Source organism: Pseudoalteromonas sp. MM1, assembly GCF_030296835.1.
GTDB lineage: Bacteria > Pseudomonadota > Gammaproteobacteria > Enterobacterales > Alteromonadaceae > Pseudoalteromonas.
On record NZ_AP027922.1, the window covers coordinates 57,672 to 173,014 of the forward strand.

The window sequence follows — 115,343 nt, forward strand, 5'->3', positions numbered from 1 at the left end:
TATATTTAACGATAACCATAGGATCGTCAGGTTCAAGTGGCTCCCCTACAATTTCAAAGTCTAGGTGATATATATCAGCAACTTCTTGAGTAAACGAAGCTCGCTCACTTTGGGCTATTTTTTGATTCCACGAAAGCGCTTTAATAAACGAATGCTGTGCCAATAGCTCGCTGGCATAGGTATAAAAATCTTGTTGGTTTAAATCTGGATTAGATTGCACTTGGCTGGCTAAGCTTTGCACCGCTATTAAACTTTGGTTGATATAGCGATATAAGCTGTTTTCAATAACCTTAATTTCTCGTTCGGCTACTTTAATGGTATTTTGTCTGTTTTCTTGGTTATAAAGCTGAGTTGTTACAGCAACAGATACAAATAAAATACTACACACCGCTAACGTAGGCAGCGGCGAGACAGGCCTATTTTGCCCTTTAAATTGAGTAAGCACCAACAGTAGAGGCGTAGCAATAATAACGCCTAATGAGTCTCCTAACCACCAAAATAAAACATTTTGCCAATGATCTTTAATATCGTACGCGGGGTTAAATTGGCTCAGCGCGAAGACCCCAAAATTTGCTGAAATTAAACTAACAGCAATGCCGACAATAAAAATAAAATAAATGATACTTGCACGTTTCTTAAAATACAGCGGGTGCCCTAACCAATACTTGAGTAGGGCTGCGCCTACCATTGCCTGCAACACAATGCCAATAGCAATACACATTGCTTGGCTAAAAGTGTTGCCCACCAACACCATATCGTGAGCTGTACTGTCAAAAATATTAAAGTTAAAAGCAAAGGCCGCTACAAAGAGCGCTGGAGTGAAGCGCCACCACCACATATAGCATCCGACTAAGGCAATGCCTGCGGGCAACCATACCGGGATAATTTGCGTATTAAAGGCGAGTTTAGTGAGTGAAATACCAATTAAAAAGTACGCTAATGAAAAAATTATGTAAAAGATAACTGAATGATATTTTGAGTTAAAATTTTTCACATAGCTCCCTGACTTTTTAAAAGTACTTAATTTTAAATATGAGTATAGCGAACAGTATGTTATTTGCGGTATTTTTTAATATATGTTGTAAAAAAGTGCACTATTGCACAGTGTGCAAATTGCTTATTTGGCAGTTAAGGTTGTGTGCTTAGCTGCTGTTTTTTTTGCTGCAAAATAGAAATTTGTTGCTCTACAGCGCTAATTAATGCGTTATAGCGGTTTTGAATCGCCGTAGTTTTAGTGGCTATCGCATCGGCTATTGATTCGGCGCCCATTCTATTAGCTTGATCTTGAGTAACATAGCTGGCTTGTTGTTTGGCGTCGGCTAAGTCTTCTTTATAATTTTTGATAGTAAGCTGGTGGCGTTTAATTTCACGGTCAATTTTTTTAATCTCAATGTAGTTATCTACAGAGGCTCCAGGCATTGCAGGTGAGTTGGCATTATTGCCGTACTTATCGGCAACTAGTGGCTGCTTTAGCTTAATTACTTCTGCATTGTCAGCACAGGGCGTTTGGCTAAATGTAGCGACTCCTTTAATTGTGCATTTATAAACCGTAATGTCTTGGGCTGCGTGTGTACTTAAAGCCACAAGGCCTATTAAAGGTGTAATTAAACGAAACATAATTAAACTTACGTTATTGGAGTTGCTATTAATAATGCCGTAACTACCTAGTGTATTCAACGTGTTTTGATTCCCACACTTTTAATAAGAAATGGTGGAGAAGGAGGGATTAGCTTAATTATATCCATGTAATTAATTGCTTCGCAACGCCTACGGCGGCTTAAAGTGTTCCAGACATTTTATCGAACCCTAGCAAGGGTTCTCACTCTCCTTGGATACATTGGCTGTTAAATTTTAGGCACAGAAAAACCGCAACTAAGCGGTTTTTAATAAGAAATGGTGGAGAAGCAGGGATTAGCTTAATTACATCCATGTAATTAATTGCTTCGCAACGCCTACGGCGGCTTAAAGTGTTCCAGACATTTTATCGAACCCTAGCAAGGGTTCTCACCCTCCTTGGATACATTGGCTGTTAAATTTTAGGCACAAAAAAACCGCAACTAAGCGGTTCTTAATAAGAAATGGTGGAGAAGGAGGGATTCGAACCCTCGATAGAGCTACAAACTCTATACTCCCTTAGCAGGGGAGCTCCTTCGGCCACTCGGACACCTCTCCAACGCATAACAGATTGTATTAACGGTAGTTTATTCATACCATTAATTAAATAGTGGTGGAGAGATAGGGATTTGAACCCTAGATAGGCTACAAACCTATGCCGGTTTTCAAGACCGGTGCATTCGACCACTCTGCCATCTCTCCGTGACGCAGAATAATACTTAGGTGATACCCTTGTGTAAATAGCAAATATACTGTTTGCTTAAAAAGTAGGCGTAATTGCAGCTTTTTTTGTAAATTGAGGGAAATTAGAAGGATTTAAACTAAAAATTAAAGGGTGGCAGTAAACTAAGGGAGCTAAAGAAGCGCTTTCAATAGTGGTTAGTTGTTAACTGCCCCTGCTTAATAATCATAACAAAGTTGATTATTTGTATTGCGCGGCGCTGTTTAATGCTAATTTTTTGCCCATACGGTTTAATTTAGCAAGCATTTTAGCTTTACGGTTAGTTGGTTTTACGCCAACGTGGGCTGCAGCATTTTGGTTTAAGGTGTTTATTGGGTTCATGTCTTTGCTCCAAGGTGTATGTGTTTAAATCGCGAGCATTTTGACTCTTTTTTGTTTAAAAATACAACAATATAAACTAAGGCTTAGCTATTAGTTATTTTTATCTGAATTTTCATTGTTTTGTTTTTGTTTAAAACTGCTAAGTGCCCATTTTGCATAGTTATTTAACTTAGGGGACCTATTTTTAACTTGTTTTATAAGCACTTTTTGTATTCGTTAATGTTTTTAGTAAATTTTTACGCACTTTTATGATTAATTATTCAGATAAATTAATTTTAACTTAATTCTTATTTATGCTGGTGTACTGGCTAATAGGAGATAAATTACTTGCAGTTGTTAATAATAGTTAAGCCGAGCGTAAAAAATGTGGTGTCAGAACACCTCGATTGGCTTAAAAAAACATGCCAGAAGAAAAATATTCTCTATATTACGGTTAAAACGACAGGTAATTTTGAGTACGACTTAGCAAACGTTAAATTGAATGCACAAAAAAGCCAAATAGCAGTGGCTATTGGTGGCGATGGCACGCTTAATTTGGCACTTAATGGCGTGATTAATAGTGCATGTAGTTTGGCAATATTACCTTGTGGTACGGGCAATGATTTTGCGCGTCGCTTTCATTGCTCAGCTAAACAATGGCAAAACGCTATTTTTAATGCCCCCACACACTTAATTGATGTAGGTAAAATTAATACTCGTTACTTTATTAATGTGGCTGGTGTTGGTTTTGATGCTCATGTAATTAAGCAGTTGGGTCATTTACAAAGCATGTCAGCTTGGCGCTATAAGTGGACGAGTTTTAAATCGCTCTTTACTTACAAAGCAAGCACACTAAATGGAGTATTTTTAAATAAGCAATGTAGCTATCAAAATTTAATAACTGTATTTGCGAACTCTCAGTATTTTGGCGGTGGTATAAAAATAGCACCTAAGGCTAAAATTGATGATGGGCTGCTTGATTGCTACCAAATGCAAGCGAGTAGTATTGTTGATCATTTATATAGCTTTATTAAATTAATTTTTAAGCGCCACCATACTTTAAAAAAGCTTACCTATAGCCAGCTCAAACAGGCGCATATTAACACTAAAAATTTATTAATTGAGGCCGATGGCGAGCTAGTCGGTGTCACGCCTGCGGTTATTGCTATTCATGAGCAGGCTATTAATTTCCATATACCAATAAAAAAGCGCCTACAGTAGGGTAGGCGCTTTTGTGTTAGTGCGTTAAAAACGCCTCTAACTGGGGACGGAGCCATTTTTAGCAACGCTGCGGCTTGCTAAAAAGGCGTTAATTCTTTTTGTGGGGGTAAGTACAATTGCATTACCCAGTAGTACTAAACTAAAGCCGGCAAAGGTGTTTGCATGCCATTCAAAGCCTTCAAAAAAGCTGCTTAATGCAACGGCCACTAACGGAAACAGCACTATGGCGTAGCTTGCTTTTTCGGGGCCAATGTTTTTTAACAAGGCAAAATAGCAGCCAAACGCAATCACAGTGCCAAAAACCGATAAATACAATAGCGACAGCCAATAGCTGGTAGGGGCACTAAAACTGACCGTTATACCATTTATTAATACATAAACGGCTAAACCTACTGCGCTATATAACATGCCCCATGCGTTACCCTGCAGCACACCTATTTGACGATTAGAATTACGTACACTAATCATATTGCCCAATGAAGCCACAAAGGTACCCCCAAGGGCAAGTAGTAACCCGACCAACGCCCCATTACTCAAGTCGAATTGCTGTAAATGCGGCCAAAACAGACAAATAATACCCACCACGCCGATTAACGCGCCGCAGTAAATACGTTTGGCAATGGGCTTTGCAAAAAATAAACGGGTGTTGACTATGTTCATTATTAGCAACATTGAAAATGCAATAGAGGCCATTGCCGATGAAAGGTAGTTTTGTGCCCAATACAAAAGCAAATAATTTAAGCCAAAGTTAGAAATGGCCAATAAAGCAAAAAAGCCATGATCGACTAACGAAAATCGCATATTAGGCTTTTTGTAGGCCACAAATAGCCACATACATGCAGCTGCTATGGCAAAGCGATAAAACAAAGAAAGCTCCACAGCAATATCGCCTAGCTGAAACGAAATCGCGAGCCACGTAGAGCCCCAAATTAACACTGTTGTGAGATATAGCGCTGCGCTTTTCATGGCAAACCTCTAAAAAAACCGATTGAGTGGTTATTTTAGAGTCTATCTGTATACTTACCATATACAGAAAAGTATAAATGTAACCTATACAGATTTGAGGCGAGATATGCAGCCAGCTGCCAATAAGCAAAAAGCCGAGTTTTTATACCAACAAGTTATTGAGCTAATTAAAGACATGCAAGCGCAAAAGGTATTACTACCAGGGGAAAAGCTTCCTTCGCTTCGTAAAATGGCCAGTAATTTAAATATTAGCATTCCGACGGTTAAGCAAGCGTATCAAGCGTTAGAAGATCAAGGGGTAGTAGAGGCACGTGAAAAATCGGGCTACTTTTTAACGGTGCTTAATACGGTTTACAGTTTGCCAAAGCGTGTAAAACTAAGCCGCGAGCCTGTCACTGTAAATAAACAAGCATTAATAGAGCAGGTATACAGCGCTATTCATCAACCTAATGTAATTGCCTTTGGTATTGCCAATCCCGTTGCTGCCGCGCCTACCGATAAAGCTTTAGCACGTACTATGCGCCGGGTTATGACAATTGCTGGGGCGAGTGTTATTAATTATGGTCCTATTGATGGTTTTGCTGCGCTTAAAAAGCAATTAGTGCATAGATACTTAGGCTTTGGTATTGGTGTAAATATAGATGAACTGGTGATCACCAATGGCGCGCAAGAGGCGCTGGCTATCGCACTTAAGTGTGTTACTAAGCCCGGCGATGTGGTTGCAATTGAAACCCCCTGTTATCACGGCATTATTGAACTAATAGAGAGCTTAGGATTAAAGGCGCTTGAAATTCCGCTATGCCCCGACAATGGTATTTGGCTTAACGACTTAGCTCAAGCGCTTGAACAACATGATATAAAAGCATGCTTGTTTTCGACCGCCATAAATAACCCGGTTGGCAGCTTTATGAGCGATGAAAGCCGTAAGCAAATGGTGGACTTAATAGAGTCACATAATGTTGTTCTTATAGAAGATGATGTGTACGGTGATCTGCACTTTACTGCCAAGCGTGGCACGCCCGCTTTAGCGTATTCAAAAAAGGGGCTTGTGATCAGCTGCGCCTCGTTTTCAAAAACGGCTGCGCCAAGTTATCGAGTTGGTTGGTTAATAGCTGGCAAGTTTGCTGGACAAGCGCGCCGGCATAAGCGTGCATTAAGTTGCTCTGCCTCACTTATAAATCAGTGGACGCTTTCTGAGTTTATAGCCAGTGGTGAGTATGACCGTAATTTAAAAGTACTTAGGCAACGCTTACGTAATAACAAAGAGCGCATGCGGTGGTGCTTATTAAACGCGATGCCTAAAAATACACGTATTAGTGACCCTAAAGGTGGGTGTGTTATTTGGCTTGATTTAGGCCAAGGGGTAGACAGTCAAAAGTTATTTTTACTGGCGTTAGAAGCTGGTATTAGCATAACCCCCGGACTTATTTTTTCAGCAAGTAATAAGTATAAAAGCTGTATTAGGCTAAGTTACGGGGTGCAGTGGAGCGAAAAAATAGAGCAGGCTATTACCACGTTAGGTGCGCTGGCTCACACGCTAAAAGAATAAAAAAGCAGCACCTAATATACAAGTGCTGCTAAAGGGATGTTAAATACGGTGCGGTGTATTAATTTTGTTTTATGGTAAATAACTCGTAGCCTTTTAGCTGGGGTAACTGCGCTACTAATTGCTCTTCTTGCTGTGCTATGTTGGCAAAGCTGTCGCATAAAAAGTTGGCACGCTTTTCAAGCGCACTTGCATGCAGCTCTACTTTTTCTTCTATTTGCGCGCCCATATTTTCCATGCGTTGCTCAAATGCATCCATATCACCACCTGAACCAAGCAGCTCAGAGCCTAAAGCAACTAAAATACTGCCCATTGATTGCATAACGGCAGATTCAACCACGGTTTCTATTTGCTCCTCAAATTGGTGCTCAAAGTTTTCACCAAACTGATTAAAGCTTTGCTGGCCCATTACAAACGTACCTTGTTGATAAAATGTGTTTTCTACTTCAAATCTTATATCGTCCATGAGACCAGATAAGTCATCAAGGCCATCAATATTAAATGCGTTGGCTACTTCCTCTAATGCTACACCAGCTATTTTCACTCCTTCTAGGGCAATATTCGCGACCTCAGGCAGCTGTGTACGTAAGTTGTCTGAATATTGGGTAAGCGCTTGGCGTTGTTCGCTATTAATGGATACTTGCTCGCCATTTATAGTTAAGTTGCCATTGCTGTTAAAGCGCATGAATTGATTAGATGCAGTAAAAATTTCTAATTCGCTAGGTTTAATGCGTACATCGTTTTTAAACTCTACATTGCACTGCTCGTTGCTAAACGAAATGCCAGCATTGTTATCGCTATGTGCCATTGCTGCAGGTGTACAAATTAAAGCGCTTACTAATAGTAAATTTTTCATGTTTATTCTCTAATAATTGTTGATGACAGTTAGGTATTAACAAGTTTGGTGCCATTTTTTATTAGTGTTATAAAACAAATGCTTATGTATTTCCGTGTAATGTAACTAGTTTGTGGATTTAATAAATAAACTACTTTTTAGTCAAAAACACTAAAAATAAATAAATGATAAATTTTATTTGTCGAAACGATAAAAAACTCTCACTTCCCACTTTCTTAATTTAGCGCTATTTATTCACAATATTGACATGAAGACTATTTACATTAGTCACGTGGCTTTATTTTGGCGCTAATTTGTACGTATTTTAGCGTTAAACATTTTTAATCTGCCAATCACAGGACACAAGCCTGAGTTGGTCTCAAACACTTTATGGAGTGGGTTGTGGGTAAGACATTTAGTTACGATGCGCTAGATGATGATTTTGTTGAAGACGAGTACGAAATGGTCGGGCGTAATCAACATGACAAGAAAAAGCAAAAGGTAAAAAAGAAGCTGGAAGATTACCTTGAGCAAAAACGTTTGCGTAAAAATCTAGGTGAAGACGACTTAAACGATTACATAGACTAAATTGTGCTAGTTAAAATAATGCGCCTGTTTTAGGGTTTGAATGTGCGTATACGCATGTTTGAAGGCTAAATATTGGCAATAAAGAGGCTTTATGCCTCTTTATTACTTTTATGTACTTACTTTTTAGCGAGTGCTTGTTGAATGGTGGCTTCTAGTTTTTCTGGTTTTGTAAAAGGTGCATAACGTTTAATAGGCGTACCGTCGGGTGCGATTAAAAACTTGGTAAAGTTCCACTTTATTTTTCGTGTTAAAAAGCCGGGTAAGGCCGATTTTAAATACCTAAATACAGGGTGGGCGTGACGACCGTTTACATTAACCTTAGCGGCCATTAAAAAGCTTACCCCATAATTTATTAAACAGCCTTGCTGTATTTGCGCAGCATCACCAGGTTCCTGTTGGCCAAATTGGTTACATGGAAAACCAATAATAACCAACCCGCTTTTTTCGTACTGACTATGAAGAGTTTGTAGCGACTCGTATTGCTTTGTAAAACCACATTCACTTGCGGTATTAACAATAAGCACAACCTTGCCTTCAAAGTCGCTAAAGTTAATCATTTTTCCGTCTAACGCAGTAGCCGTTAATTGATGAAATTCATGCATGATGGGTGCTTTTTTATTGTTGTTAGCTACATTCTACCCGCTACAGCGTGTTACTAAAAGTATAAAGTTTAGGCATTGTTAATACCGCGTTCACCTCTTTGCTAATGGGTTGGCTGTTATTTAGGGCGTGTTGAGCTTTGCGGATTGAAATTTGTTCAACCTAGGGGCGATCAAATCGCGGCGCGAGGTTTGTAACCTAGTGGGCTAAGTAAAAACCGAGCAAAGCTTCCGCGTCCTGCTCACGCCCCTTACCTACATCCATGTAGGCAACAAAGAGTTTATCGCCCCTAGGCAGAACCCAAAGGGCAGCGCATGTTTGGCATTTATGCTACGTTATCGCCTATTTATGGGGAATAACCACACTTCATAGGCTCTGCCTTGCCTAAAAACCAAACATACTGCTGCAAATTCAAACGCCAAAGGTCAACACGCCCTAATTTAAAATTAAAAATAACCCCATACTAGCAAGCGTTGTGTAATAAATATTATGTGTTTTATAGGCAACAATAATGGCAACGATAGCTGCGCTTAAGTAAGGGTTATGCCAGCTTAGGTTTAGTCCGTCTTCATTTATAAAAATAATAGGTACCCAAATAGCGGTTAGTACAGCGGGTGCGCTAAAGCTTAAAAACTGCTGCATTTTAGGGCCTACTTTAAAACCAAGGCGTTGATGTAAAAATAAGTAACGAGTAAAAAAGGTAATACACGCCATTAATAATATAGTGAGCATCATAATGGGCTGTCCTTTTTTTGTATAAACCTTGCAGTAAAGTAGCCTGCACTCATTGCAAGTAGAGCAGCACAAACCAACCACAACTCAAATCCCGTGCTTTTTAAAACGGTGGCGCTAATACCCGCAACAATCACTGTAACCAGTGAGGCTAAATTTTTTATGCCCGGTACCACAAGCGCAATAAATGTAGCTGCAATAGCAAAGTCGAGCCCTAAATTTGTTAAATCAGGGAGCACACTTCCTGCAACTATGCCTATGAGTGTCCACAGGTTCCATGCAATATAAAAACTAAAACCCGCGCTTAAAGCGTATATTAGGCGCGCTTTTGTTTTATAGGCTTTGCGGTGATGCGAAAAGGCAAACAGCTCGTCGGTTAGTACAAAACTTATTGGTAAGCGCCACCGTAATGGCTGTGAAATAACTTTATGGCGTACGGCTAAACCGTATAAAAAATGCCGAGAGCTAATAATAAATGTGGTAAATAGAATAGTCAGTAAAGGGGTGTTACCGGCCATTAGTTCAATGGCAACTAATTGTGCAGAACCGGCGAATACAAGTAATGACATTGCTTGTGTTTCAAAGGCACTAAAGCCATTTTGAATCGCTAAAGAGCCACATAAAATTCCCCAAGGTACGACCGCTAAGCAAAGCGGAAGCATATCAAAAAACCCTTTTAATACTGCGCGTTTAGTTATATTCATTAATACAAGTAAGTAATAAGTTTGTGCGTTTAGTGTGCCATAAATAGCGCTTTATGTAATATCATTAATGCAGCGCTAGTAAAACTTTGGAATAATGGCTTTAGTATCAAAATAATGTACCAGAGCCTGGCAACAAGTTGAGGATTTATATGCAAAGTATAAAAGTATGGGATGGCTTTATAAGAAGCTTTCATTGGTTATTAGTGATTAATATTGCTGTGCTTTACTTTAGCATTGACGAGGGCATGATTGAGCTTCATTTTGTGGCTGGCTTTTTTGCAATCGCATTAATAGTGACCCGTTTAGTTTGGGGGCTGGTGGGCAGTAAAACGGCAAAATTTGGCGCGTTACTGCACTCGCCAGTAGCAGTATTTAAAGAGTTTAAAAACCCCAGTAAAGGGGTGGGTCATTCGGCGCCAGGTAGTTACATGGTTTTGTTGTTTTTTGTACTTATTATAGTGCAGTTAGTGACCGGGCTAATGAGCAGTGATGGCATTTTGACAGATGGGCCTTTGGTTGAGTATGTGTCGAGCTCAACGGTTGATTTTGCAAATTGGCTGCACCGCCTTAATTTCGATATTTTATTTTATGCCATTTGTCTGCATGTTACTGCCATTGTTGTGTATAAAATAAAAGGAAAACCACTTGTCAAAGCAATGATCACCGGTAAACAGGCAAACAGCGAACAAGCCACTCAAACTAATATAGATAACACCAAGGCACCTTGGTTAGCGTGGGCTATTTTTGTTGGATTGTTAGTGCTACTGGCTGTTACGTGGGGCAAAGAACCACTTAGTTATTTGCTAAGTTAATAGCTAACATAAAAACAAAACGGCGCATAAAGCGCCGTTTTAGTGTGCGTTGTTTAAATTGTTATTAGTCTTTAAATTGCTTGTGGCAATCTTTACAGCCTTTGGCCCATGCGCCAAATGCTTTACCGATTACCGCCTTATCGCCAGATTGAGCAGCTAAAGCAAGCTTATCTGCATTGGCTGCAAAGGCATTGGCTTTTTTAACAAAGGTTGCATTGTCAGACCATACATCAGCTAAGGCTGCTGTATCACCTTTATCAGTGCCTTCGTAAAACGCTTCCCATGGCATTTTAGAAAGGGCAGCTGCGTTATTTGCGCGCATTTTAAATTGCTCTGCGTCAAAAGGAATTTTACCTTTTAGCATTGCGCCCATATCACTAATTTGCACTGAAATCATAGAGAATGCAGCTTGACGGTACTCAATAGCATCACTTGGCTCTTTAAATGCAGTATTTGCAGATACGCTAAGTGTACATGTTGCTAAAGCAACCCCAGCTAAAAATTGTTTTAATTTCATGTTTATTAATCCCTGTAATTTATTTCTCGACTAGTGCTTTTGTATCTTAGCTACTGCTTTTATTCAAGTAAATACAGTAAAATTAACTAAAAGTTAATCGTTTGAATCTATATCGGCAAATATCATCCCTCGGCGCATACTACGCGTGGCCAAAAATACCTCCCCAAGTAACGACATGAACCCACAAATTAATAAGGCCATTGCGGCTACAAAACAGCTGGCAATGGTTACCCCTAAATTAATTGACTGAATGTGCGATAAAAATAGCAACATAACTACAGCACATACTAGCAGAGCACTAAGCACGCTCATACTAAAAGCAATGTGAATACATCGAGAGCGCTTTAACAGGGCTCGCAGCTCAGTAGTTAGAGATTTATTAAAATCTTCATCGGTACTTACTTTTAGTTTTCGTTCAAGTTGCCGTGCGCGGTCGGTAATACGTGCTAAACGATTAGATAAAACCCCCAGCGTGGCGGCAATCCCCGTAATTAAAAAGACAGGAGCGACGGCAGTCTGAATGACTTTAGCCATGGTTAAAATATTAATAACATCGTTGCTCATTCAGTTTTTCCATAAAAAGTAGGTTTTGTTTACAGTGGTTTACAAATATGAAGTTTGCAAAAATAGCTTAAAATACAGCTGGTTAAGCGTTGTTTTGAACGTGCGTTATTGTGGGTTGTAACTTGTTTGTAATCTCACTGTTGCTAGCATAGGTGCTGAAGTTTTATATTAAAAATCACAATTCTAATAACATTGAATTGAGTAAATACAATAATATAAAACTCACTCCAGGGGAAATAATGTCTAATTTAACACTAAAAAGAACCGCTATTTCATCAGCTATAGGTTTAGCTATGATGTCATACGGTGCAGCAGCCGCACCTGATTTATCTAAAGGATACGTCCCGGAAACATCAAGTGTAAAAACATACTCTCAAGATAAAACCATTTCTACTAAAGCACGTTATATTATCCAACTTGAAGACGAGCCGCTAGCAACTTACAAAGGCGGCATTGCAGGGCTTGAAGCAACCTCTGCAGCCGTTACCGGCGATAGTAAAATTAAACTTGGCTCAGCACCTGCTTTAAAGTACAGCAGCTACTTAAAAGCAAAGCAAAAAAGCGTAGCGCAAGTAGCCGCATCTGTTAGCGGTGGCTCAGTTTCACATTCATTCAGTACGTTATTCAACGGTATCGTGGTAGAAGGTGAGCAAGGCCAACGTGAAAAACTCGCTAAACTTGCGGGTGTTAAAAAAGTATTTTTAGATACTGAGTACCACACACTAATGGATGCTTCTATTGATGTAATTAAAGGCGTAGAGGCATGGCAAGCACTTGGTGGTCAATCTGAAGCTGGTAAAGGCGTTAAAGTTGCAATCATTGACTCGGGTATTCGCCCAGAAAACCCAATGTTTTCAGATGTGGGTTTCGCAGCTGCAGAGTTTAGTGAAGAAGAAGCTGCTTATATCGCAGAAAACCCTGATTACTGTCGTATAGAGGGCGGTGAAGCCGATTTTTGTAATAATAAATTAATTGTGGCGCGTGCATTTGGCCCAACACCAAGTGATGTTCACCCTGATGAATATATTGGCTCTCCACTAGGCTACGACGGTCACGGAACGCATGTTGCGGGTACTGCTGTAGGTAACCCAATTGAAATTACTTACCAAGACAATAACGTGTCAATCTCAGGTGTTGCACCAGCAGCGCAATTAATGGCTTACAAAGCGCTTTGGCACACAGCCGATGGGCGGGGCAGCGGTACAACTGTTGCGCTCATGGCTGCATTAGAAGCTGCCATTAAAGATGGTGCAGACGTAATTAACAACTCGTGGGGCGGCGGTGCTGGTGGTAACCCATCGACAAGTGCTTATAGCGATTTATTCACAGCTGCAGAAGAAGCGGGTGTAGTGGTTGTAACCGCAGCAGGTAACGATGGTAACGGCGCACAAACTATTGGTTGTCCTAGCTGTATTGAGTCTGGTTTAACAGTTGCTAATACACAAACAGGGCGTTTCTTCTCTCAACAAATTGAAGTTGCTGGCGAAACCTATTTAAGCATTGAAGGTAGCAATGGTTTATTAACAGACCCTATTTCACTTCCTGTTATTTCGGCACAAGTGGTTGCTCCTGATAATTTTGAAGGGTGTGAAGAGTTTGCTGAAGATATCTCATTTGCAGATTCTGTTGCGCTAATTTCTCGTGGTAGCTGTGCGTTTACTACGAAAGCTGCAAATGCTGAAAAAGCGGGCGCGACGGCGGTAATTATCCATAACAATGTTGCAGGTGGTGCAATGGGTATGTCTATGGATGATGCCACTATTCCAGCCTCAGCGATTAGCCAAGAAGATGGTTTAAGCTTGGTTGAGCTTTTAACTGCAGCTGAAGAGCCGGTTATTGCTTCACTCGATCCTAGCGTTAAAAGAACGATTCAAGAAAAATTTACTGATGCAGTTAATTCTTCAAGTTCGCGTGGTCCTAATGGCGAGCCTAGCTTCTTAAAACCTGATATTGCAGCACCAGGCACAGATATTTTATCTGCGTACTCGCCGGATGAAGGTAATGGTATTACCTTTAATGCTATTTCAGGTACAAGTATGGCGAGCCCACATGTGGCAGGTGCAGCAGCACTGATGAAACAAGCTCACCCAGAGTGGAATGCGGTACAAATTAAAACGGCACTTATGAGTTCATCTAAAATGGATGGCTTACATAAAGAAGACTTAGTGACAAAAGCCGATGCCTTCGATGTAGGTGCTGGTCGATTAGATGTACCTAATGCGCTAGAGGCTGCACTTACATTTGATCATGGCTCTTACGCCGATCCTAGCTGTTTAAGTGTTTGTAGCTTCTCAAATACCGTGCAAAACATGACGGATACTGCTGGTGAGTGGACTGCAAAAGTAGTAACCGATATGCAAGGCGCTGAAATTACTGTTTCGCCTAGCACCATTATGCTTGGCGCGCATGGTTCTACTTCAACAGACTCGGAAGGTGCAGAAACAAGCACTGACATGGCTGAGTTTAACCTAGATATTGATTCAACATTTAACGATGTGAAAGGTTGGAACTTTGGTCACGTAGTGTGGACCCATACTGAGACAGGTCAAGTAGCGCATTTACCATTTGCTATTTACGATAACGAAGCAACAAATAGCAGTGTGTTCAGTGCAACAGTCGATGCCGATTCTTTAAATTCTTCTACTCCTGCAAAAATAGAGGTGCAATTTAACAATACTCTGTTCACTGATGAGTTATCAGTAAATGTAAAACTTGATGAAAATGCGGAGCTTCTTAAAGGCGCTGCTCCTGTTGTTGAAGTGACTAATGGTGCAGGTGAAGTAACATTGAGTGAAGACAACAAAGAGCTTACTTGGACGGGTACATTAGGACCAAAAGAATTTGCTATTAACAGCAGTGATTTCTTAGGTACCTTCTCATTGGCTGATGAAGAGTTTGATCCTCAAGTGTGTCCTGACGGGTGTGATGAAATAACCATTACGGTTGAAGCTGACTTTATTTTTGATGGGAAAGAGTACTCAGCGTTTACTATCTCAGATAACGGCTTTATTGCTGTTGGTGCAGATGTAAACACCACTAACTCTTGGAGCCCCCAAGCAATGCCTAATGCACGTACACCTAACGGTGTTATAGCGCCGCTTTGGGCTGACTTTGATTTAGCGGGTGGTGCGACCGGTGGCGGTGAGATCTATGTTGCTAAATTTGATAGCGGATATGTTGTTGTAGAATGGCATGATGTTGAGCTTTGGGGTAGCGCTTCAGGTGATAAGTACACGTTCCAAGTGATCTTAAAAGAAGGCACTGATGAAATACGTATGAATTACATTGATGTACCAACTTTGCCTGCTCCTTACTCTGCGGGTGTTGAGTCTGCTGATGGCAATGTAGGAGCAATGTTAGATACAGTTCCAACAGGCAGTGGCATTGGTAGTGGCTATTTGGTTGATCAAATCAAAGGCGGGGTGGTTGATATTCAATATCAAGCCTTTGCAAAAGATCGTAGCCATTACACAGCTGCAGATTCAGTAGAAGTTGATGAAGAGCAAACAGTGACTATAGATGTATTAGCTAATGATATGGCTGAGTCACGTTTTGTATTTGACGCAGTAGCCTCTTCAGAAACAGAAAATGCAGAATTCTCTGCCCATAAAGGCGTAAGAGTTAAAGGCAGCTTAGTAGCATCAACTGTTGAGGTAGTTTCTGCAGCTGCAAATGGCTCTACAACTGTGAATGAAGATGGCACGATTGATTATACGCCAAATGCACAGTTCTCTGGTGAAGATAGCTTTACATACACAGTGCGTGAAGCATCAGGTACGACAGCTGAAGAAACCATGGTGTCAATCGTTGTTAACGATACCATTGCAGACCCTCAGCCAGTGACACCAACACCAGAGCCTCAAAGCAATGGTTCATCGGGCTCACTTGCTTGGTTAACGTTACTTGCTGCGCCGTTTGCATTTATGCGTCGTCGTAAACAAAAGTAATTTTATAACTAACTCGTTATTTTAAAGGGAGCCTCGGCTCCCTTTTTACATAGCTTCACAAACTAAATTACACCACGCTTTATTATTAGGTATATTTAATATCACCAATAATAAAAAACATAGAGACTTCATAATGATTCGTTATTCATTCACACTAGCGGCGTTATCACTCGCTGTGCTAGCCGGGTGTGATAATGCGCCAAAAAGTACACCTTCAGATACCACAACAACTATACAAGCACAACCAACCGAGAAACCAGTGAGCGCTGTGGCGCCGATTGCTAAAAAAGTACCGCATGAAATGACTATTCATGGCGATACGCGAATTGATGATTACTACTGGCTACGGGATGACGAGCGTAAAGCGCCAGACGTTATAAGTTACTTAAATGCTGAAAACGCTTATACCGAGGCAATGCTTGCGCATACTCAAACATTACAAAGTGAGTTATTTGAAGAGTTAAAAGGGCGTATTAAAAAAGACGATGACTCGGTGCCAGTAAAAAGAGGTGATTATTTTTACTCATCACAAACCCGTGGCGAAAACGAATACCCTACTTATGTTCGCAGTAGCGACTTTAAAGGCAGTGATCAGCAAGTTATTTTAGATGTAAATGCGTTGGCCAAAGATCACGACTATTTTGCTGTCAGTGGCTTATCTGTAAGTACTAACGGCAATTTAATGGCGTACGGGGAAGACACCGTTAGCCGTAGAATTTACACCATAAAGGTAAAAGATTTAACCACTGGCCAGTTGCTCGAAGATACGCTTGAGGGGACAAATGGCGGCGTTATTTGGGCAAACGATAATAAAACCTTTTACTACATTAAAAAAGATGCACAAACCTTACTTGGCTATCAAGTTTTTCGTCATACGTTAGGTACACCGCAAAGTGATGATGAACTTATTTACGAAGAAGCTGATACCAGTTATTACACAGGTATTAGTAAGAGCAAAGATAGCTCAGAAATATATATTTGGCACAGTAGCACCAATGCCTCTGGTATGTCGGTACTCAGCGCAGATGATAATAAAGCAAAACCTAAGCGCTTAATTGAGCGAGAGGACGACCTTGAATACAGTATTTCAAAGCTTGGCAATACGTATTACATCGTAACTAACTTAAATGCGGTTAACTTTCAGCTCATGAAAGTGGATGTAGATAAAGCGCATGATAAAGCAAATTGGCAAACGGTGATTGCCCCGCGCGATGATATTAAGCTTGAAGGCGTTGACTTATTTAAAGACTACCTTGTATACCAAGAGCGTGAAATGGGTCAATCTCGTCTTATAGTGCGCAACCTGACAACAGGCGATGAACAAGCACTAAGCTTTAACGACAGTGCCTATACCATTGCAAGTTATGGCAACAACGAAATCAATACCGACATGCTGCGTGTTTACTATACGAGTATGACTACGCCGGGCACCTCGTACGATATTGACCTTAAATCGGGTGATAAAACCCAACTTAAACAGCAAACTGTGTTAGGTGATTTTAACGCAGATAACTATGCCTCTGAACGTATTTTTGTAAAGGCTCGCGACGGTATAAAAGTGCCGGTAAGCTTAGTGTACCGTAAAGATGCATTTAAAAAGGATGGCACAAACCCCTTACTTCAATACGGCTATGGCTCGTACGGCGCAACAATGGACCCTACTTTTTCAAGCTCACGCTTAAGCTTATTAGACCGTGGGTTTGTGTTTGCTATAGCGCATGTACGTGGCTCGCAAATGTTAGGTCGCCCATGGTATGAAGATGGCAAATTATTAACTAAAAAGAACACGTTTAACGACTTTGTTGATGTAACTAAGTCATTAGTGACAAAAGGTTATGGTGCAAAAGACGAAATATTTGCCTACGGAGGGAGTGCTGGTGGTTTATTAATGGGCGCGGTGGTTAACCAAGCACCCGAGTTATATAAAGGGGTGGTTGCAGCAGTGCCTTTTGTTGATGTAGTCACCACTATGCTTGATGAAAGCATACCGCTTACAACCAATGAATATGGTGAGTGGGGTAACCCAAATGAAAAAGAATACTACGATTACATGCTGTCGTACTCACCGTATGACCAAGTGTCTAAACAAGCGTACCCTAATATGCTAGTGACGACTGGCTTACATGACTCGCAAGTTCAATACTTTGAACCAGCTAAGTGGGTTGCAAAGCTACGTGACTATAAGACAAATAATAATAAACTGCTATTTAAAATAGATATGGAAGCCGGCCACGGCGGAGCGTCTGGTCGCTTTAAGCGCCTAGAAGATACAGCACTTAATTACGCCTTTATGCTTGATTTAGCCGGCATTAAAAACTAACTACATAAAAATTAAGTAATGTCCTAAAGGTATAGCCGTTTGGCTATACCTTTATTTTTTGCGGCAAGTTAAAGCTAAACATAGTGCCTTTACCCAGTTCGCTCTGTACGTTTATTTCGCTATCCATCAAGGCAAGTAAACCTTTACAAATAGCCAGTCCTAAACCACCTTGTTGACGCCCTTCGTTATTAGAATTAGATGCTTGGTAGTGCGGATTAAAAATAGCATCTAACTCATCATGTTTTATACCTACACCAGTATCAGAAACCTGCACAAATAACTGTGCATTATCTATATGTTTAACGTGTACAGCTATATTGCCGCCTTTGGGTGTATGCCTAATGGCGTTATCAATTAAATTACTCAACACGCGCTCAAGTTTTGCAATATCCGCTACAACAGGAAAATCGCAAATAGCAGGCTCTACGCTTAACTTAATACCTTTGCTGTCAGCAGCCAGACTAAATTTGGCAATACAATCGTAAATTAGCTCACCTAAGTTAAAGGTTTCTTTGTGTATGCTGATTTCGCCGTTTTCTAAATGAGCGAGTTCAAAAATTTGCTCAATAAGTTGTTTAAGTTGTGCGCAATTGTTGAGTGAAACGTGTAAGTACTCTTGTTGCTCATTAGCGCTTAGCTGCGAACCAGATTGATTAAGTACCTCTAAAAAGCCTTGTAAAGAAGCAAGCGGTGTACGTAAGTCGTGAGATAAATGAGTCAGTAGCTCTTTGCGTTGTTTATCGCTTTGCTCAAGTGCCTTAAATTGCTCATTAATACGGGTCACCATGGCTTGTATGCTTCGGCCTAGGCTATGCACCTCGTTACTTTTTTGGGTCGAAAAGTGACTTAGCTTAGTGTCTGTTAAGCTGTAATTTGCGGCTTCAATATTACTCACATCGCGCGCTAAACGTTGAATTGGATTAGTAAAAAAGCGCAGTAAAATAAGCATCGCAATCAGTAAAAATGCTAAGGCCGATGTTAGCCACAATGCTGCAAGCCATAATCGGTCGTTACTTTTTATATTATTAAGTGAAGTATCGTAAGCTTCTCCACCAATAATGACATACAGGTACCCTTGCAATGTGTCGTTATTAAACACAGGAGCGACAGAAAATATTTTTTGTTGATTTTGATCGCGTGGGTTATCGCCATATATAGGGGCCGCATCAGGATTATTTATTAATGTTTTAAGGGGCGCTAAATTAATGTGTGTGCGTTTTACCTTACCGGGCTCAGCTGAATAAGTAAGGATTTTGCCGTTTTCATCAACAAAATAAAACTCAAATGCGGGGCCTAATAGCATTAAGGTATGAAATAGGTTTTCAAGGGCTTTGTAATCGTAAACCCCCTCTTTTATAAGTGGGTTATCTTGAACTAAGTGTTCGGCCAGCGCTAAGTGCAAGTTTTGTTCGCCATGGTGTTTGGAGTTTAGTTCTAGCTGTTTACTCCAGCTATAAACAAGTGCACAAATAAAGCAAAAAATAATTACCAAAGAGATAGCTAGCTTTTGATATAAAGACAAATTGAACATAAAAGTTACCCAAGCTGACTAGGGTTGAGTTTATAGCCTACACCCCATACGGTTTCTATAAAGGGGGCTTGATGGTGCTGCTCAAGCTTGGCGCGTAAACGGTTGATATGTGAGTTAACCGTGTGCTCGTAGCCACTATGTTGGTATCCCCACACTTTATCTAATAGTTGCTGGCGACTAAATACATGGTTAGGGTGACGGGCAAAATAAACCAATAGATCAAACTCGGTAGCGGTTAAATTAAGCGCTTGCTCATCTAAATAAACTTGGTGTGAGCTAAATTCAATGTTTAGCGAACCCACACTTAATGTTTGTTCATTATGCACTGGTTCATTGTCGTTATTTTGAATGGCGAGTAATTGTGCTCTGTGGCGCAACTGTGTTTTTACGCGTGCTTGTAATTCGCGAGCAAAAAAGGGTTTACAAATATAATCATCTGCGCCCATTTCAAGCCCAATTACACGGTCCATATCGCTACTCAGCGCGGTAAGTAAAATAACGGAAATGGTAGGGTAGTGCTCTTTAATTTTACGGCATAGGCTTAAGCCATCCATTTGCGGCAGATTTATATCTAATAAAATAAGCCCGTAAGGCTGTTTTGCTATTTTTTTAAGTGCAAGCTCAGCGCTTATAACATGATCAACATGTAGATTTAGCGTGGTAAGTTGAGTTGTTATTAATTGACCTATTTCTCTGTCGTCTTCTACTACCAGTATTTTTTCGTGACGCATGTATTAACCTCGTAAAAAAAGGGACCTCCATGTCTCCTCACATCCCCATTACAAGCTGGTTATTACTGTGTGCGCTCAATCATTATTTTAGAGACAGGGTTATCAAATTTTTGCCCTGCTCCGAGTGCAGAAGTTGATAGCCCATCTTGATTAGACACAACACCTGGATGCATTGTTATTAAATCAATAATGTCGTCGCGTATTTCGTTAAACCCTTCGCCATTTGCAGCCGGGCCTGGCACAGTTTCAGCCGTTTCGGTATTTGCCTCTGTACCTGCATCATAAGCTAAGGTGGTGCGCGTTAGCGTATCGCCTACTGCTAATGTAGATACATCTATAGAACTAAGACCGGTAAAAGCATCATTTGTATTCCCAAGCATGGCAGCAAAAGACAAATTAAGTACATCTTGCGCTTCAACCGATAGCGTTACAGACGTCGTTTCACCAGGGCCAATAGGGCCTTCTGCTGAGGCTGAAGCAAGTGCATTTTCATCACTAAGGTACTCTTCGTTAGCGCCGCTTTCTGCAATCATTTCTAAGCCTATGGAGGCTGTTTCACCAAATTGCCATGGTGCGGTTTCATCAAATGCAATAACAGAAAGTGGCGATAGGGGTTGTCCAGCCGTTAAGTTACTAAAGGTAATCGTAAACTCATACACTACAGGTTCCGGCTCAACAACAACGACAGGTTCTTGATCTTCAATTGGGTCGCTATTGTCGTTGTCACTACATGCCGCTAGCGTAGTGGCTAGCATTAAAATAAGCGCACTTTTTTTAAAATTAGAAAGAGATGACATAATTAACTCTCCTATTTAACCGTCACAGTTAATTTTGCAACTGGGTTTAACCATCTGTGAACGGTGTTACTTAAATCACTGCTACCGGCGCTTAAGTCGTCATCACCTAAATTACCCGGATGAATATGTACATTCACATTGCTATCAGTACTGGTTAAACCTGCGCCGCCTGTACCTGCATCACCCCCTGGTGCTGCTGGGATCCCCGGTGTACCAGGCGCGCCTGAGCCTTCAACTACTAACTCATTGTTTTGTTCAGTACCTGCATCGTAGGCATTTAGATATACTGTATAGGTACCTGCTTCGGTTGGGATTTTCCAGCTATCAAGCCCAACAAAGCCATCATTGGTAGGTAATAGCATGGCAGTAAGCGAAAGGTATTCGTTAGTGTCTGCTGTCATAAGGGTGGCAGAGGCAGAGGCCGTTGGGGCAAGCAATCCTTCAGCTGGATTTGCTGCCATATCACTACCCGCCGCACTTGCTTGAGCCATTAGCTCGGCAATATTACCGCCCTCAGCCATTGTTTGTAGCGCTGTAGAGGCTTCGGTTGCTACTTCAAACAATTTATCTTCAGCGTCGTGCGCTGTTATTAGCACAGGGGTAAAGTGAATACCTTGGGTTAAATTAGTCAATTCTAAATCAAGCTCTGCAGCTTGTGTTGTTTGGCTTGCTACGGCTAAAAGAGTGGCAAGTGTAAGTGCTGATGTTTTCATTATTATTTCCTGTAAGTGATGATTCAGGTTAAGTATTGAATAACCACCTCAAGAAACTCTCACAAAGTTATCACTTTTTTATCACAGCGGGTTAGGGTGTGATATTTAACAATATAGTTATGATTTATAGACACCTGCTCAATAAAAAGGCAGTATGTAATAACTAAAAAGGAGAGCGTAATGGAAGAAAATCAACAGCTTGAGCCGTTATCAAAAGACGAAAAAACATGGGCTATGCTTTGTCATTTAAGTGCAGTAGCCGGTTTTGTAATTCCGTTTGGCTCTATACTTGGGCCGTTAGTGGTATGGCTTATAAAAAAAGATGAAATGCCAATTGTCGATTTACACGGTAAAAAATCGCTTAATTTTCAAATTACTATGGCTATAGCTTACTTTGTATGTTTTTTACTTGTGTTTGCTGTAATAGGCTTGGTTTTGCTGCCCCTTGTGGCTATTTTTTCGTTTATTATGGTGGTTCTAGCCAGTATTAAAGCCAACGAAGGCAAAGAGTTTAATTACCCGCTGAGTTTAAATTTGATAAAATAAAGCGTTAGCTATTATTCTGCAAACCCAGCTATAAGCTGGGTTTTTACGTTTAGCCTAAGGGCATTATGCTTTATATCACCTTATTTTTTAGTGCGTTTGTGTCCGCGACTTTATTACCAAGCTCTTCAGAGGTGGTACTTGTTACTATGATCAGCCAAGCAAAAGCTAATGTATGGCTGCTGTGGTTAGCCGCTACGTTAGGTAATGTACTGGGAAGTTGTGCTAATTATTGGTTGGGGACTCATGTGCTGCGTTTTAAGCACAAAAAGTGGTTTCCGGTCTCTGAGCAGGGGATAGTTAAAGCACAATCTCAGTTTAAAAAATATGGCGTATATAGCTTATTGTTTGCTTGGCTGCCGGTTGTTGGCGACCCACTAACGGTAATTGGCGGCATATTTAAAGTGCGCTTTAGTCTGTTTTTATTATTAGTGAGTATTGGCAAAGGCGTGCGGTATTTAGCCGTTATCGCCCTTGCCAGTGGTGCACAAGCTGTTATGTAAAGTTACTTTGACCAATCAAGCGTGAGCGAAACTGAGTCAGCAAAACGCAGTGCATGTGGTTTATCTACTCTGGCTTTGGCGTAATGCACGCTTGGGTGTGTATGGCATACTGCAAGTATTTCGGCAACCAGCTTTTCAAGCAACAAAAAGTGTCCTTGCTCTACTAGGCTTATCACTTCTTTGGTGATCACTTTATAGTTAAGCGCTTGATCTACTTCGTCTGTTTTACAGGCTTCATCTGCAGGGTAGTGAATTTCTAAATTAATCACTACATCTTGCTTTTTTTCCCGCTCTTCAGGGTTAAAGCCAATAAATGTACGTAAGCGTAAGTTGGTTACGTTAATAATTGCGTTGGCCATAATTTAACCCTTAATAAGCTGTAAAAACTCGTTACGCGTTTTAGAGTCACTTCTAAAGTTACCCAGCATTACAGAAGTACGCATGCTTGAGTTTTGCTTTTCGACACCGCGCATCATCATACACATATGTTTAGCTTCAACAATAACACCCACGCCTTTAGCGCCGGTTACTTCCTCAACGGCTTTAGCAATTTGATGAGTAAGCTGCTCTTGTATCTGAAAGCGTCGTGCAAACATATCAACAATGCGCGCAAACTTAGATAAACCTAGTACTTTACCATCGGGAATATACGCAATATGACAGCGTCCAATAAAAGGTAATAGGTGGTGTTCACACATAGAGTAAAGCTCTATATCTTGTACCAGTACCATATCGTCTGCGTCTGAGCTAAATACCGCATTATTGGTAATTTCATCAAGCGTTTGACGATACCCTTTTGTTAAATACTCCATGGCTTTTGCTGCACGTTTTGGTGTATCGAGAAGGCCTTCTCGGCCTGCATCTTCACCCACAGCGGTAATAATGTTTTGGTAGCTTTGCTTTAATTCGTCATGCATAAATTTCTCAGTTTTAATGTGTGTTTTACTTTAAATGGCGGCCGCCATCTACAGGTAAAGCGCGGCCTGTGATGTAGTGGCTGCGCAGTAATAAATCAATACTATTTATTATTTCTTGGCAACCAGGCTCTATTCCCATTAATGATTTTTTAAGGGTTTTAGCACGATAAGCTTCATCGTCATGTTCATTAAAAATAATCAACGATGGCGCAACCGAATTTACCTTTATGTTTGGTGCGTACTTAGCGCTAAACGACTTGGTTAAGTTATCAAGTGCAGCCTTACTTGCAGCATAGGCAATGTGTTTTGGGCTACCTGTTTCAACAACGTAATCGGTAAGATGAATAATGTCAGCCGGTGTGCAAGTATCAGCTTGGTATGCCATTAATAGCTGTGCACAGGCATTATTAATTAAATACGGTGTTTTGGCATGAATGCGCATCATGTTATCAAACAGACTAGAAAAATCGGGATTGTTGGCTTCGCAGTCCCAGCTTGAGGCATTATGCACAATGGCACGTAAAGAATGCGTATGCTGTTTAAGGGTTTCAATGAAGCTAGTTATACCGGCGTCGCTGCTAAAGTCGGCGTGTATGCATACGGCGCCATGCTGTGCTAGGTAGTCGACTGCATCGTGGCGCGTACGATAGGTAATAATAATAGCTTGGCCTTGCGATAAAAAGTGCTTAGCAAGCGCAAGGCCAATACGTTGACCAGCGCCTGTTATTAAAATAGGAGATGTCATGTAATGCAGTTTTCTCTTTGGCAGGCGTTAATATTAACTATAAATCTTTACGTAACATTACGGCAAATAGATCAGCTAGTGCATATGCAGCACTAGCTGTTGAGCCATTATAAATCATCGTAAATAGTCGGAATGGGTTGGCGCTTATGCTGAGTGCGAACATAAATGTCAGTTAGCTTTTGCTCAACCTCTGCAGCGACCGGCTTACCTTCTAAAAAGTCGTCAATTTGCTCATAGCTCAGTCCTAACGCTTCTTCATCAGTGAGGCCTGGGCGGTCACTTTCTAAATCAGCTGTAGGGGCTTTTGTTACTAGTAGCTCTGGCGCACCTAAGGCTGTTGCAAGTGCACGAACTTGACGTTTTGATAAGCCAAATAATGGGGCTAAATCGCATGCGCCATCACCAAATTTGGTGTAAAAACCGGTTATGTTTTCAGCGCTGTGATCGGTGCCCACTACTAGGCCTTGGCAAAAGCCCGCTATTTCGTATTGCGCTACCATGCGTTGGCGCGCCTTTACGTTACCTTTTACAAAGTCAATTTTAGCTTGCTCTGGTAGCTTTTCACCACTGCCTACTACAGCTGCCATAGCTTGCTCGTGTAATGCATCTGCAGCAGGTTTTACGTTTACGGTCATGCGCTTGCTTGGCTTGATAAAATCAACGGCCATTTGCGCTTCGTCTTCATCTGCTTGTACACCGTATGGCAAACGAACTGCAATAAATTGATACTTATTCGTGTTTTGCTCTGCGTTTAGTTCATCTACTGCTAATTGACACAAGCGCCCGCAGGTCGATGAGTCAACACCGCCGCTAATGCCAAGTACAAGCGATACACTATGGGCTGCCACTAAGCGTGCTTTTATAAAGTTAACTCGACGGGTAATTTCGGCGTTTACATCAATAGTTGGCTGAACTTTCATTTCAGCCATAATTTCGGCGCGCATGGCCAGCTCCTTGTTATTTAATAAGTAGTTTTTAAATAGGCTTACATTATCTGGTTTAGTGGTTATTAATTAAAGTCCTAAATGTGCTTTTATACGGCTAAGCTCGGCTTTTAGTTCCTCAATTTCTGCAAGTAACTCGTTAATTTCATCGTTTTTAACTTCTGTGACTTGCGGAGCCGAGTCTGGGCTTGGCGCTATTGCTGGGTCAGCAAAAAGGTGCATGTAGCGACTTTCTCGTTTGCCGGGCTCACGCTCAAGCTTTGTGACATAGTCATCTTTTGCTAGAGCGTTCAGGGCTGTTTCTACTTCGCTTACGTTTGTAAATTCAGCTAGGCGAGCGCTGCGCGTTCTTAGCTCACCGGGTGTTTGAGCACCGCGCAGTAGCAGTAAACATAGTATTGCTCGCTGTTGCGTACTCAACTGTAAACTACTAAATTCTGTATTACAAAAACGGTGGTCGTATTTATTAACTCTCCCCGATAGCCCTTCGTCTAGCGTTACAAGGCGCTGACTTATAAGCTCATCAAGTGTTTGTTGCACCTCACTTTCGCTCAAGTTTACAACCGGATCTCGATTTGATTTTTGGTTACACGCATTCGTCAGTGCGTTCAACGATAGTGGATAATGCTCAGGTGTAGTGCTTTGCTTTTCTAAAAGGCAGCCAATAACGCGCTGCTGATTTGCTGATAAATGCATGGCTTTTCTTTATTAATAAACAGTATTTTTAGCTTACACCTTTATTGTGTACCAAGCCATTGTTGTAATTTAGGCTCTAGTGCTGCGGAATCTAAAGGTTTGGTTAAATAATCGTTCATACCTGCATCTAGGCACTTCTCTTTATCACCTTGCATTGCGTTTGCTGTTAACGCAATGATTGTAATATGTTTATTATGTTTGCCCGCTTTGCCTTCGCGTATAGCTTGCGTAGCTTGATAACCATCCATCACGGGCATTTGGCAGTCCATTAAAACTAACTGGTATTTTTTGTCTGGGCTGCTGTTGAGCTTATCTAGTGCATCTTGGCCGTTTTGTGCAATATCAAAGGTAAGCCCAACTTGTTTTAACAACGCTGAGGCCACTACCTGATTTACTTTGTTATCTTCTACTAAAAGCACTTGCGCGTGCGCTGATATTTCTTTGGGCTTTTCGGTTAACTCATTTTGCAGTTGTGCTTGGCGCTGTTGTTGCTCAATGAATTTATCGTTAGTGAGTGAATCAAATAAATCTGACGGGGTGAGCGGTTTAAATATCAGGCAGTCTATATTTATGCCAATGTTGTTATGCTCTTGCGAATAACTCATCGGTGCCATAACAACCAGTTTGCTTTGCTTGGTGGTTACTCGGTTTTTTAATGTATTTATTTGTGGGTGCGCAGCTTGCTCAAAAAAATGATAATCGACCAGTAATGCATCTGGCTGGGTATCGCAGTTATCAAAATAATTAATGATGCCGCTATAGTCATTTAAAATATTAACGTGTGCGCCCCAAACGCGTAATTGTTTGGCGGCAATATTGGCGTTAAGAGTACAGGTATCAATAATTAAAATATGTTTGTTATTAATTAAGTGGCTGGGTAAATCTTGCGCTTTAGTTAGACGTGGCTGTATTTTTATAGAAAACGAAAAAGTACTGCCCTCATTTAGCATACTGGTTACGCTTACCTCGCCTTCCATTAGTTCACAAAGCTGCTTAACAATAGCAAGGCCTAGGCCCGTGCCGCCAAATTGGCGGGTGGTTGAGGCATCGGCCTGAGTGAATGAGTCGAATAAGGTTTTTTGTTTTTCTGCGTCTATTCCTATGCCGGTATCAATAATAGAGCAATGTAAAAAACTGCCATCGGTAGTTTCATCAATTTGCGCAGTCACCAAAATTTGCCCATCAATAGTAAACTTAACGGCATTGCCAATCAGGTTATTTAAAATTTGACGTAGCCTATTCGGATCGCTAATTATTTCGCTGATAGTAATTTGGGTGGCATCTAAAATGAGGTTGGTATTATTTTGCTCCACTTTAAGCGCAAACGACTCAACCACTTCACCAAGTAATTTAGGTAAGTTAAATTGCACATTTTCTATATCGAGCTTACCAGCTTCAATTTTAGAAAAATCTAAAATGTCGTTAATTATATTTAACAGCGATTGAGCAGACGATTGTGCAAGTTCAATGTGGTGCTCTTGCTGCTGGTTAAGTTGGGTCCGTTTGATAATATTTAGCATGCCCAGTACGCCGTTCATAGGGGTTCTTATTTCGTGGCTCATACTGGCTAAAAATTCGCTTTTAGCCATTACTGCTTGCTCTGCAGCTTCTTTGGCGGTAACTAACTCTTGCTCGGTTTCAATACGTTGCTGGCTTGAATGCAGACTGCCCACCAAAGCAGCAATGGCAATTAAAAAGCTTTCTTCATTGCGTGACCACGGACGCATAGATACGCATTGTTCTGCGCAAACAATCCCAATGGTACCATTGCCTGCAGGTATGATAACGCACAGCATGGCGTTAATTTGTAGTGGTTGTAAGTAATGCTTATTCAGTGGAGATAGCAAAGGGTTATGTTGTGCATTGATTGCGCTAAATACCGCTTGTTTTTCCAATGTCTCAAAAAAGTCGGGGGCACTAGCGCGAGACCATGATGAATTAGTGTTGCCAACTTTATTCTCAACATTAAATGAGGCTATCGGGCTTAGTTGAGACTTGTCATCGTTAAAAAACCAAATACTGGCTTGCTCTATATTTAAGGCTTGGCATATAGATTGGGTAATAACATCTTTAGATTGACTAAGTTGCCCACTTAATATCAATTCATTAGCAGTGAGAGATGCCAAAATTTCGTTATGAAGGGCAATCTTTCCGTTTTCTAGTTCGGTGCGTTTACGTATATCAATATTTTGTATAGAGCCAAATATTCTGATGCAACGGCCATTTTTGTATTCAGCTTCACCGTGAACAAGTACCCAAATCTCTTGGTCTTTTGCATCAATTATTTCTAGCTCAGTTTCATAGCTTTTTCCTTCCTTAATTGCTTGCTCTATTAGTTCAGCAATAAGTAGGCGGCTTTCACCCGCTTTAAAATAATGTAAATCTTCTGGCCAAGGCGGTTGTTTATTTAGAGGATATTTAAATATTTTTTTGGTTACTTCTGACCAATAAACTTGTTTGGTTTCTAGGTTAAACGACCATGCCCCAATTTGTGCAAGGTCACTCATTGCCTCCAGCATTTTTTCGTTTTGCTGTTGGCGGTTTAGCATTTTTAAAAAGAATAAGAACGCCCATATTAGTAATCCGCAAATAATTATAATGGCGATTCTAAGCGGCCATATAGTTGAAAGCGCTGGGCTCCAGCCTTTTTTAGGTGCTACGTATAATTGCCAGCTGCCACCTTGAAAATTAAGCGTAAAGTCAAGCGGCTCTTGTGTAGTTATATTACTATTGCCATAAAAAAACTCGCCTTTTTTACCTAAACCATGACGCCCTTGAATAGCAATGTTGTAGTTTTTTTCAAGCTCTTTTATGCCTGAATTTTTATAGACTTTTTCAATATCGAGTACCACCGATAATAGCCCCCAAAAGCGGTTATCAGGTGGGATATAAACAGGCACTCTGGCAATAAGGGCAATGTCGCCTTGTACGAGCTTAAGTGGCCCTGCCATAACAATGGTATTTGTATCACGGGCTCTAATGGCGTCTAGGCGCTGGTTTTTGTTTTCTAAAAAGTTTAAACCAATGGCTTTTTCGTTACCTTTGAGTGGGTAAGACATACGAACAATCATGTCGGGTGCACCGCCAATATGGCGCAATTCACTGGAGGTTTTAAACAAAGGCGCAGCAATTTGTTCAAACCGTGCTTGCTGTAACTCGGGTTCAGCTGATATAGCAACTGCTAATCCACGAACTAGCTGAATGTTTGATACCAAGGTGGCTTCGAGTTGTGCACGATACGTACTTACCTGAGATAAAATTTGTAGGCGGTGGGCGTCTTTTGCGCGATTGTAGTTAATTCTATCAAGTACAATGCTTACTAATATTATTAGCGTAAGCGATAACCAAAAGGTCAGCTTATAGTTGCTGGTAGTGTTTTTTTTATTGTTATTTTTTGGCGGCATTGGCTAAGTCATGCTGTTATTTTAGGCAATTTAACTATAGCTAATTTATTGCATAAATAAAAACGGCGCTGATAAATTAGCGCCGTTTTATTTTTATAATTAGTAGTTTAAGCATTAAGCGTCGGTTACTTCTCGTGCCCAATGATTTTGTTTAGCGACATGTAATTTACGGTAACCATCAAGTAGTGCTGCATGTTTTTTAAAGCCTTCAAGCGATAAACCAGGGAAGGTTAAACCATTAAATAATTTACGGCCTTCTGCTATTTCAATAGCAAGCGTTACGTTATCGCTGCCAAACATTAAACCTAGTGCATCTTGGTAGTCGGCGTAGTTGCGCTCGTTATCGTATTTAATTTCAAGAATGGCTTTTAAACAGCGAAAGTGACGCATTGCATCTTCGTTTACTTGGCCTGTGTGTAGTATCCAGTCTACCCAATCAATGGCTTCTTCGTTGCCTGCGGCTAAACATAAGTGCGCTTTAAGCTCACCAATACGCAGTGTATGCCATGGTGTGTCGGCATCGGTGGCAAGGCCAATAAATTCAGCAGCACGAATAATATCGCTGTGGCCTGCTTCTTCTAGGCTATCGTAAATGTCCATCCACTGCTGCGCATCGTACTGATCAAGCGATAGGAATGCTTCACGGAATTTAGCGCCTTCGTTGTTGTTACGCCAAATTAGTTCATCAACTGGGTAAATGTCTGACATCCCTGGCACTAAAATACGACATGCATACACGTTTAAGTGTGTGTAATCCATAATGTAAATGTCGTGGCCCATGCTGTGAATTAAGTCAGTACAGAAGTTGTATTCTTGCTCTGTTGTACCGCTAAAATCCCAATGCACAAAGTCAAAGTCAGGTGTTGCGCGGAAAAAGTCATGCGAGATTAACCCACTTGAGTCGATAAAGTGCAGCTCAATGTTTTCAGGTGTTGCTACTTCATCGTTATCAAACGTAGCCGGTTGGAATACATCAAGTTGATCAAGGCGACGTCCTTGTAATAGCTCGGTAACCGTACGCTCAAGGGCAACTTCAAATGACGGGTGAGCACCAAAAGAGGCAAACACAGAGCCATCAACAGGGTTAATAAGCGTTACGCTCATTACAGGGTATTTACCGCCAAGTGATGCATCGGCAATACGTAAATGAAAACCATGGCTGCGCAGCTCTTCACACGCTTCGTGAATTTTAGGGTATTGCTTTACAACCTCTTCAGGGACGATAGGCAAACAAAGCCCTTCAGCGATAATGCGGTTTTTAATGGCGCGCTCAAATACTTCTGATAGCCCTTGTACGCGAGCTTCAAATTTAGTGTTACCTGCGCTCATGCCGTTAGAAACAAAAATATTACCAATCACGTTTACCGGAATGTATACGTCTTGGTTATCGCGTTGGCGCGTGTATGGCAGTGTACAAATGCCGCGCTCGTTATTACCTGAGTTAAAATCAAAAAGGTGTGATGCATTAAGCTCACGCTCTGGGTCAAAGTAATCCCAAAGGCTTTCGTCCATTATGCCCTCTGGTACTTCATTTCCTCCAACTTTAAACCATTTTTCATTTGGATAATGAGTAAAGTCGCTGTTTGCAAACTCTTCACCTAAATAAAAGTCGGCAAAAAAGTAATTACAGCTTAATCGTTCAAAGTATTCACCGAGCGCAGAGGCGATAGATGCTTTATCGGTTGCCCCTTTACCATTGGTAAACATAACACCGCAGTCGCTGTCTTTTATATGAACTGAATAACAGTTAGCTACAGGGTTAAGCCAAAGTGCCTCTTCAATATTGATGTTTAGCGCTTTTAGCTTGTTTTGCATGGTAGAGATAGACGATTCTAGGTCGCGGTCTTTACCTTTGATAAATGTTTTTTCAGTCATATGAGTCTCAACTAGATCTGCACAAAATGTGGAATGGTTATTATCGTGGATTTTGATGTTTATTTCACCCTTTGCGAGTAAGAACATTATTATTTAATAAAACTATGGTTATTATATGTGCAACAAATAGTGTAAAGGACATATTAATGTTTAAAGTAATCAAATGGCTAGTATTGCTCATTGTGGTTTTAGGATTAGCAGGTACAGCGCTGGTGTACGGTGTATTAAGTTTAAGTGTGCCCACGCTTGATGGTAAAGGCCAAAGTACAGCAATTAATAAACCGGTTACTATTTCGCGTGATGAACTAGGACAGGCGGTTATAAAGGCCGAAAATCGCCATAACGCTGCATACGGGTTAGGTTATGCACACGGGCAAGACCGTTTTTTTCAAATGGACTTATTAAGACGTAACGCCGCAGGTGAGCTTAGTGAGTTATTTGGTAAAGCGGCCCTTGGGCTTGATAAAAAAATGCGCTTTCATCAATTGCGTAAACGCAGCCGCGCTATATTAAACACCTTACCCGAAAGCGATAAACAACTATTAAACAGCTACGCACAAGGTGTAAACGAAGGACTGGCACAAGTTGGCTTTGCAAGCTTTGAGTATTTACTGACAGGCGCAGCGCAAAAACCTTGGCAAAGTGAAGACAGCTTATTAGTTATATTTAGCATGTACCTTGATTTACAAAGTGCCACCTTTGAGCGCGATGAAGCCCTTATACACATTGAGCAAGCATACGGGCAAAAAACGGTTGATTTTTTAACACAACCTAGCCAATACCAAGCGGCGCTTGATGGCAGTAAGCTTGCCTCGTTTACAGGCACCATTCCTCAGCTACCAGCGCAAGCACAGCACACGGTTAAAAATATTCAGGTAAATCAAGAGCGCGGTAGCAATAACTGGGCAGTAACCGGCGCGCACACACAAACGGGTGTAGCCATGCTCTCTGATGATATGCATTTATCTATGGCGGTGCCGGTTATTTGGTACAGAGCGCAGCTTAATTACCAACAAAATGGCGAGCAAGTTCAGGTAACTGGCGTGTCACTCCCTGGCGCACCCGCTATTGTGGTGGGTAGCAATAATAAAATAGCGTGGGGCTTTACTAATGGCTATATAGATACCGCCGATTGGATAGCGCTAAATGATGACAGTAAAACATGGCAAGTAAATGAGCCAATAGCGCTACCAAATGATGAGGTAGAAAACTACGTATTAACTTTAAGCGAATACGGCCCAGTAAAATATATTAATAAAAAGCCTTATGCACTTAGTTGGGCGGCGCATCAGCCTTATGCCGTTGATATGGAATTAGTAAAACTTGAACAAGCAAATACGGTTGATGATGCATTAGCAATAGCGAGCAATGTGGGTATTCCGGTGCAAAATTTAATGGTGGTAGATAGCCAAGGCAGTGCTGCATGGCAACATATTGGCGCTATACCGGCACGTAAAACGCCGAGTGAGCTAAGTGTGAATACACATGAGTACTCACCCGACTGGCAGCAAAATGAGCATCAGCGCCCCTATGTTAAAAATCCGCAAAATGGACGATTATGGACAGGCAATTCGCGCGTTGTGTCGGCCACTGATAATACCCGTTTTGGTAACGGTGGTTATGCACTAGGCGCTCGTTCGAGCCAAATACGCGATAGGTTATTTGAAAAACAAACCTTTGCAGAGAGCGACTTTTACGCGTTACAGCTCGATAACCAAGCCCGCTTTTTAACACCTTGGCACACATTGCTACTTAATCAACTTAAAAAAGAAAAAACCAAAAACGCACAGTACATAAGTGCACTCGAAAACTGGCAGCAGTGTGCATGTGCAAGCTCGGTAGGTTATACCTTAGTTAAACACTACCGCAGCACATTAATTAATATCGTATTTGCAAGTATGGAGCACACACTCAATGAGCAAGACGCTACGCTTAAATACGTAAAACGCGATCTTGAGCCGGCAATATGGCAGCTTATTAATACACGGCCCGATTCGTGGGTAAACCCTGAGTATAAAAGTTGGGATGAGCAGTTATCAGGTGCATTTAACCAAACAGTGACAGCACTTAGGTCTGAGTACGGGGATAACGTGCAAAATTGGCAGTGGGGTAAAGTAAATGCACTTAATATTGAGCACCCGTTTGCTAAACAAATGCCCATATTGGCTAAGCTTTTAAATATGCCTGTAGCGCCAGGTTTTGGTGATAGCTACATGCCCGCCGTACAAGGCAAAAGCTTTGGTGCATCGCAGCGCTTTATTGCCCAACCTGGGCATTTAGAAAATGCCATTATGGCAGTGCCCGGTGGGCAGTCGGGGCATCCGCTATCCGCGTTTTACCGTGCGGGGTTTAGTGACTACATTGAAGGTAAACACACGCCTTTATTACCACAAACGCTTATACATCAAATAATAATAGAGCCCGCTCAATGAACTAAAATATAACTAAACACGTTCTATATTTATTAATTCATATAACAGGTAAAAAATAATGAAAAAAATACTACCCGCATTAATAACAGGCTTATTACTTAGCAGTGCAACACATGCAGATGAAAACCCGGTAACGGCAGAAAAACTAAGCGACAGTGTGTATGTACTGTTTGGCCAAGGCGGCAACATTGCTGCAAGTGTTGGGGACGATGGTATTTACATTATTGATGACCAATTTGCTAAGCTTTCAAACGACATTAAAAAAACCATTAGTGATTTAAAACCCGGTAGTGCAGAGTTTGTAATTAATACGCACCATCATGGGGATCACACTGGTGGCAACGAAAACTTTGCCAAAGCCGGTGCGCATGTTATTGCGCACGATAACGTTCATAAGCGATTAGAAGCAAAACACGGAGCAAATTCAGATTATTTGCCACGTATTAGTTTTGGCCACGATTTAAAGCTGCATTTTAATAACGAACACGCCCATGTAGTGCACTATGCCCGCGCACATACCGATGGTGACTCGGTGATATTTTTTAATAACGATAACATAGTGCACATGGGCGATATTTACTTTAATTTTGGCAGCTTGCCGTTTGTTGATGTAGATAGCGGCGGCAGTGTTGACGGAATACTTGCAGCCGTAAATGACGTTATTAAGCAAATAGACGAGCGCACTATAGTGATACCCGGGCATGGACCGGTAAGTGACCGTTCAGGGCTAGTAACGTATGCTAAACTTGTTAAAAAAGCTAAAGATTTAATGCTAAATGCAATGCAAAATAATGCAAGCTTAGAGCAAGTACTAAAAGCCGATCCGCTGGCCACGCTTAATCTTAAGTACGCAGGCTGGTTGCCAAAAGAGAAAGTGACTACACTTTTTTATCGCAGCTTAAAGTAGTACGCGTAACGTAAAAAACATGATACAAAGCTGAGTGTACTTTAAGCTACATTCGGCTTTTATTTTATTATGCCCAAAGGAGTTGTGTATGTCGGCAGAAAAAACCCACCTAGAAATTTGTAATCTAACAAAAGAGCAGTATCCGCAAATTAAAACCTTAATGGATCAGGCTTACCCAGATTTAGGTGGCGCGTGGCCAAGCCATACTATTTTTAGATTGATTGATCAGTTTCCTGAAGGGCAAATAGGCATTGTAGATGATGGCGTGCTGGTGGGCTTAGCACTAAGCGTGCAAGTAGACTACGCGCGTTTTTCAAACCCGCATACGTACGAAGATATAGCTGATGGCCACGACCGTGTATTTAGTGACTCCGATGGTGATGCGCTATACGGTTTAGATGTAGCCATTAGCGAAACCCACCGAGGCATGCGCTTAGGGCGTAGATTATACGATGCTCGTAAAGAATTGTGCCGCCAATATAACTTACGCGCTATTTTAGCCGGTGGGCGTATTCCACGTTATTACAATCACAGCAGTGAAATGACGCCAATGGAATACATTGAAAAGGTTGACCAAAAAGAGCTTTACGACCCAATTTTAAGTTTTCAGCTTTCTAACGATTTTCAGGTAAAGCGGTTACTTAAAAAATACCTGCCAGAGGATCAAGAGTCAGTAGGTTACGCCACGTTACTTGAGTGGAATAACATAATGTACGAACCAACCGATACGGTACTCGAATCGACTAAATCGATTGTGCGGGTAGGCGCGGTGCAATGGCAAATGCGTTGTGTTGAGTCGGTTGAAGAGCTACTTAAACAAGTGGAATACTTTGTTGATACAGTCTCTGATTATAAAAGTGACTTTATATTATTCCCAGAGTTTTTTAACGCGCCACTAATGGGACTTACTGAACAAAGTAATCAAACTGAGGCAATTCGCTATTTAGCAGAATATACAGAGACATTCCGTGATGCGATGTCGCGTATGGCGATAGAATATAACGCCAATATTATTACCGGCTCTATGCCCCTTGCCGAAGACGATAAGATTTATAACGTAAGTTACTTATGCCACCGTAGCGGTAAAATAGACGAGCAGCGCAAAATACACATCACCCCACATGAGCAAAATGATTGGGTTATTCAAGGCGGCGACAAAATTGCCGTGTTTGATACCGATGCCGGGCGTGTAGGTATTCAGATTTGTTACGATGTAGAGTTCCCTGAGCTTTCGCGCATATTAGCAAAACAAGGGCTTGATATACTTTTTGTACCGTTTTGGACCGACACTAAAAATAGTTATTTACGGGTTCGTCATTGTGCACAAGCGCGCGCAATCGAAAACGAATGTTACGTGGTTATTGCAGGCTCAGTGGGTAACTTACCTGAAGTAGAAAGCTTAGACGTACAGTACTCGCAATCGGCAGTATTGACACCGTCTGACTTTTCTTTTCCACACGATGCAACATTAAATGAAGCCACACCTAATACCGAAATGTTATTATTTAGCGACCTTGATATGGATAAACTAAAAATTCTTCATAGCGAAGGTACGGTGCGCAATTTAAAAGATCGCCGCGAAGATTTATACGACGTAATTTTGAAAAAGAGAGATGTTTAATGGCATGGGTTTATTTAATCATTGCAGGCCTGCTTGAAATAGGATGGCCGATAGGTTTAAAGGTATCGCAAAACCCTGATACTCGTTGGCAAGGTATTGCAATGGCAATTGCATTTATGGTGGCCAGTGGCTTTATGTTGTGGCTTGCACAAAAACAAATATCAATGGGGACTTCCTACGCGGTATGGACCGGAATAGGTGCTGCGGGGACGTTTTTAGTGGGTATATTATTTTACGGTGATGCAGCCACTTTTGGCCGTATTGCAGGTGTACTGATGATCATTTGCGGTGTGATAACGCTAAAAATAAGCTCTTAACACTTGCTTTAAAAGTTATAAGCAGCTTTACAGTAGCGCAGGTTTAAAAGCCTGCGTTTTTTTATGTTCTCAATTTGGTAGCATCACCAAAATAGCGGCAATGGCTATTAAAATTAAGCCCGCGGTATCTTGCTTTTTAAGTGGCTGTTTTAACCAAAGTACGGCTATTAGCATGGTAAAAAATACCTCTACCTGACCAAGCGTTTTAACATACGCCACGTGCTGTAAACTCATTGCGCTAAACCAGCCAATAGAGCCTACACAACTAAAAATACTAATTGCTGTTGTAATGCCTTTATATTGCCAAAGTTTACTAAGAGTTTGTGGCTCTTTTAGTAATAAATAGCCAAGTAATATAAGCGTTTGTAGGCTTATTACAAACAGTAAAACCCATGCAGCCGAGTGCGGAAATAACAACCCTGAATTTAAACTTGCTTCGCGTACCCACAGCGATGTAAGGGCAAAGCTGGTACCACAGGCAAGGCCAAGTAATGCTGTTTTAGCATCAAAGCGTTTTACGCTGGTTATACCGCTAAGTAAAAGCACCGCAATAGCGCCTAAAAATACCCCAAGCCAACCAAGTAGGCTAAGCGCAGAGCCAAAAAACAACACTCCTAAAATAGCCGCGACTAACGCCTCACTTTTAGCAAGGCCTGCACCTATGGCGTAATTGTTCATTTTAAACAGCTTTACCATTAAACCCGTGGCGAGTATTTGCATAACGCTTGCGCCAATAATAAATCCCCAAAAGGCATTATTAAATGTAGGCATGGCGGTATCTTTATATTGATAGAGGCCATATAAATACATTGCAGCAATGGGGCCCGCTAAAATAAAACGCGAAAGGGTAACCCCTGCCACACTTGCATGTGTACTTAATTTACTTTGTAGGGCATTTCGCCATGCTTGCATAAAGGCGGCTAAAAATGTGAAAAAGATCCAAGTCATGGTATTCGTCGATTAAAAATAAGGTCTTTACGTTAACAATCTTTAGTTATTAATGCGATGCATTAAGCGTGATGTTGAATATTCATCACCTGCGACATTATGCCGCACTGCTTTATAGGTAAACTTAGCTATAGTAAGTATGATGTTATTGTTTAGCCGCCAGCGTATGTTAAAAACGTTTGGGCGGCTTTTTTGTGTATGTGTGTTATATGTATTGGTTAAATAACTAGGTTTTAAAATAAGAGAATAAATTATGACAACATTAGTAGTATGCGCATTACTTGCTGTATTAATGCCTTATTTTGCAAAAATACCAGTGGCCATTGCTATGGCAAAGCTTGGCCAATACGATAATAAACACCCGCGTTCCCAACAAGCAAAATTAACGGGTTTTGGTGCGCGGGCGCTCGCTGCCCATCAAAATTGTTTTGAATCACTTGCAGTGTTTGCCGTTGCTATTGCGGTGGTATTGGGTACTAGCTCGGTAAACGCAGTAACCGAAACCTTGGCGGTTACTCATATAGTTTCGCGTACTTTGTATTGTATTTTTTATTGGTTGAACCTAGATATTATACGTTCGTTAGTATGGTTTATTGGCTTAGGCACTGCCATTGCCATGATTGTAGTGAGTATCTAATTTTATTGTTAAAACCACAAAGCAAGCGACCTAAAAGGGCGCTTGCTTTGTGCTCTTGCATCACTCAATAGTATTAATGCGATACTTTAATTCGCTCTATTAAATCAGTATTAGCAACCTCGCTGTTTATAGCAAAATCCAGCTGTACGAGTACATCATTAAAGCCTGACTCAGACATTTTATATTCCCACTTTGCCAAGGCCTCATTAGCTGATTTATCAAAAATTCCTGATGGCTTTGATTGAATTACGCTGATGTTTTTTGTTCTGCCATTGGCGGCAATATCGTATTTTAATACAACCGAGCCGCTAATGCCTTGCTTAGCTGCTTGGGCAGGGTAGACAGGTTCAATGCGTATTGTTGGTGAAATATGATCCTCTTTCGTTATTTCAGCTTGGGGCTGTTTTGCAATGGCTAAACCGCTAAGCATGCTTGCCGCTATTAGCAGTAAGCCACCTTTTGCAAAGCGAGAGTGATTGCCGCTGTACTTTATATTGGTAAGTCGTTGTAACATGGTTTTTTTATCTCCGTAGTGTGAATAAGCCATTAGGCCTGCGGGCGTTGCTGCCGCGCAGTTAATTAGGGCTTTACTGTATAAAATGTGTTGGTGTGTGGTTTTATTGGCAAGTACCCGTTCATCACAAGTCAGCTCTTGTAGTCGGCGCATGCTTGCGTAACAAAACCAAGCAAGTGGGTTAAACCAAAGTAAAATAGTGGGTAGCAGCATGAATGCGTTTGTTAAGTTGTCTTTGCGTTTAATGTGTACGTTTTCGTGCTCTAAAATAAGCGCCAAAGTGGCTGTATCAAACTGGGTATTATAGTTGCTCGGTAACACTAGTTTACTGTTTAAAATACCCACCACCATTGGCGTGGCTACATGTTGGCTGATATAAGTTTTAGCACTTGTAGTAAGTGTATGGTTAAAGTGTGTTAGCTCAGTTAGCTGCAGGCTGTTAACAAAACGAGTATGTGTAATAAAGCTGGCTATTAATAACCCCGCGGTAATAAGTACATACATAAGTGCCCAGCTAATACCCATTTCATGTGTAAAAGGCTGGTTAGGGGTAATTAAGTAATGGCTAATATTGCTATTTTGCAGTGGTTTAATCGCATTGGGTAAATTAGCGATAACTAATGCGGCAGGTAGTAACCACGCTAACTTGTATATAAAGCGCGCGCCAAGGATTTTTAAACCAAATCGCTCGAGTAAAACAAATCCACAAAACAAAATACTTAATAATAGTTGTTGTTCAATCAACCAATTAACCCCAGTTTGAATAACCATGTTAATTCCTTACTTTTGGTTTTTTTCCCAGTCATCAATGACTTTTTTAAGCTCATTTATATCTTGCTGAGAAAGCTGCTCCGATTTAGCAAAACCGCTTACCAGCGGCGCTATACGGCCACTAAAAAAACGCTCAATAAAGTTTTGGCTCTCTTTTAAGGTGTAGTCGGCGCGTTCCATACAAGGGGTATAAATATATTGGCGACCGTCCTTTTCAAACGACAGAGCACCTTTTTTAACTAATCGACCCAGTAAGGTTTTAATGGTTTTTTCGTGCCATTGTTTGTCACCGCTTAAGCGCTCAATTATTTGGCTGGCGGTTGCTGGGTAATTAATCCAAAGTGCGTCAAGTACTTCAAATTCTGCTTTTGATAACTCAATCATTTTATTGCCTACAAATGTAATCTTTAATTTAAGACTACACCTGTAATCTATTTTTGCAAGGGTATTTTTTAACTTTTTTGTGCGCTATTTAAACGAAGGTTAGGTTTTTGAAATATCAGTTTTATTGATTTGTATATATTGGTTTTCAGGGAGATTTAGTTTTGAGAGGGCGAGTTCGCTAAATTGCACTCTAAATAAATCAATTACTTTAAAGCCGCAGTAATGCGCCATTTTACGTATTTGCCTGTTAAGCCCTTGCTTTAAAATAATACTAAACTGGTTGTCAGCTATTTTTGTTACTTCACAGGGTAAGGTTACTTGCTTATCAACAGGGACGCCTGCGGCCATTTTTTCACAAAACGCGTTATTAATCGGTTTATCTACCGTGACTAAATAATGTTTAGGCTGGTGGAAGTCAGGGTGAATAAGTTGATTACAAAAATCACCGTCGTTGGTCAAAATAAGCAAGCCCCGCGAGTCTTTATCTAATCGGCCAATAGGATAAACACGAGTAAATGTAGGTAAATAGTGAATAAGACTCGTAGGGTCATTTTTATTTAATTTACAGTCAATACCCACAGGTTTGTGATATGCAAAATAAACTAAGTCGGCCGCGCCTTTAACTACTTGGCCTTTAACTATTACGTCGTCTTTCTCATCAACGTGATCAATATGATTAGCAGGGCGTTTATTTACCGTTACTACCCCTTCATCTATTAAGCGCGATGCTTGTTTTCGAGAGCACACACCAGCGTGAGCAATGTATTTAGCGAGTCGGATTTTTGTGCTCATAACCTGTGATGCCAGCGGCTAATAATAATTTGATCGCGATTATAGCAAAGGTGCGTATCTATAAAGTTACTTTTTATAAAAGGCGATTGTTATGGGTATGAGATTTTCTGAGCTAAAAAAACACGAACCATTACAAAAAGTGGTAGCGCACTCTCTTGAAATGGCGCTCTATCAGGTGTCTGTCATTATAAATAACGTAGAGTATTACGTTACTGAAGAAAATGGTGAGTTTGTAAAAGCGCTCAGCCCGCTGCATATTCAAAAGCGGTTTGAAAAAATAGCCTATGGCGAAATGGTACTGCGCCATACTAGTGCATACGATGAAATGTGCGGCCAACCCGAAAAAACTAGCAGTAATCTACTAGAAGTACCTTATGGTAAAAATAATCTTTTTTAATTAAGTTTGTTTGTTAGTATTCGCTTTTTAAGAAGTACAAAATGTACCAATTACAAGCCGATCACACTGATGCATTAAACTCAGCATTGCGTAATAAAATAGTTGAATTTAACGCGCAGCACTTTGATGCGCCTAAAGTGCCATTAGGCTATAAATTTGTAGATGAAAAAGGCAGCTTAATTGCGGGCGTGAGTGGTTATGTGTTTGGTAATTGGCTAATGATTAACTGGCTTTGGTGTAGCGATACCGCGCGGGGCAAGGGGTTAGCAGGCAAGCTTTTAAATGCACTTGAGCTTGCCGCTATTGAGCGCGGCGCTAATACCGCACAGCTTGATACGCTTGATTTTCAGGCCAAGCCATTTTATGAAAAACGCGGATACGTGGTTAAGTATCAGCTAAACAACTATCCGCGCTCTGGTACGCGTTACTTTATGGAAAAAACGCTTTAATTTAGCAGTTTAGTGCTATTTCGCTTTTAATGGCTCGCCTTCAAAAGTAACGCCTAAAAATGGAGTGGCCTCTGGTGCTAACATAAACGTGCGAATGTTCATGTGATCATCGCCCTTAGGGTTTTGTAGTACGTCTTCGTGGTAATACTTCAAAGCAATTTAATGTATTGTGTTTACTTAAATCGTTTAATTTGGCAAATGCAAAAATTTTGCAAGACCCGTTGTTTTCATTTGTAGAGCTAAGTAACCCGTGGTTATTAAATCCACACGGGGTAAAATCGTAATTAGCCTCTATCACCGCCATGGTGTCGTTAAACTGTATGCTTTTAGGGTTGACTGCAAGTTGCTGTAAAAAATCGTTTAATAACATGTTTGTCCTTTTCTAACAGAAGATTAAAGAGAAAGTTAATAGTCGTTGCTTGTCAGCTCTGCACTTAAAAGCTTCCCGTCATAAATATAAAAATAACCATCCCAGTGTTCAGAAGTAAACTCTGCTGAGTCAAAAAACTCGTCGTAATCGCCTAACTTAGCAAGGTTTGAAACGGGGTCGTTGTAATTTATGCCTGTTAGGCTCCACTGTTTACTTTGGTTAATATAGCCAGCTAATGCAGCGAGTTTAATATTTGCGGTTGAAAAGGGCTCTACAAGCTTTAATTTAGAAATGTAGCCGTTACCTTCATATATAAACTCATAACAAGGAGTAATAATTATATTGTCATGATCTTCATTAACCACTTTAAGCGTTTTACTATTTTTGTGTTTTTTTAAGTATTCATCGGCCAACATGGAGCCGCTATAGCATTGGGTAGTGTTCTCTATGTTCTTAATTATCTCGCCGTGAGATATACCGACAACTCTTTGCTCTGACTTGTCAATTGACACTTTATAAGATGCAGTTTCTATTTCATCAAAACTGTTTTTTAAATTATTTATAGCCTGCTGAGTTAAATTTGTATCAAGAGAAATAATCTGCTCTGTGCCGGTACTTATATGTAGCTTTTCATTTGCCAGTGAAAGCTCATTATTTATCACCATAGGTAGTAGCATTTCATGGAACTGATAACCTATAAATACATTGTTTTTAAAGTGAAAAGCATGATTTCTTCCATATACAAGTATTGCATTATTTTTATCGCTTAGCGATAAACTAGCAAGCCCAAGAGTCGCTAATACTTGCTCATAGCTAATGCCAAATTGAAGTCCAAAAAAGTTGGTTGGAGAGATAAGGGGGTTATTAAATTGAGTAAACTTAGGGGAGTTGTTTATGTCTAAAGTGACTTCAATTGCATTTCCCTCAATGGTAGTTGATAAACTGCGTTTGTGCTCTCCTGAAATAAATAGCTCGCTAGTCATAGCGACTTGCTGATTACAGTTTTTAGAAGGGGTGAGCTTAATAAGGTAGTGTAATTTTTTTTGGGCTCTACTTATTGTAGGATTTTCAGCAGAGTGGCTGCTTTGGGTAGTAAAGCGTTCCTCTACATATAGTTGATCATGCTGTTGTTGATACTGTGCGGTATAGTTATTAAGTGCTTTTTGTCTAAGGTTTTGTCTTTTTCTTTGATGGTTATCTAAATCTCTCAGTGTAGCGTTAAGGCTTATTTCTATTTCGGGTGAGATAGCCTCACAACTTTCGTCTTTTACAAAATAATTTGTTGCTTGAGCAGTACATTGCCAAAAACAAAGTAGTGTAAATAGTAGAGTACGCATAAACTTCCTTTTATTATTTTTTGTTTATTTAGCACTCAACTCTAACTCATCTGTTTTTTGATTAATATTAAATTTATATCTAGATAAAAAATTCATCCCTAATAAGCCTTGGCCGCGGATGTTTTCAATACTGAGCACTTCAAAACCGTAAATAATTTGCATCCCTACTTTAAAAGACTCAACTTGGTAGCGTTTTACACTAATTTGCCCATTCGCCGTGTTTACGGTTACATCGCCTAAATAAAGCGGTCTGGGTGAAAGCTGGTCGATTACGTCGCTTGAGAGCGAGGTAACACTTGCGCCAGTATCTAGCATTAGTTCTGCTTGGATTGATTCATTTATCTCGGCGTTAATTATGTAATGTGCGCCGTAGGGGGTAAGCGCAATAAAGTCATCTTGTGACTGAGCTTTATATATCATTGCTTGTAAATCAGCGACTTCGTTTTGTAGAGGGTGATTTGATGGCATCCGCTCAATAGTTGTTAAGGCGCTAATAAAGTCTTCGAGTTGATAATAAGCATGAGCGAGTGCGTATAAAAAATGACTATTGTCGTTTTGATAATCGAGCCAAATTTGAGTTTGTTCAATAATTGTTTGCCAGTTTTGTTGCTCACTTAAACTATGAAGCTCGTTTTTAGTCAAATTTTCTAACCGCGCATTTGCAGCGCTTTGCTGTTGCTCACTTAACATTGGGTATAGTTCAAATAAAGCAATAATTGCATTTTGTATTTGCCCACTATTTATTAAGTAATCTACCTGCAATGTAAGTAGCTCTGTATTGTAAGGGTCCTGATCTAATAGTGTGTTTAATAATGGCTCGCTAAGAAATAAGTTAGTATTTAGCCATGTTTTTAATTGCAAGAGCCACGAAGAGTAAAGAGTGCGAGCAAGGGTGGGCGAGTGTTGCTTTAGTTGTTGATACGTATTTAGCGCATCGTCAAATTTGTGTAGCTTAAATTGCTGTTGAGCTTGATTGAGTAGATTACTTTTTGGCGTTTTAACTAGGTCTGCAGGTTTGGTATTTTGTGCGCTTACCGCAGGCTGTTTTTCTGGCCACAATAAATAAGCGTTTAGGCTAAGTGAGCCTATTAATAGCAAGGTAATTAGCTTGGTATAATGGCTCATTGTAACCTCTTAGTTGTATTTCGGCTATTTGATAAAGTGCGCTAAGGCGTGAATATTCGCAATTTCAACATCGGCAAGACCTTTGTAGTTGTAATTCGCGCCTTGGTCGTTTAACCAAACCGATTGGCAGCCTGCATTATTAGCGCCTTGTACGTCGGTATCTAGGCTATCGCCAATGTGTAAAATTTCACTTTTAGCCACGTTTAAGTGCGCGGCGGCTTTATCAAACAGTGTACCGTGGGGCTTGGCTTTACCGTGCATACCGGCTTGTAATACTAGCGCAAATTTATCGCGTAAGTTAAAGCGCTCAATTTCAACATTGCCATTGGTTATTGCAATCAGCGTAAAGTGCTGGGCTAAGTTATCTAGCAGCTTTAGTACGTCGTCGGTTACCACTATTTTACTGCGGGCATCGGCAAAGGCGTTATAGGCTGCATCGGCATGATGCTGTACTTCTTGATCACTTAAATCTAGCTTTGAAAGGGCTAAGCGAAGCGTATGTTGGCGCCATTTAGTTACATTATCAGCAAGCTCTGGTAGCTGTAATACGGCCTCGTTGCGACATTGTTGCCAGTATTTCGGGCCTTTTTGTAAGTAGCTGGGTAGCGCGTTTAAATAATCTTGCTGGGCTTTAACTGCGGCTTTTATTATTGGGTGGTTGTTATATAGGGTGTCGTCTAAATCAAAGCTCATTATTGAGAAAGGGCGAGGAGCACGATTAAATCGGATCATAATTACATTCCTAATCGGTTTGTTTTTTAGCGCGCGGATGGGTGTTGTCGTACACCTTGGCTAAATGCTGAAAATCTAAATGCGTATATACTTGCGTAGCCGATAAACTACTGTGCCCCAATAATTCTTGCACAGCGCGTAAGTCACCAGATGATTCTAAAATATGAGAGGCAAACGAGTGGCGTAGTTTATGCGGGTGCACCTGCGAGCTAATACCTTGTTTTATTCCCCACTCTTGCATACGTAAGCGAACTTGGCGAACCGAAATACGATTTTTTTTACTGCTTAAAAACACCGCCATTTCATCAGGCTTTGCAAATTGCCCTCGTATATTGAGCCAGTTTTTTAACGCTGTGAGCGCTTTGCGACCCACGGGAATGAGGCGCTCTTTGCTACCTTTACCTTTGACTAATATTTCGCCATTTGCGGTGTTAATATCGCGTAAGTTGGTGCCAACTAACTCGCTAATGCGCAGCCCAGATGAATACATAAGCTCCATCATTGCCTTGTCTCGAATGGCTAATGGGTCGTCATCGTTAATCTCTAGTAGGCTTGCCATCTGATCTACATCGAGATTTTTAGGTAATGGCTTAGAAAATTTAGGGCCTTTAATGCCTTGTGCCGGGTTATGATAATGCGCGTGCTGAGCAATGTTTTTAGCTTTTAAAAATTTATACAAACTGCGAATGCAGCTTAATTTTAAACTAATGGTGCGCCCGCTTAGTTGCTTTGTGCGAAGCGCCATGCTGTAGCGGCGAATATGCTCGCCTTGTACGCCAAACCAGTCGTCACATAATTTACTAAAATACAGGGCGGCAAAATTTAGTTGGCTAACATACTGATTTACAGTGTGCTCTGAGTACTGTCTTTCGTACTTTAAATAGTCACTAAATAAATGAATGGGTGTACGCCAATGCTCACTTAATTGCTCAGTGTTAGGCGTCTCGTCGCTCATGCCAATTCCAATAGCCTAAGTTGCAATGCATGCACAAAATCAAGCACGAATAGGTTATCTTGTGCGGGCTCAAAATGGTTTTCATCATGGCTGCCAAAGGCCAATATAGCGACGGGTTTTTCAGCGCTGCCAATTAAGTAAATAGCAGAAGATTGCGTGTTTTCGCAAAATAATAACTCACGCTCTTGTTGATTAACACGTCCTAAGTAGTGCCCAAACTGGCTAAGGCGGTGCTCAATAAGCTCATCAAAAGTGTTGTTATATTTAACTAACCTACACTCGCTAATGTGTGGGCTGGTACAAATAATATTGCGCAAATTTGCGGCAAGCGTATTAAAGTCGTAGTTTGTCCACAGTTGGCGGTGGCATTGGCTAAACAAGCGATACACTAGCTCATTTTGCGCAGCGTGTTGGCTCATACTGTGTATTTGATTTTTTAACTGAGTATTGTGCTCGCGCAACTGGCGCTGTTGTATATGCACAAGCGAGGTGGCACCGTGCGTTTTGTGGTGTAACTCAAGTTGTGCAAGCAGCTCTGGCTGCTCTATTAAAAAATTAGGGTAGCGCGCCAAATACTCAGCGACCTGTTCTTTTGTTAGCTCGCTCATAAGGCAACTTGCCCATCAAATACATGCTCGGCTGGGCCGGTCATACGAACAGGGTGACCCTCGCCGCTCCATCGCACTTGTAATGTGCCACCGGGTAAATCAACTTGTACCGTGGTGTTAAGTTTGCTTTGAATGTGGCCAATGACCATTGCAGCGCAGGCTCCCGTGCCACACGCGAGGGTTTCGCTAACGCCGCGTTCCCACACTCTCAACTTAATATGATCTTGCGATACCACTTGCATAAAACCAATATTGGCACGATTTGGAAAGCGTTCGTGGTTTTCAAGTAGTGGGCCAAGCACATCAACTTGTGCGGTTGCTATATCATCAACTTCTAATACGCAATGCGGGTTACCCATAGACACAGCGCCACTAAATACAGTGTGCTCTTGCGCTCTTATTATATAAGTAAGTTCTCGCTTGCTGGCTTTGAGCGGGATTTTAGCAGGCTCAAAATTAGGATGGCCCATGTTAACGGTAACTTGGCCGTCTTTTTCTATGTATAGCGTGAGGTTGCCCGACTTAGTCGAGACACTAATTTTGTGCTTGTTAGTTAAGCCTTTCATACGCACAAAGCGGGCAAAACAGCGTGCGCCATTTCCGCATTGTTCTACTTCATTGCCATCGGCATTAAATATACGGTAATGGAAGTCGAGATCAGGGGAGTAAGGGGCTTCAACCATAAGTAATTGGTCAAAGCCAATACCAAAGTGGCGAACAGCCAGTTTTTTGATTTGATCGCGAGACAAAAATACATTTTGTGTAATGTTATCAATTACAACAAAGTCGTTGCCTAAGCCGTGCATTTTGGAAAAATTAACTAACATAGCGCTCTAATTCGGGTTTGCTCTGCGCTAATCATGCCACAGAGCAGCGCCTTAACAAAAACGTTTATGGTAAAATTTTCTCACCTTGATAAAGGCTCTCGATGGTTTCGCGTTGGCGAATAAGGTGGTGTTGCTCACCATCTACCATTATTTCGGCCACGCGTGGACGAGAGTTGTAGTTTGAACTCATTGTAAAACCATAGGCACCGGCACTTCGCTGCGCCAATAAGTCACCTTGTTTAAGGGCTAGTTCACGGTCTTTTCCTAAAAAGTCGCCGGTTTCACACACAGGTCCTACAATATCAAAGTTATGAGCTGGGGTGTCATCATCGCGCACCGATACCGGAATAATTTTTTGCCATGCTTGATAAAGCGAAGGGCGAAGCATGTCGTTCATCCCCGCATCGACAATGGCAAAAAATTTATCTTGGTTTTGCTTAATAAACTCAACCTGCGTTACTAAAATGCCAGCGTTAGCGGCTATCGCGCGCCCAGGCTCAAAAATAAGTTCAAGGTGTTTGTAATTGGCTAGGCGCTCGGTAACTTGCGCAGCATATTCACTTGGGTGAGGCGGCTGTTCATCATTGTAAGGAACGCCTAACCCACCGCCAATATCTAAATGAGTAAGCTCAATACCATTTGCTTTAAGCTCATCTATTAATGCCATTAGTTTATCAAGTGCTTCTAAAAAAGGTTTAACCTCAGTTAATTGCGAGCCTATGTGGCAATCTACGCCTGTTACTTTTAGGCCAGGTAAAGACGCCGCATGCTGATAAACGCTCACAGCTGTTTGAATATCGATACCAAACTTGTTTTCTTTTAAACCGGTAGAAATATACGGGTGTGTTTTGGCATCTATATCAGGGTTTACACGAATAGAAATAGGGGCTTCTAAATTTAACTCGCACGCCACCTCTGATATACGCTCAAGCTCTGAGGCCGACTCAACGTTAAAACATTTAATACCTAGTTTTAGTGCATACGCAATTTCGTCAGCGGTTTTAGCTACACCTGAAAACACCACTTTACTGGCATCACCGCCGGCTTTTATTACACGTGCCAGCTCGCCTTTAGATACTATGTCAAACCCTGAACCTAAACGCGCTAATATATTTAATACTGCAATATTAGAATTGGCTTTAACTGCGTAGCAAACCAAGCTTTTATGATTTTTAGTGGCATTTGCAAAGGCTAAATAATGGCGCTCAAACGTAGCGCGCGAGTACACATAACAGGGCGTACCATAGTGCTGAGCAATCGTCGCAATACTGACATCTTCGGCAAATAATTGATTGTTTTGATAGTTAAAATAATCCATTTATTGCTCCTGAGTTTGTTGCGAGTTATTTTGCTCTGAACTAGTTACTGGTTTAACAGTTTCTTGAGGTTGATTTTGATCAACTTGTTGCTCTGGTAAATACAAAGGCCCGCTTTGGCCGCAGCCAGCTAATGCACTTAGCAGTAAAGTACTTATAAATAGTCGTTTTAATTGTAAGGTATGTGTCGCTTTCATTAGATTAATACGGTTGCTGGCTTTATAATCGCAGAGTAACAGAATATCTAAAAAATGCAGCTATTCGCGGATGATTTTATTCCTGTTACACTAGCTGTATATAAACCGTACCCAATATTACGCAGCTCGCCTGCAAAGGAAAGTTACAATGACCGAAAGTGAATATCACCAATTAGCCGAAGCGCTTATGTACACAATTGAAGAGCAAGTTGATGATTGTGAAGCAGATTTAGATTACGAGTCGGCTGAGGGTATTTTAGAAATAATTTTCCCAGATAAAAGTAAAATTGTAATTAATAAACAAGCGCCTTTGCATCAGGTATGGGTTGCGACTAAATTTAATGGTCACCATTTTGAGATGCGTGACGGCCAATGGATTGATAATCGCTCGGGCGCAGAGTTTTGGGAGTTTATGAATCAAGCATCTACTCGCCAAGCTGGCCAGGAAATTAAGTGGCAATCATCACTATGAGTTTAGCATTTGTAGAATACCCAGCGCAGGGTGAGCACAAAGCCACTGTTATCTGGTTACATGGTTTAGGTGATTCAGGTGATGGTTTTGCCCCTGTTGCACCGCAACTTAATTTACCCAGTGAGCTTGGTATACGCTTTGTTTTTCCGCATGCACCTATTCAACCGGTCACCATAAATGGTGGCATGGAAATGCGCTCGTGGTACGACATTAAATCTATAGAACTAGATAAACGTGCCGATGAACAAGGCGTGAGAGATTCAGCCGAAAAAGTGCAAGCTCTGATCAATCAAGAAATTGAAAGTGGCATACCTGCCAACAAAATTATTTTGGCGGGCTTTTCGCAAGGGGGCGTGGTGTCTTTACATTTAGCGCCGCGATTTGAGTATAAACTTGCAGGTGTTATGGCGCTGTCTACTTATATGTGTGTGCCTGAAAAGCTAACGCAAGAAGCTAAGCATACTGATTTAAATGTATTTATGGCGCATGGTAGCCAAGACAATGTAGTGCCGCATAGCGCGGGTAGAAGTGCGTTTGAAGTATTAACAGCACATAACATGGATGTAAGCTGGCAAGAATACCCTATGGCTCATCAGGTTTGCGCAGAAGAACTGCAAGCTATTCGCCAATGGTTAATTGCCCGTTTAAGCTAATTTGGAGCCGCTGAGGTCAATATGAGTCAAAAAATAGTTATTAAAGCAAATGTAAAACGCGAACCGCAAAATAGTGTACCTAATGTAAGCTACGAGTGGCATTGGCGTCGTATTGTGAGTGTTTCTATGTTGGTAGCAATGACCTCGGCAGCGGTTGTGTATGGCTTAACTAGCTCGGTAAGTGCCGAGCAGGGCGAGCAACCTAATGAGCCATCGCCATATTCACACTTAAACGACAGCACGGCAGATAATGCTGAGCCTGCTGTAAATGTAAATGATGAGCGAGCGCACCCAAACGAACCTACATTAGCGAATGATACAGCAGATGTCGCACCAGCAATGCTTGAGAATGAAAGCGCTAGTAATGATACGTTATTAGTGCAAAGCAATCATGAGCAAACAGATATAGAGCCAATTGCTAACGTTCAAAGCAATCAGGCTTCTGTTATTGAGCAGTCAAACACCGAACTCGATGAGCCTGTAGCTAATCAGTCACTTAATAGTGCGCAGTTAAATGCGTCACCCAGCGAACTGCTCACAGATATTGAAAACGAAGACGGCTCACTAACAAGCAGTGAAGGTTTTTCATCTACTGCGCATATTGCAAGCGTTGCGCTTGGCGCACAGATTGATACAAGCAAAATTAGCCGAGCAGTGCTTACTCGCAAAGTCAGTAAGCGCGAGCCCACCAATGTATTTGCTGCAGATATCCGCTTAAATCAGTTTGAAGAGGCACTTTCGTTTTTTAGTGAGCTTAAAAACCTACAAGGCCAACAAGTAAAGCATGTATGGTCTTATGAGGGCGAAACCATGGCGGAAATTTCGCTTAATGTTACCTCGCCGCGCTACAGAACGTACTCCACCAAAAATATTATGAATACACAAACAGGCCATTGGCGTGTGGATGTTGTTGATGAGCAAGGTAATTTAATTGCTCAAAAAGAATTTAGAATTTTAGCTAATTAAGCTTAGCTATTAGCTGTAACTATTTGGATACCCCTATGACAGAAAAAACAAAGTTAGTACGCATAGCAACCCGTAAAAGTGCCTTGGCGCTTTGGCAGGCTGAATTTGTAAAAGCACAGCTTGAGCATTTTCATGCTGATGTACGCGTAGAATTAGTCCCTATGTCTACTCAAGGGGATATTATTTTAGATACACCGCTTGCTAAAATTGGTGGTAAAGGCTTGTTTGTTAAAGAGCTTGAGCAAGCAATGTTAGATGGCCGCGCGGATATTGCAGTGCATTCAATGAAAGATGTACCCGTAGAATTTCCAGAAGGCTTAGCACTGCACACAATTTGTGAACGTGAAGACCCACGCGATGCATTTGTATCAAATAACTATGCCAATTTAAGCGAACTACCAAAAGGCGCTGTTGTAGGTACTTCTAGCCTTCGTCGTCAGTGTCAAATTAGAGCTTTGCGCCCTGATTTAGAAATTAAAGATTTACGTGGTAACGTTAATACCCGTTTAGCTAAGCTAGATGATGGCCAGTACGATGCAATTATTTTAGCCGCAGCCGGGCTGCTACGCTTAAAAATGGACGATCGTATTGCTGATTATATTGAGCCAGAGGTATCGCTACCTGCTAACGGCCAAGGTGCTGTGGGCATTGAGTGTCGTATTGACGATGAAGTAACAAAAGCCTTACTGGCTCCGCTTGAGCATACCCAAACACGCATTCGTGTAAATGCAGAGCGTGCTATGAATCGCCATTTAGAAGGTGGCTGCCAAGTACCAATTGGTGCCTACGCGTTAGTTAATGGCGAGCAAGTGCATTTACGCGGCTTAGTGGGCGCGGTAGATGGTAGTGAAATTTTACATGACGAAGTAACCGGTCATATAAATGATGCAGAAGCGATTGGTGTTGAGCTTGCCAAAAAATTATTAGCACAAGGCGCCGACAAAATATTAGCAGAAGTATATAGAGACGCATAAATGACACATATCCTGATAACTCGGCCCGAAGGAAAAGGCGCAGCCCTTGCTCAGGAACTTGAGCAAGCGGGTTATCAGGCGTCATTGTTTCCTGTTTTAAAAATATCCTACCTTACGCCTTCTACTACCGAGCTAAGCCCATTAATTAATGCAGATAAAATTATTTTTATCTCTCAAGATGCCGTTACTGCCCTTGCGCAATTAAAGCCAACAATAAATACCAAAGCGCAATTTTACGCAGTAGGGCAGCAAACTGCAGATACTATTTACGCATTATTTGGTGTGCGGGCAGCAGTGCCTAAACAGTATGATTCAGAAGGGTTATTAGCGCTAAACTCGTTGGCTGAGGTTGATGGCAGCAATATTGTATTAGTGAAAGGCCAAGCTGGGCGGCCAGATATTGCCAAAACACTTAAAGCGCGTGGGGCATTTTTAAATAACTGTGTGGTATACAAACGCGAGCAAATAAGCGCTGAAAAAGCCAACTGGACAGACCACTGGCAAAGCCTGAAAGTACAAGGTATAGTCATAACCAGTAATGCAGCAGTTGATGCAATATTTAATAACCTGACTGAACAACAGTTACAGTGGTTACAACAGTGCCGATTTTATGTTGCTAGCGAGCGTATAGCCGCTTATTTACAACAGCAACAGGTAAGTTCGGCTAATATACACATTGCCGCAGGGGCAAGCGATACTGCTATGTTTTCCTGCATAAAACAGCAAGGTAGCAAGATGAGCGAACAGTCAAAGCCAGTAACGGCAGATAATAAAACCTCAGCAAAGCCAACAATGTCTTCAGATAAAAAAGCAGCTGAAAAAGCACCAAGTGTGACGAATAATAAGCAAAAAATAAGTAAAGTGGCAGTCCTCGCGCTGATCATCTCGCTTACTGTAGCGTGCGGTGTGGGGTATGAGTTTTACCAAAAACTCAATGCAGGTAAAGCCCAAAATGTAGCTGTTAATGAACTAAAAGAAGAAAACGCGTTATTGTCACAAGAGTTACAGGCGCTCAAGTCGGCGCAGTCTAATCTTCAGCAAGCATTGTTCAACAGTGAACAAAAAGTGGCAGCTGCGCTTAATGAAAGTGCACAGAACAACCAGCAACAATTAAAAGCAGCATTGCAGCAAGCTCAGCAGCAAGGCGCTTCGCTAAACCCGCAAGAAGTAACCAGCTTACAGCGTATGGCTGAGTTTAAACTGTGGGCTGAAAAAGATTACCAAGGTGCCAGCGCTGTACTTAAACGCTTAGATGCATTATTGAGTGAGCACCCAGGTACTGTAGCTGTTCGCCAAGCGATAACACAAGACATTCAAACGTTAGATAGCTTAAAGCCTATTCCAACAGAAGCTATTTATCTAAAGCTTAATAGCATTTTAGCAAATATAGACAACTTAGCTTTTAATGCGGTAAATATTCCTGAAGAAGCTACAAAAGTTGACGAAAATGCATTAAGCGAAGATGTGAATGACTGGCAACAAAACCTTAGCAATAGTTGGAATAAACTAGTTGATAGCTTTATCACTATTCGTCATCACGAAGGGATTGCTATAGAGCCACTGTTAACCGAGCAGGAGCGCCATTTAATAAATCAGCGTATTAAATTAAATGTGACGCAAGCTCAAGATGCACTAATGAGTAAACAAGCGAGCATTTATTTTAGTGCCATCAGTGAGGCAAAGCGTCTTGTTAATGAGTACTTTAAACAAGATGACGAGGCGACAAAAGTGGTTATAAACGCACTAACTAGCCTAGAAAAAGAGCCATTAAACTTTAATCCTGAAGTCAACTTACAAAGTACGCAGCAGGTTAAGGAGTGGGCGCAATGATAGGGCTTATAGTATTAATTGTTGCGATTGTTTTAGTTTTAGCGGTTACGCCATTTGTACTGGATGAAAAAGGCTATGTGCTGATCTCGTTTAACAACACCACGATTGAAGGCACCATTGTTTCGTTTTGTATTATGGCGGCAATTACCGTAGCTGTTTTATATTTAATTTATAAACTCGTGCGCTATTTATTGTCTATTTATCATAATACAAAACATGGCTTTTTTGCGCGTAGCGAAGAGCGAAAGCAAGCAGCTATAGAGCAAGCCCTATGGAGTGCGATAAATGATGATTACGAGCTTGTAGAGCAAACGTTATCAGGTAATAGTGTACCCAGTAAGTTTGAAGATATACGCTTAGCGCTATTAGCAAAAGCGGCGCTTGCTAATAACCAAACCGACAAAGCACTAGAGCGTTTATTTGAAATTAGCCCAGAGCAGCAACTTAACGTTGCTAAACTTTGGATAGCCAGTGGCGATAGTAGCGCCATAGAATCGAAAATGCGTGCTAACGCAGATTCAAAAAAAGCGACACCACTTGAGCTTAAGTTATACGCCGAAATACTTGTACAGCAACAGCACTTTAGTGCGCTTGAAGACTTTTTACCGCGTTTACTTCGTAAAAAAGTCCTCAACGATACGCAGTGGACACAGCTGTTTAATGCCTATTTTAATGCACAAGCTAGCGATAAAATTACTGAAAAATATAAACAACTTCCTAAAAAGCTACAAGCTCATGCTAATACAGCTTATTTAATGCAAATGGCTAAAGTAGGCCAGTTAAGTGCGATTGAAAGTGACTTAATTAAAATGGTGAAATCTAATGAGCAACATACTCAGCTGGCCAATATATTAAGTAACGCTACCTCGGCAGAGGCTGTAAAGCTTCAAACCAGTATTCAAGAGCGCCTGAAAAAAGATGATAAAAACAATGCATTACTACTCTCGCTTGCGTGTTTAGCTAATGCCCACGGCGATTATGAGTTAGCCGCAAAGGTTTTTGATAAAGCCTTGAATATTGAAAACAAAAAGCAATTTGCTCAGCAAGCTGCTGTTAGCTATAAAAATACCGCACAAGCCGATAAAGCGCTCGTATTGTATCAATAAAGGCTACACTTATACTTTTGCAGCTTTGATATTCGGGAGCATTGGGTTGAAACACTTTTTCATTGTCACTGTAAGTTTAGCGTGCGCTTACTTTTTTACCGGATATTTCAGTAATTTACTATTAGCAATAGATGGCTATGCAGTGGCTGTGTGGCCGCCCTCAGGGATTGCGCTTGCTGGCTTTTTAATTTGGGGCAGAAAGAGCTTACTAGGTATTGTTTTAGGGGCTTTTTTTACTAACCTCATTCATTTAGAAAGCGTCTCAGCGATATTTCAGTTAAGTGTATTTATGCATGCTGCGGCTGTTACCTTTGCCTCTACTATACAAGCTTGGGTTGGTAGCCTGTTGGTCACTAAAGTGATTAAAGCGCCCCTTGATTTATCTTCTTTAAAACACTGTATTCAAAGCTTAGTTGTTGCAGGCCCATTATGCTGCGTTATAGCTGCAGGTGTAGGCACCAGCTTATTAATTTTTAATGGCGTTATTGTATCTCAAGCCGGTTGGGATACGTTTATAGCATGGTGGATAGGTGACAGTATTGGGGTGCTTGTTTTTACACCGCTTATGCTAGCGGCATTTAACTATTCACAGATAAATTATCGCCTACAAGTTATACTGCCCTCACTGTTAATTTATATGGTTATTAGTATTAGCTTTTATGGTGCGGCCAGTGTAAAAAAAGAAAAAAACATCCAAAAAGAAGAGTTGAAAATATCAGCCACACAAGATGCCATCAACAATAAAATTAACGAAATAACAGCACATCTTGCTTTACTGGCTACCTTTTTTTCTAGTAGTGATGATGTGAGTTTTACTGAATTTAAGCAGTTTACTTCTAAGCAGCTTAGTTATAGCGAAGAAATTTTAGCATTTGAGTGGGTGCCCTACCTACCTAGTGAAAACCTAGCTCAGTATATAGAAGCTAATAGCAAAACAGAGCTGGCTCAATATAGCTTAAAAGAAAGAGCAAAAGATGGCAGTTGGCAGGCCGCCCCCCTACGAGATTTTTATTACCCCGTGCAATATGCATATCCTTTATCGGGAAATGAAGATGTAATTGGCTTTGATCTTGCCTCCAATGAGGTTAGGCGTTCTGCGTTAATAAAAGCGAAGGTGTTAAATGAGTTGGTGATCAGTGAACCAATAAATTTAGTACAAAACGAAGCTGAGCGCGGCGTGCTGTTTTTTCATCCGGTGTTTGGCAACAATATTACAGAAGATGATTTTAAAGGTTTTGTAGTAGCGGTTGTGAGCTTAGAGAGGCTATCAAACGCGGTGTTATTTGAGCAAAACAACCGTGTTGCGGTGAGCTTTACAGACACCACGACAGAAAATAATGCCCAGCCTATTTTTATTGCCGATCATCAGCAACTATTGCCGTTAAAAGACTATAAATTATTGGTTGGTAAGCGGGTATGGCAGGTGGAGCTACACCAGTCAATGCAGCGCGAGTCATGGTTAGTTTATTGGCTTGCGCAAATAGCCGGTATGTTATTTGTTTGGCTGCTTATTACCTTTTTAATATCGGTAACGGGTACCAATATTCGTATACGTGAGCAGGTAGCAAAACAAACTAAAATTTTACGCTTAGAAAAGCAAAAGGCCGATGAAGCCAATGAAATAAAAAGCCAGTTTTTAGCAAATATGAGCCACGAAGTTCGCACCCCTATTAATGGCATTAAAGGGCTGCATTATTTAGCCCTACAGCAAAACGATTGGCAGCAGGCACGCAGTTATATTGAGCAAGCCGATGGCGCACTTGGCGTATTGCTTAGAGTGTTAAATGACGTGCTTGATTTTTCTAAAATGGAAGCCGGCAAACTTGATTTAATTCAAGAGGCAATTGATGTAGGCACACTCAGTGAAGAAGTGGCCAATTTACTGCAGTTTGACATTGAAGCCAAGTCACTTGAATTTATGCTTGATTACGATAAATCAAGTAACTTGGTCATCAACACCGACCCTATACGTTTAAAACAAGTTTTGCTAAACCTAATCAATAATGCCATTAAGTTTACAGCCAAAGGCAGCATCACACTTAAGGTGTGGCAGTCTAAAAAAATGACTTACTTTAGCGTTAACGATACCGGTATTGGTATTAGTAAAGAGGCGCAAAAACAGCTCTTTAAACCGTTTGCACAGGCCGATAGTTCTACCTCGCGACAATATGGCGGCACCGGGTTAGGTTTAAGTATATGTAAAAAGCTTGTGGAGTTGATGGGTGGAGAAATTGATTTAATAAGCCACGAAGGGCATGGCTCTACGTTTACCTTTAGCTTACCAATTTATTCGCCGCTACCAAAGGCTGAGCAAATAAAGCAACAATATGATGAAATAGATGTTAGTGCGCTTTCTTTTGCAGATTATAAATTATTACTTGTTGAAGATAACCCATTAAATCAGCACGTCGCGAGCGCTATTTTAAAAACCAAAGGGTGCGTTGCAGATATTGCCAATGATGGCTTTGAGGCGATTGAAAAACTGACTGAGAATACCTACGACATTGTGCTTATGGATATACAAATGCCTAAAATGGATGGCCTTGAAGCTACTCGAGTTATTCGTAATGAGCTTGGTTTGTTTGACCTACCTATCATTGGCTTATCTGCTAATGCTCACGATGACGATGTTAAAAAAGCAGTTGCCAGCGGTATGGATAACTATATTACTAAACCCATTGAAGCAAATACCTTATTTAAAACACTCTGGCATCACTTAGCTCATCAAAATAAGTGAACAAAACCCTAACTTTGTTCACTTTTTGAGTAAAAAGCAGACATATGACCGCTAATATTTACTTTAACTGCTCTACACTTGAAAAATAACTGTACCTGCGTATCATGCGCGCAATTTTAACCTAACCGAGTCGCTATTATGATAAATAAAAAATTACCTCTGCTAGATATTCATCGCCACTTAGATGGCAATGTACGTGCGCAAACCATACTAGAACTTGGTCGACAGTTTAATATTACGCTACCTGCTGATAATGTAGAGGCGCTTATACCTCACGTGCAAGTTATTGATCCTGAACCTGATTTAATGGCATTTTTGCAAAAGCTTGACTGGGGTGTAACGGTACTGGGCGATTACGACGCCTGTAGACGCATTGCAATTGAAAACATTGAAGATGCTCAAGCCCAGGGACTTGATTATGTAGAGCTTCGCTTTAGCCCATATTATATGGCACAAAGCCAAGGCTTACACCCGCAAGGGGTGGTTGAGGCCGTGGTTGATGGTATTAAATCGGCGACTCAAGGCGCAAATATTAAAGCAAACTTAATTGGTATTATGTCGCGTACTTACGGGGTTAAAACTTGTCAGCAGGAGCTTGACGCATTACTTGCATTTAAAAATGATTTAGTAGCGATTGATTTAGCCGGGGATGAGATTGGTTTCCCGGGAGAGCTTTTTATCGAGCAGTTTAAGCAAGTAAGAGACGCTTACTTGGCCGCCACCATTCATGCCGGTGAAGCGCTTGGCGCTGCGAGTATTTGGCAAGCCATTAATGAATTAGGTGCAAGCCGTATAGGTCATGGTGTAAAAGCAATTGAAGACCCTAAACTAATGGACTACCTGCGCGATAACCGCATTGGTATTGAATCGTGCTTAACCAGTAACATTCAAACCAGTACTGTAAACGATTTAGCTAAACACCCCCTTAAACAGTTTTTAGATCACGGTATTTTAGCGTGTATCAATACTGACGATCCGGCTGTAGAGGGCATTGAAATTGAACATGAATATTTAGTGGCTGCGCCAAAGGCGGGCTTAACACAAGCCGATATGCACAAGGCGCAAGCAAATGCCCTAGAAATTGCATTTTTAAGCGACAGTGATAAAGCCGCATTAAGTGCGCTTGCTGCAGCACGTTAAACACGCTTAATATAAAAAATGCCGCTTATTAGCGGCATTTTTTATGTCAGCTTACTTTTGTTTGGCAGCTCACGTAATTATCAAATAGTGCTTTTAATACATCGCTTCGGCCAATCAGCCCTATCACGGTATCACCCTCAACAACGGGGTAGTTTTTTGGCTTTCCTGTTTTCATTTGCTCGGCAAGCTCGATAATGTTGGTATCGGCATTAACGGTTACAACCTCGGTTTGCATAAGCTGCGAAACTTTTACTACGCCATCGCAAAAATAGCTGCTTTGCATTAGTGGCTTTAACAGCTCTTGCTCAGATATAAAACCAACCAGCGATTTATTGTCATCAAATACTGGTGCGCCTAATAAGTTAAACTTTTGCAGCTCGCTAATAGCGGTGGTCATTTCGGTATTTGGGGTAATGTGTGGCAACTTACGTTGCATAAAATCTTTTACTTTTGTATTTAACATTTGGGTCTCTCCCGCTGATGTTCTATACAAAGTATGGTTTATAGATAGGAATTTAGGAAATTGTTTATACTGATTAAAGCAATAGGTTATACCAATTAATAGCTTAAATTTGATAGAAATAACAAAGGCGCCGTGGGGCGCCTTTGTATTATCAATAAAAATTTATTTTATAAACGCAAATGCATCGGCGTACATGTTTTCACGAACAGCGCCATGAGCAATAAAGTCATCACGTACAATGCCAATCATGTCAAAGCGCCCAGCCATATAAATGTCGTAAGGTTCTAACGACACAATATCTTGCATCACGGCTTTGTGCACAAACCCGGTGTGACCTTGCCAATTAGCCGATGGGTTTTCTACAACAGGAATAAATTTAAAGTGCTCGTTACTTTCTGCCCATGCTTGCATTTCGCTGTGAGCATACAATGCTGACTCTTCTTTAACACCCCAGTAAAATAATACTGGGCGGTCGCAGTTAATTTCAGCTAGGTGATCAGCCATTGATTTTGCATAAGAAAACCCCGTGCCGCCAGCTAATAAAATAATAGGTCGCTCACACTGTAAACGAAGTTGTGATACACCAAGGCCGGCTTCTATATCTACCGGTGTATTATTTTGATGCGCATTACGCAAATGCTCAAGCGATTGCATTGCGTAAGAGTCGGCTTTAGATGCGCCAATATGAAGCTCAATTTCATCACATTGCGATGGACGACTTGCAATCGAAAATGCGCGCTTGTCTTTTTCGCCAAGTACAAGTTGCATGTATTGGCCAGCTTCAAACGTAACAGGTTGTTGAGGCTTTAAAATTACTTTATGAACAAATTCTGTAAGTGGGCTGATGGCAACAACTTCAGCTTTTAATGTTTGCATTTTTTACCTTTTAGCAGCGTTTACGCAGATATGCAGTTAAGTGGGGCAATATTAACATATCTGCGGGGTTATTTTATAGCCTGTTTATATTCACCAGGCGTGCTTAAAGTATATCTAGGCTTTGCCAAATTTCGTCAACGCGATCTTTTGTCGCTTTATCCATGACAATTGGCTCGCCCCATTCGCGGTCGGTTTCACCTGGCCACTTATTTGTTGCATCCATGCCCATTTTTGAGCCAAGCCCAGATACCGGCGAGGCAAAATCGAGGTAATCTATTGGCGTGTTCTCAATTAATGTAGTGTCGCGGGCAGGATCCATACGGGTAGTGATGGCCCAAATAACATCGTTCCAGTCACGGGCATTTACATCATCATCGCAAACAATAACAAACTTAGTGTACATAAACTGGCGTAAAAATGACCATACGCCCATCATTACGCGTTTAGCATGGCCTGGGTATTGTTTTTTCATGGTTACCACGGCCATACGGTAAGAGCAACCTTCGGGTGGCAAGTAAAAGTCGACGATTTCTGGAAACTGCTTTTGCAATATAGGCACAAATACTTCGTTTAATGCCACACCTAAAACTGCTGGCTCATCAGGCGGACGACCAGTAAATGTACTATGGTAAATTGGGTTTTTACGGTGTGTTAAATGGGTCACTGTCATCACAGGAAAATCATCAACTTCATTGTAGTAACCTGTGTGGTCGCCATACGGCCCTTCGGGTGCCATTTCGCCTGGCATAATGTAGCCTTCAAGTACTATTTCGGCACTGGCAGGAACTTGTAAGTCATTTGAAATTGACTTAACCACTTCTGTTTTACTACCACGCAGTAAGCCAGCAAAAGCATATTCGCTTAACGTGTCTGGCACAGGTGTTACGGCACCTAAAATAGTGGCAGGATCAGCCCCTAATGCAACCGAAACTGGGTAAGGCTCTCCGGGGTTTTCTTTGCACCACTCTTGAAAATCGAGCGCGCCACCGCGATGCGATAACCAGCGCATAATAATTTTATTTTTACCTAAAAGCTGCTGGCGGTAAATACCCAAGTTTTGGCGCTTTTTATAAGGCCCTTTGGTAACGGTTAAACCCCAAGTAATAAGGGGAGCAGCGTCGCCTGGCCAGCAATGCTGGATTGGCAACTTAGTTAAATCTACATCGTCACCTTGTAAAACAACTTGTTGGCACGGTGCTTTTTTTACTTCTTTAGCTGGCATGTTGAGTACTTGTTTATATACCGGAATTTGCCCTAATGCTTCTTTAATCCCTTTTGGTGGCTCGGGCTCTTTTAAAAAAGCAAGCAGCTTGCCAACTTCACGCAGCTCGCTTACATCTTCTTGGCCCATGCCCATAGCAACACGCTTAGGTGTACCAAATAAGTTTGCGAGCACAGGCATACTGTGACCTTTTGGGTTTTCGAACAATAATGCGGGGCCTTTAGCACGTAATGTACGGTCGGCTATTTCGGTCATTTCAAGATACGGGTCGATTTCTTGAGTAATTCGTTTAAGTTCGCCTTTTTTTTCAAGCAAATCGATAAAATCACGTAAATCTTTATATTTCATGGTAGGCCGCTACTAAGCAAAAAGAGAAAGTATTATACCCAACTAAACAACAAATGCATGCGCAGTTATTTAGCAAAGGCGATGGTTAAAGCTCGGCTAGTTTTACGCAGGATAATAAAAAAAGGATTAGTACAATAAGACTTTTATAGGCAGCATCACGCTATTACACGTTAGCGTTTGTTAGTTTACAGTGGTATTTATTACCTGAAATAATCAACATCGCTTCATCGGCTTTAGACCAAAATAACACTCGCTCATTGATATACTTTACCCCTGATGCGCTAGGCTCTTTATTAAGCGTATATGTTTGCTCATTTAAAGTAAGTGTTGCCCCAGCTCCTTGGTGGGCTAATTCTACTACGCGATCGTTGCATAAATAGTGGGTACTTTTAGGCTCATTACTACAGGCTGATAAAACCAGCATACTTGTAAAAATAACCACCAATGCTTTCATTAATATCCCCTAAGTAAGTTTGCCACTGCTAAAAATCACTGCGTTTAATCAGCATAACAAAGCAAAATTAACCGTTGGTGAAAATTACGGATTAAGCTATGTTGATAGCATTATTTTTTAGCTAGGAAGCAACATGGCAGGCATTAACCTTTTAACATTACTTGATGATATAACAACCTTACTTGATGACATTGCCACGATGAGTAAAGTCGCCACTAAAAAAACAGCCGGTGTACTTGGTGATGACTTAGCACTTAATGCCCAACAAGTGACAGGCGTTACAGCAGATCGCGAATTACCCGTGGTTTGGGCGGTAGCAAAAGGCTCATTCATAAATAAAGCTATTTTGGTGCCCGCTGCATTGCTAATAAGTGTATGGCTACCTTGGTTAATAACCCCGCTGCTAATAATCGGTGGCTTATTTTTATGTTTTGAAGGTGCTGAAAAAGTATTTGCTCGGTTTTTACCTCATCCCGACAAAGAGGCGGGTGAGTCGCAGCTATTAGACCCGGCTGAGTATGAAAAGCAAAAAGTAAAAGGAGCCATACGCACCGACTTTATACTCTCAGCCGAAATTATAGTGATCACTTTAGGAACAGTTGCAGGCGCCACACTTGTAAACCAAGCACTCGTTTTGTGTGTTATAGCCGTTTTAATGACCATTGGTGTATATGGGCTTGTAGCCGGTATTGTAAAGCTTGATGACGCGGGTTTGTATTTACTTAACCAATCAAAGGTGTCGGCTAATAAATTTAAAGAGTTGCTTGGTAAGGGGCTATTAGCTGCAGCGCCAAGGCTTATGCAATTTTTAGCCTTTGCCGGCACTGTGGCCATGTTTTTGGTCGGTGGCGGCATTTTATCCCACGGTATTGAGCTACTACATCATTGGCAATTAGAAGTAACAAATATAGGGAAGTCGTTACTAAATGGCACCGGCGAAACATTAGCCCCTCTTATATTCGACGGATTACTAGGGGTAGTAGCGGGGCTATGCATTGTTATTCTGCATTTAGTTTGGAGTAAACTTATTAACCCTAAGCATTAGATTATAACTCTATTAATTTACGCCTGTTTACATAAAAGGGAGAAGCATAGTGTATATTTTTGTTAAAAGTATGTAACATTAAAGCTTAATAAAAAATAAATAAAAGGAACTTTAATGAATAAGTATTTGGCTTATTTGTCACTATTGCTGGTCAGTATTTTTAGCTCTCATACTACAGCAAGTAACGACTTGGTACCGATAGAAAGCTTTAGTAAAGATATAGAGTTTGCAGGTGTAAAAATTTCACCTGATGGAAAGTACTTAGCTGTAATTACTCGCCCTGAAGGAAAAAATGTATTAATGGTGCTAACCACAGATACATTTAAAGTAAGTCATGCAATCAGGTTTCCTAATGATGCCCAGGTTGGTAATTATTATTGGGTTAACAATGAAAGAATTGTACTGGCTAAAGAGTACATTAAAGGCTGGAAAGATCATCCCGAATTTCATGGGGAGCTTTTTGGTGTAAATGCTGATGGTAGCCAAGGCAAATACTTAGTGGGTTACCAAGGTGAAATGCAAACGGGCACCCGCATCAAAAAAGCGACACCAATACGAGGTACTTCCTATGTACTAGACCCGCTTATTCATGATAGGCGTAAAATGCTGATCCTGACCTACCCATGGAGCGCATCAAATGAGCCGCATACAATAGTTTATGAAGTTGATATTTACAGCGGAAAGCGAAAAAGAGTCGCTCGTTCACCATCAAAAATGGCAGGCTTTTTAACAGATCATGATGGTAATGTGCGTGTTGCTGTTTCAAACGATGATTATATTAATCAAAACATTTATACCCGTGAGAAGTCAGGTGGTGAATGGCAACAGCTTGATTTAGGAGAGTTAAAATACACTGATATCAGCCTCCATGCGTTTGATAGTACGGGTGCTTCTGTTTATGTTACAGCGTCAGAAAATGGCGAAGCAAAGGGGCTTTATAAACTAAATTTAGAGAGCAAAAAGTTTGAGCTTTTGCATAAAGAACAGCATGTTTCTCCAAAAAAAGTGTGGGTAGATGAAGTTTCTAAAGAATTATTCGCAATTGAAAATGAGCTTGGCTATCCTGCCTATTCCTTTATAAATAATTCACATAAAAGTGAGCGCTTAAAGGCATTAATACAATCGCTTCAAGGGCAGCAAGTTCAGCTTGTTAGTAGTACTGAAGATGGTGAGAAGAGTATTATCTTTGCGTCCAGCGATACGAACCCTGGCAGCTACTACTTGTATGATGCCAAAAAGAATAGCTTACGCTTTTTGTTTGCGACTAAAAGCTGGATTAAGCCAACTGAAATGGCTATAACCAAACCAATAAATTATAAAGCGCGTGATGGCTTAAAAATATATGGATATTTAACCATCCCTAATAATACTGATGAGAAAAACTTACCTTTAGTTGTTATGCCTCACGGTGGGCCTCATGGACCAAGAGATTGGTGGGGCTATGAGAGCGAAGCTCAGCTATTAGCTAGTAGAGGCATTGCAGTACTAAAAGTTAACTTTAGGGGCTCTGGAGGCTTTGGTCGCAACTTTGAACATGCCGGACATAAAAAATGGGGTGCTGAAATACAATACGATATTATTGACGGTGTAAAACATTTAATTGAGCAAGGGACTGTCAATAAAGATAATATTTGTATAATGGGCGCAAGTTTTGGTGGCTATTCGGCATTACAAAGTGCAATTTTAGAGCCTGATATGTTTCAGTGTGCTATTGGTGTAGTTGGTGTGTACGATTTACCGCTAATGTTTGAAGAAGGCGATATCTCTGAACGTGACCGTGGACAACGCTATCTTAAAAGCGCGCTTGGTACTAATGAGGCACTGTTAAAGCGTTTTTCACCTAGCTACAACATAGACAAGCTTAAAGCGCCAGTTTTAATCGTACATGGTGGGCAGGATGAGAGAGCACCAATTGAGCAAGCTGAGTCTTTAGTTGCAGCACTGGAAAAAGAAAACCATCCCTACATATACGAGTTACTTGAAGATGAAGGGCATGGCTTTTATAAGGCTGAGCACAGAACGCGCTACTACAAGCAGGTACTTAACTTTTTAGATGAGCATATGACTTTCTAATTATAAGTATGAACGAAGTTTGAAAATGGTCAGTAAAACTGGCCATTTTTTTATTTGCAGTTTGCTTTATCGCACATTTCCTCTAATTCTATTTTCGCTTTGCTATTACCTTGCGCTATTGCCTGCTCGTACCAATGCTCTGCTGTTTTTACATTTTTAGTTACGCCTTGCCCATCTCGATACATTTGCGCAAGATTTAGCTGCCCCCATTGCGAGCCGGCATTTGCGGCAAGCTTAAAGTTTTCAGCGGCTTCTTTGTACTGTCCATTTTTAAAGTAGGTAATCCCTTGTTGGTTATTTTTGTCGAGCTTTAAACCTTTATATAGCGGTTTAGGTTTTGGCGGAAACATCACAAACCCACCATATAAACTATTTGCCGAGGGGCGCAGTACGTCGTAAATCACCCCGTCGCTATAGAGTCTTATCACTTCGCTACGAGGCAAAGTAATTTTGTCAGTTGAGAAATAACCGTTTTGCACTAATAAGCTAGTACGCATTGCAGTCGTAATGCCGTTGTTACGTTTATAGCTGTAGTTACTTACCTGAAAAGTTATAAACTGCTCATCAAAACTTAAAACCTGCGCAATTTTTAAGTTGGTCAGTGTCCATGGATCATGAGTAAATTTATCGGCGTGTACTAAATACGTGTCGTACGCTTTAGGGTTAGTTAAGTAGTGTTGCTTTTGCGCTTGCGCTGCAGCGTGTTGTTGGTAAAAAAACAGCCCCACCCATAACGCTAAAAACACTCCTATAAAGTATTTAGGTAGAGTGACAATTTCAAAAATAGGTAACTGCTTTAGCTTTGCAGGCGCATTATAGCCACATTGATAGCATTCGTATTTATAGCTTAGCGCTAAAGGTAAAACAGGAATAACCGTAAAGCGTAAAAAGCGACTTTGGTTTATTAGATGATAGGCGCGGCTATGGCAATTAGGGCAGCACTGCGTTTGTGCAAAATAAGGAAATGACTGACTCGTATTGAAAAGCAACATACCTACACACTCCTTGTTTTGTTTTATTTATATAAAGGTAAAACAAGGAGTGCGTTTATTAAAGCGACAAACTGTAAGTAAGTATGTCAGTTATTATTTTGTGTCTAATTTAGGTTTAATCGTGGTTTTGGCATCGGCGGCCATTAGCGCAAATACAGCATACGCAGCGGTATTTTGGCGCAGTTTAGCAGGTGTTACTTTATCGAGCGTGTCATCAGCTGTGTGATGGTAATCAAAGTAATCGGTGCCATCTTGAGCCAACTCAAATATAGGTGCTGAAACCGCTTTTTTAAATGGGATTAAATCAGGCCCGCCGTTAGCCTGGTTTTTACCAATGTACTCAATGTTTAATGGCGCCAGTTCTTTTGCTATAGCACGTACTACTGGCAGTGAAGTTGCATCTACATTAGACTCAAAAGCATATACAACATCGGCGCCAAAGTCTGACTCAGCAGCAGCCACTATATTATGCAAATCATTTTTATGTTGTGCAAAGTAGGCTTTTGCGCCCCAAAGGCCAAGTTCCTCGGCTGCAAAAAGTACAACGCGAATACTGCGTTTAGGGCGCTTAACGTCGCTAATATGTTTAGCGGCAGCCATTGTTAGCGCAACACCTGCACCATCATCTAATGCACCAGTGCCTAAATCCCACGAGTCTAGGTGGCCACCAATTAACACATATTGTTCAGGGTTTTCGGTGCCATTAAATTGGCCTATAACGTTATAGCTTGTACCTTCTCCTAGGCTTTGTGTTTGTATATTTATATTAACGGTTACTTCTTTATTTAAAGCCACTAAGCGAGCAATCTGATCTGCATCGGGGTTGGCAATGGTAACGTTGGGTATTTTTTTAATGCCTTCTTTATAGTGGCTGCCTCCTGTGTGAGCAAAACGATGGTGAGCTGTACTCACCGAACGCATCATGTAAGCAACAGCGCCTTTTTTTGCAGCTTCAACAGCACCTGTGCCGCGTGCTTTAACCGCTGGGCCGTAACCGTTGCCGTCTATGTCGCGGTTCATGCGGTAATTAATATAGGCAATCTTACCTTTTAAACTATTTGCTGGTGCTGCAATTAGCTCATCCAATGTTTCAAACAACACAACTGGCGCACTAATGCCATCTTTAGGTGTGCTTACACTGTTACCTAGGGCAGTTAAATGCAGTGGTTGCTCACTTGGGGTGAGTATTTTTCCGCTTTCGCTGTAACGGCGCCAGCTTGGAAAGGTTGCTTCTTCAAGCCATACTTTATCAAAACCAAGTTCGTTAAATTTTGCTTTAGCCCACGCGACTGCTTTTTTGTCGTTATCGGTGCCGGGTAAGCGAGGGCCAACTTCTGTTGTGAGTGATTCGAGTAGCTCGTAGCTTAAAGGGCTTTTAAGCGCAGGACTGCGCACTTCATCAACCTGTTGTAATTGTTTAGCGGTGAATTCTGCACTTGTTGCATTAGCAGTTAAGCTGCTAGTTAGTAAAAGTGCTGTAATAATTTTTTTCATATTGAGTAAGCCTTTTTATAATTACGTGCATTAGAGCATTTTTTTAAGGCTTTAAAAAATAGATGAGATGAATACAGTGATGTTTTTAATCGGCATTAAAAAGCCCGCACAATAATAATTGCGCGGGCTTGATAGGTTAAGTTTTATAACTTAAAAACTAAATTGAGCTGCTAGACGTACATTTGTGCCTTCGCCAACGGTTACGTTATTTAAACCACCGCCACCTAAGTAATCTTCATCCAGAAGGTTTTCAATGTTTAAACGAAGGTTTACATCGGTTTTGCTTACTTTAAGTTTGTAAGTTGCACCTACATCCACACGTGTGTAAGCATCTTTTACTACAGTGTTTGCACTGTCGGCAAAGCGCTCACCTTCATAAAATGCACCGGCATTAAATGCAATGGTGTCGTTTAACTCATAGCGTGTCCAAAGTGATGCAGACCACTTAGGGGCATCGGTAGGGCGTTTACCCTGTAGGTCTTCGTCACGCTCAAAATTTGCATCTAAGTACATAGTTGATGCCATAACAAATAAGCGATCGGTAGCTGCACCTTGCGCACTTAGCTCAAGCCCTTTATGACGTTGTTCGCCTACTTGGTTTGTTTCAGAGGTAAATTCACCCACTGGCACTTCAAGTGCTTCGGTTACTAAGGTGCCTTTTTTGCTAATATCAAATACAGCACCGCTTAACATTAGGCGGTCATCAAATAGCTGCCATTTTACACCAATTTCTTTTTGCTCAGAGGTAACAGCATCAAGCTTCATGCCGTTGTTGATGTCAGTTTCGCTTACTAATGTATCGCTACCTTGTGGCTCAAAACCTTCTGAGTAGCTAGCATAAATAGTTGCAGAAGGGTTAGGGTGATAAAGCACACCTACTTTTGGTACAAACGACTCGTTATCTGCGCCTTCTCTATTTTGCTCATCGTAACGGCCACCTAATGATACTTGCCACTGTGGCGAGAAAGTAATCAAGTCTTGAACGTAAATACCGTAGTAGTCGTATTCAGTTTCGCTAATAGTATCATCAGATTTATAGCTTACTGTTGGGCGGCTTGGCTCGCTTTGGCCGGCGGCAAAATCAAAATACTCTGCTGATGTACGGCGTTGTCCGTAATAGTAATCTAGCGAGTTTGCACCAATTAAAAACTGATGTTGTAAACTACCGGTTTTAAATTCACCAACAAAATCAATAAATGCGGTTTTAAACTGCCAATCGTCAAAACGGTCATAAGGGCGCGACTCATAGCTATCGCCTTCTACAAACGTACTTGGCTTACGAGGTGCAGATTCAAAACGTTGGCGCTCAAATGTTTGCTCGTTGTAACCAAGCTTAACTTGCCAGTGATCGTTTAAGTACACCTCAAAATCTACGCCTAAGTTTTCTACCGTTATGTCGGTAAATGCCCAAGACATATCGCGAATGGTTTTGTCATCGCCAATCACATTAGCGTTGTCATCTATCCATGCGCCTGTATCTAGGCCTGCTTCGTCATCTGTGCGGTCGTAATGTACGCGTACTAATGCGTTGTCGCTTAAATCGTAATCAACAATTACAGCACCTAAAAAACGGTCGCGTTCACGGTTTTCGCCGTTTTGGTATTCGCGCCAGTAATCAACATCTTGCTTTACTAAAATACCGCGTGCGCGTAAATCTTCAGCGTCGGTAAGTGCACCAGCCGCATCTAGCATAAAGCGGGTAGAACCATGTTGGTCTACATCTGCGCTGGCGTTAAATAATGTGGTCGCCGTAGGCTTTTTTGTCACCATGTTTACTAAGCCACCAGGACCAGATTGGCCGTATAAAATACTTGATGGGCCTTTAATAACTTCTACTTGTTGAAGAATTTCAATCGGTTGCTGGTAGTGAGACCAATGTTGGTGTCCGTCACGTAAATAGCCTGTCGAAGAACTCAGTTCAAAGCCACGTAAGTTAAATACTTCACGGTTACGTTGTTGAGAGCCGGCAGTTAAACTTGCATCGTTAGTAAGCACTTCACCAAGGGTGGTTGCTAATTGCTCGCTAATTATTGTATCGCTAATAACAGTTACCGATTGCGCTGTTTCTAACAATGACGCTGATGTTCTCATTGCTCCGTTAGCGTTGTCGACTTTATAGTCATTAAAATAGCTTCCTTTAACTTCAATTCGCTCTAAGTCAGTAGAGGCGGCAAAGGCGCTTGTGCTAATGGCACCAACAAGTGCTACGTACAGTGAGTTTAGTTTCATCGGTTACATCCAGTGTTAGGGTGTTAAAATTTTTTGAGGATCTTAATGAAAATTAGTATCATTTGCAACTTTTTTATTAACAAGGATTAATGCATCGTAAAATAATGCATAATGGGTATTAATGGTTGCCTAATCTGAATTCTGCTATTATAGAGCTCATATTTTGGGGCTAAGCCCTGTGTTGTTTTTATTATTTTGGAATTAATTGTGACTTCTACTGCATTTTCATCTTTGGCTTTACCTGCTGGTTTAGTTGATAATTTATCAACACTTGGCTACTCGCAAATGACGCCTGTACAAGCGCAAAGCTTACCGCCTGTTTTGGCAGGTAAAGATATTATTGCGCAAGCAAAAACCGGTTCAGGTAAAACGGCTGCCTTTAGTTTAGGTGTTTTAGCAAAATTAAATGTAAAACGTTTTCGTATTCAATCGCTTGTACTTTGTCCAACGCGCGAGCTGGCCGAGCAAGTGGCGGTAGAGATGCGCAAACTTGCCCGTGGTATTCACAACATTAAAATTTTAACCTTATGCGGAGGGGTTTCTATTGGTCCACAAATAGGCTCGCTTGAGCATGGCGCGCACATTATTGTTGGAACACCTGGGCGTGTGGACGATCATATTCGTAAAGGCACTCTGCGTTTAGACGATGTTGAAACGTTAGTACTTGATGAAGCAGATCAAATGCTTGATATGGGTTTTCAAGATACCCTTGATGCGATTATTGAGCGCATACCTCAAAATCGTCAAACGTTGTTATTTAGTGCAACGTTTCCGCGTGCAATTGAAGCGATTGCAAAGCGCGTATTAAAAAACCCAGAGATGATAAAAGTAGAAGAAGAGCAAGAAAAAAGTACAATAAAGCAATACTTTTACAAAATGGATAACAACAAACAGCGCTATTCAACGCTTAAGTTATTGCTACTTAAATTTACCCCACAAAGCTGTGTTGTTTTTTGTAATACCAAGGTAGAAACACAACAAGTTTGTGATGATTTAGCAAGTGAAGGCTTTAGTGCAGTGGCGCTTCATGGTGACTTAGAACAACGTGATCGCGAACGTACGTTAATTCATTTTGCTAATAAAAGCGCGTCAATATTAGTGGCAACCGATGTGGCTGCGCGTGGCTTAGATATTGACGACATGGACATGGTAATAAATTACCATTTAGCTCACGACCCACAAACCCATGTGCACCGTGTAGGACGCACAGGCCGAGCAGGTAAAAAAGGCATTGCGTGCTCTATTTATGGTGATGCTGAACAGTTTAAAGTGGCGCAAATTGGCGACCATTACGAACGAGACTTTTTGCCAGAACCAATGCCCGCCTTCAGCTTATTAGAAAAGCCGCCTTACAAGCCAGAAATGGTCACCCTAATGATTGATGCCGGCAAAAAGCAAAAAGTGCGCGCTGGTGATATTTTAGGTGCCCTTACTGGCAAAGAGGGGATTGCAGGGCGCCAAGTAGGTAAAATAAATGTACTTGATAACGTTGCCTTTGTAGCGGTAGAGCGTAATGCATCAAAACCTGCACTGCGTAAATTAACCGAGGGTAATATTAAAGGGCGTAAAATCCGCGCCCGTCGCCTTACCCGTTAATTATGTGTTTTGAGCAGCTAACTTTAGCTGCTCATACTCGGCTCTTATTTGTCTAAATTTACATGCGCTTCCAGTTTGCTTATCTGGATGATGTTTTAATGCCAATTGCCGCCAGCGCTTTTGTAGCATAGCCATGCTAAAGTTTGGCGGTAATTGCCAAGCCTTAAGTAATGGCTCAATACGCCCAACAGGCTGCTTTATTAGTGGGTTAAATTGCTGCCAAAAACTATCTAATAATGCCTCAATGTCTTTGGCACTGGTGTCGTAGTTTTCCCAGTTTAAATAGTAACTTTTTAAATGGGATTGCGTTGCTACATTGCTACTTGGCTCTGCAAGTTCAATATGTAATGACGATATAATTAAGTGCTTGGGTAATAGCTGTGTTTGCAGCTCAAATAACGCATTCATAATTAAAAAATTCTTTTTAAATAAATTTTGTTCAGGGTTTGCATCTAAAGGTGGTAACACCCCTTGCTCGGCCAGCGTTGCAGCTATGGTGTGAACTTTCCAAACTCGCTGAGATAAAAGTAGCTCAAAAATCTCATCAATCAGGGGGTTAAGCATTGTTTGCGCTCGTTTTGTTGTGTATCTTCAATAAAGATTACACTGACTAAAGCTAAAGTTTGAAGGAATAATATTATGCTAGGCAAATTGAAGTGCCTTTTATTTGTTTTATGTTGTGTGTTCATACTGCCTAGCTTTGCTCAAAATAGTGTATCTTTATTTGATGAATTTAAAAAAGAGCAGCAGTGGGACGTAAAACTCACGCTCGGTAATGCGCTGCTTGAAGCGAAAAACATAACAGAATCTCAAAAGGTCAGTGTTTATTCTGAACTTGCCGATTTAGCCTTCTCCTCAGATGATTTTGAAAATGCCCTGCAGTATTTTAAAAAATTAGAACAGCACACTTCCTTAAGTTACTTACCAGATATGCATTTTAGAGCCATTAAAATGCAAGGCGTTATGTTTTATTTTCAGGGGTATTTTCAGCAAGCTATTGTTGAATATAGCCGCGCCATGGTGATTGTTGAAAAAAACAATAAGCAAGTAGAACTTGCAAACTTGCTTAGTAATATTGGTTTAGCGTACTTTGAAATGAATAATATGGAGCTAACGCTCGAATATTATTTAAAAGCAAAAGAGATTTATGAGAAAAAGGGCAGTGCGCAAGACCAAGCTGATATATTACTAAATATAGCAGGGGTGTATATTCGGTTATCGCGTTATGAAAGTGCCATTTTATTTTATAAAGAAGTACTTAAAGTATATCAAAAATTAGGTGATACCAGCGGCATAGCACAAGTTAATAATAACTTAGGCGTTGCTTATTACGAGAGTTCGCAATTTGATTTAGCGCTGCATTATTACCAAATGGCATTGCGTTATTATATTTCTACTAATGACTATAATAAGTTATCTACCCAATACACTAATTTAGCAAACATCAATTTAATTCTTAATAACGTGGATACTGCCTACGAGCAAGCTAAGCTAGGGGTACAAAACGCTCTTAAAATTGCTAACCACAGTTTAGAGCTTAATGCCTTGCATGCACTGGCAAAAATACAATTTGTTAGAGGTGAGCTTACTGATTCACAAATAAGCTTAGATAAAGCAACCGATTTGGCCACACAATATAATAGTGTGCGTATAAAGCGCGATGCTTTTGGTACACGTTCGCTCTTAGAGGCAAGCAAAGGTAACTACGCTGAGGCATTAACGTTGCACGAAAAGTTTGTAGCAGAGCAGCGCGGTATAAATAGCGAAACAATTACCAGCGCCTTAGCTGTGCTGCAAAATCAATTTAAAGCTACTCAGTTAAATCAAGAAATTCAAAAGCTTAAGCAAGAAAGAAAAGTACAAAAGCTAAAAATGAGCCAGCGTTCGCAGCTTACGGTTTTTATTTTTGTTTTATTATTTTTAGTGATTGTAACGGGTACCGCGCTTTATCGACGAGGCGCAGAAAAGCGTGCTAAACATTTATTAAAAGAACAAGTTGCGCAGCGTACCGCAGAGCTACAAGCTATTGCCCAAGAGCTACGAGAAGCTAATGATGTTAAAAGCCAGTTTTTGGCAAATATTAGCCATGAAATTAGAACCCCGCTTACAGCTATTTTAGGCCAAACAGATGATTTAATTAATGGTTTGTACGAGCCCGAAAACCTACAAGATGAATTGAAAATAATTCAACGACATAGCGATCACTTAAAAAGCTTAATTAATGATGTACTCGATTTAAGCAAAATAGAAGCAAACAGGTTAGAGCTCAATGTTTCTTGCTTTGACATAGTGCAGCTAGTTAGCGATGTGCATGCCATGTTTATTACGCAGGCCAAAGCGAAGCATTTACAAATTCGTTTTGATAACCATGTAGGCAATACGTTTTATACCAAACTCGATTTAATGAGGGTGAAGCAAATACTAATTAACCTATGCGCTAATGCTGTTAAGTTTACTCAGGCGGGGCAAGTTATTATATCTTTAAATAAAACCGAGCAAGGGCTTGTTTTTATTGTTAAAGACACCGGTATTGGCATGAACTCATCGCAGCTAAAACAAATATTTGAATGCTTTAGCCAAGCCGATAACAGTATTAGCCGTCGCTTTGGGGGTACCGGGTTAGGTCTAAGTTTGTCACAACAGCTAGCTTCTATGATGGGTGGCTACATTAGTGTACAAAGTGAGTTTAAACGCGGAAGTCAATTCTCACTGTTTTTACCCTGTGTAGAAGTTGCAAAAGAGCAAGATGAGTATGAACATGTAAGCGCCTCTAAACAGGTTAAGCAGTTAACTGGGCGCGTAGTACTGGCTGAGGATCACCCTGATAACCGCAGGCTCATAAGTCGTTATTTACGTTCTATGGGGCTTGAAGTTATTGCGGTAGAAAATGGCGAGCAAGCGGTGGAGAAATGCCTACAAATATACCCAGACCTCGTACTGCTTGATATACAAATGCCTATTATGGATGGGCGTGCAGCGTTTACATTATTGCAAAAGTGCGGCTTTCAAGCGCCTGTTTTTGCTTTAACAGCTAATGCAATGAGCCATGAAATTGATGATTATCTTGCACTAGGGTTTACAGGATATTTAGGTAAGCCATTAGATAAAAACGCGTTTTATAACACCCTTGCTCAGTATTTAGATGAAGCAAAACAAGATGCAGCCTATACAGCTAAGATAGACATGAGCGATTTAGTAACAAGCTTTAAGCAAAGCTTCACGTTTGAAAGTGAAACTATAAGTCAGCACCATAACAGTAATGACCTAGAGGCATTACAAAAAGACAGTCATCGTATTTTAGGCGCTGCGCAAATGTTTGCGTTAGACGATATTGCCAGGGCCGCTAAAAATCTAGATATGGCTTTACTCAATAAACAAAGCCAAAGTAAAGAACACATTCAAAAGCTTGTGGATGAATTACAGCGCGTACTTAAAAAATATAACGAGAGTTAACTATCCCAATCTTATTAAGTTATTACACATTTATAGCGATAGATAAATAGAGTGGTAATAAGGCATGAATTTTGATACGTAGTTGCTCTACATAAGAAATTTATAACGCCATTAACGCTTTATTTAGCATGCTAAAAAGGCTAAATATCTAAGTTGATTGAATTAGCCGTTTAAACATAAAAAAAGCGCCTTAGGCGCTTTTTTTATGTAATGAAAACGCGGTTATTGGCGTTTCATCGAGTCGAAGAATTCATCGTTTGTTTTGCTCATAGAAAGCTTATCAATTAAGAACTCCATAGCATCAATCTCTGACATTTCATGAACAATCTTACGTAAAATCCACAGCTTTTGTAGCTCATCTGGTTTAGTAAGTAGCTCTTCACGACGCGTACCAGAGCGATTAAAGTCGATGGCTGGGAATACACGCTTTTCAGCAATCTTACGATTTAAGTGAAGCTCCATGTTACCGGTACCTTTAAACTCTTCGTAGATAACTTCATCCATTTTAGAGCCTGTGTCGATAAGCGCTGTAGCAATAATTGTTAAGCTACCGCCTTCTTCAACATTACGAGCGGCACCAAAGAAGCGCTTAGGCTTGTGCAGTGCATTAGCATCAACACCACCGGTAAGTACTTTACCTGACGAAGGTATAACCGTGTTGTAAGCACGTGCTAAACGAGTGATTGAATCAAGCAAGATAACCACATCTTTTTTATGCTCAACTAAGCGTTTTGCTTTTTCAATAACCATTTCTGCAACTTGTACGTGGCGAGAAGCTGGCTCATCAAACGTTGATGCAATAACTTCACCTTTAACGAGGCGTTGCATCTCGGTTACTTCCTCCGGACGCTCATCAATAAGTAAAACCATTAATGTAACATCTGGGTGATTGTGTGTAATTGATTGTGCAATGTTTTGTAGTAGCATTGTTTTACCCGCTTTAGGCGGTGCTACTAACAAACCACGTTGGCCACGGCCAATTGGTGATGCTAAATCAAGTACACGAGCGGTAATGTCTTCTTTACTGCCGTTACCGCGTTCCATACGAAAACGTTCGTTTGCATGTAGTGGGGTAAGGTTTTCAAAAAGAATTTTAGTGCGAGAGTTTTCAGGTTTATCGAAGTTAACTTCATTTACTTTTAATAAAGCAAAGTAGCGTTCGCCATCTTTAGGTGGGCGAATAAGCCCTGAAATAGAATCGCCAGTACGCATGCTAAAACGGCGAATTTGGCTTGGAGATACATAAATATCATCTGGGCCAGCTAAGTAAGATGCTTCTGATGATCTTAAAAAACCAAAACCATCTTGTAAAATCTCTAGTACACCGCCACCGAAGATATTCTCTCCGCCTTTGGCGTGTGCTTTAAGAATGGCAAAAATGATATCTTGCTTTCTTAAGCGGGCTACGTTTTCGAGCCCCATGGACTCAGCTAAGTTTACAAGTTCTTTTATAGACTTGTCTTTTAATTCGCGTAAATGCATATTGGTGGGTTCTTTATTACAATTGTCATACTCAAAATCGCTTTGATAGTTGAGTGAGGTTTGTTGAATATAACTAAGGATTAGTTGGCTTTATAAACTAGCAGTTCACTGGCATAGCGTCCAGTCTTTATACAAAATAAACACAAAAAAAGGGCAAAAACGCCCTTTTTTTTAATTTTTTACTTAGATATTGTTTTCTAAGAACTCAATAAGTTGAGTTTTAGAAAGCGCACCAACTTTCGTTGCAGCTACTTGGCCGTCTTTAAAAAGAAGCAGAGTAGGGATACCACGAATACCAAATTTAGGCGGTGTACCCGCGTTTTGGTCGATGTTTAATTTAGCTACTGTTACACGGCTGTCGTATTCATCAGCTACTTCATTAAGGATAGGGGCGATCATCTTACAAGGTCCGCACCACTCAGCCCAAAAATCTACTAGTACAGGCTTGTCTGATTGTAATACGTCAGCTTCAAAGCTATCGTCAGTAATTTGGATTATTTTCTCGCTCATTGCGCTCTCCGATTTAGTTAGGCGAAATATTTAGTGCGTATTTAAACACTCTTGTTTCTTATTGCAAGTTTAAACGTTATGCTTAAACGCTATGACTAAGACACATTTGACCGATAAAAAGTTTTCAGACTTTGCTATCGCACCGGAAGTGGTTGCCGGTTTAACCGAAAGTGGGTTTGAATATTGCACACCCATTCAAGCAAAATGCCTACCTTTTATTTGTGACGGACGCGATATCGCGGGCCAAGCACAAACGGGTACGGGCAAAACGTTGGCGTTTTTAACTGCCACGTGCCATCGGTTATTACAATCTAGCAAAGCACCTAGTAAACATCCAAGAGCCCTGATCATGGCCCCGACTCGGGAGCTTGCGATTCAGATACACAAAGATGCTAAAATTTTAGCGCCGCACTGTAATCTTAACTTAGGTTTAGTATATGGTGGCGAAGATTACGAAAAACAACGTGCACAATTAGAAAAAGGCGTTGATATTTTAATTGGTACTACAGGTCGACTCATCGATTTGTACAAGCAAGGCTGTTACACCCTTAATGAAATTGAGGTAGTTGTGCTTGATGAAGCCGATCGTATGTTCGATTTAGGCTTTATAAAAGATATTCGTTATATGTTCCGCCGTATGCCAGATACAGCAGATAGATTAAACCTGTTATTTTCTGCCACGCTTTCTTATCGTGTGCAAGAACTAGCCTTTGAACATATGACTAACCCTGAGCACGTTCAAATCGAGCCAGACGTAAAAACAGGTAAGCGAATTAAAGAAGAGCTATTTCATCCTTCTCAAGAAGATAAAATTAAGCTGCTATTAACTTTAATTGAGGAAGAATGGCCAGATAAAGCCATTGTTTTTGCTAATACAAAGCACAGCTGTGAAACAGTGTATGCTTGGTTAAAAGCCGATGGCCACCGGGTAGGTATGCTCACTGGCGATGTAAACCAGAAAAAACGTCAATCTATATTAGCGCAATTCACCAAAGGCGAATTAGACTTTTTAGTGGCAACCGATGTGGCAGCACGTGGGCTACATATCCCTGAGGTAAGTCATGTATTTAATTTTGACCTGCCAGATGATTGTGAAGATTACGTTCACCGTATTGGCCGTACTGGTCGTGCGGGCGCATCAGGTCATGCAATTAGCTTTGCATGTGAGCAGTACGCTTATAACCTGCATGAAATTGAAGAATACATAGAGCACAGCATTCCTTTATCACATTATGATAAAACCGCATTGCTAGATGATTTAACAAAGCCTACTATTCAAAGAAAGCGCAACTATTCTACAGGCCCACGTAATCGTAGTAATAATAACGGACGTCGCCCAAATAATAGTTACCAAAAAGGACGGTCGTAACTCGACCGTTACTGTACGTAGTAGTAACTAGAGGTTTTTGAACGGTGGGGCAATTTAAACCGCAAAAAAATGTGTATGCAGTCATTGATTTAGGCTCAAATAGCTTTCATATGCTAATTGCTAAATCAATTGCTGGCGGCTTACAAACTATAGGCCGCGTTAAACGCAAAGTAAGATTAGCCGCAGGGCTTGATAAAGATAACGTATTAAGCACTGAAGCAATGCAGCGAGGCTGGGAGTGCCTTGCACTTTTTGCTGAGCGCCTACAAGACATTCCAAAACAAAATATCACCATAGTAGCAACAGCCACATTACGTCTTGCGACGAATGCCGATGTTTTCAAAGCACAAGCCGAAAAAATCTTAGGCCACACGATTAATGTAATAAGCGGTGAGCTAGAAGCACGAACTATCTATAAGGGCGTAGCACACACTTCATCATGCACCGGCAAACAGCTAGTTATTGATATTGGTGGTGCAAGTACCGAAGTCGTCATAGGTAAGGGCTTTGAGGCATTGCACTATAAAAGCTTAAATATGGGGTGTGTTACTTATTTAGAACGCTATTTTAAAGATTGCCAATTAAGTGAAGCAAACTTTAATGCTGCCATCAAAGCTGCTCACGAAGTCATTGATGAAATTGCCCCTGAATATAAGCAAGCAGGTTGGCAAATTGCATCAGGTGCTTCTGGCACGGTGCAAGCCATTCAAGAAATAATGGTTGCGCAAAACTTAGATGAACTACTCACCCTAGAAAAGCTAAATAAAATAAAAGAGCAATCAATAACTTTTAGCACTATCGCTGCACTAGACTTACCTGGTTTGAGCGAAGAGCGCAGATTAGTTTTTGTATCTGGTCTTGCTATCTTAATTGCGTTATTTGAATCGCTTGAAATTGAGAAAATGGGATTAGCGGGCGGTGCGCTACGCGAAGGTGTGCTTTACAGTATGGTGCCAGAGCTGCATAACAATGATATTCGTAAGCGCACTATTAATGGGTTTATGGACCGTTACCATGTTGATCAAAAGCAAGCTAATCGGGTATCTAGCTTAGTTATTCAACTGGCAGAACAAGTCGGTGAAAGCTGGCCGCTTGTTAGTGAAAATGCGTTGCCGCTTTTAAAAGCCGCAGCACAACTACACGAAATTGGTTTATTAATAGAGTACAAGCAATATCACAAGCACACAGCCTACATCATAGAAAACACCGATATGCCAGGTTTCTCACAATCTGAACATAAAGTGATTGCAGCAGTTGCCAACGCACATCGCTCCGATATTCAAAAAGGCAGCTTCGACTTTCTAGGAGCACATAGTACGCTTACCCAATACTTAGTAAGGTTATTAAGAATTGCCGTAATATTATCGATGCGCCGACAAGATGACGTACTTCCTAAAATAGAGTTATCTGTAGAAAAAGACACCTTAGACTTAAAGTTTGCCAATAACTGGTTAAAAGAACACCCTCTTATGGCTAGTGAGCTACAACAAGAGTCTAAATTGCAAAGCAAACTCGGTTGGAAACTCATCGTAAACTAATATTAAAGGCCCGTAAGGGCCTTTTTAGTGTTTAAAGTAACCATTTTGCTTCAATTTCACGCGAACAGTCATTTATTTCAAGTTTTCTTCAAAAAAGGGTTGATCTGTTTTCGGATCTCCCTATAATGCGACCCCACTGAGACGGCAGGCAGCAACGCTTAGCGAGACAAGAGTTAATCAGTGAGTCGAGTAAAACTTAGTTTTAAAAACTTTCAAGTTTAACAAAATTAAGTGTTGACAAAAAAATAGGAAAGCGTAAGATGCGCAGCCCTAGCGAGATAAAGTTTAACACTTTAATCGCAACGTTCTTTAACAATATAAAGCAATCATCTGTGTGGGCACTCGTACAGATTGAGTTCTAACAGCCAAGCTACTTAGGTAGTGAGGCAAACAAATTTAGAGTCTCAATTAAAACTGAGTGACCAACAGCAATAACTACTCCGGTAGGAATTGCAACACAGTCAATTCAATATCGAAAGATATTAAATAAATTCAGAATTCATTGAGCTGTCGAAAGACAAAAAACTTTTTAATTGAAGAGTTTGATCATGGCTCAGATTGAACGCTGGCGGCAGGCCTAACACATGCAAGTCGAGCGGTAACATTTCTAGCTTGCTAGAAGATGACGAGCGGCGGACGGGTGAGTAATGCTTGGGAACATGCCTTGAGGTGGGGGACAACAGTTGGAAACGACTGCTAATACCGCATAATGTCTACGGACCAAAGGGGGCTTAGGCTCTCGCCTTTAGATTGGCCCAAGTGGGATTAGCTAGTTGGTGAGGTAATGGCTCACCAAGGCGACGATCCCTAGCTGGTTTGAGAGGATGATCAGCCACACTGGGACTGAGACACGGCCCAGACTCCTACGGGAGGCAGCAGTGGGGAATATTGCACAATGGGCGCAAGCCTGATGCAGCCATGCCGCGTGTGTGAAGAAGGCCTTCGGGTTGTAAAGCACTTTCAGTCAGGAGGAAAGGTTAGTAGTTAATACCTGCTAGCTGTGACGTTACTGACAGAAGAAGCACCGGCTAACTCCGTGCCAGCAGCCGCGGTAATACGGAGGGTGCGAGCGTTAATCGGAATTACTGGGCGTAAAGCGTACGCAGGCGGTTTGTTAAGCGAGATGTGAAAGCCCCGGGCTCAACCTGGGAACTGCATTTCGAACTGGCAAACTAGAGTGTGATAGAGGGTGGTAGAATTTCAGGTGTAGCGGTGAAATGCGTAGAGATCTGAAGGAATACCGATGGCGAAGGCAGCCACCTGGGTCAACACTGACGCTCATGTACGAAAGCGTGGGGAGCAAACAGGATTAGATACCCTGGTAGTCCACGCCGTAAACGATGTCTACTAGAAGCTCGGAACCTCGGTTCTGTTTTTCAAAGCTAACGCATTAAGTAGACCGCCTGGGGAGTACGGCCGCAAGGTTAAAACTCAAATGAATTGACGGGGGCCCGCACAAGCGGTGGAGCATGTGGTTTAATTCGATGCAACGCGAAGAACCTTACCTACACTTGACATACAGAGAACTTACCAGAGATGGTTTGGTGCCTTCGGGAACTCTGATACAGGTGCTGCATGGCTGTCGTCAGCTCGTGTTGTGAGATGTTGGGTTAAGTCCCGCAACGAGCGCAACCCCTATCCTTAGTTGCTAGCAGGTAATGCTGAGAACTCTAAGGAGACTGCCGGTGATAAACCGGAGGAAGGTGGGGACGACGTCAAGTCATCATGGCCCTTACGTGTAGGGCTACACACGTGCTACAATGGCGCATACAGAGTGCTGCGAACTCGCGAGAGTAAGCGAATCACTTAAAGTGCGTCGTAGTCCGGATTGGAGTCTGCAACTCGACTCCATGAAGTCGGAATCGCTAGTAATCGCGTATCAGAATGACGCGGTGAATACGTTCCCGGGCCTTGTACACACCGCCCGTCACACCATGGGAGTGGGTTGCTCCAGAAGTAGATAGTCTAACCCTCGGGAGGACGTTTACCACGGAGTGATTCATGACTGGGGTGAAGTCGTAACAAGGTAGCCCTAGGGGAACCTGGGGCTGGATCACCTCCTTATACGATTTAGAACTTATTTGTTCGTAGTGTCCACACAGATGATTGTTAGTTAGCTAAGCCACTGGCTTAACTAATTAATATGCTCTTTAAAAATTTGGAAAAGCTGATAATAAAATTCTGATAAATATTCGTATTTATCAAGAGTTTTCAAAAGTAAAAAATGCCATTAATTATTCAATAGAATGATTAATTGGTATCTACTTTAGTATTAAATATTAACTTCTGGCGAAGTTAAACTGTCATTAACGTATAACTGAATCTTACGATTTAGTATTGCGAAAGCAAGACCCGTTTGGGTTGTATGGTTAAGTGACTAAGCGTACACGGTGGATGCCTTGGCAGTTGGAGGCGATGAAGGACGTATTAACTTGCGATAAGCCTAGTCAAGCTAGTAAAAAGCGCTTGAGACTAGGATTTCCGAATGGGGAAACCCACCTGCTTGCAGGTATCGTTAACTGAATACATAGGTTAACGAGGCGAACGCGGAGAACTGAAACATCTAAGTACCCGTAGGAAAAGAAATCAACCGAGATTCCGATAGTAGCGGCGAGCGAAATCGGAACAGCCCTTAAGCTGATTATGTGTTAATGGAAGGCTCTGGAAAGTGCCACGATACAGGGTGATAGTCCCGTACATGAAAACGCATTTTGAGTGAAATCGAGTAGGTCGGAGCACGTGAAACTTTGACTGAATATAGGTGGACCATCATCTAAGGCTAAATACTCCCAACTGACCGATAGTGAACCAGTACCGTGAGGGAAAGGCGAAAAGAACCCCTGTGAGGGGAGTGAAATAGAACCTGAAACCGTGTACGTACAAGCAGTAGGAGCCCCTCGAGGGTGACTGCGTACCTTTTGTATAATGGGTCAGCGACTTATATTTTGTAGCGAGGTTAACCGTTTAGGGTAGCCGTAGGGAAACCGAGTCTTAACTGGGCGAATAGTTGCAAGGTATAGACCCGAAACCCGGTGATCTAGCCATGGGCAGGTTGAAGGTTGAGTAACATCAACTGGAGGACCGAACCCACTAACGTTGAAAAGTTAGGGGATGACCTGTGGCTAGGAGTGAAAGGCTAATCAAACCGGGAGATAGCTGGTTCTCCCCGAAATCTATTTAGGTAGAGCCTCGGACGAATACTTACGGGGGTAGAGCACTGTTAAGGCTAGGGGGTCATCCCGACTTACCAACCCTTTGCAAACTCCGAATACCGTAAAGTACTATCCGGGAGACACACGGCGGGTGCTAACGTCCGTCGTGAAGAGGGAAACAACCCAGACCGCCAGCTAAGGTCCCAAAGTCATAGTTAAGTGGGAAACGATGTGGAAAGGCCCAGACAGCCAGGAGGTTGGCTTAGAAGCAGCCATCCTTTAAAGAAAGCGTAATAGCTCACTGGTCGAGTCGGTCTGCGCGGAAGATGTAACGGGGCTAAACTATGCACCGAAGCTGCGGATTCATCTTAGGATGAGTGGTAGGGGAGCGTTCTGTAAGCCGTTGAAGGTGACCCGGGAGGGTTGCTGGAGGTATCAGAAGTGCGAATGCTGACATGAGTAACGATAATGCGGGTGAAAAACCCGCACGCCGGAAGACCAAGGGTTCCTATCCCATGTTAATCAGGGTAGGGTAAGTCGACCCCTAAGGCGAGGCCGAAAGGCGTAGTCGATGGGAAACGGATTAATATTTCCGTACTTGGTATAATTGCGATGGGGGGACGGAGAAGGCTAAGCAAGCATGGCGATGGTTGTCCATGTGAAAGTGAGTAGGCTAGCGACTTAGGTAAATCCGGGTTGCTGTTAGGCTGAGACACGAGACGAGTCACCAAGGTGATGAAGTTGCTGATGCCATACTTCCAGGAAAAGCCTCTAAGCTTCAGATTATACCGAATCGTACCCCAAACCGACACAGGTGGTCAGGTAGAGAATACTAAGGCGCTTGAGAGAACTCGGGTGAAGGAACTAGGCAAAATCGTACCGTAACTTCGGGAGAAGGTACGCTCCTATCTGTGATGAGACTTGCTCTCTAAGCGGACGGGAGCCGCAGTGACCAGGTGGCTGGGACTGTTTATTAAAAACACAGCACTGTGCAAAATCGCAAGATGACGTATACGGTGTGACACCTGCCCGGTGCCGGAAGGTTAATTGATGGGGTTAGTTTTCGGACGAAGCTCTTGATCGAAGCCCCGGTAAACGGCGGCCGTAACTATAACGGTCCTAAGGTAGCGAAATTCCTTGTCGGGTAAGTTCCGACCTGCACGAATGGTGTAACCATGGCCACGCTGTCTCCACCCGAGACTCAGTGAAATTGAAATCGCAGTGAAGATGCTGTGTACCCGCGGCTAGACGGAAAGACCCCGTGAACCTTTACTACAGCTTGGCACTGAACATTGAACCTACATGTGTAGGATAGGTGGGAGACTTAGAAGCAGAGACGCTAGTTTTTGTGGAGTCGTCCTTGAAATACCACCCTTGTAGTTTTGATGTTCTAACGTTGGCCCCTGAATCGGGGTTACGGACAGTGCCTGGTGGGTAGTTTGACTGGGGCGGTCTCCTCCCAAAGAGTAACGGAGGAGCACGAAGGTTGGCTAAGTACGGTCGGACATCGTACGGTTAGTGTAATGGTAGAAGCCAGCTTAACTGCGAGACAGACACGTCGAGCAGGTACGAAAGTAGGTCATAGTGATCCGGTGGTTCTGAATGGAAGGGCCATCGCTCAACGGATAAAAGGTACTCCGGGGATAACAGGCTGATACCGCCCAAGAGTTCATATCGACGGCGGTGTTTGGCACCTCGATGTCGGCTCATCACATCCTGGGGCTGAAGTCGGTCCCAAGGGTATGGCTGTTCGCCATTTAAAGTGGTACGCGAGCTGGGTTTAGAACGTCGTGAGACAGTTCGGTCCCTATCTGCCGTGGGCGTTTGAGAATTGAGAGGGGTTGCTCCTAGTACGAGAGGACCGGAGTGAACGAACCGCTGGTGTTCGGGTTGTCATGCCAATGGCATTGCCCGGTAGCTACGTTCGGAACTGATAAGCGCTGAAAGCATCTAAGCGCGAAGCAGGCCTCGAGATGATTTCTCACTAGACTTTTAAAGTCTCTGAAGGGCCGTTGAAGACTACAACGTTGATAGGCAGGATGTGGAAGTGGTGTGAGCCATTAAGCTAACCTGTACTAATTACCCGTGAGGCTTAACCATACAACGCCAAACGCGTTTTATGCGACAGTTTAGACAGAAGTTAATATAACTAAAGTAGATATTACTTAGAAAGACTTAAAAAATATTATCAGATATTTTCCAAATTCAGTTAGTGCGCAGAAATACGTATTAACGCCCAAATTTGCTTGGTAACCATAGCGTTTTGGACCCACCTGACCCCATGCCGAACTCAGTAGTGAAACGAAACAGCGCCGATGATAGTGTAGCATTTGCTATGTGAAAGTAGGACATTGCCAGGCTCCAAATAAAAGAAAGCCGCTTCAGAGATGAAGCGGTTTTTTTGCTGTCTGGGGTTTAGTAAACGCCAAGATCCCATGCCGAACTCAGTAGTGAAACAAAACAGCTCGAAGGCGAGCCCCGGCCAACGATAGTATCCCATTTGCTATGTGAAAGTAGGACATTGCCAGGCTCCAAATAAAAGAAAGCCGCTTCAGAAGTGAAGCGGCTTTTTTGCGTCTGTAAGAAAGTGAAAATATTAGCTATCAGCCGTCAGTTATCAGCTGCACAGCGTCAACCTGTACTTCGTAGCGTGGGTTGAGTGTCACGAAACCCGCGGATAAGGCTCGGCGCACATCTTTGTATGGTAAATATAGTCCTCTTATCTCACGAGCAGGATTACCCGCAATAACTTTATTTGTCTCTACATTTTTAGTAACGACAGATCCCGCAACAATAACACCGCTATTCCAAATGGATGTGGGCTTGAGCTATTATCAAATTTTTTTAGAAAGTCTTTTAAGTATTTTGCTAATTATCAATTGATAGCAAACCCTATAAACTTGCCCCATCTTGTATTTACATACCTTACCAAAGGGGAGAAGAGCATGTCTCATCAAATTATTAAAGACTTACATAACCGTTACACGGCTAAAAAATACGATACGAGCAAACGTATTTCTTCGGCGGATCTTGATGTAATTAAAGAAGCTATTCGCTTGTCTGCTTCTTCAATCAACTCTCAACCTTGGAAGTTTGTATTGGTAGAAAGTGACGAAGCTAAGCAGCGTTTGCACGATACATTTGCTAACAAGCACCAGTTTAATCAATTACATGCAAAAGAAGCATCTCATACACTTTTACTTGCATATGATCCTAAGTTTACTAAGGATAAATTTTCTAAACGTGTAGATGTTGAGGTTAGCTCTGGTCATTTGCCTTCAGAATTACGTGAGAGTTTTATGGGGGCCTATGCTTTTGCTGAAATGAATACGGATGAAAATGGCTACAATGGCAGCTGGACTAAAGCACAAGTTTACCTAGCACTGGGTAACATAATGCATACACTGGCGCGTTTAAATATTGCATCTACGCCGATGGAAGGTGTTGACCCAGAGTTAATCGGTGAGAAGTTTAGCGAAGAGCTTGATGGTCATATTTGTGAAGTGGCACTTGCAATGGGTTACCCAGTTGAAGAAGAAGATTGGAACTTTGGCAAACCTAAAGCGCGTTTACCAGTTGAAGATATTATAGCTACTGTATAATACCAATCCGCGATAATACTTAATCATTTTGAGGGGCTAAACGTGTCGCTATCTTCGTTAAAAAATTCTTATTTAGAACAACTAAATAGCGAATTTTTTGTCTAGCTATCAACACATTTTTCCATCCTCAAAATAGATCACTTAATTATGCGAATTGGTATAACGTGTTGCTAGAAGTTAATTAGCCGAGAACCTTCTCGGCTTTTTTATTTTTAGAATAAACCATACGCTTGTGTTTCTTCGTCTTCCTGTTGTGCTAAGTGATCAGGTCTAAATATTGCGCTAGGATCTATTAAAACACTGTGTTTTTCGGCTAACTTTATTAGCCCTCGCATCATGCCTTTGGTTTGCGGGTCTATATCAAAGCCTACTTCGGTTAGTTTATCGAGTGGCTTAATGTCTTCTTTTTTATAATCTATGTTGTCCTCTACTTTATCTACTAGTAATCCGATATGCGGGTTGAACCCATCTTTAGTAGTAAAAACAATAATAGGTTTATAATCGAGTGTTATTTGCTCTTTTGCCGCATCAAATAACCGTTGTAATTGCATAAAGCTGTTGCGCTTTATACTCGCTAAATATTTACTGGCTCGTTTATAGTCTTGCTCGTTATGTGCACTAACTGCGTGATCTGTTGCTGTAACTAGCGCTTGAAAAGGCTCATCAAGTTTTTCTATGATAGTTTTTAAGTCACTGTTGTCGGTTTTAAACTCTTTATAAAATACGGCGATGTTGTGTAGCTGAGTTTTATCGTTTGTTATTACGTGGCTCTGTTGCGCGAGGTTTTTTTCAAATTGGCTAAACCAATCATTAAGCGAGGCTTGCCAGGTTCTTAGCTCATTGAGTGCTTTTTTATTTCTCTGCTCTGTAGAACTACCATTTAAAATAATACCTAGGTCGAACACCGGCGTGGGTGTCTCCATGTAGTCTTTTACACCAATAAAGCTCTTATTATTATTTGGCAATGTAGTGAGGTTATTATCAAATCGCTCGGTGAGTAAAATATCGAGAATTTTAAGTGAAATGGTTTTACAGCCCACTTGAAAGTTTATGAATTCCATACCTTTATCTTTAATTGCCTTGTAATGCTTTAAGGATAGAACAAAATAGATAAATAGCTTAAAGGTTGTGTAGTTTTTTAATTAGTGATTTAACTGCGAGTTTAAATTGCTGCTCTAATGCTTTTTTTCCACTTAAGCGATGTTGCTTGATTAGCTGCTCGTTACTGTGGTTTTGTAATACCATTTGTATCAGCAAGTGGCGATCTTCACTTTTAGTTGCCATTAGGCAGGACGGTGAGTGGTTAAATAAATACCATAGTTTTGGCGCGGTATTAAAGCGATTTATTGTACTAATTGTAGTGTTTATAAGTGGGTTGGGCACGCTAGATTCATCGATAAATTTACTTATTAGCTCACTGACTAACTCACTGTCGAGTTGGCTAAAGTGCGTTAATAAACCATAAAACAAATCACTTTTAAATTGCTGAGCTAAGGTATGTAAGCCCTGCGTGGATGTGCTTAATGCTTTAACAACAAGGGCTGAGTGCTCACCGGTGCTTTTATCTCGCTGATAACCTAGCTTTACAGTACTAAAGCCCTGAGATTGCCAAAAATGTAAAAGCCCAGCGGTAGCCCCAAAACTTGCACCTATATAACTACAGGTGGGTGTTAGCTGATGCTGGCAATGCGCTAGCAATGCTTTACCTACGCCTTGTTGGTGCAGATTAGGTGCAACAGCTATACGAATAACGCGTGCGCTTTGTTTTGTTAAATAGCTTGGCTGTGCGCTTAATTGCGCGAGCGATTGCGCCATTAAATGCCCTTGTGGGCGCCGCTCACCACTGATTACTTGCTTAGCTAGCTCTGCATCCATACCGCCTTCAATTGCTATTAAACACACACCCACAACGTGCATGTTGCATATGCTAATAAACAGCCTTTGCGCTGGGGCATCAAGTAATTGGCGTAAATCGTTAACACTGCTTTGGTAATGGGCAAGTGCTAGCAGTGCAACTATTTGCTGCAGTAAAGGCTCATTGTCAACGAGTTGCTGTTGGGAGACCTCAACATGCTCAATGCTATTTAAAGCGGGCGGGTATTCGTTATATTGTGCATCTAAAGCAAAGAGTGTGCGTACATGCTGCTCAAGAGGGTCGCCCTTGGCAAAACGTAAAGGCTCTTCTAAGTTTACAATTTTTGCCGCTTTGTAATTTGCTTTAATATGTTGAGTAAAGCGAATGGTATAGCCTCGGCCATTACCCTCATAACCTACCAAGGTGCTTGCAAAGACTATACGCGGGTAGTGCTTTAGCATGGCCAATAATAGAGGAACAGGGATTGCGGCGGCTTCATCGACCAGTAATAAATCACATTGCGGCAACTGATTAAGCAGTGCATCGGGCGCCATGTACTGTAAATTAGCTAAATGTTTTTGCTGAGCCTTGTATTCAACCTGCAAGGTTTTAGCTAAATGCTTAAAACAGCTATGGGTGGCTCTAAATTGTGTTGCGCATACAATGATTTTTTTATCATGTAATGCTGCGGCTGCAAGACCTAGTGCTGCTGATTTTCCTCGCCCTCTGTCGGCATTAATAATTAAAGGCCTGTTCGCACGCCCTGTGGCTACCTTAATTATTTGCTCAACGCATTGCTGCTGCGCCTGATACTCAATTTTATTTGTTACACTGCTTTTGAGCGGCGGCTGTTTAAAGTCAGTGTGTTCATCAAAGTGTATGGCAGGTAGCGTTTGTAAAAGGCGAGAAAAACGTAAATTAAAATAGCTTTGCTGATTACTACACCCATAAGACTGCACGCTTTGCAGCGCAGGGTCTTGCCATGAGGCTAAACGTTGTAAATCAGGCAGTAATAAAAATAAAAGCCCGCCGGCTTTTACGGTGCCGGCTAATGCGGCGAGTTTATCGGGGTAAATGCCACTAAAACCATCATACAGGGCATGAGGAAACTCTTGCCCAAGTAGTTGATGAGTATGCTCAGGCCAACTTGCATTGGCAAGGCTGCTTGAAAGTAGTTTTACATCATCCGAACGTGTTAACGCGTTTAATAGCTCATAGCACCAAGTGGGTTGGCCTGTGATAAGCACTAACTGACGATGCTTTGCGTCAGTTAGTTGCTGAGTTAATTGCTCAACACAGTGCTTATACAGCTTGAAGTCGTGCATATGCGGTTACTAACCATTTGCTGCCAAGGTCGTCAAAGTTTACTTGCACACGCGATTGTGCGCCGCTGCCTTCGTAATTAAGCACGGTGCCTATACCAAATTTAGCGTGTAGTACACGTTGGCCTAAGTTAAAACCACTTTCTTCGAATACAGCATGGCTTACTGAGGCACTAAAACGCCCCGCAGCAGGCGGGCGTGATACCTGGGTTTTAATGCGAATTTCTTCTATGCAATCTTCAGGTATTTCGCGTAAAAACCGCGATGGGCTGTGGTACTTTTCTTGTCCGTATAAACGGCGGCTTTCGGCATGGCTTATGTAAAGTTTGTCCATGGCACGGGTCATACCCACATAACAAAGGCGGCGTTCTTCCTCTAAGCGCCCCGATTCTTCATTACTTTGCTGTGATGGGAACATGCCTTCTTCAACGCCCACCATAAACACAAGCGGAAACTCTAAGCCCTTAGCTGAGTGAAGAGTCATCATTTGTACTGCGTCTTCATGCTCATCGGCTTGGCCTTCGCCTGACTCAAGTGAGGTGTAGGCTAAAAAGCCTTGCAGTGGTGAGCTAAACTCTTCTTCTTCGGGGAGCTCGTACTGATCGCAGGCACTGATAAGCTCTTCTAAGTTTTCTACGCGAGCGCGGCCTTTTTCGCCTTTTTCAGCTTGATACATGGCCATTAAACCAGAGGTTTGAATAGTGTATTTGGCTTGCTCTTGCAGTGTAAGGTCGCTAATTTTATCTTCTATGTGCTCTACCAATTCTACAAACTTTGTTACAGCGCTTGCCGCACGGCCAGATAAGTGTTGTTGTTCAACAATTGCTTTGGCTGCGTACCAAAGAGGCAGCGACTCAGCACGCGCACAGTCGCGTATATGGCTAAGTGTTTTATCACCAATACCACGCGCAGGGGTGTTAATAACACGCTCAAATGCAGCGTCGTCTTGGCGATTACCTACTAAGCGTAAGTACGAGAGCGCGTCTTTAATTTCTTGGCGCTCGAAGAATCGCATACCACCGTAAATGCGGTATTTTAAGCCTTCTTGTAGCATTGCTTCCTCAAGTACACGAGATTGCGCGTTACTACGGTATAAAATAGCGGCGTCTTGCAACGCATTGCCGGCATTTAACCAGCTGCGTAGCTTACTGCTTACAAAGCGGGCTTCGTCTAACTCGTTAAAGGCGGCATAAATTGATATAGGCTCGCCTTCGTTACCATCGGTCCATAAGCTTTTACCCATGCGCTCTGAGTTGTTTTTAATTAGCGCATTAGATGCTTTTAGAATGGTTGCGGTTGAGCGGTAGTTTTGCTCAAGACGAATAGTTTCGGCGTCAAAGTCAGTTAAAAAGCGTTTAATGTTTTCTATTTTAGCGCCGCGCCAACCGTAAATACTTTGGTCATCGTCGCCTACAATCATAATGCTTTGTGTATCACCAGCAAGTAGCTTTAACCATGCGTATTGAATGGTATTGGTATCTTGGAACTCGTCTACCAGCATGTGGGCAAAGCGCTGCTGGTAATGGCGAAGTAGCGTAGGGTTATTTTTAAGAACTTCGTAGCTACGTAACAGTATTTCTGCAAAATCAACTAAACCTGCACGGTCACACGCCTCTTGATAGGCGGCATATACACGCAGCATCATTTGCTCATTTATATCGTAGGCTTGAATATCTTTAGGGCGCAGGGCTTCATCTTTTTTAGCGCTGATGTACCAGCCAAATTGCTTGGCGGGCCACTTTTTATCATCAATATTCATTGATTTTAATAAGCGCTTGATCATTCTTAGCTGATCGTCAGAGTCTAAAATTTGAAAGGCTTCTGGCAGGTTTGCTTCACGGTGATGAGCGCGCAAAATACGGTGTGATAAACCATGGAATGTACCAATCCACATGCCTCCCACGGGAGCTTTTAGAGTTTCTTCAACACGAGTGCGCATTTCTTTAGCAGCTTTATTAGTAAAGGTAACCGCAAAAATACTATAAGCAGAGGCTTGCTCAACCTGCATTAACCACGCGATACGATGAACTAAAACACGTGTTTTACCCGAACCAGCACCTGCTAATACCAGCATGTTTTGTAGTGGGGCTGCAACGGCATCGCGTTGTTTGTCATTTAAGCCATCGAGTAATTCAGAAACGTCCATCGTTACGCCTTTTCAATCAATAATGAGGGCAGTATAACAGGTGTTTTTGTTAGGCTAAATAAAATACTGTTTTTATGAACAGCTATTATAAAATTGCCTCTAAAACCAATCAGCTGGCTAGTTTATAAGTGACTAAAATTAATAATAAAAATAATCAAATTGACCTATATTTAGTAAAAAATACTAAAACAGTTATTTAGTACTAATTTAACTAACTGATTTTTAAGCTTTAATAAATTGGCATAAAGTGTGATAGTAAGTAAATAACTAAAATTTAAAATTAATTAACTACAGAGGTGAGTATGGCTGATCAAGGTTCTGGCGGTAATGTAATTGCTGCATTGTGTAATATATTTTTTCCTGGTTTAGGGCAATTAGTACAAGGGCGAATTTTAGCCGCTATCTTTTTTGCGCTAGCTATTATAATTAGTTACGCACTTATTTATGTATTGGTAGGCTTTGTACTTGTGCCTATTATTTACTTATGGTCGATTATAGATGCTGCACGTTTTAGATCGCGAAGTTAGCCTCTATGTTGCCTACTTAAATAGCGCCAATGGGCGCTATTTTGCGTTTTAGGGGCACAGTTTAACGTTATTTATGGGTATAATTAGTGCATTAGCGTTTTAAAAGTAAAAATTATGGAATATCAATTTATACGTGACCCTATTAGCGGGCTGCGCATTAAAATAAGCAGCGAGCATGCCCTAATTGGCCGCTGGCTAAACGAAGAAATTGGCAAAGAAAAAGTCGCGATGGTACAAGCACTTATTAGCTCGGTAAAAACAAGCTACGAGCCAATAACGTTAAAAGGCCAAGAGATAGACTTAATACTCTCTAAAGACGAAGCCTTATTTGAAGCGCATGCTCTACACCAAGACAGCGAAGATTTAGTCGCCTATCAAGATGATGACTTAATGCTTGAAGAAAATGGCCTAGTGAGTGGTTGTGGGTTTGAAGATTTTATAGATTTAATAGAGTCGTGGGCTGACTTTAGTGGCTCGCGTTAAACGTTTAAAAGGCCAACCTAGTTGGCCTTATTTATGTTTTAAGTTATTGCAAATCAATTGATTCAACAGCGGCTAAAAGTAAGCTTTCAGTTAAGCGTACTTTATAATTAGGGTTTGCGTACTGAAAATACACAACGCCGCTTTTATCAATCACAAATACAGCCGGTACAGGCAAGGCGACGTTTACTTTGCCTTGGCCATTAACAAAGTTAACACCACGTTTATTACGATAAATAGCGGCTGTTTTATCATCTAAAAAATAAGCTAAACCTAAGGCTTTTGCTAGGGTTAAGCTATCATCTGAAAGCAGTAAATAATTTGGCGTACTTATTTTACTTTGGGCTAGTTTTTCTGGGCTATCGGGCGATACTGCAATAATTTGCGCATTTAAATTAGTTAGTTGCTGCTCAATTTTTTGTATATTAGCCAGTTGCTTTGAGCAATAAGGACACCAACCTCCGCGGTAAATAATAAGTACCGTTGTTTTTTCAGCAAAGCGCTTTTGTAACTCTACATTATTACCATGTTGATCTTTGAGCGTTATATTAGGCACGCTTAAGCCCGGTAATAATGGTGATACTTGCTCGGGGGCTTCTGCAATACCTGCAGTACTTGCTTGCGCATTAGTTACTAAAAAAGTAGCTATTATTATAGCCGCCAAGGTGTGCAGTAACACGTTACTCATTATTATTTCCTGCCTTGTTTTTATGTGCTGTTTATAATAGATCAAAAATGCACTTTTTATTATTTGCCTGTATCATAAGCGTAATTTAAAAGCTCAAGTGGAAACGATATGTCAGCCAACTTAAATAAGCTAGTAGTAATGCTAGAAATGCAAAATGCCATGAACACTAAAGTTCATGATCAGTGGTTTAGCCAAGGCTTTGAGTGGTACAGAGCCATTTGGGTAGAGTGTGCAGAAATGCTAGATCATTACGGTTGGAAGTGGTGGAAAAAACAAACCCCAGACACCGAGCAAGTAATTCTAGAATTGGTTGATATATTTCATTTTGGTTTGTCGTTAAGAATTGACGGAACAACTCCTTACGAAGAGTTAGCTAAGCAGCTAGAAAAAGAACTTAGCGCACCACAGGCCGCAGATGACTTTAAACAAACTCTTGAAGTATTAGCTGCTTCAGCAGTTGCAAATAAAACCTTTAACGCAGCCGCGTTTGCAGGGTGTATGGCGCAAATAGGGATGGATATTGACGATTTATACCGCGGTTACGTAGGTAAAAACACGTTAAATTTTTTCCGCCAAGATCATGGCTACAAAGATGGCAGCTATATCAAAGTGTGGAATGGCCAAGAAGACAACGAGCACTTGGTCGAAGTCGTTAAAAGCCTTGATACCGAACATGCCGACTTTGCAAAGTTAGTATATCAAGGTTTAGTGGCGCGTTACCCGCAACAATAATCTAGCCGCTAGATTATGTTTCTGTAGTCGGTTACGTTTAAGTAATCGGCTATTACATTATGTGGTTGTTGGCTATCTGGGTTAGCAACCGCAAGTAAATGCTCAATGCCGTATTCTCGGGCAGCATTTAAAACTGGCACACTGTCATCAACAAACAAAGTGCGCTGCTTATTAAATCCTAAATCTTTTTGTACTTGATGCCACAAACTTTGCTGCTCTTTACTCACTCCGTATTGATGAGTCGACACCACGCCATCTAAATAATTATCTATCGCGGTATGTTCAAATTTAAGCATGACGTTTTCTGGGTGGGCGTTAGTTAACAGGATTAGCTCTTTACCTGCTTTTTTTAACTCAGTTAAAAAGTGGGGCACATCTTCGCGTACTTTTATTAAGTGCTGGGTTTGGCGTTTTAATTCCATTATTGGCAAATTGAGTTGCTCTTGCCAATAATCTAAGCAATACCACTGTATTTGACCACTTACCGCTTGATAGCGCTTGTGCATTTCGGCTTTTGCTTCATCAAGGGTAATATTGCGAGTGAGCGCAAGTTGCTCTGGTACCACGTTAAGCCAAAAGTGACTATCGAAATGTAAATCGAGTAATGTTCCGTCCATATCGAGTAAAACGGTATCGATTTTTGACCAATTTAGCATGGGCTTTTCCTTGTGAAAAGTTTATGATTAAGCACAACTGCCATGATAGCAAAATAACGCCAATGACACAGAAAAAGCACCCAACTCCGCCTCAAATTATTAGTAACAATGTAGTTGCTAAAAGCCGTTTATTTACTGTTGAATCGTTAGAGCTTAAGTTTTCTAATGACGAAGAGCGCCAGTATGAGCGCATACGTGGCGGTGGCCGCGGGGCTGTAATGATTGTACCAATAACTGCAGATAACGAAATGCTACTGGTACGAGAGTATTGCGCGGGCACAAACAACTACCAATTAGGCTTTCCTAAAGGCTTGATAGACCCAGGCGAAACGCCACAACAAGCTGCAAACAGAGAGCTCAAAGAAGAAGTGGGCTTTGGTGCTGAATTTTTTGAGCCGTTAAAAGTAGTATCAATGGCACCAAGTTACTTTAACGCGACCATGCATATTTTATTTGCTAAGCAACTATATCCGCAAACGTTAGAAGGTGATGAGCCCGAACCTTTAGTGGTTGTTAAGTGGCCATTAACAGATTGGCAGTCATTATTAGAGCAAGACGATTTTACCGAAGCTCGCAGTGTTGCCGCTTTGCTATTATTAAATAAGTATTTAGCGTCTGGAGCTGCAAATGAATAAATTATTAGAGCCTTGTATTGAACTTGCACAAAGTGCAGGCGATGCCATTATGGCTATTTATAAAAAAGACGATATTGGCCAGCAAGAAAAGTCAGACTCTACGCCTGTTACAAAAGCAGACTTAGCGTCTAATGATGTGCTTGTTGCTGGTTTAAAAGCGCTTGCGCCCGACATTCCTATCATGTCGGAAGAAACGCCTATTCCGGCACTTGCTGACAGACAAAACTGGCAACGCTATTGGCTATTAGATCCGATGGATGGCACCGGCGAGTTTATTTTAGAAAGTGGTGACTTTGCCGTTAATATTGCGCTTATTGAAAATAACCACCCTGTTTTAGGTGTGATTCATTGGCCAGCAAAAGACATTACTTACTTTGCTACCGCTAACCAGGGTGCATTTAAACGAGAAAATGGTAGCGACACAAAAATGTCGGTAGCAACACCCGATAACCTAACGCTGGCAGTAAGCCGTAGACAAAAAATTGAAGCGGTCAGTCAGTATTTAAATACGCAGTTTGCCACTATTGCTGTTGGTTCGTGTTCTTTGAAGGCGTGTATAGTTGCCGAAGGTAAAGCCGACTGCTTTTTACGAATTGGTCCTACAGGCGAGTGGGATACCGGCGCATCACAAGTTATTGTAGAAGAGGCGGGTGGATGTATTACCGATGCAGAGTTTAACCCGCTTACTTATAACCAGCGTGAAAGCACTGAAAACCCTGACTTTATTGTAATGGGGCACCCAGATTGGGAGTTTCAAAAAATGATAAGCCCGCATCAGCGATAGCTATTTATAGTGCCTGTTGGTTGCTTTTTGTTCGGTTGAACGCAATTAACTAGTTAAAGCCTTGCAATATAAGTTTATTCCTATATTATAGCGCTCTCTTCGAAACAGGCTCGTTATTAACACGAAACTATTTCAAAGAAATTACAGGCGCGGGATGGAGCAGAATGATAAATCATTCGCCGGACTGCTTAAACCTGAAGTCGAAGGTCGTCGGTTCAAATTCGCCCCTTAGACTATAAACATACAGGCGCGGGATGGAGCAGCCTGGTAGCTCGTCGGGCTCATAACCCGAAGGTCGTCGGTTCAAATCCGGCTCCCGCAACCAATTTTTAAAAAATTTGGTTACTGTAAAACTCTAGCTTAAGAGACTAAATTAAGTAGTCGATAGACTTAAAATATACAGGCGCGGGATGGAGCAGAATGATAAATCATTCGCCGGACTGCTTAAACCTGAAGTCGAAGGTCGTCGGTTAAAATCCGTCTCTTAGACTATAAACATACAGGCGCGGGATGGAGCAGCCTGGTAGCTCGTCGGGCTCATAACCCGAAGGTCGTCGGTTCAAATCCGGCTCCCGCAACCAATTTCCTTTATGGAGTTGGAAGCCACGTTGTAATGTAAGCAACGCTAAATAAGTATGCATATTTCAGGCGCGGGATGGAGCAGCCTGGTAGCTCGTCGGGCTCATAACCCGAAGGTCGTCGGTTCAAATCCGGCTCCCGCAACCACTGAAATAAAAAGTTAGAATGAATCGACACTCTATATGAGTGTTTTTTTATGCCTAAAATTCAGTGAAATGAATAGCTCGTCGGTCTCAGCTCTCCACTAGCCAGCAAAGGTAGTCGTTTTAAATCTGGCTCCCGCAACCACTGAAATAAAAAGTTAGAATGAATCGACACTCTATATGAGTGTTTTTTTATGCCTAAAATTATATTTCTTTCCTTAAAAAGCACTTTTAGATTTACCCCCCAAGCAATAGCTATAAATATTACAAACTTCTCTAAAAATGCGTTATTACTTAAAACTTTGTATAGTTTGTGTTAAAACGGCAGAAATAATTTTGGGTTGTTAAACATGACTGAGCTTTACCACTGGTTTGATTTAATTGGCATTGCCGTGTTTGCTATTACGGGTACATTGGTTGCACACGAAAAGAAAATGGATGGTTTTGGTGTGGTGGTATTAGCAGCGGTGACAGCCATTGGTGGCGGTACGGTTCGCGACCTAATACTAGATGTGCCAGTATTTTGGTTACACGACCAAAGTTTTTTTTATGCTATTTTAGCTGCGGTATTTATTACCACTCGGCTTATTAACAAGCAAAAGTCGATTCCGCATTACACATTACAAATTGCCGATGCATTTGGTTTAGCATTTTTTGCGGTTATGGGTACTCAAAAAGCCTTACTAGCCGGTATGCCAAATATGACCGCAATTATTATGGGTGTAATTACCGGTTGCTTTGGTGGCATGCTCCGAGATGTGCTTGCCCGCGAAATTCCTATGCTGCTAAAAGGCGAGCTATACGCAATTACCTGTATCGCAGGCGGTGTAGTTTATACTTTGGGTATTCACTTTGCGTTAGCGACCGAACTTGCCATGGTAATGGCAATGCTAACCACCTTATTACTTCGTATTGCAGCTATTAAATGGCAAATCACAGTACACGTTTTTAAATATTCTGACTAAACTAATTAATTAAACCATTAATTAGGATAAGGAATGTCGCTAGCTCGCATTTATTCTCGTGCCCAAGTAGGTATAAACGCCCCCGAGGTTATTGTAGAGGTACACCTTGGGAATGGTTTGCCAGCTTTTCATATTGTAGGGCTTCCTGAGGCCTCAGTTAAAGAATCAAAAGATAGGGTGCGTAGCGCCCTAGAAAACTCACAATTTGGTTTTCCCGATCAACGTATCACCGTAAATTTAGCCCCTGCCGATTTACCTAAAGATGGAGGGCGCTTTGACTTAGCTATTGCCGTAGGTATTTTAGTGGCCTCTGGGCAGGTTGTTTGCCCTGATATACATAAATATGAGTTTTACGGAGAGCTTGCCCTTAATGGCGAAGTGCGTGGTGTAAATGCCATTTTGCCCTCTGTACTTGCAGCAAAAGAACAAGACCGCTGCTGCTTTTTACCTTTTACCAACGATAGCCTCGCAAGTTTGGTGAACGGCGTTAAACGTAAAGCGGTTAATTCGCTGCAAGAAGTGTGGGGCGATTTACTAAATCAGCAGCCGCTGCCTTTAAATATTGAATACCCTGATTGCGCCCAGTCTCCCGACTTTTTACTCGATTTAAGTGATGTTAAAGGCCAACCCGGTGCTAAGCGAGTGCTAGAAATAGCTGCAGCTGGAGGCCATAACCTACTTTTTTTAGGCCCGCCTGGTACGGGCAAATCTATGCTAGCGCAGCGTATGGCAACGATAATGCCAACCATGTCGGACGATGAGGCAATATCAACGGCTGCACTGTATTCTATTATTGGCCAATCTATTGACTTAAATAATTGGCGCCAGCGGCCGTTTCGAAACCCGCACCACACTTGCTCAGCCGTTGCTTTAGTGGGTGGTTCTTCAAACCCTAAGCCGGGTGAAATTTCACTTGCGCATAACGGGGTATTGTTTTTGGACGAGCTTCCGGAATTCGAACGTAAGGTACTTGATTCTCTGCGTGAGCCTATGGAAACCGGTTCTGTGGTTATCTCCCGTGCTGCAAGGCAAATGGAGTTTCCGGCGCAGTTTCAGCTAATAGCTGCACTCAACCCAAGTCCGACTGGATGCCATAATGATAAGCGAGCAACGCCTGACCAAGTTATGCGTTATTTATCTCGCGTGTCAGGCCCGTTTATCGATCGTATCGATTTGCAAATTGAGCTGCCACGTTTAACCAGTGTTGAGCTGCAAAGTACTCAGCCTGAAGAAAGCAGTGCTCAAGTTAGGCAGAGGGTTGAAGCTGCATATCATATTCAGTTAAAACGCCAAGGTAAGGTTAACGCGCGTCTAAATAACAAAGAAATGAATATACACTGTGAGCTTGCGCCTGCTGAGTTGCAGTTTTTAGCACGCGCTAGCGAAAAGTTGTCGTTATCACCGCGCTCTTACCATAGGGTCATTAAAGTGGCGCGTACAATTAGTGATTTAAAAGGTGCAGAGCATATTAGTTTAGAAGAGCTAAAAGAGGCGCTAAATTATCGTGCTTTTGAGCGGTTACTAGCGCAGTTAACTAAATAAACTAAACGCTGCTGGAAGTAATACCGAACCGTAATAATGTTTAATTATTTTAAGGTGTTAAGCTCAGTGTATTTTTATGATGTTAAAATTTTAATGCGCTAAATTGAGAGCATATAGCCTTTGCCACGTACGGTTACAATACGCTTTTGGTCTTTTTCATCGTATAGCTTTTTACGCAAACGGCCAATTAAAACATCCACAGTGCGGTCATTTGGGCTCCAATCGGGCTGACCTATTTCTTCTGATATTTTCTCACGCGAGGTGGCTTTGCCTGCGTTGCTAATTAAACAAATTAGCACTTTGTGCTCGGCTTCGGTTAAGCGCGACTCAATACCCGATGAGGTAATTAATGTGCGATTGTCGGGGTGAAGTTTAAAGTCGGCGTATTCTATAAATTCTTCGCTTTCGTCATCATCTTGATTAATTGCAATACGTTTATAAAGCGCACGCATGCGCAGCTCAAGCTCTAATAAGTCGACAGGCTTGCAAATATAATCATCAGCGCCTTGGGCAAGCCCTGCAATACGATCTGCTTGTGAGTCACGGCTGGATAAAACAATGACGCCAATATCGGTCAAAGTGTTGAGCTCTTTGGCAAGCTGCAATCCATCACGCTTGGGTAATACAATATCAATAATGGCAAGAGAAATAGCATTGCGCAGGTTTACGCGTTGCCTAACTATGTTTAGGGCATCAGCACCTGTGGGGTCTATTTCTATCGAAAATTCGGTGTCTGTAAAGTGATTTTGGATGCGCTTAACGAGTAGCTCGTCGTCTTCAACCAATAAAACGTTAATTGCCATAGGACTTATTTTTGTATATTTATAGCTCTGTATGGTAGCACCAATCGTTTAATGCTGAGAAGGGGGGTCTGTAACTTTTCGGTAACTTTATGTTTCAAATATAAAAGGGGTCATACAAAGCACCTGTTGATAGGATGAAGCTCAGCACACTTAGTAAAAATGTGCTGAGCGCTGTGTTACTTATCTGAGTACATAGCATCCCACCATTGTGGTTCGCCTTTTAGGTGTTTATCAAAATAAGCAAGCATGGTGTTCCACCAGTCAAAGCGTTTGTCACGAGCAAAAATTTGATGGTTAGCGCCTTTGTATTCAATAAGCTCTACGTCTTTGTTTAGTAGTTTTAAAGCTGTATACATGGTTAAGCTTTCACCAACAGGTACATTGGTATCGCTATCGCCATGTAAAAGTAACAAAGGAGTCGTTACTTTATCGGCATGAAATACAGGGCTATGATCGCTGTACAGTTTAGCGTTATTCCACGGAAAGCTATTTTTAGAGGCTTCGCCTGAGTATAAATAACCCCACCAACCTTCGCCCCAATATGAGGTTAAGTTAGAAATACCCGCATGCGCAATTGATGCACTGAACATGTCGGTTTTTGTTGCCAGCAGCATGGTCATAAAGCCACCATAAGAGGCGCCTAAATTACCTACTTTTTTGCTATCAACAAAATCGTACTTTTTCAAAAATGCTTGGGTACCTTGCATTATATCGTTAGCGGTATAGTCACCCCAGGCATTAACGTGCTGTGCAGAGAACTTTTGCCCAAACCCTGTTGCTCCTGTGGGCTGTAATACATAAACAACATAGCCATTTTCTGCCCATAAGTTAAATGGGTAGCGACCTGTAAAGCCACGAGTAACCGGTGAAGTGCCGCCGTAGTAATAGACAAGCGCAGGGTGTTTTTTAGTTTTATCTAAATTAGTAGGTAGGTATACACGTCCTGTTATTTCTACGCCGTCTTTATTTGTAAAATTAAACTCTTCAAGGGTCGGAATTTGCGTATTAGCGTAGGCAAGCGGCTTAGAATCCCAGATTAGATCTGTTTTGTTTTTACTTATATTTAAGCGTTTAAGCTGCTGTGGCGTAGATGCTGTGGTACCGCTTAGAAGTACTTGCGGGTTTCTCTCGTGCGAGTAGCTAAACTGCTCGACGATATCTAGGCCTGTATTAAGTTTTTTAAAGCGCTGTTTACTTAAGTCATATAAATACAAAGGTTGGGTATCTTGCTCGGTTACTTTTATAAGCGCATCGCCGTTATCAAGCACATGTAATTCACCTATAGCGGGGTCAAACTGCTTACTCAGCGCTTTTACGTTTTTACCGTTATCGCTAAGTAAGTATAATTGGCCGTCGTAATTATTAGCTAACATCTCTTTTGGAAGGGCGCGGCCTGCACCATTTTTAAAATCTGGGCCCGCAACAACGTATACATCTTTATTGGCGTACTTTGCATGATTAAAGGTTTTAAATTTACCAAAAGAGGTTATTTTATTTGATTTTAAATCAAGCTCCAGCAGTTCGGTCTCTGGGTGGGTGGTGGCTTGCATAACCATCGCTTGTCGGCTCATTAAAACCTTGCCACGATTTGTGTTTGCATCTTCAAAGTTATGTGAGATAGGTCCTTGGCTCAGTGCTTTGGTTAAGCCACTGTGAGTGTCTAATATATAGAGTTGACTTACGTTGCGTGCGTATGACCATCTATCTTGCAGGCCTTTGTAGTGCTTAGTTAAGCTGTTGTTGTCTTCAGGTGTTTTAGACCAGCTAAAAATAAGGCTGTTACTATCATAAAAATTAAAGTTGCTCGCGCCTTCAAGTTCTGTGGCTAATGTTTTAACGCTGAGGTTTTTACGGTTTAGCTGTTTTAGCTCGTTGCCTAACATATAAACTAAAAATTGGTTATTGGGGCTCCACACCATATTGCTTGGCTGTTGGCCTTCAAAACGATACAAGGTTTGGTTTTGGTTATTTTTAAGCTCAGTTACCACGTTTGCTTGGTTAGCAGTTTGGTTTGAATAGCTGCGTGTACTAGTAACATATTGTTTAGCATCGGGCGCAAAAGAAAGCCCACTAATGGTAGGTGCATCAAAAAGCTGCTCGGCTGAAAGTCGCTCGGTTGTAGAAGTATTAATTGTAATTTTGTCAGTATCGGATTTGGGCTCAAAGTCGAGGGAAACGTTGTTCCAGTTGGCAACCTGTTGTGCTACTACAATCACTTTATGAGTGCCATTTGTTAACGATAAAGAGTATGTGTGGTTATCCCCTTTTTGAAGCTTAGCATCGACAAACAACTGAGCGTTTTCTACTCCCTTTATGGTTAATGTACCCTGGCTAAAGCGCCTTGTTTCAATATTGAACTTAAGCGCTTGTAGGCCACCTAAAGTAAGCGCGTTTACTTTATGAAACGGCTGCCAGCTGTGCTTTTTACCAAATACAGACACGCTTTGCGAATTACGTTGCAGAGGCTCTAATAAGTTATTAATAATGGTTTGACCGTGTGGCGTTTGAAATGGCTTAACTTGCATGTTTTCGCCTAGGGGGCCAATAAACTCAATACTTGATTTATCAAGCGGGGCTGCTATTGCGGTCATACTCAAACTGCTCAGAACAAAAAGCCTGGCAGTCTGTTTTAGTAATTTATTTTTTGTGGTCCAAGGTGAGCTAATTCTCATATTTGTGCCTATTATTGATAGTTATTTGGCCAAATATAGCATGTATTGTTACCATGCCCATATGTTCAACTCATCGGAGAAAAAGTGACTTTACTGATTGTGTACATGGTTGCTGCCATCGTCATTTCTTTTTTATGTTCAGTTATGGAAGCAGTGCTATTAAGTATTTCGCCGAGTTACGTAGCGCTATTACGTAAAAAACAGCCAGAACTTGCTAAGCAACTCGAAAAGCTAAAAAATAATGTAGATCAACCGCTTGCTGCAATACTAACGCTTAACACCGTGGCTCATACCGCCGGTGCTGCAGGCGTGGGCGCACAAGCTGCTGTGGTTTTTTCAGATGCGGCGGTCGGCATTGCTTCTGCCATAATGACACTTTTAGTATTGGTACTTTCAGAGATCATTCCAAAAACCTTAGGAGCCAATTATTGGCGTGCCTTAACCCCTAGCGTGACTTACTCCTTACGCTTTTTAGTAATATCGCTAAAACCATTTGTATGGTTTGCTCAAAAGCTCACTAATTTAATGGGTGCCAAGCACGATGAGGCTTTTTATATTCGCCAAGAAATAGAAGCTATGGCAGATATAGGCACTGAGTCGGGGGCTCTTCATCAAGATGAGTCTGAAATTATCCGTAATTTACTGCATTTTAGGCATGCTAAATTATGTGATTTAATGACCCCGCGCACCGTACTGTACAAGGTGCATAAAGGTTTAACCGTCGATCAGTATATGAGTGAGCATGGCTCGTCTTCGTTTTCGCGAGTGCTTGTATTTGATAAAGATGCCGATGATATTATTGGCTTTGTGCATAAAAACGATATTATGTTGGCTTATCACCGCCTTGGCACCGACTATAAAATTAGCAAATTAGTAAAGCCTATTCACACGGTACCAGAAGGGCATAATGTGTCGTCGTTACTACAAACCTTGCTTAAACAGCGCACTCATATATGTTTAATTGTTGATGAGTACGGTGATGTGCAAGGTATTGTAACCCTAGAGGATATGATAGAAGCGCTTATGGGGCTTGAAATTGTTGATGAGCGTGACCAGTCAACCAATATGCGAATGGTTGCTAAGCAGCGTTGGCGCCAGCGTTTAGCAAGCAGTGAGCACATAGTAAGTAAAGATGATGATACGCCCCGAGACAACAGGTAATTGCCTCGGGAGTGAAGGCTAACGTTTAATTGTGCCCCCAGTAGTATTGACCCAGTTTAGTGCCCACTCAATAAAATCGTCTTTGGGTTTGGGGCAGGTAAATAAAAAACCCTGCATAGCTAAATTGGTGCGGTAATTTTTTAAGTATAACGACTCTTCAGCGCGCTCCACGCCCTCAGCCACTAGGGCTAATTGCTCTTGGCTGGCAATATCAACCAGAGAACTAACGACTACTTGCGAGAACTGATCTGTTTCAATATTACTAATAAGTGTACGGTCAATTTTTATTTCAGTAAAAGGCAGGCGTTTGAGCTGGTTCATATTGGTAAAGCCCACCCCAAAGTCATCTAATGATATACCAAAGCCATGCATTCTTAATCTGTTTAGCGTTTCTAGCTGAGAAAGGCTAGATAGCGCATGCTGCTCGGTGATTTCTAAAATAATATCACTTGGTGATAACTCATTGAGCTGTAAAATAAGCATTAGCTTATTAGGGCAGCTTAAATCATCTAATTGCGTAGGTGATAGGTTAAAAGCCAGTTTTAGGTGCGCGGCAATACTTGTGCGTATGGCTTTTAAATCGCTGGTGGCTTGTTCAAATAAGCTAAAGGTAATTTGATTAATTAATCCGCATTGCTCCGATAATGAAATAAAGCGGTTGGGTGCGATGATTTCGCCAGTATCCGTTTTAACTATGCGCGCTAATACTTCAATACTTTCTATTTCACTGGTTTGAGAATTTATTTTGGGCTGATAGTAAGGTGTTATTTCGTTTAATTTTATTGCCTCATGCAATGCTTTTTCTGAAATAGAGGTATAGGAATGATCGTTGTGTACTGCTAAATGTTGTGCTTTTTGTAAAACGGTTTTTACTTGGTTTAGTTGTACAGGCTTAGCTAAATTTGCGACTAAGTGAATATTGCTATGGCGCGCTAAATTTGCAGCTAAATTAATAACCTTGTGATCCATCTCCGAAATTATAACTACTGCACCTGTAAAATTAAGCTCGCCTAGCTTTCTGATGAACTCCATGCCATCCATTTCAGGCATGTTTAAATCTGTAAATACAATATCGTAAAAGTTTATATCGTCTGTTACATGAGTTAGCGCTTGCTGAGCACTCAGGCATTTTGTAACTTTATTCGAGACTCCTAACTCATTTAAAATGGCCTCCATAACAATTAAAATTGCCTTAGAGTCATCCACAACTAAAATATTGGGTACCGAAATCGACATGCTCTATCCTTGTAACTGCTTAATATATTAGTACTGTAAAAATAGCGCCTGATCAGCCTTTTGTCAGCTTAGTTTTATATTATTTTTTATCTTTTAAGTGCTTTTGTGCTTATTGTTTAAGGCAATTCGTGTTTTTTAAATTCATCGGTATACTAGCGCCATTGTTTTAACTGGTTTTAGTCATGATAAAAATCGATCTCATGCTTGCAGAGCAACCATTAACGCTAATGGTATCTGGGCATAAAATAGTACAAATATTTCATAATCAACAGGCCATAAGCTTTACAACACCCAAAGAGCATTACGCCGAATTTACTTTAGATAATAAGCAAATAGGGATTGATAGCTCACATGTTCATGAGCAGTCTTTATCGTTATTTGTTGATGGTGTGTTTGCTACTGAACTAGCTTTACCTGCGCCGGTAAATAGCCAGCCCAAAAAAGGCTTTTTAGGGCTAGCGGCACTGGGCTTTAAATTATTTAAAAGTGCAAAAGTAATTAAGGTGGCTTTAGCGAGTGCATCGGTTGCCGGCTATGCCTGGTTATTTAGTATTGAATTTGCACTAATGCTAATTGCCTGTTTAGTGGTACATGAGTACGGACACGTTAGAGCCATGAAATACTTTGGCATAAAAACCAAGGGTATTTACCTTATTCCTTTTGTAGGCGGATTGGCTGTTAGTGACGATAAAATAACAACGCGCTGGCAAGATGTAGTTATATCACTCATGGGGCCAGCGTTTGGTTTATTTACCTCAGTGCTGGGTGTGGTTTTATATTACGCCACCGAAATGGACATATTTGCCGGCGTTGCAGTACTCAGTGCCTTATTGAATTTGTTTAACCTTTTGCCTATTTTACCGCTTGATGGCGGCCATGTACTAAAAAGTATCAGCTTTTCAATGCGCTCTTGGGTCGGTTTAAGTGTGTGTTTACTCGGTGTGTTATTTGGCTTATGGCTTAGTTATACATTTGGTTTAATGTTACTGGTATTCTTTTTGTTTGTGGGCGCACTGGAAATTGTATTTGAGTGGCGCGGCCGGCATTACTCGCATTTATTGCCGCTTGATAAATACGGACAAGGTTTTTCAGCCGCTATGTACGCTATTGTAGTTGCAGGCCATGTCGCTGTAATGATGCATTTTGCGGATTCTGACAATCCAATATTGAGTCTGCCGATGACGATTTTATCAAGCTAATAATAAAAAACAGTATGGAAAGTTTAAAAAATGCGCACGATGCTGTTTTTTTTGTTCGGTTGTTGCTGTTTTTAAAGGGTTTTGTATGTTTATTGTTGTTTTGTTGTAACTAAAGGTGTACCGTACCGATATCAATATGTTCAGGGATGGTTCAGGGATGTTATTTAGAAAGGAAGCTGTCGCTCAGCAAAGTGAGCGTTTGACAGGGGGTATAACCCTCGCACAACCACTATCAATAAAGTTAACTGTGCTTATTTTGACCTGTATGGCAGTCGCAGTTATTACCTTCTTATTCACCGCTGAATACTCTCGTAAAGAAACCGTGCGCGGTTTTTTAATACCCAATAAAGGGATAATCCAAAGCTTTGCTAGTCAAGGTGGTATGATTGAGCAGCTATTTGTACAAGAGGGTGATGCCGTTACTAAAGGTCAGCCGCTGGCGACCATTATTGTACAGCAAAATAACAGCCAAGGCATAGCCTTGAGTACCCAGCTTGTTGAGCAGCTAAGTATGCAAATACAGTTGCTCAATGATGAGATAATACAAAACCTTACCCTAAAAAAGCAAGAGTCACTTAACTTGCAAGCGCAAAAACGTGCACTTACTAATGAGCAAGCTGCATTACAAAGTCAACTAGCTCTGGCTGATGAAAAATTAGGGCTACTTAACCGCCAACAAAGCAACCTTAATCAACTTAATAAAAATGGCTTTTTATCAAACATCGAGCGAGAGCAACAGCAGCAAGCCCTGTTAGATGCTAAGCAAGAAAAACAAAACCTAGCGCGCTTGCTGATGCAGCAAGAAAACCAATTAAGTCAACTTAGCTTTAATATTGCCAATGTGCCCCAGCAGTATACGTTGCGTATAAATAGCCTTAAACGCCAACAAGCGGATATTCAAAACCAGCTCACACAAATTAAAAGTAACTATCAATATACCATAACAGCCAGTAACAGCGGTGTTGTTACTAGCATTCAAGTGGTTGAAGGCGAAACACTTACCCAAGCCAAACCACTGTTGTATATTATTCCCGAAGGCTCAAAGCTAGTAGCAGAGTTGCTGCTACCAACACGTTCAGCAGGCTTTATACAGCTAGGTAACGATACGCGCCTGCGTTTTGATGCTTTCCCTTATCAACGCTTTGGTTTCATTAACAGTAAAATTAGCCGGATTGATAAGGCACTCATTACCCCAAATGAAATACGCTTGCCCATTGCACTGCAAGAGCCGGTGTACCGCCTGCGAGCAACACTCAGCCAGCAACAAATGCAGGCTTATGGTAAAGCGTTTGAGCTAAAAAGCGGTATGTTATTTGAGGCGGATATTATGTTAGAGCAGCGTAAACTGATTGAATGGCTGCTTGAGCCGCTGTATAGCCTAAAAGGGCGTGTAAGTTAATCGCAATGTTTGGGTTGTAGAACGGGATTTATTTCGATAATAAGAAGAAATTCATCTGTTTAATTTGCTGTAATAAGTAATATTAAGCAGAGAATAGAGTGGCTGACTTTAGTCAAACTTTAGCGAGCACAACTAAAGCCAGCCTATTAACCGCTCACCTTTATGATAATGGTTGAGCACATTAACAAACCGATGACTTAACTAAAAAGCATCGGATTTATGGAGTATAACATTATGCGTGAATTAAACGTAAAAGAAATTAAAGAAGTGAATGGTGGTAGTCGTTGGGTAAAAGTTTTCAAATTTATTGCTTATAACCTCCCTGAATATGGTGGTGGTGGTAGATATGGATCAGGTGGCTGGCGCCCTTAATTGTAAAAAGTGCTATGGCCCTAAGTGGCCATAGCACTTTATTGGTTATGAATCAAAGTTACTTCATTTTTGGTTTTAGGGGGTAATATGTTGAAAGCGGGATTGGATGTCATCGTTGAATTAAGTGCATTGCTTATTACATTTATACTTGTTCAGGTTTATTTTGGAGGACTTGGTTTGAATTCATTTATTGTCTCAGTAATTGTATTTTTAAGTGCTTTAGTATTTATGAAGGTGTGCATTTATTATATTGGGAAAATTATAAATGCAAAAAAGGCATAAGACGAAAAGCTACACCAGTATAAATTTTTCTACATCACGATCAGTTCCTCTAATCCTTCAATCCGAAATAGCTGAATGCGGCCTAGCCTCTATGGCAATGGTGGCAAGCTATCACGGTCATAGGCTGGATATGCCAGCCATGCGTAAGCGCTTTTCGGCTAATTTAAAGGGGATGAACTTACAGCAGCTGATAGAGCTGGGTGATGGCTTGGGGTTCGCCAGCCGTGCACTGCAATGCCCGCTCGAGGAAGTCCATAAACTGCAAACACCGTGTATATTGCACTGGGATATGAATCACTTTGTGGTATTGACCAAAGTCTCTGGTAAAGGATCTTCAGCTAAATTTGCAATTAACGACCCAGCTGTTGGTAAACGTAATTTAAATAGTGATGAATTTAGTAAACACTTTACAGGTATTTGTTTAGAGCTGACTCCAACTAGTCAGTTTGAAGCCAAACAAGAACAAGCACAGATGAAGTTTACCCAACTTTGGAGCTCGATGAAGGGCTTAAAAGCAGGGCTAATAAAACTGATTGCGTTGTCACTGGTATTGCAATTATTTGCTCTGATGACCCCTTATTATATGCAGTGGGTGGTGGATGAAGTATTAATTAGTTTTGATGAATCGTTATTAACGGTACTCGCTATGGGCTTCGCGCTGATTGCGATTATTTCGGTGGTAACCAATGCTGTACGAAGTTGGCTGATTTTACGGCTTTCCAGCCTTTTGAATATGCAAATGGGGGTTAATTTACTCAGGCATTTATTGCGACTACCGATGAATTATTTTGAGTCGCGCCATGTTGGCGATATTGTGTCGCGCTTTGGCTCCTTGGCACAAATACGGGAGCGCATAACTACAGGATTTGTAGAAACACTGGTCGATGGCGTGATGGCTATTACCGTTTTGATTATGATGCTAGTTTATTCGCTAAAGCTCACTGCAATAGTTGTAGGTGCAATTGTGCTTTATACCTTAGTGCGTTTAGCGCTTTACAGGCCACTGCACCAAGCTACTGAAGAAATGATTCAATCATCTGCCAAAGAGCAATCGAACTTTTTAGAAAATATTCGGGGTATGCAAACTATAAAATTGTTTGGTAATGAATCGCAGCGCCAAGGTATTTGGCAAAACCGTTATGCAGAGGTAATAAACAGTGAAATTCGTTTAGGGCGTTTAAACATTAGCTTTGATTCATTTAATAAACTGTTATTTGGCCTTGAAAATGTATTGGTGATTTACTTTGCTGCATTGCTAGTTATGAGCAATAGTTTGTCTGTTGGTATGGTACTGGCGTTTATTGCTTATAAAAACCAGTTAACCAGCCGCTTTGCCAACTTAATTGAGCAAATTATTCAATTCAAAATGATGCGCTTACACTTAGACCGTATTGCAGATATAGCACTCACGAAACAAGAAGCTAATCGTGACGGTGAAATGGCCTATACAGGTGATGACGAAGGTAAAGTTAAAGGCCAGCTTACGCTCGAGAATATTTGCTTTAGTTACAGTGAAGAGCAAGTGCCGATTTTAAATAATGTTAATTTAACGCTGAATTCCGGTGACTCGATTGCGATTACGGGTCCGTCAGGTGCGGGTAAAACTACGTTGATGAAAATAATGCTAGGGTTATTACAGCCAACCTCAGGGACGGTGTTGCTTGATGGCAAAGATATTACCCAGCTTGGCCTTAAAAACTACCGTAAACAAATAGCTGCAGTGATGCAGGATGACACATTGTTAGCTGGCTCAATCGCCGATAACATCAGTTTTTTTGACCCACAGCCCAATTACTTGAAAATAGAGCAATGTGCCCGACATGCAGCTATTCATGATGATATTACCAAAATGACTATGGGCTATAACTCATTAGTGGGTGATATGGGATCAAACTTATCTGGCGGGCAAGTACAGCGTTTACTTCTTGCTCGCGCATTGTATCAATCGCCCTGCGTGTTGTTTATGGATGAAGCAACTAGCCATTTAGATAAAGACAACGAAGCGAAAATAAGTGAGCAAATTCAGCTCTTACCCATCACACGGATTATGATTGCCCATCGTCAAGAAACTATTAATATGGCGGGTAACGTTTATAAGTTACAAGCGGGCAGTTTAAATACTACTGAAATAGCAAGAGATACTGCTTAATGGTTATATGAAAGAATATGAAAAGTGAAACAATTGGTACTGTAGAGCAAGTTTTTTATACTGTCTGCTGGGTAGCTTTCTTTTCAATAATCATCCCTATGGTCGCGGTTTTCATTTTTTTTATTACTGGCTTAGGTTCGTTAGTTCTTGATAATGTCAGTACTTTTGAGCAATTTGAGTCGAATCCCAATGTTACATTTATAGTATCGTTAATCTCGTTATTACTGATTATTCCGCTTCTGAAATACTCATTATACTCTAGTGAGAGAACACAAATAATAGCGAGGCTGGCAGTACAGCCTGTTCGTATATGTCCTTTAGTTTATGTATTAATAGTCACTTTTGCATATATGATAGTAGAGTATTATTTAGCTGACCACTTAATGGTAGAAGCTCCTAATTTTATGTTGGAAATGCAAGGACAAACAAATAATTTATTAGACAAGTCTCTACTATTTTTCGCCGTAGTTGTTATCGCTCCTATTTTTGAAGAGATGATTTTCAGAGGCGTTGCGTTTTACAGGTTACAGCAGACTGCTTTAGGTGTAAGTGGTGCTGTAATAATTCCTAGCTTAATATTTGCTTTTTTACATGGTCAGTATGATCAAGTTTATATATTTGTACTGCTGTTTTTATTTTCTTGTTTTATGGGAGGGGTTCGCTCCTTAACGGGGAACATTTGGTATTGTGTTTTAGGCCATATGATAATTAATTTATTTGCGATTAGTGAGCTTATTTTATAAAAGTAACATTAGCCCTCTACGGATCATTCTTATTCGTTACGGATAAAAGCTCAAAGTTAAGGATATAAATACCCCCGTTACAAATAACTGCACTACACAAAACCCCATAATGTCTTTCGCTTTTAACCCTGCAATGGCTAATACCGGTAAAGCCCAAAAGGGTTGAATTAAATTAGTCCACGCATCGCCCCACGCAACAGCCATTGCAACGCGTGATATATCGGCGCCCAGCTCTTGCGCTGCGGGTATAACAATAGGTGCTTGTACTGCCCATTGCCCGCCGCCAGAAGGCACAAACATATTAACGAGTCCTGCACTTATAAAGCTAAAAAATGGCAAGCTATCGGCATCTGCTACGGCAATAAAACCACGTGATATTTGCTGCGCTAAACCACTATCGACCATAACGGCCATAATACCTGCATAAAATGGAAATTGAATAACAATGCCTGCGCCGCTAGGGATTGCTTGTTGTAAGCTATTAAGTAAGTTATGGGGTGTTTGGTGTAAGGTAATGGCTAAAAACAAAAACATCGCAATAACGCTATTAAGGTTTAGGCTACCGTCTGCAATTACAAAGTAATACGCCAAATAACACAGACCGAGTAAACCAATTGCGATGCCTAGCAGTTTACTGTGTTCTAAATGTTGAGCCGGGCGGGTTATGTTTTCATTATGAGCGGGGGATTCTTTTATTAGCGCTGGGTCCACATATACGCTGTTTTTATCACTGGGTAGCATATAGCGGTTAACCAGCGGCATAATAATAAATAAGCCAATTAATATTGCTATGTTAAAACCAGCAAACAGGGTTTGATCAGTACTAATTATACCAATGCTACTTTGTGAAAAGTGCCCCTCGGTAGCAATGGTGAGCGGGATAGAGCCTGCTAAACCGCCATGCCATACAACAAAGCCAGAGTAAGCACTGGCTACTAGCAACCTGTAATCAACTTGTGTTTGCTTAGCAATGGCTTTAGCAAATAAAGCGCCAATCACTAAACCAAATCCCCAGTTGAGCCAGCTGGCAAGTAGCGAAATCAATGTGACTAAAATAATGGCTTTTGGTGCTGTATTGGCAAGCGTAGCTAGTCTTTTTAATAGCTTATTGATAGGCGGTGTACTTGCCAGCATATAGCCGGTAATAAGCACTAACAGCATTTGCATGGCAAAGCTCAGCAGGTTCCAAAAACCACTTCCCCATGCGTTAATAACTTCAAGACTGGTTGAGGGGGTAAATAGGCTAGCGCATAGTAAGGTAATAATGCTTAGCAATATGACAAATATAAAAGGGTCGGGTAAGTAGCGCTCTACTAACTTGGTAAATGGTGTGGCAATTTTATTTAGCATAGTGTGTCTGTGTGTTTTTTATTCTTAATATAATTAATCATGCTCTTAGCTGATTAGCAAACCCGCATTTAGTCTTATATTGGTTGGGGCGGTTTATCTATAAAAGTTGATCGAATTTAAATCCTAGTAGGCCAACAGGTTCTACTTAAAAGCTTAAACGTTGCTTAAAAGCATGGCTTACAGTAACGTACTGTTTATAGATAATTTACTAACAAAGATTTTGTATTATGCCGGTAATATTTAAGAGGCTAGCGCTACTTGTTCGTGCTCATATCGATCAGCTGAGCTGGCAAGCTGTGGTGCTTGCAATACTTGCGCACATGCTAGTAACTTGGGGGCTACTGTTTATTGCAAATGAGCAAGCGCTTACCTCGCTTACGACCTTTTTTTACTACTACACCGTAACTACCTCTACAGTGGGTTACGGCGATTTTAGCCCAACCAGTGAGCTTGGGCGTTGGGTAGTGGCTTTAATACAAATTCCGTTTGGTTTAGCTTTATTTGGCGTTCTGTTAGGAAAAACGGGGCAAACAGTAACTTACTTAATTAGGCGCGCTATGACTGGTGATAAAAATTTTGCTCACAGTAACAACCACATTATTATTTTTGGCTGGCACGATACCCGCACAAAAAAAATGATTGATTATATCCTTGCTGATACCAAACGTACCGACCGCCGTATTTTATTGGCGGTGACCGAGCAAATGGATCATCCGTTTTTAACTAACGAAAACGTCGATTTTGCTCGCCTAACCAGTTTTACTGATTTAGAAGAGCTTAAGCGTGTAGCTATAAGCCGTGCCGACAAAATTATTATTGATGGCCAAGATGACGACCAAACATTTACTACGGCGTTGCGTATTAGTCGTTTAGTTAAAGATGAGTGCCATATTAGTGCACACTTTTTAGATGAAACCAAGGTAGATATGCTGCTTGAGCATTGCCAAAATGTAGAGTGCAGTAGTGCTAAATCAGCAGAGATTTTAGTGCGTTCAATGCAAGACCCTGGCTCGAGCCGAGTACAAGAAGAGCTATTATCTACATTGCACGGCGACACGCAGTTTAGCCTAGCTATTCCAAGTGAATGCGAAGAAATGGAGTTTGGCACTTTGTTTCACCATTTTAAGCATGACTATAATGCTATTTTGTTAGGGGTGGCGCATAACTTAAGTGCACAAAATATGGATTTAAATCCGCCGCTTGATTACAAGGTAAATGCGGGCGATATACTGCACTACATTGCCCTTGAGCGTGTACTGACAAGTGAAGTAGATTGGCAAAGCTTGGCAAAATAACCAAAGCCTAGGTTAAATAATGAATGAAGTAGTATTTTTAATAATTATTTTAAGCGCTTATATATTACCCGTAGTGATAGTGGTTAACAGTAAGCGTACCCAAGGCCACGAAAAAAACGGCTGGTTATTAGGCGTTATTATTTTTTCGTGGCTGGGGCTCTTTATGTATTTTACGATTGTGCCCAAGCACGGCCACAAAAAGAAAAAACGTAAGTAGCTTACTCTAGCTGCTTAAGCTTATGCTCAACAAGTGGGTCGTCTGGCACGATTTGTTGGGCCACTTCTAATAATTGAATTGCATCATTAGGATGCTCATCTTGGTGTTTAAGAGCCACGTCAATCAGTGGCTGAATATCTATTTTTGCTTGATGTTCTTGCACATGCTCTTCTTTTTCATCCGCTAAAATTTGATGAGCCGTGCTTAGTAGCGCTAAACGGTGTGGCGATTTTGCATTGGCCTTACTTAGGCTTTGGTAATACTCTTCTTTTAAACGTAGGGTTTTAGTTTGCAAACGAAACTGCGCAATATCGATTTGCTGGTGGCGGATAAAATCAACGGCCACTTGTTTGTAAAACCCAAACTTAGTGAGGTAGCTGGCATGAGTGCCGTGACCCATACCAAATACGCGCAAATGGGTAAGCTGTGGGTAACGCTTAGCATGTAAGCGGTCTATTTTATTGGTGGGATCATAAATTATATACCCCTTAGCATGGCCTAAATCAACATCGTTATATTCACTTTGCCAATCAAACTGCTGCGCAAGCTCAGTGCTTGAGCGGTTATCCCACGGCACTATTTCGGTATTTTT

General features: G+C 41.3%; 99 protein-coding genes, 5 tRNA genes, 3 rRNA genes and 1 pseudogene (2 of these 108 cut by a window edge). 52 read left to right on the forward strand and 56 right to left on the reverse strand.

Going from position 1 to position 115,343, the window contains the following annotated elements; translation table 11 throughout:
* The 5 genes from QUE46_RS00285 to QUE46_RS00305 form a co-directional block, all read right to left on the reverse strand.
* Window positions 1-994, reverse strand: the beginning of a protein-coding gene (locus tag QUE46_RS00285; RefSeq protein WP_286245728.1) for a CHASE domain-containing protein. 1,727 nt of this gene lie to the left of the window's left edge; the window shows 994 of its 2,721 coding nt (coding positions 1-994); the start codon lies at window positions 992-994; its stop codon lies off the left edge, out of view.
* Between the two features lie 134 nt (window positions 995-1,128).
* Window positions 1,129-1,617: an RNA-binding protein gene (locus QUE46_RS00290; RefSeq protein WP_286245729.1), complete on the reverse strand. Its 489-nt coding sequence runs from the start codon at window positions 1,615-1,617 to the stop codon at window positions 1,129-1,131.
* Between the two features lie 462 nt (window positions 1,618-2,079).
* Window positions 2,080-2,172, reverse strand: a tRNA-Ser gene (locus tag QUE46_RS00295).
* A gap of 53 nt (window positions 2,173-2,225) precedes the next feature.
* Window positions 2,226-2,316: transfer RNA gene (locus QUE46_RS00300), tRNA-Ser, on the reverse strand.
* A gap of 220 nt (window positions 2,317-2,536) precedes the next feature.
* Complete coding sequence (locus QUE46_RS00305) at window positions 2,537-2,677, reverse strand: hypothetical protein (protein ID WP_004589025.1); 141 nt, start codon at window positions 2,675-2,677, stop codon at window positions 2,537-2,539.
* A gap of 327 nt (window positions 2,678-3,004) precedes the next feature.
* On the opposite strand from QUE46_RS00305, the gene QUE46_RS00310 reads away from it, so the two are divergent.
* The gene (locus QUE46_RS00310) at window positions 3,005-3,877 is read left to right on the forward strand and encodes a diacylglycerol kinase family protein (RefSeq protein ID WP_286245730.1); all 873 of its coding nucleotides are present in this window, start codon (window positions 3,005-3,007) and stop codon (window positions 3,875-3,877) included.
* Window positions 3,878-3,913: 36 nt separating this feature from the next.
* Here QUE46_RS00310 and QUE46_RS00315 read toward each other — a convergent pair whose 3' ends face one another.
* Window positions 3,914-4,843: a DMT family transporter gene (locus tag QUE46_RS00315; RefSeq protein WP_248444119.1), complete on the reverse strand. Its 930-nt coding sequence runs from the start codon at window positions 4,841-4,843 to the stop codon at window positions 3,914-3,916.
* A gap of 106 nt (window positions 4,844-4,949) precedes the next feature.
* Between QUE46_RS00315 and QUE46_RS00320 the strand changes: the two genes are divergently transcribed.
* Window positions 4,950-6,392: a PLP-dependent aminotransferase family protein gene (locus tag QUE46_RS00320; RefSeq protein WP_286245731.1), complete on the forward strand. Its 1,443-nt coding sequence runs from the start codon at window positions 4,950-4,952 to the stop codon at window positions 6,390-6,392.
* Window positions 6,393-6,450: 58 nt separating this feature from the next.
* On the opposite strand, the gene QUE46_RS00325 is transcribed toward QUE46_RS00320, so the two are convergent.
* The gene (locus QUE46_RS00325; protein ID WP_286245732.1) at window positions 6,451-7,245 is read right to left on the reverse strand and encodes a YggN family protein; all 795 of its coding nucleotides are present in this window, start codon (window positions 7,243-7,245) and stop codon (window positions 6,451-6,453) included.
* Window positions 7,246-7,626: 381 nt separating this feature from the next.
* Between QUE46_RS00325 and QUE46_RS00330 the strand changes: the two genes are divergently transcribed.
* Window positions 7,627-7,812, forward strand: coding sequence for a PA3496 family putative envelope integrity protein (locus QUE46_RS00330; RefSeq protein WP_004589020.1), 186 nt, complete (start codon window positions 7,627-7,629; stop codon window positions 7,810-7,812).
* A gap of 116 nt (window positions 7,813-7,928) precedes the next feature.
* Here the strand turns inward: QUE46_RS00330 and QUE46_RS00335 are convergent, their stop codons facing one another.
* From QUE46_RS00335 to QUE46_RS00345, 3 genes are all read right to left on the reverse strand, one after another.
* A complete protein-coding gene (locus QUE46_RS00335) occupies window positions 7,929-8,414 on the reverse strand; it encodes a glutathione peroxidase (protein ID WP_286245733.1) in 486 nt (161 codons plus the stop codon).
* 433 nt (window positions 8,415-8,847) lie between these two features.
* Window positions 8,848-9,147, reverse strand: coding sequence for an AzlD domain-containing protein (locus tag QUE46_RS00340; RefSeq protein ID WP_286245734.1), 300 nt, complete (start codon window positions 9,145-9,147; stop codon window positions 8,848-8,850).
* On the reverse strand, window positions 9,144-9,848 hold the full coding sequence (locus tag QUE46_RS00345; RefSeq protein WP_286245735.1) for an AzlC family ABC transporter permease: 705 nt from the start codon (window positions 9,846-9,848) through the stop codon (window positions 9,144-9,146). Before QUE46_RS00345 ends, QUE46_RS00340 begins: the two co-directional genes overlap by 4 nt.
* A 149-nt stretch (window positions 9,849-9,997) precedes the next feature.
* On the opposite strand from QUE46_RS00345, the gene QUE46_RS00350 reads away from it, so the two are divergent.
* A complete protein-coding gene (locus QUE46_RS00350) occupies window positions 9,998-10,660 on the forward strand; it encodes a cytochrome b/b6 domain-containing protein (RefSeq protein ID WP_286245736.1) in 663 nt (220 codons plus the stop codon).
* Between the two features lie 64 nt (window positions 10,661-10,724).
* On the opposite strand, the gene QUE46_RS00355 is transcribed toward QUE46_RS00350, so the two are convergent.
* Window positions 10,725-11,177, reverse strand: coding sequence for a cytochrome c (locus tag QUE46_RS00355; RefSeq protein WP_024032101.1), 453 nt, complete (start codon window positions 11,175-11,177; stop codon window positions 10,725-10,727).
* Between the two features lie 93 nt (window positions 11,178-11,270).
* Entirely contained in the window at window positions 11,271-11,741 is a 471-nt protein-coding gene (locus QUE46_RS00360) for a DUF2721 domain-containing protein (RefSeq protein ID WP_286245737.1), read from the reverse strand.
* A gap of 239 nt (window positions 11,742-11,980) precedes the next feature.
* Here QUE46_RS00360 and QUE46_RS00365 point away from each other — a divergent pair, with 239 nt between their 5' ends.
* Both QUE46_RS00365 and QUE46_RS00370 read left to right on the forward strand, forming a co-directional pair.
* A complete protein-coding gene (locus QUE46_RS00365) occupies window positions 11,981-15,688 on the forward strand; it encodes a S8 family serine peptidase (protein WP_286245738.1) in 3,708 nt (1,235 codons plus the stop codon).
* Window positions 15,689-15,821: 133 nt separating this feature from the next.
* The gene (locus QUE46_RS00370) at window positions 15,822-18,008 is read left to right on the forward strand and encodes a S9 family peptidase (RefSeq protein ID WP_286245739.1); all 2,187 of its coding nucleotides are present in this window, start codon (window positions 15,822-15,824) and stop codon (window positions 18,006-18,008) included.
* Between the two features lie 43 nt (window positions 18,009-18,051).
* Here the strand turns inward: QUE46_RS00370 and QUE46_RS00375 are convergent, their stop codons facing one another.
* The 4 genes from QUE46_RS00375 to QUE46_RS00390 form a co-directional block, all read right to left on the reverse strand.
* Window positions 18,052-19,539, reverse strand: a complete 1,488-nt coding sequence (locus tag QUE46_RS00375; RefSeq protein WP_286245740.1) for a cell wall metabolism sensor histidine kinase WalK — start codon at window positions 19,537-19,539, stop codon at window positions 18,052-18,054.
* 5 nt (window positions 19,540-19,544) lie between these two features.
* Window positions 19,545-20,270: a response regulator transcription factor gene (locus QUE46_RS00380; RefSeq protein WP_286245741.1), complete on the reverse strand. Its 726-nt coding sequence runs from the start codon at window positions 20,268-20,270 to the stop codon at window positions 19,545-19,547.
* Between the two features lie 62 nt (window positions 20,271-20,332).
* On the reverse strand, window positions 20,333-21,067 hold the full coding sequence (locus tag QUE46_RS00385; RefSeq protein WP_286245742.1) for a spondin domain-containing protein: 735 nt from the start codon (window positions 21,065-21,067) through the stop codon (window positions 20,333-20,335).
* Between the two features lie 11 nt (window positions 21,068-21,078).
* Window positions 21,079-21,780: a spondin domain-containing protein gene (locus QUE46_RS00390; RefSeq protein ID WP_286245743.1), complete on the reverse strand. Its 702-nt coding sequence runs from the start codon at window positions 21,778-21,780 to the stop codon at window positions 21,079-21,081.
* 180 nt (window positions 21,781-21,960) lie between these two features.
* Here QUE46_RS00390 and QUE46_RS00395 point away from each other — a divergent pair, with 180 nt between their 5' ends.
* Both QUE46_RS00395 and QUE46_RS00400 read left to right on the forward strand, forming a co-directional pair.
* The gene (locus QUE46_RS00395; RefSeq protein WP_024032093.1) at window positions 21,961-22,326 is read left to right on the forward strand and encodes a DUF4870 domain-containing protein; all 366 of its coding nucleotides are present in this window, start codon (window positions 21,961-21,963) and stop codon (window positions 22,324-22,326) included.
* A 65-nt stretch (window positions 22,327-22,391) separates the two neighbouring features.
* Window positions 22,392-22,826, forward strand: coding sequence for a YqaA family protein (locus tag QUE46_RS00400; RefSeq protein WP_286245744.1), 435 nt, complete (start codon window positions 22,392-22,394; stop codon window positions 22,824-22,826).
* 2 nt (window positions 22,827-22,828) lie between these two features.
* Here QUE46_RS00400 and folX read toward each other — a convergent pair whose 3' ends face one another.
* The 7 genes from folX to ycaO form a co-directional block, all read right to left on the reverse strand.
* Complete coding sequence (gene folX, locus QUE46_RS00405; RefSeq protein WP_286245745.1) at window positions 22,829-23,185, reverse strand: dihydroneopterin triphosphate 2'-epimerase; 357 nt, start codon at window positions 23,183-23,185, stop codon at window positions 22,829-22,831.
* Between the two features lie 3 nt (window positions 23,186-23,188).
* Complete coding sequence (gene folE / locus QUE46_RS00410; RefSeq protein WP_286245746.1) at window positions 23,189-23,743, reverse strand: GTP cyclohydrolase I FolE; 555 nt, start codon at window positions 23,741-23,743, stop codon at window positions 23,189-23,191.
* A 25-nt stretch (window positions 23,744-23,768) separates the two neighbouring features.
* Window positions 23,769-24,488, reverse strand: coding sequence for a dihydromonapterin reductase (folM, locus tag QUE46_RS00415; RefSeq protein ID WP_286245747.1), 720 nt, complete (start codon window positions 24,486-24,488; stop codon window positions 23,769-23,771).
* A gap of 107 nt (window positions 24,489-24,595) precedes the next feature.
* A complete protein-coding gene (gene nadE / locus QUE46_RS00420; RefSeq protein ID WP_286245748.1) occupies window positions 24,596-25,432 on the reverse strand; it encodes an ammonia-dependent NAD(+) synthetase in 837 nt (278 codons plus the stop codon).
* Window positions 25,433-25,501: 69 nt separating this feature from the next.
* Entirely contained in the window at window positions 25,502-26,128 is a 627-nt protein-coding gene (locus QUE46_RS00425; protein ID WP_286245749.1) for a YceH family protein, read from the reverse strand.
* A 41-nt stretch (window positions 26,129-26,169) separates the two neighbouring features.
* Window positions 26,170-29,532, reverse strand: a complete 3,363-nt coding sequence (locus QUE46_RS00430) for an ATP-binding protein (RefSeq protein WP_286245750.1) — start codon at window positions 29,530-29,532, stop codon at window positions 26,170-26,172.
* Window positions 29,533-29,646: 114 nt separating this feature from the next.
* Entirely contained in the window at window positions 29,647-31,407 is a 1,761-nt protein-coding gene (ycaO, locus tag QUE46_RS00435; RefSeq protein ID WP_286245751.1) for a 30S ribosomal protein S12 methylthiotransferase accessory factor YcaO, read from the reverse strand.
* Between the two features lie 146 nt (window positions 31,408-31,553).
* Here ycaO and QUE46_RS00440 point away from each other — a divergent pair, with 146 nt between their 5' ends.
* The 4 genes from QUE46_RS00440 (at window position 31,554) to QUE46_RS00455 (ending at window position 36,684) form a co-directional block, all read left to right on the forward strand.
* Entirely contained in the window at window positions 31,554-33,839 is a 2,286-nt protein-coding gene (locus QUE46_RS00440; protein WP_286245752.1) for a penicillin acylase family protein, read from the forward strand.
* A 58-nt stretch (window positions 33,840-33,897) separates the two neighbouring features.
* Complete coding sequence (locus tag QUE46_RS00445) at window positions 33,898-34,746, forward strand: MBL fold metallo-hydrolase (RefSeq protein ID WP_286245753.1); 849 nt, start codon at window positions 33,898-33,900, stop codon at window positions 34,744-34,746.
* 88 nt (window positions 34,747-34,834) lie between these two features.
* Window positions 34,835-36,367, forward strand: a complete 1,533-nt coding sequence (locus tag QUE46_RS00450; RefSeq protein WP_256851715.1) for a bifunctional GNAT family N-acetyltransferase/carbon-nitrogen hydrolase family protein — start codon at window positions 34,835-34,837, stop codon at window positions 36,365-36,367.
* A complete protein-coding gene (locus QUE46_RS00455) occupies window positions 36,367-36,684 on the forward strand; it encodes a multidrug efflux SMR transporter (protein ID WP_286245755.1) in 318 nt (105 codons plus the stop codon). Before QUE46_RS00450 ends, QUE46_RS00455 begins: the two co-directional genes overlap by 1 nt.
* Before the next feature lie 69 nt (window positions 36,685-36,753).
* On the opposite strand, the gene QUE46_RS00460 is transcribed toward QUE46_RS00455, so the two are convergent.
* On the reverse strand, window positions 36,754-37,632 hold the full coding sequence (locus tag QUE46_RS00460; RefSeq protein ID WP_286245756.1) for a DMT family transporter: 879 nt from the start codon (window positions 37,630-37,632) through the stop codon (window positions 36,754-36,756).
* A 253-nt stretch (window positions 37,633-37,885) separates the two neighbouring features.
* Between QUE46_RS00460 and QUE46_RS00465 the strand changes: the two genes are divergently transcribed.
* Entirely contained in the window at window positions 37,886-38,269 is a 384-nt protein-coding gene (locus QUE46_RS00465; protein WP_256851712.1) for an MAPEG family protein, read from the forward strand.
* A 73-nt stretch (window positions 38,270-38,342) separates the two neighbouring features.
* Here QUE46_RS00465 and QUE46_RS00470 read toward each other — a convergent pair whose 3' ends face one another.
* From QUE46_RS00470 to QUE46_RS00480, 3 genes are all read right to left on the reverse strand, one after another.
* The gene (locus QUE46_RS00470; RefSeq protein ID WP_286245758.1) at window positions 38,343-39,554 is read right to left on the reverse strand and encodes a M56 family metallopeptidase; all 1,212 of its coding nucleotides are present in this window, start codon (window positions 39,552-39,554) and stop codon (window positions 38,343-38,345) included.
* 9 nt (window positions 39,555-39,563) lie between these two features.
* Complete coding sequence (locus QUE46_RS00475) at window positions 39,564-39,938, reverse strand: BlaI/MecI/CopY family transcriptional regulator (protein ID WP_286245759.1); 375 nt, start codon at window positions 39,936-39,938, stop codon at window positions 39,564-39,566.
* A gap of 99 nt (window positions 39,939-40,037) precedes the next feature.
* Entirely contained in the window at window positions 40,038-40,730 is a 693-nt protein-coding gene (locus tag QUE46_RS00480; RefSeq protein WP_286245760.1) for a pseudouridine synthase, read from the reverse strand.
* A 91-nt stretch (window positions 40,731-40,821) separates the two neighbouring features.
* Between QUE46_RS00480 and QUE46_RS00485 the strand changes: the two genes are divergently transcribed.
* Together QUE46_RS00485 and QUE46_RS00490 are read left to right on the forward strand one after the other, a co-directional pair.
* Window positions 40,822-41,127, forward strand: coding sequence for a DUF6482 family protein (locus tag QUE46_RS00485; protein ID WP_286245761.1), 306 nt, complete (start codon window positions 40,822-40,824; stop codon window positions 41,125-41,127).
* A 41-nt stretch (window positions 41,128-41,168) separates the two neighbouring features.
* Complete coding sequence (locus tag QUE46_RS00490; protein ID WP_286245762.1) at window positions 41,169-41,576, forward strand: N-acetyltransferase; 408 nt, start codon at window positions 41,169-41,171, stop codon at window positions 41,574-41,576.
* 15 nt (window positions 41,577-41,591) lie between these two features.
* Here QUE46_RS00490 and QUE46_RS00495 read toward each other — a convergent pair.
* The 9 genes and pseudogenes from QUE46_RS00495 to QUE46_RS00535 form a co-directional block, all read right to left on the reverse strand.
* Window positions 41,592-41,946, reverse strand: a pseudogene (locus QUE46_RS00495) (HopJ type III effector protein).
* A 35-nt stretch (window positions 41,947-41,981) separates the two neighbouring features.
* Complete coding sequence (locus tag QUE46_RS00500) at window positions 41,982-43,283, reverse strand: hypothetical protein (protein WP_286245763.1); 1,302 nt, start codon at window positions 43,281-43,283, stop codon at window positions 41,982-41,984.
* Window positions 43,284-43,307: 24 nt separating this feature from the next.
* Window positions 43,308-44,408, reverse strand: coding sequence for a retropepsin-like aspartic protease (locus tag QUE46_RS00505; RefSeq protein ID WP_286245764.1), 1,101 nt, complete (start codon window positions 44,406-44,408; stop codon window positions 43,308-43,310).
* A gap of 24 nt (window positions 44,409-44,432) precedes the next feature.
* Window positions 44,433-45,140: an HAD-IA family hydrolase gene (locus QUE46_RS00510; RefSeq protein WP_286245765.1), complete on the reverse strand. Its 708-nt coding sequence runs from the start codon at window positions 45,138-45,140 to the stop codon at window positions 44,433-44,435.
* Between the two features lie 10 nt (window positions 45,141-45,150).
* Window positions 45,151-46,095: a tyrosine recombinase XerC gene (locus QUE46_RS00515; RefSeq protein WP_286245766.1), complete on the reverse strand. Its 945-nt coding sequence runs from the start codon at window positions 46,093-46,095 to the stop codon at window positions 45,151-45,153.
* Entirely contained in the window at window positions 46,092-46,703 is a 612-nt protein-coding gene (locus QUE46_RS00520) for a DUF484 family protein (protein ID WP_286245767.1), read from the reverse strand. The genes QUE46_RS00515 and QUE46_RS00520 overlap by 4 nt, the downstream gene beginning before the upstream one ends.
* The gene (gene dapF / locus QUE46_RS00525) at window positions 46,700-47,530 is read right to left on the reverse strand and encodes a diaminopimelate epimerase (RefSeq protein ID WP_286245768.1); all 831 of its coding nucleotides are present in this window, start codon (window positions 47,528-47,530) and stop codon (window positions 46,700-46,702) included. Before dapF ends, QUE46_RS00520 begins: the two co-directional genes overlap by 4 nt.
* 64 nt (window positions 47,531-47,594) lie before the next feature.
* A complete protein-coding gene (lysA, locus tag QUE46_RS00530) occupies window positions 47,595-48,848 on the reverse strand; it encodes a diaminopimelate decarboxylase (RefSeq protein WP_286245769.1) in 1,254 nt (417 codons plus the stop codon).
* Window positions 48,849-49,043: a lipoprotein gene (locus QUE46_RS00535; RefSeq protein WP_286245770.1), complete on the reverse strand. Its 195-nt coding sequence runs from the start codon at window positions 49,041-49,043 to the stop codon at window positions 48,849-48,851. It lies immediately after the preceding gene.
* 148 nt (window positions 49,044-49,191) lie between these two features.
* Here QUE46_RS00535 and cyaY point away from each other — a divergent pair, with 148 nt between their 5' ends.
* From cyaY to add, 8 genes are all read left to right on the forward strand, one after another.
* Window positions 49,192-49,515 (forward strand): iron donor protein CyaY, encoded by a 324-nt coding sequence (gene cyaY / locus QUE46_RS00540; protein ID WP_055015887.1) that lies wholly within the window; start codon window positions 49,192-49,194, stop codon window positions 49,513-49,515.
* The gene (locus QUE46_RS00545) at window positions 49,512-50,168 is read left to right on the forward strand and encodes an alpha/beta hydrolase (protein WP_286247634.1); all 657 of its coding nucleotides are present in this window, start codon (window positions 49,512-49,514) and stop codon (window positions 50,166-50,168) included. Before cyaY ends, QUE46_RS00545 begins: the two co-directional genes overlap by 4 nt.
* A 21-nt stretch (window positions 50,169-50,189) precedes the next feature.
* Entirely contained in the window at window positions 50,190-51,134 is a 945-nt protein-coding gene (locus QUE46_RS00550) for a DUF2914 domain-containing protein (protein ID WP_286245773.1), read from the forward strand.
* A 35-nt stretch (window positions 51,135-51,169) separates the two neighbouring features.
* Window positions 51,170-52,108 carry a hydroxymethylbilane synthase gene (hemC, locus tag QUE46_RS00555; protein WP_286245774.1) on the forward strand — a complete coding sequence of 313 codons (939 nt, stop codon included), beginning with the start codon at window positions 51,170-51,172 and terminating at the stop codon, window positions 52,106-52,108.
* Window positions 52,109-53,938 carry a uroporphyrinogen-III synthase gene (locus tag QUE46_RS00560; protein ID WP_286245775.1) on the forward strand — a complete coding sequence of 610 codons (1,830 nt, stop codon included), beginning with the start codon at window positions 52,109-52,111 and terminating at the stop codon, window positions 53,936-53,938.
* A complete protein-coding gene (locus QUE46_RS00565) occupies window positions 53,935-55,044 on the forward strand; it encodes a heme biosynthesis HemY N-terminal domain-containing protein (RefSeq protein ID WP_286245776.1) in 1,110 nt (369 codons plus the stop codon). The genes QUE46_RS00560 and QUE46_RS00565 overlap by 4 nt, the downstream gene beginning before the upstream one ends.
* Before the next feature lie 46 nt (window positions 55,045-55,090).
* Entirely contained in the window at window positions 55,091-57,781 is a 2,691-nt protein-coding gene (locus QUE46_RS00570; protein WP_286245777.1) for a CHASE domain-containing protein, read from the forward strand.
* 138 nt (window positions 57,782-57,919) lie between these two features.
* A complete protein-coding gene (add, locus tag QUE46_RS00575) occupies window positions 57,920-58,921 on the forward strand; it encodes an adenosine deaminase (protein WP_286245778.1) in 1,002 nt (333 codons plus the stop codon).
* Between the two features lie 46 nt (window positions 58,922-58,967).
* Here the strand turns inward: add and QUE46_RS00580 are convergent, their stop codons facing one another.
* The 4 genes from QUE46_RS00580 to QUE46_RS00595 form a co-directional block, all read right to left on the reverse strand.
* Window positions 58,968-59,384 (reverse strand): CBS domain-containing protein, encoded by a 417-nt coding sequence (locus QUE46_RS00580; RefSeq protein ID WP_286245779.1) that lies wholly within the window; start codon window positions 59,382-59,384, stop codon window positions 58,968-58,970.
* Between the two features lie 162 nt (window positions 59,385-59,546).
* The gene (gene fre / locus QUE46_RS00585) at window positions 59,547-60,260 is read right to left on the reverse strand and encodes an NAD(P)H-flavin reductase (protein WP_004588968.1); all 714 of its coding nucleotides are present in this window, start codon (window positions 60,258-60,260) and stop codon (window positions 59,547-59,549) included.
* Window positions 60,261-60,363: 103 nt separating this feature from the next.
* Complete coding sequence (gene ubiD / locus QUE46_RS00590; protein WP_286245780.1) at window positions 60,364-61,830, reverse strand: 4-hydroxy-3-polyprenylbenzoate decarboxylase; 1,467 nt, start codon at window positions 61,828-61,830, stop codon at window positions 60,364-60,366.
* 163 nt (window positions 61,831-61,993) lie between these two features.
* The gene (locus QUE46_RS00595) at window positions 61,994-62,284 is read right to left on the reverse strand and encodes an MliC family protein (RefSeq protein WP_286245781.1); all 291 of its coding nucleotides are present in this window, start codon (window positions 62,282-62,284) and stop codon (window positions 61,994-61,996) included.
* A gap of 133 nt (window positions 62,285-62,417) precedes the next feature.
* On the opposite strand from QUE46_RS00595, the gene QUE46_RS00600 reads away from it, so the two are divergent.
* Together QUE46_RS00600 and QUE46_RS00605 are read left to right on the forward strand one after the other, a co-directional pair.
* Window positions 62,418-63,329 carry a DUF808 domain-containing protein gene (locus QUE46_RS00600; RefSeq protein WP_286245782.1) on the forward strand — a complete coding sequence of 304 codons (912 nt, stop codon included), beginning with the start codon at window positions 62,418-62,420 and terminating at the stop codon, window positions 63,327-63,329.
* 114 nt (window positions 63,330-63,443) lie between these two features.
* Window positions 63,444-65,402, forward strand: coding sequence for a S9 family peptidase (locus QUE46_RS00605; RefSeq protein WP_286245783.1), 1,959 nt, complete (start codon window positions 63,444-63,446; stop codon window positions 65,400-65,402).
* 50 nt (window positions 65,403-65,452) lie between these two features.
* Here QUE46_RS00605 and QUE46_RS00610 read toward each other — a convergent pair whose 3' ends face one another.
* The 3 genes from QUE46_RS00610 to QUE46_RS00620 all read right to left on the reverse strand — a co-directional run bounded on the left by QUE46_RS00610 (window position 65,453) and on the right by QUE46_RS00620 (window position 70,117).
* Entirely contained in the window at window positions 65,453-66,394 is a 942-nt protein-coding gene (locus QUE46_RS00610; protein WP_286245784.1) for a tetratricopeptide repeat protein, read from the reverse strand.
* Between the two features lie 93 nt (window positions 66,395-66,487).
* The gene (locus QUE46_RS00615; RefSeq protein WP_286245785.1) at window positions 66,488-67,888 is read right to left on the reverse strand and encodes a M20/M25/M40 family metallo-hydrolase; all 1,401 of its coding nucleotides are present in this window, start codon (window positions 67,886-67,888) and stop codon (window positions 66,488-66,490) included.
* A gap of 150 nt (window positions 67,889-68,038) precedes the next feature.
* Window positions 68,039-70,117, reverse strand: coding sequence for a TonB-dependent siderophore receptor (locus QUE46_RS00620; RefSeq protein WP_286245786.1), 2,079 nt, complete (start codon window positions 70,115-70,117; stop codon window positions 68,039-68,041).
* A 207-nt stretch (window positions 70,118-70,324) separates the two neighbouring features.
* On the opposite strand from QUE46_RS00620, the gene dbpA reads away from it, so the two are divergent.
* A complete protein-coding gene (dbpA, locus tag QUE46_RS00625; protein ID WP_286245787.1) occupies window positions 70,325-71,713 on the forward strand; it encodes an ATP-dependent RNA helicase DbpA in 1,389 nt (462 codons plus the stop codon).
* On the opposite strand, the gene QUE46_RS00630 is transcribed toward dbpA, so the two are convergent.
* Window positions 71,714-72,277, reverse strand: coding sequence for a DNA-J related domain-containing protein (locus QUE46_RS00630; protein WP_286245788.1), 564 nt, complete (start codon window positions 72,275-72,277; stop codon window positions 71,714-71,716). It lies immediately after the preceding gene.
* 75 nt (window positions 72,278-72,352) lie between these two features.
* Between QUE46_RS00630 and QUE46_RS00635 the strand changes: the two genes are divergently transcribed.
* Complete coding sequence (locus tag QUE46_RS00635) at window positions 72,353-75,166, forward strand: tetratricopeptide repeat protein (protein WP_286245789.1); 2,814 nt, start codon at window positions 72,353-72,355, stop codon at window positions 75,164-75,166.
* A 222-nt stretch (window positions 75,167-75,388) separates the two neighbouring features.
* Here the strand turns inward: QUE46_RS00635 and rho are convergent, their stop codons facing one another.
* Both rho and trxA read right to left on the reverse strand, forming a co-directional pair.
* A complete protein-coding gene (gene rho / locus QUE46_RS00640; RefSeq protein WP_004588958.1) occupies window positions 75,389-76,648 on the reverse strand; it encodes a transcription termination factor Rho in 1,260 nt (419 codons plus the stop codon).
* Between the two features lie 183 nt (window positions 76,649-76,831).
* Entirely contained in the window at window positions 76,832-77,158 is a 327-nt protein-coding gene (gene trxA / locus QUE46_RS00645; RefSeq protein WP_055015906.1) for a thioredoxin TrxA, read from the reverse strand.
* A 91-nt stretch (window positions 77,159-77,249) separates the two neighbouring features.
* On the opposite strand from trxA, the gene rhlB reads away from it, so the two are divergent.
* From rhlB to QUE46_RS00675, 6 genes are all read left to right on the forward strand, one after another.
* Entirely contained in the window at window positions 77,250-78,527 is a 1,278-nt protein-coding gene (rhlB, locus tag QUE46_RS00650; RefSeq protein ID WP_054983731.1) for an ATP-dependent RNA helicase RhlB, read from the forward strand.
* 44 nt (window positions 78,528-78,571) lie between these two features.
* Entirely contained in the window at window positions 78,572-80,065 is a 1,494-nt protein-coding gene (gene gppA / locus QUE46_RS00655; RefSeq protein WP_286245790.1) for a guanosine-5'-triphosphate,3'-diphosphate diphosphatase, read from the forward strand.
* Between the two features lie 530 nt (window positions 80,066-80,595).
* Window positions 80,596-82,129: ribosomal RNA gene (locus tag QUE46_RS00660) — 16S ribosomal RNA — on the forward strand.
* A gap of 303 nt (window positions 82,130-82,432) precedes the next feature.
* A 23S ribosomal RNA gene (locus tag QUE46_RS00665) occupies window positions 82,433-85,317 on the forward strand.
* Window positions 85,318-85,462: 145 nt separating this feature from the next.
* Window positions 85,463-85,577: ribosomal RNA gene (rrf, locus tag QUE46_RS00670) — 5S ribosomal RNA — on the forward strand.
* Together the 16S, 23S and 5S rRNA genes form the textbook arrangement of a ribosomal RNA operon.
* A gap of 585 nt (window positions 85,578-86,162) precedes the next feature.
* The gene (locus tag QUE46_RS00675; protein WP_286245791.1) at window positions 86,163-86,819 is read left to right on the forward strand and encodes an NAD(P)H-dependent oxidoreductase; all 657 of its coding nucleotides are present in this window, start codon (window positions 86,163-86,165) and stop codon (window positions 86,817-86,819) included.
* Window positions 86,820-87,031: 212 nt separating this feature from the next.
* On the opposite strand, the gene QUE46_RS00680 is transcribed toward QUE46_RS00675, so the two are convergent.
* Genes QUE46_RS00680 through uvrD form a run of 3 tightly spaced genes read right to left on the reverse strand, consistent with a single transcriptional unit; the run spans window position 87,032 to window position 92,142 of the window.
* Window positions 87,032-87,880 carry a chemotaxis protein gene (locus QUE46_RS00680; RefSeq protein ID WP_286245792.1) on the reverse strand — a complete coding sequence of 283 codons (849 nt, stop codon included), beginning with the start codon at window positions 87,878-87,880 and terminating at the stop codon, window positions 87,032-87,034.
* Between the two features lie 58 nt (window positions 87,881-87,938).
* Window positions 87,939-89,999, reverse strand: coding sequence for a GNAT family N-acetyltransferase (locus tag QUE46_RS00685; RefSeq protein WP_286245793.1), 2,061 nt, complete (start codon window positions 89,997-89,999; stop codon window positions 87,939-87,941).
* Complete coding sequence (uvrD, locus tag QUE46_RS00690) at window positions 89,977-92,142, reverse strand: DNA helicase II (RefSeq protein ID WP_286245794.1); 2,166 nt, start codon at window positions 92,140-92,142, stop codon at window positions 89,977-89,979. Before uvrD ends, QUE46_RS00685 begins: the two co-directional genes overlap by 23 nt.
* Window positions 92,143-92,444: 302 nt before the next feature.
* Between uvrD and QUE46_RS00695 the strand changes: the two genes are divergently transcribed.
* Complete coding sequence (locus tag QUE46_RS00695) at window positions 92,445-92,669, forward strand: hypothetical protein (protein WP_004588664.1); 225 nt, start codon at window positions 92,445-92,447, stop codon at window positions 92,667-92,669.
* Between the two features lie 114 nt (window positions 92,670-92,783).
* Entirely contained in the window at window positions 92,784-93,152 is a 369-nt protein-coding gene (locus QUE46_RS00700; protein ID WP_286245795.1) for a YacL family protein, read from the forward strand.
* 43 nt (window positions 93,153-93,195) lie between these two features.
* Here QUE46_RS00700 and QUE46_RS00705 read toward each other — a convergent pair whose 3' ends face one another.
* Window positions 93,196-93,837 carry a peroxiredoxin-like family protein gene (locus QUE46_RS00705; RefSeq protein WP_286245796.1) on the reverse strand — a complete coding sequence of 214 codons (642 nt, stop codon included), beginning with the start codon at window positions 93,835-93,837 and terminating at the stop codon, window positions 93,196-93,198.
* Between the two features lie 108 nt (window positions 93,838-93,945).
* On the opposite strand from QUE46_RS00705, the gene QUE46_RS00710 reads away from it, so the two are divergent.
* Window positions 93,946-94,569: a dUTP diphosphatase gene (locus QUE46_RS00710; RefSeq protein WP_286245797.1), complete on the forward strand. Its 624-nt coding sequence runs from the start codon at window positions 93,946-93,948 to the stop codon at window positions 94,567-94,569.
* Between the two features lie 8 nt (window positions 94,570-94,577).
* On the opposite strand, the gene yrfG is transcribed toward QUE46_RS00710, so the two are convergent.
* Window positions 94,578-95,225: a GMP/IMP nucleotidase gene (gene yrfG / locus QUE46_RS00715; protein WP_286245798.1), complete on the reverse strand. Its 648-nt coding sequence runs from the start codon at window positions 95,223-95,225 to the stop codon at window positions 94,578-94,580.
* A 62-nt stretch (window positions 95,226-95,287) separates the two neighbouring features.
* Between yrfG and nudE the strand changes: the two genes are divergently transcribed.
* From nudE to QUE46_RS00750, 7 genes are all read left to right on the forward strand, one after another.
* Window positions 95,288-95,860 (forward strand): ADP compounds hydrolase NudE, encoded by a 573-nt coding sequence (gene nudE, locus QUE46_RS00720; RefSeq protein WP_286247636.1) that lies wholly within the window; start codon window positions 95,288-95,290, stop codon window positions 95,858-95,860.
* Window positions 95,853-96,644 carry a 3'(2'),5'-bisphosphate nucleotidase CysQ gene (gene cysQ / locus QUE46_RS00725; protein WP_286245799.1) on the forward strand — a complete coding sequence of 264 codons (792 nt, stop codon included), beginning with the start codon at window positions 95,853-95,855 and terminating at the stop codon, window positions 96,642-96,644. Before nudE ends, cysQ begins: the two co-directional genes overlap by 8 nt.
* 248 nt (window positions 96,645-96,892) lie before the next feature.
* Window positions 96,893-96,969 (forward strand) — tRNA-Met (locus QUE46_RS00730).
* A 179-nt stretch (window positions 96,970-97,148) separates the two neighbouring features.
* A tRNA-Met gene (locus QUE46_RS00735) sits at window positions 97,149-97,225 on the forward strand.
* Between the two features lie 68 nt (window positions 97,226-97,293).
* Window positions 97,294-97,370: transfer RNA gene (locus QUE46_RS00740), tRNA-Met, on the forward strand.
* 346 nt (window positions 97,371-97,716) lie between these two features.
* Window positions 97,717-98,331, forward strand: a complete 615-nt coding sequence (locus tag QUE46_RS00745; RefSeq protein ID WP_138541545.1) for a trimeric intracellular cation channel family protein — start codon at window positions 97,717-97,719, stop codon at window positions 98,329-98,331.
* A 33-nt stretch (window positions 98,332-98,364) separates the two neighbouring features.
* Window positions 98,365-99,873 (forward strand): YifB family Mg chelatase-like AAA ATPase, encoded by a 1,509-nt coding sequence (locus QUE46_RS00750; protein ID WP_286245800.1) that lies wholly within the window; start codon window positions 98,365-98,367, stop codon window positions 99,871-99,873.
* A 98-nt stretch (window positions 99,874-99,971) separates the two neighbouring features.
* On the opposite strand, the gene QUE46_RS00755 is transcribed toward QUE46_RS00750, so the two are convergent.
* Window positions 99,972-100,676, reverse strand: coding sequence for a response regulator transcription factor (locus tag QUE46_RS00755; protein WP_286245801.1), 705 nt, complete (start codon window positions 100,674-100,676; stop codon window positions 99,972-99,974).
* Window positions 100,677-100,852: 176 nt separating this feature from the next.
* Window positions 100,853-103,348 carry a S9 family peptidase gene (locus QUE46_RS00760; RefSeq protein ID WP_286245802.1) on the reverse strand — a complete coding sequence of 832 codons (2,496 nt, stop codon included), beginning with the start codon at window positions 103,346-103,348 and terminating at the stop codon, window positions 100,853-100,855.
* Between the two features lie 84 nt (window positions 103,349-103,432).
* On the opposite strand from QUE46_RS00760, the gene QUE46_RS00765 reads away from it, so the two are divergent.
* Window positions 103,433-104,509, forward strand: a complete 1,077-nt coding sequence (locus tag QUE46_RS00765; RefSeq protein ID WP_286245803.1) for a CNNM domain-containing protein — start codon at window positions 103,433-103,435, stop codon at window positions 104,507-104,509.
* 18 nt (window positions 104,510-104,527) lie between these two features.
* Here QUE46_RS00765 and QUE46_RS00770 read toward each other — a convergent pair whose 3' ends face one another.
* Window positions 104,528-105,745, reverse strand: a complete 1,218-nt coding sequence (locus tag QUE46_RS00770) for an EAL domain-containing protein (protein WP_286245804.1) — start codon at window positions 105,743-105,745, stop codon at window positions 104,528-104,530.
* 182 nt (window positions 105,746-105,927) lie between these two features.
* On the opposite strand from QUE46_RS00770, the gene QUE46_RS00775 reads away from it, so the two are divergent.
* The 6 genes from QUE46_RS00775 to QUE46_RS00800 all read left to right on the forward strand — a co-directional run bounded on the left by QUE46_RS00775 (window position 105,928) and on the right by QUE46_RS00800 (window position 111,889).
* The gene (locus QUE46_RS00775; RefSeq protein WP_286245805.1) at window positions 105,928-106,944 is read left to right on the forward strand and encodes a metalloprotease; all 1,017 of its coding nucleotides are present in this window, start codon (window positions 105,928-105,930) and stop codon (window positions 106,942-106,944) included.
* 157 nt (window positions 106,945-107,101) lie between these two features.
* Window positions 107,102-108,343: an HlyD family efflux transporter periplasmic adaptor subunit gene (locus tag QUE46_RS00780; RefSeq protein WP_286245806.1), complete on the forward strand. Its 1,242-nt coding sequence runs from the start codon at window positions 107,102-107,104 to the stop codon at window positions 108,341-108,343.
* Between the two features lie 234 nt (window positions 108,344-108,577).
* Entirely contained in the window at window positions 108,578-108,715 is a 138-nt protein-coding gene (locus QUE46_RS00785; protein WP_286245807.1) for a hypothetical protein, read from the forward strand.
* Window positions 108,716-108,802: 87 nt separating this feature from the next.
* Window positions 108,803-108,997, forward strand: coding sequence for a hypothetical protein (locus QUE46_RS00790; RefSeq protein WP_286245808.1), 195 nt, complete (start codon window positions 108,803-108,805; stop codon window positions 108,995-108,997).
* The gene (locus tag QUE46_RS00795; protein WP_286245809.1) at window positions 108,981-111,146 is read left to right on the forward strand and encodes a peptidase domain-containing ABC transporter; all 2,166 of its coding nucleotides are present in this window, start codon (window positions 108,981-108,983) and stop codon (window positions 111,144-111,146) included. Before QUE46_RS00790 ends, QUE46_RS00795 begins: the two co-directional genes overlap by 17 nt.
* Window positions 111,147-111,163: 17 nt before the next feature.
* Window positions 111,164-111,889 carry a CPBP family intramembrane glutamic endopeptidase gene (locus tag QUE46_RS00800; protein WP_286245810.1) on the forward strand — a complete coding sequence of 242 codons (726 nt, stop codon included), beginning with the start codon at window positions 111,164-111,166 and terminating at the stop codon, window positions 111,887-111,889.
* 36 nt (window positions 111,890-111,925) lie between these two features.
* Here QUE46_RS00800 and QUE46_RS00805 read toward each other — a convergent pair whose 3' ends face one another.
* On the reverse strand, window positions 111,926-113,239 hold the full coding sequence (locus tag QUE46_RS00805; protein ID WP_286245811.1) for a short-chain fatty acid transporter: 1,314 nt from the start codon (window positions 113,237-113,239) through the stop codon (window positions 111,926-111,928).
* Between the two features lie 227 nt (window positions 113,240-113,466).
* Here QUE46_RS00805 and QUE46_RS00810 point away from each other — a divergent pair, with 227 nt between their 5' ends.
* Together QUE46_RS00810 and QUE46_RS00815 are read left to right on the forward strand one after the other, a co-directional pair.
* Window positions 113,467-114,534, forward strand: coding sequence for a potassium channel family protein (locus tag QUE46_RS00810; RefSeq protein WP_286245812.1), 1,068 nt, complete (start codon window positions 113,467-113,469; stop codon window positions 114,532-114,534).
* A 19-nt stretch (window positions 114,535-114,553) separates the two neighbouring features.
* The gene (locus QUE46_RS00815) at window positions 114,554-114,751 is read left to right on the forward strand and encodes a PLDc N-terminal domain-containing protein (protein ID WP_286245813.1); all 198 of its coding nucleotides are present in this window, start codon (window positions 114,554-114,556) and stop codon (window positions 114,749-114,751) included.
* Window position 114,752: 1 nt separating this feature from the next.
* On the opposite strand, the gene QUE46_RS00820 is transcribed toward QUE46_RS00815, so the two are convergent.
* Window positions 114,753-115,343 carry the 3' portion of a cytosolic protein gene (locus QUE46_RS00820; RefSeq protein ID WP_286245814.1) on the reverse strand. The gene runs 441 nt beyond the window's last position, so the window shows 591 of its 1,032 coding nt (coding positions 442-1,032); the start codon falls outside the window, past its right edge — the gene reads right to left on this strand; it ends in the stop codon at window positions 114,753-114,755.

What these genes read in the sequence shown, in the direction of transcription:
- QUE46_RS00805 (WP_286245811.1), bottom strand. Translation starts at nt 113,239, where the DNA reads ATGCTAAATAAAATTGCCACACCATTTACCAAGTTAGTAGAGCGCTAC.
- QUE46_RS00615 (WP_286245785.1), bottom strand. Translation starts at nt 67,888, where the DNA reads ATGAAAAAAATTATTACAGCACTTTTACTAACTAGCAGCTTAACTGCT.
- QUE46_RS00390 (WP_286245743.1), bottom strand. Translation starts at nt 21,780, where the DNA reads ATGAAAACATCAGCACTTACACTTGCCACTCTTTTAGCCGTAGCAAGC.
- QUE46_RS00400 (WP_286245744.1), top strand. Translation starts at nt 22,392, where the DNA reads ATGCTTTATATCACCTTATTTTTTAGTGCGTTTGTGTCCGCGACTTTA.
- QUE46_RS00550 (WP_286245773.1), top strand. Translation starts at nt 50,190, where the DNA reads ATGAGTCAAAAAATAGTTATTAAAGCAAATGTAAAACGCGAACCGCAA.
- QUE46_RS00470 (WP_286245758.1), bottom strand. Translation starts at nt 39,554, where the DNA reads ATGGTTATTCAAACTGGGGTTAATTGGTTGATTGAACAACAACTATTA.
- QUE46_RS00790 (WP_286245808.1), top strand. Translation starts at nt 108,803, where the DNA reads ATGTTGAAAGCGGGATTGGATGTCATCGTTGAATTAAGTGCATTGCTT.
- QUE46_RS00335 (WP_286245733.1), bottom strand. Translation starts at nt 8,414, where the DNA reads ATGCATGAATTTCATCAATTAACGGCTACTGCGTTAGACGGAAAAATG.
- QUE46_RS00345 (WP_286245735.1), bottom strand. Translation starts at nt 9,848, where the DNA reads ATGAATATAACTAAACGCGCAGTATTAAAAGGGTTTTTTGATATGCTT.
- QUE46_RS00500 (WP_286245763.1), bottom strand. Translation starts at nt 43,283, where the DNA reads ATGCGTACTCTACTATTTACACTACTTTGTTTTTGGCAATGTACTGCT.
- QUE46_RS00795 (WP_286245809.1), top strand. Translation starts at nt 108,981, where the DNA reads ATGCAAAAAAGGCATAAGACGAAAAGCTACACCAGTATAAATTTTTCT.
- QUE46_RS00700 (WP_286245795.1), top strand. Translation starts at nt 92,784, where the DNA reads ATGGAATATCAATTTATACGTGACCCTATTAGCGGGCTGCGCATTAAA.
- ycaO (WP_286245751.1), bottom strand. Translation starts at nt 31,407, where the DNA reads ATGACTGAAAAAACATTTATCAAAGGTAAAGACCGCGACCTAGAATCG.
- QUE46_RS00775 (WP_286245805.1), top strand. Translation starts at nt 105,928, where the DNA reads ATGATAAAAATCGATCTCATGCTTGCAGAGCAACCATTAACGCTAATG.
- QUE46_RS00395 (WP_024032093.1), top strand. Translation starts at nt 21,961, where the DNA reads ATGGAAGAAAATCAACAGCTTGAGCCGTTATCAAAAGACGAAAAAACA.
- folE (WP_286245746.1), bottom strand. Translation starts at nt 23,743, where the DNA reads ATGCATGACGAATTAAAGCAAAGCTACCAAAACATTATTACCGCTGTG.
- hemC (WP_286245774.1), top strand. Translation starts at nt 51,170, where the DNA reads ATGACAGAAAAAACAAAGTTAGTACGCATAGCAACCCGTAAAAGTGCC.
- QUE46_RS00535 (WP_286245770.1), bottom strand. Translation starts at nt 49,043, where the DNA reads ATGAAAGCGACACATACCTTACAATTAAAACGACTATTTATAAGTACT.
- QUE46_RS00770 (WP_286245804.1), bottom strand. Translation starts at nt 105,745, where the DNA reads ATGTCGATTTCGGTACCCAATATTTTAGTTGTGGATGACTCTAAGGCA.
- nadE (WP_286245748.1), bottom strand. Translation starts at nt 25,432, where the DNA reads ATGCGCGCCGAAATTATGGCTGAAATGAAAGTTCAGCCAACTATTGAT.
- QUE46_RS00380 (WP_286245741.1), bottom strand. Translation starts at nt 20,270, where the DNA reads ATGCGTCACGAAAAAATACTGGTAGTAGAAGACGACAGAGAAATAGGT.
- QUE46_RS00365 (WP_286245738.1), top strand. Translation starts at nt 11,981, where the DNA reads ATGTCTAATTTAACACTAAAAAGAACCGCTATTTCATCAGCTATAGGT.
- QUE46_RS00515 (WP_286245766.1), bottom strand. Translation starts at nt 46,095, where the DNA reads ATGAGCGACGAGACGCCTAACACTGAGCAATTAAGTGAGCATTGGCGT.
- QUE46_RS00560 (WP_286245775.1), top strand. Translation starts at nt 52,109, where the DNA reads ATGACACATATCCTGATAACTCGGCCCGAAGGAAAAGGCGCAGCCCTT.
- QUE46_RS00780 (WP_286245806.1), top strand. Translation starts at nt 107,102, where the DNA reads ATGTTATTTAGAAAGGAAGCTGTCGCTCAGCAAAGTGAGCGTTTGACA.
- rhlB (WP_054983731.1), top strand. Translation starts at nt 77,250, where the DNA reads ATGACTAAGACACATTTGACCGATAAAAAGTTTTCAGACTTTGCTATC.
- QUE46_RS00480 (WP_286245760.1), bottom strand. Translation starts at nt 40,730, where the DNA reads ATGAGCACAAAAATCCGACTCGCTAAATACATTGCTCACGCTGGTGTG.
- QUE46_RS00375 (WP_286245740.1), bottom strand. Translation starts at nt 19,539, where the DNA reads ATGTTCAATTTGTCTTTATATCAAAAGCTAGCTATCTCTTTGGTAATT.
- ubiD (WP_286245780.1), bottom strand. Translation starts at nt 61,830, where the DNA reads ATGAAATATAAAGATTTACGTGATTTTATCGATTTGCTTGAAAAAAAA.
- QUE46_RS00315 (WP_248444119.1), bottom strand. Translation starts at nt 4,843, where the DNA reads ATGAAAAGCGCAGCGCTATATCTCACAACAGTGTTAATTTGGGGCTCT.
- add (WP_286245778.1), top strand. Translation starts at nt 57,920, where the DNA reads ATGATAAATAAAAAATTACCTCTGCTAGATATTCATCGCCACTTAGAT.
- QUE46_RS00360 (WP_286245737.1), bottom strand. Translation starts at nt 11,741, where the DNA reads ATGAGCAACGATGTTATTAATATTTTAACCATGGCTAAAGTCATTCAG.
- QUE46_RS00385 (WP_286245742.1), bottom strand. Translation starts at nt 21,067, where the DNA reads ATGTCATCTCTTTCTAATTTTAAAAAAAGTGCGCTTATTTTAATGCTA.
- QUE46_RS00305 (WP_004589025.1), bottom strand. Translation starts at nt 2,677, where the DNA reads ATGAACCCAATAAACACCTTAAACCAAAATGCTGCAGCCCACGTTGGC.
- QUE46_RS00755 (WP_286245801.1), bottom strand. Translation starts at nt 100,676, where the DNA reads ATGGCAATTAACGTTTTATTGGTTGAAGACGACGAGCTACTCGTTAAG.
- QUE46_RS00325 (WP_286245732.1), bottom strand. Translation starts at nt 7,245, where the DNA reads ATGAAAAATTTACTATTAGTAAGCGCTTTAATTTGTACACCTGCAGCA.
- QUE46_RS00815 (WP_286245813.1), top strand. Translation starts at nt 114,554, where the DNA reads ATGAATGAAGTAGTATTTTTAATAATTATTTTAAGCGCTTATATATTA.
- folX (WP_286245745.1), bottom strand. Translation starts at nt 23,185, where the DNA reads ATGGCCAACGCAATTATTAACGTAACCAACTTACGCTTACGTACATTT.
- QUE46_RS00630 (WP_286245788.1), bottom strand. Translation starts at nt 72,277, where the DNA reads ATGCTTAACCCCCTGATTGATGAGATTTTTGAGCTACTTTTATCTCAG.
- QUE46_RS00505 (WP_286245764.1), bottom strand. Translation starts at nt 44,408, where the DNA reads ATGAGCCATTATACCAAGCTAATTACCTTGCTATTAATAGGCTCACTT.
- QUE46_RS00350 (WP_286245736.1), top strand. Translation starts at nt 9,998, where the DNA reads ATGCAAAGTATAAAAGTATGGGATGGCTTTATAAGAAGCTTTCATTGG.
- QUE46_RS00675 (WP_286245791.1), top strand. Translation starts at nt 86,163, where the DNA reads ATGTCTCATCAAATTATTAAAGACTTACATAACCGTTACACGGCTAAA.
- QUE46_RS00445 (WP_286245753.1), top strand. Translation starts at nt 33,898, where the DNA reads ATGAAAAAAATACTACCCGCATTAATAACAGGCTTATTACTTAGCAGT.
- QUE46_RS00685 (WP_286245793.1), bottom strand. Translation starts at nt 89,999, where the DNA reads ATGCACGACTTCAAGCTGTATAAGCACTGTGTTGAGCAATTAACTCAG.
- QUE46_RS00635 (WP_286245789.1), top strand. Translation starts at nt 72,353, where the DNA reads ATGCTAGGCAAATTGAAGTGCCTTTTATTTGTTTTATGTTGTGTGTTC.
- cyaY (WP_055015887.1), top strand. Translation starts at nt 49,192, where the DNA reads ATGACCGAAAGTGAATATCACCAATTAGCCGAAGCGCTTATGTACACA.
- QUE46_RS00425 (WP_286245749.1), bottom strand. Translation starts at nt 26,128, where the DNA reads ATGCATTTATCAGCAAATCAGCAGCGCGTTATTGGCTGCCTTTTAGAA.
- QUE46_RS00760 (WP_286245802.1), bottom strand. Translation starts at nt 103,348, where the DNA reads ATGAGAATTAGCTCACCTTGGACCACAAAAAATAAATTACTAAAACAG.
- QUE46_RS00290 (WP_286245729.1), bottom strand. Translation starts at nt 1,617, where the DNA reads ATGTTTCGTTTAATTACACCTTTAATAGGCCTTGTGGCTTTAAGTACA.
- fre (WP_004588968.1), bottom strand. Translation starts at nt 60,260, where the DNA reads ATGCAAACATTAAAAGCTGAAGTTGTTGCCATCAGCCCACTTACAGAA.
- QUE46_RS00485 (WP_286245761.1), top strand. Translation starts at nt 40,822, where the DNA reads ATGGGTATGAGATTTTCTGAGCTAAAAAAACACGAACCATTACAAAAA.
- nudE (WP_286247636.1), top strand. Translation starts at nt 95,288, where the DNA reads ATGACACAGAAAAAGCACCCAACTCCGCCTCAAATTATTAGTAACAAT.
- QUE46_RS00800 (WP_286245810.1), top strand. Translation starts at nt 111,164, where the DNA reads ATGAAAAGTGAAACAATTGGTACTGTAGAGCAAGTTTTTTATACTGTC.
- QUE46_RS00320 (WP_286245731.1), top strand. Translation starts at nt 4,950, where the DNA reads ATGCAGCCAGCTGCCAATAAGCAAAAAGCCGAGTTTTTATACCAACAA.
- QUE46_RS00340 (WP_286245734.1), bottom strand. Translation starts at nt 9,147, where the DNA reads ATGATGCTCACTATATTATTAATGGCGTGTATTACCTTTTTTACTCGT.
- QUE46_RS00750 (WP_286245800.1), top strand. Translation starts at nt 98,365, where the DNA reads ATGTCGCTAGCTCGCATTTATTCTCGTGCCCAAGTAGGTATAAACGCC.
- QUE46_RS00355 (WP_024032101.1), bottom strand. Translation starts at nt 11,177, where the DNA reads ATGAAATTAAAACAATTTTTAGCTGGGGTTGCTTTAGCAACATGTACA.
- QUE46_RS00545 (WP_286247634.1), top strand. Translation starts at nt 49,512, where the DNA reads ATGAGTTTAGCATTTGTAGAATACCCAGCGCAGGGTGAGCACAAAGCC.
- QUE46_RS00510 (WP_286245765.1), bottom strand. Translation starts at nt 45,140, where the DNA reads ATGATCCGATTTAATCGTGCTCCTCGCCCTTTCTCAATAATGAGCTTT.
- uvrD (WP_286245794.1), bottom strand. Translation starts at nt 92,142, where the DNA reads ATGGACGTTTCTGAATTACTCGATGGCTTAAATGACAAACAACGCGAT.
- QUE46_RS00605 (WP_286245783.1), top strand. Translation starts at nt 63,444, where the DNA reads ATGAATAAGTATTTGGCTTATTTGTCACTATTGCTGGTCAGTATTTTT.
- QUE46_RS00460 (WP_286245756.1), bottom strand. Translation starts at nt 37,632, where the DNA reads ATGACTTGGATCTTTTTCACATTTTTAGCCGCCTTTATGCAAGCATGG.
- QUE46_RS00580 (WP_286245779.1), bottom strand. Translation starts at nt 59,384, where the DNA reads ATGTTAAATACAAAAGTAAAAGATTTTATGCAACGTAAGTTGCCACAC.
- QUE46_RS00430 (WP_286245750.1), bottom strand. Translation starts at nt 29,532, where the DNA reads ATGCCGCCAAAAAATAACAATAAAAAAAACACTACCAGCAACTATAAG.
- QUE46_RS00710 (WP_286245797.1), top strand. Translation starts at nt 93,946, where the DNA reads ATGTCAGCCAACTTAAATAAGCTAGTAGTAATGCTAGAAATGCAAAAT.
- folM (WP_286245747.1), bottom strand. Translation starts at nt 24,488, where the DNA reads ATGACATCTCCTATTTTAATAACAGGCGCTGGTCAACGTATTGGCCTT.
- QUE46_RS00370 (WP_286245739.1), top strand. Translation starts at nt 15,822, where the DNA reads ATGATTCGTTATTCATTCACACTAGCGGCGTTATCACTCGCTGTGCTA.
- QUE46_RS00490 (WP_286245762.1), top strand. Translation starts at nt 41,169, where the DNA reads ATGTACCAATTACAAGCCGATCACACTGATGCATTAAACTCAGCATTG.
- lysA (WP_286245769.1), bottom strand. Translation starts at nt 48,848, where the DNA reads ATGGATTATTTTAACTATCAAAACAATCAATTATTTGCCGAAGATGTC.
- QUE46_RS00600 (WP_286245782.1), top strand. Translation starts at nt 62,418, where the DNA reads ATGGCAGGCATTAACCTTTTAACATTACTTGATGATATAACAACCTTA.
- QUE46_RS00745 (WP_138541545.1), top strand. Translation starts at nt 97,717, where the DNA reads ATGACTGAGCTTTACCACTGGTTTGATTTAATTGGCATTGCCGTGTTT.
- QUE46_RS00620 (WP_286245786.1), bottom strand. Translation starts at nt 70,117, where the DNA reads ATGAAACTAAACTCACTGTACGTAGCACTTGTTGGTGCCATTAGCACA.
- QUE46_RS00595 (WP_286245781.1), bottom strand. Translation starts at nt 62,284, where the DNA reads ATGAAAGCATTGGTGGTTATTTTTACAAGTATGCTGGTTTTATCAGCC.
- QUE46_RS00565 (WP_286245776.1), top strand. Translation starts at nt 53,935, where the DNA reads ATGATAGGGCTTATAGTATTAATTGTTGCGATTGTTTTAGTTTTAGCG.
- QUE46_RS00680 (WP_286245792.1), bottom strand. Translation starts at nt 87,880, where the DNA reads ATGGAATTCATAAACTTTCAAGTGGGCTGTAAAACCATTTCACTTAAA.
- QUE46_RS00810 (WP_286245812.1), top strand. Translation starts at nt 113,467, where the DNA reads ATGCCGGTAATATTTAAGAGGCTAGCGCTACTTGTTCGTGCTCATATC.
- QUE46_RS00695 (WP_004588664.1), top strand. Translation starts at nt 92,445, where the DNA reads ATGGCTGATCAAGGTTCTGGCGGTAATGTAATTGCTGCATTGTGTAAT.
- QUE46_RS00450 (WP_256851715.1), top strand. Translation starts at nt 34,835, where the DNA reads ATGTCGGCAGAAAAAACCCACCTAGAAATTTGTAATCTAACAAAAGAG.
- QUE46_RS00520 (WP_286245767.1), bottom strand. Translation starts at nt 46,703, where the DNA reads ATGAGCGAGCTAACAAAAGAACAGGTCGCTGAGTATTTGGCGCGCTAC.
- dapF (WP_286245768.1), bottom strand. Translation starts at nt 47,530, where the DNA reads ATGTTAGTTAATTTTTCCAAAATGCACGGCTTAGGCAACGACTTTGTT.
- QUE46_RS00465 (WP_256851712.1), top strand. Translation starts at nt 37,886, where the DNA reads ATGACAACATTAGTAGTATGCGCATTACTTGCTGTATTAATGCCTTAT.
- QUE46_RS00475 (WP_286245759.1), bottom strand. Translation starts at nt 39,938, where the DNA reads ATGATTGAGTTATCAAAAGCAGAATTTGAAGTACTTGACGCACTTTGG.
- yrfG (WP_286245798.1), bottom strand. Translation starts at nt 95,225, where the DNA reads ATGCTAAATTGGTCAAAAATCGATACCGTTTTACTCGATATGGACGGA.
- QUE46_RS00610 (WP_286245784.1), bottom strand. Translation starts at nt 66,394, where the DNA reads ATGTTGCTTTTCAATACGAGTCAGTCATTTCCTTATTTTGCACAAACG.
- QUE46_RS00785 (WP_286245807.1), top strand. Translation starts at nt 108,578, where the DNA reads ATGCGTGAATTAAACGTAAAAGAAATTAAAGAAGTGAATGGTGGTAGT.
- QUE46_RS00455 (WP_286245755.1), top strand. Translation starts at nt 36,367, where the DNA reads ATGGCATGGGTTTATTTAATCATTGCAGGCCTGCTTGAAATAGGATGG.
- QUE46_RS00705 (WP_286245796.1), bottom strand. Translation starts at nt 93,837, where the DNA reads ATGAGTAACGTGTTACTGCACACCTTGGCGGCTATAATAATAGCTACT.
- trxA (WP_055015906.1), bottom strand. Translation starts at nt 77,158, where the DNA reads ATGAGCGAGAAAATAATCCAAATTACTGACGATAGCTTTGAAGCTGAC.
- QUE46_RS00440 (WP_286245752.1), top strand. Translation starts at nt 31,554, where the DNA reads ATGTTTAAAGTAATCAAATGGCTAGTATTGCTCATTGTGGTTTTAGGA.
- rho (WP_004588958.1), bottom strand. Translation starts at nt 76,648, where the DNA reads ATGCATTTACGCGAATTAAAAGACAAGTCTATAAAAGAACTTGTAAAC.
- cysQ (WP_286245799.1), top strand. Translation starts at nt 95,853, where the DNA reads ATGAATAAATTATTAGAGCCTTGTATTGAACTTGCACAAAGTGCAGGC.